The organism is Vibrio sp. HENC-03, from assembly GCF_000305755.2.
GTDB classification, from domain to species: Bacteria; Pseudomonadota; Gammaproteobacteria; order Enterobacterales; family Vibrionaceae; genus Vibrio; species Vibrio owensii.
Genome location: NZ_JH976131.1, coordinates 57672 through 173014 on the forward strand (window position 1 = coordinate 57672; position 115343 = coordinate 173014).

96 protein-coding genes, 1 other RNA gene and 1 other annotated feature (2 of these 98 cut by a window edge) are annotated in these 115343 nt (G+C 46.2%); of the genes, 34 read left to right on the forward strand and 63 right to left on the reverse strand.

Features of this window, described 5'->3' with window-relative positions:
- Positions 1-202, reverse strand: the beginning of a protein-coding gene (gene brnQ, locus VCHENC03_RS02630; RefSeq protein WP_009707702.1) for a branched-chain amino acid transport system II carrier protein. It extends 1112 nt beyond the left edge of the window; 202 of the gene's 1314 nt are visible here — the first part of the coding sequence; it begins with the start codon at positions 200-202; the stop codon falls past the left edge of the window.
- Between the two features lie 328 nt (positions 203-530).
- Between brnQ and VCHENC03_RS02625 the strand changes: the two genes are divergently transcribed.
- Together VCHENC03_RS02625 and srmB are read left to right on the forward strand one after the other, a co-directional pair.
- On the forward strand, positions 531-1250 hold the full coding sequence (locus VCHENC03_RS02625; RefSeq protein ID WP_032803080.1) for a tRNA1(Val) (adenine(37)-N6)-methyltransferase: 720 nt from the start codon (positions 531-533) through the stop codon (positions 1248-1250).
- Positions 1251-1357: 107 nt separating this feature from the next.
- Complete coding sequence (srmB, locus tag VCHENC03_RS02620) at positions 1358-2581, forward strand: ATP-dependent RNA helicase SrmB (RefSeq protein WP_005434916.1); 1224 nt, start codon at positions 1358-1360, stop codon at positions 2579-2581.
- Positions 2582-2641: 60 nt separating this feature from the next.
- Here srmB and VCHENC03_RS02615 read toward each other — a convergent pair whose 3' ends face one another.
- The 3 genes from VCHENC03_RS02615 to VCHENC03_RS02605 form a co-directional block, all read right to left on the reverse strand.
- Positions 2642-3277, reverse strand: a complete 636-nt coding sequence (locus tag VCHENC03_RS02615; RefSeq protein ID WP_005434918.1) for an alternative oxidase — start codon at positions 3275-3277, stop codon at positions 2642-2644.
- 203 nt (positions 3278-3480) lie between these two features.
- Positions 3481-4257: a peroxide stress protein YaaA gene (yaaA, locus tag VCHENC03_RS02610; RefSeq protein ID WP_009707704.1), complete on the reverse strand. Its 777-nt coding sequence runs from the start codon at positions 4255-4257 to the stop codon at positions 3481-3483.
- A 110-nt stretch (positions 4258-4367) separates the two neighbouring features.
- Positions 4368-5804 (reverse strand): alanine/glycine:cation symporter family protein, encoded by a 1437-nt coding sequence (locus tag VCHENC03_RS02605; protein ID WP_009707705.1) that lies wholly within the window; start codon positions 5802-5804, stop codon positions 4368-4370.
- Between the two features lie 722 nt (positions 5805-6526).
- Between VCHENC03_RS02605 and VCHENC03_RS02600 the strand changes: the two genes are divergently transcribed.
- The gene (locus VCHENC03_RS02600; RefSeq protein ID WP_009707706.1) at positions 6527-6712 is read left to right on the forward strand and encodes a DUF3545 family protein; all 186 of its coding nucleotides are present in this window, start codon (positions 6527-6529) and stop codon (positions 6710-6712) included.
- A 229-nt stretch (positions 6713-6941) separates the two neighbouring features.
- On the opposite strand, the gene VCHENC03_RS02595 is transcribed toward VCHENC03_RS02600, so the two are convergent.
- From VCHENC03_RS02595 to nfo, 3 genes are all read right to left on the reverse strand, one after another.
- Positions 6942-7493, reverse strand: a complete 552-nt coding sequence (locus VCHENC03_RS02595) for a hemerythrin domain-containing protein (protein WP_009707707.1) — start codon at positions 7491-7493, stop codon at positions 6942-6944.
- A 143-nt stretch (positions 7494-7636) separates the two neighbouring features.
- Positions 7637-8317 (reverse strand): uracil-DNA glycosylase, encoded by a 681-nt coding sequence (ung, locus tag VCHENC03_RS02590; RefSeq protein WP_009707708.1) that lies wholly within the window; start codon positions 8315-8317, stop codon positions 7637-7639.
- Between the two features lie 404 nt (positions 8318-8721).
- On the reverse strand, positions 8722-9609 hold the full coding sequence (gene nfo / locus VCHENC03_RS02585; RefSeq protein ID WP_009707709.1) for a deoxyribonuclease IV: 888 nt from the start codon (positions 9607-9609) through the stop codon (positions 8722-8724).
- A 326-nt stretch (positions 9610-9935) separates the two neighbouring features.
- Between nfo and grcA the strand changes: the two genes are divergently transcribed.
- A complete protein-coding gene (grcA, locus tag VCHENC03_RS02580; protein WP_005434930.1) occupies positions 9936-10313 on the forward strand; it encodes an autonomous glycyl radical cofactor GrcA in 378 nt (125 codons plus the stop codon).
- Positions 10314-10423: 110 nt separating this feature from the next.
- On the opposite strand, the gene VCHENC03_RS02575 is transcribed toward grcA, so the two are convergent.
- The 4 genes from VCHENC03_RS02575 to thrA form a co-directional block, all read right to left on the reverse strand.
- Entirely contained in the window at positions 10424-11083 is a 660-nt protein-coding gene (locus VCHENC03_RS02575) for an NADPH-dependent FMN reductase (protein WP_009707710.1), read from the reverse strand.
- Between the two features lie 139 nt (positions 11084-11222).
- Entirely contained in the window at positions 11223-12503 is a 1281-nt protein-coding gene (thrC, locus tag VCHENC03_RS02570; protein ID WP_009707711.1) for a threonine synthase, read from the reverse strand.
- Positions 12500-13456, reverse strand: coding sequence for a homoserine kinase (thrB, locus tag VCHENC03_RS02565; protein ID WP_009707712.1), 957 nt, complete (start codon positions 13454-13456; stop codon positions 12500-12502). The genes thrC and thrB overlap by 4 nt, the downstream gene beginning before the upstream one ends.
- A gap of 20 nt (positions 13457-13476) precedes the next feature.
- Positions 13477-15936: a bifunctional aspartate kinase/homoserine dehydrogenase I gene (thrA, locus tag VCHENC03_RS02560; protein WP_005434938.1), complete on the reverse strand. Its 2460-nt coding sequence runs from the start codon at positions 15934-15936 to the stop codon at positions 13477-13479.
- A 53-nt stretch (positions 15937-15989) separates the two neighbouring features.
- Positions 15990-16106 (reverse strand) — a sequence feature (Thr leader region).
- Between the two features lie 442 nt (positions 16107-16548).
- On the opposite strand from thrA, the gene VCHENC03_RS02555 reads away from it, so the two are divergent.
- The gene (locus tag VCHENC03_RS02555; RefSeq protein ID WP_009707713.1) at positions 16549-17019 is read left to right on the forward strand and encodes a hypothetical protein; all 471 of its coding nucleotides are present in this window, start codon (positions 16549-16551) and stop codon (positions 17017-17019) included.
- Here VCHENC03_RS02555 and VCHENC03_RS02550 read toward each other — a convergent pair.
- Both VCHENC03_RS02550 and VCHENC03_RS0126250 read right to left on the reverse strand, forming a co-directional pair.
- Complete coding sequence (locus tag VCHENC03_RS02550; protein WP_009707714.1) at positions 17016-17498, reverse strand: putative 4-hydroxy-4-methyl-2-oxoglutarate aldolase; 483 nt, start codon at positions 17496-17498, stop codon at positions 17016-17018. The genes VCHENC03_RS02555 and VCHENC03_RS02550 overlap by 4 nt on opposite strands.
- A 54-nt stretch (positions 17499-17552) precedes the next feature.
- Positions 17553-17960, reverse strand: a complete 408-nt coding sequence (locus VCHENC03_RS0126250; RefSeq protein WP_032803082.1) for a DUF3293 domain-containing protein — start codon at positions 17958-17960, stop codon at positions 17553-17555.
- 361 nt (positions 17961-18321) lie between these two features.
- Between VCHENC03_RS0126250 and arcA the strand changes: the two genes are divergently transcribed.
- Positions 18322-19038 (forward strand): two-component system response regulator ArcA, encoded by a 717-nt coding sequence (gene arcA / locus VCHENC03_RS02545; protein WP_005436194.1) that lies wholly within the window; start codon positions 18322-18324, stop codon positions 19036-19038.
- 70 nt (positions 19039-19108) lie between these two features.
- On the opposite strand, the gene VCHENC03_RS02540 is transcribed toward arcA, so the two are convergent.
- The 4 genes from VCHENC03_RS02540 to VCHENC03_RS02525 form a co-directional block, all read right to left on the reverse strand.
- A complete protein-coding gene (locus VCHENC03_RS02540) occupies positions 19109-19558 on the reverse strand; it encodes a hypothetical protein (protein WP_009707716.1) in 450 nt (149 codons plus the stop codon).
- 1 nt (position 19559) lies between these two features.
- A complete protein-coding gene (gene arcB, locus VCHENC03_RS02535) occupies positions 19560-21920 on the reverse strand; it encodes an aerobic respiration two-component sensor histidine kinase ArcB (RefSeq protein ID WP_005436192.1) in 2361 nt (786 codons plus the stop codon).
- Between the two features lie 223 nt (positions 21921-22143).
- Complete coding sequence (locus VCHENC03_RS02530; protein ID WP_032803085.1) at positions 22144-23889, reverse strand: sensor domain-containing diguanylate cyclase; 1746 nt, start codon at positions 23887-23889, stop codon at positions 22144-22146.
- 50 nt (positions 23890-23939) lie between these two features.
- Positions 23940-24884, reverse strand: coding sequence for a TIGR01212 family radical SAM protein (locus VCHENC03_RS02525; RefSeq protein ID WP_005436190.1), 945 nt, complete (start codon positions 24882-24884; stop codon positions 23940-23942).
- A 554-nt stretch (positions 24885-25438) separates the two neighbouring features.
- Here VCHENC03_RS02525 and gltB (VCHENC03_RS02520) point away from each other — a divergent pair.
- From gltB (VCHENC03_RS02520) to VCHENC03_RS0126255, 10 genes are all read left to right on the forward strand, one after another.
- A complete protein-coding gene (gltB, locus tag VCHENC03_RS02520; protein ID WP_005425388.1) occupies positions 25439-29989 on the forward strand; it encodes a glutamate synthase large subunit in 4551 nt (1516 codons plus the stop codon).
- Positions 29989-31458, forward strand: coding sequence for a glutamate synthase subunit beta (locus VCHENC03_RS02515; protein WP_009707718.1), 1470 nt, complete (start codon positions 29989-29991; stop codon positions 31456-31458). The genes gltB (VCHENC03_RS02520) and VCHENC03_RS02515 overlap by 1 nt, the downstream gene beginning before the upstream one ends.
- A gap of 452 nt (positions 31459-31910) precedes the next feature.
- Positions 31911-36374 (forward strand): glutamate synthase large subunit, encoded by a 4464-nt coding sequence (gene gltB, locus VCHENC03_RS02510; protein WP_009707719.1) that lies wholly within the window; start codon positions 31911-31913, stop codon positions 36372-36374.
- A 20-nt stretch (positions 36375-36394) separates the two neighbouring features.
- Entirely contained in the window at positions 36395-37807 is a 1413-nt protein-coding gene (locus tag VCHENC03_RS02505; protein WP_009707720.1) for an FAD-dependent oxidoreductase, read from the forward strand.
- Positions 37808-37898: 91 nt separating this feature from the next.
- Positions 37899-38327 (forward strand): DUF1499 domain-containing protein, encoded by a 429-nt coding sequence (locus VCHENC03_RS02500; protein WP_009707721.1) that lies wholly within the window; start codon positions 37899-37901, stop codon positions 38325-38327.
- 65 nt (positions 38328-38392) lie between these two features.
- Entirely contained in the window at positions 38393-39088 is a 696-nt protein-coding gene (gene mtnN, locus VCHENC03_RS02495; RefSeq protein ID WP_005436177.1) for a 5'-methylthioadenosine/S-adenosylhomocysteine nucleosidase, read from the forward strand.
- A 14-nt stretch (positions 39089-39102) separates the two neighbouring features.
- A complete protein-coding gene (locus VCHENC03_RS02490; protein WP_009707722.1) occupies positions 39103-40056 on the forward strand; it encodes a cobalamin biosynthesis family protein in 954 nt (317 codons plus the stop codon).
- Positions 40056-40880: a vitamin B12 ABC transporter substrate-binding protein BtuF gene (btuF, locus tag VCHENC03_RS02485; protein WP_009707723.1), complete on the forward strand. Its 825-nt coding sequence runs from the start codon at positions 40056-40058 to the stop codon at positions 40878-40880. The genes VCHENC03_RS02490 and btuF overlap by 1 nt, the downstream gene beginning before the upstream one ends.
- A 77-nt stretch (positions 40881-40957) precedes the next feature.
- Positions 40958-41578 carry a TRIC cation channel family protein gene (locus VCHENC03_RS02480; RefSeq protein WP_005425397.1) on the forward strand — a complete coding sequence of 207 codons (621 nt, stop codon included), beginning with the start codon at positions 40958-40960 and terminating at the stop codon, positions 41576-41578.
- 130 nt (positions 41579-41708) lie between these two features.
- A complete protein-coding gene (locus VCHENC03_RS0126255) occupies positions 41709-42569 on the forward strand; it encodes a LysR family transcriptional regulator (RefSeq protein ID WP_032803087.1) in 861 nt (286 codons plus the stop codon).
- On the opposite strand, the gene VCHENC03_RS02475 is transcribed toward VCHENC03_RS0126255, so the two are convergent.
- Entirely contained in the window at positions 42505-43284 is a 780-nt protein-coding gene (locus VCHENC03_RS02475) for a TSUP family transporter (protein WP_009707726.1), read from the reverse strand. The genes VCHENC03_RS0126255 and VCHENC03_RS02475 overlap by 65 nt on opposite strands.
- A 250-nt stretch (positions 43285-43534) precedes the next feature.
- On the opposite strand from VCHENC03_RS02475, the gene VCHENC03_RS02470 reads away from it, so the two are divergent.
- The 3 genes from VCHENC03_RS02470 (at position 43535) to VCHENC03_RS27590 (ending at position 45794) form a co-directional block, all read left to right on the forward strand.
- Positions 43535-44335, forward strand: coding sequence for a hypothetical protein (locus VCHENC03_RS02470; RefSeq protein WP_009707727.1), 801 nt, complete (start codon positions 43535-43537; stop codon positions 44333-44335).
- A complete protein-coding gene (locus VCHENC03_RS0126260; RefSeq protein WP_032803090.1) occupies positions 44328-44756 on the forward strand; it encodes a DUF1240 domain-containing protein in 429 nt (142 codons plus the stop codon). The genes VCHENC03_RS02470 and VCHENC03_RS0126260 overlap by 8 nt, the downstream gene beginning before the upstream one ends.
- A 645-nt stretch (positions 44757-45401) precedes the next feature.
- Positions 45402-45794: a hypothetical protein gene (locus VCHENC03_RS27590; RefSeq protein WP_157621239.1), complete on the forward strand. Its 393-nt coding sequence runs from the start codon at positions 45402-45404 to the stop codon at positions 45792-45794.
- 81 nt (positions 45795-45875) lie between these two features.
- On the opposite strand, the gene carB is transcribed toward VCHENC03_RS27590, so the two are convergent.
- The 5 genes from carB to secA all read right to left on the reverse strand — a co-directional run bounded on the left by carB (position 45876) and on the right by secA (position 54871).
- Positions 45876-49109 (reverse strand): carbamoyl-phosphate synthase large subunit, encoded by a 3234-nt coding sequence (carB, locus tag VCHENC03_RS02460; RefSeq protein WP_009707729.1) that lies wholly within the window; start codon positions 49107-49109, stop codon positions 45876-45878.
- 16 nt (positions 49110-49125) lie between these two features.
- Positions 49126-50265 carry a glutamine-hydrolyzing carbamoyl-phosphate synthase small subunit gene (gene carA / locus VCHENC03_RS02455; RefSeq protein WP_009707730.1) on the reverse strand — a complete coding sequence of 380 codons (1140 nt, stop codon included), beginning with the start codon at positions 50263-50265 and terminating at the stop codon, positions 49126-49128.
- Positions 50266-50746: 481 nt separating this feature from the next.
- Positions 50747-51556: a 4-hydroxy-tetrahydrodipicolinate reductase gene (gene dapB / locus VCHENC03_RS02450; protein ID WP_005425407.1), complete on the reverse strand. Its 810-nt coding sequence runs from the start codon at positions 51554-51556 to the stop codon at positions 50747-50749.
- Between the two features lie 113 nt (positions 51557-51669).
- Entirely contained in the window at positions 51670-52068 is a 399-nt protein-coding gene (gene mutT / locus VCHENC03_RS02445; RefSeq protein WP_009707731.1) for an 8-oxo-dGTP diphosphatase MutT, read from the reverse strand.
- A 73-nt stretch (positions 52069-52141) separates the two neighbouring features.
- Complete coding sequence (gene secA, locus VCHENC03_RS02440; protein WP_009707732.1) at positions 52142-54871, reverse strand: preprotein translocase subunit SecA; 2730 nt, start codon at positions 54869-54871, stop codon at positions 52142-52144.
- A gap of 420 nt (positions 54872-55291) precedes the next feature.
- Between secA and VCHENC03_RS02435 the strand changes: the two genes are divergently transcribed.
- Positions 55292-55750, forward strand: coding sequence for a DUF721 domain-containing protein (locus VCHENC03_RS02435; protein ID WP_005436153.1), 459 nt, complete (start codon positions 55292-55294; stop codon positions 55748-55750).
- Positions 55751-55820: 70 nt separating this feature from the next.
- On the opposite strand, the gene lpxC is transcribed toward VCHENC03_RS02435, so the two are convergent.
- The 16 genes from lpxC to rsmI form a co-directional block, all read right to left on the reverse strand.
- The gene (gene lpxC / locus VCHENC03_RS02430; protein ID WP_005436150.1) at positions 55821-56738 is read right to left on the reverse strand and encodes a UDP-3-O-acyl-N-acetylglucosamine deacetylase; all 918 of its coding nucleotides are present in this window, start codon (positions 56736-56738) and stop codon (positions 55821-55823) included.
- Between the two features lie 101 nt (positions 56739-56839).
- On the reverse strand, positions 56840-58084 hold the full coding sequence (ftsZ, locus tag VCHENC03_RS02425; protein WP_005436149.1) for a cell division protein FtsZ: 1245 nt from the start codon (positions 58082-58084) through the stop codon (positions 56840-56842).
- A 30-nt stretch (positions 58085-58114) separates the two neighbouring features.
- Positions 58115-59377 (reverse strand): cell division protein FtsA, encoded by a 1263-nt coding sequence (gene ftsA / locus VCHENC03_RS02420; protein WP_005436133.1) that lies wholly within the window; start codon positions 59375-59377, stop codon positions 58115-58117.
- Positions 59370-60155, reverse strand: a complete 786-nt coding sequence (locus VCHENC03_RS02415; protein ID WP_005436132.1) for a cell division protein FtsQ/DivIB — start codon at positions 60153-60155, stop codon at positions 59370-59372. Before VCHENC03_RS02415 ends, ftsA begins: the two co-directional genes overlap by 8 nt.
- A gap of 191 nt (positions 60156-60346) precedes the next feature.
- Positions 60347-61804, reverse strand: a complete 1458-nt coding sequence (murC, locus tag VCHENC03_RS02410; protein WP_009707733.1) for a UDP-N-acetylmuramate--L-alanine ligase — start codon at positions 61802-61804, stop codon at positions 60347-60349.
- A gap of 22 nt (positions 61805-61826) precedes the next feature.
- A complete protein-coding gene (gene murG / locus VCHENC03_RS02405; RefSeq protein ID WP_032803092.1) occupies positions 61827-62894 on the reverse strand; it encodes an undecaprenyldiphospho-muramoylpentapeptide beta-N-acetylglucosaminyltransferase in 1068 nt (355 codons plus the stop codon).
- Positions 62881-64077, reverse strand: a complete 1197-nt coding sequence (gene ftsW / locus VCHENC03_RS02400; protein ID WP_009707735.1) for a cell division protein FtsW — start codon at positions 64075-64077, stop codon at positions 62881-62883. The genes murG and ftsW overlap by 14 nt, the downstream gene beginning before the upstream one ends.
- An 18-nt stretch (positions 64078-64095) precedes the next feature.
- Entirely contained in the window at positions 64096-65409 is a 1314-nt protein-coding gene (murD, locus tag VCHENC03_RS02395) for a UDP-N-acetylmuramoyl-L-alanine--D-glutamate ligase (RefSeq protein ID WP_009707736.1), read from the reverse strand.
- Between the two features lie 39 nt (positions 65410-65448).
- A complete protein-coding gene (gene mraY / locus VCHENC03_RS02390) occupies positions 65449-66531 on the reverse strand; it encodes a phospho-N-acetylmuramoyl-pentapeptide-transferase (RefSeq protein WP_005428568.1) in 1083 nt (360 codons plus the stop codon).
- Positions 66531-67895 (reverse strand): UDP-N-acetylmuramoyl-tripeptide--D-alanyl-D-alanine ligase, encoded by a 1365-nt coding sequence (locus tag VCHENC03_RS02385; protein ID WP_009707737.1) that lies wholly within the window; start codon positions 67893-67895, stop codon positions 66531-66533. The genes mraY and VCHENC03_RS02385 overlap by 1 nt, the downstream gene beginning before the upstream one ends.
- On the reverse strand, positions 67892-69373 hold the full coding sequence (gene murE, locus VCHENC03_RS02380) for a UDP-N-acetylmuramoyl-L-alanyl-D-glutamate--2,6-diaminopimelate ligase (RefSeq protein WP_009707738.1): 1482 nt from the start codon (positions 69371-69373) through the stop codon (positions 67892-67894). The genes VCHENC03_RS02385 and murE overlap by 4 nt, the downstream gene beginning before the upstream one ends.
- A gap of 60 nt (positions 69374-69433) precedes the next feature.
- Entirely contained in the window at positions 69434-71239 is a 1806-nt protein-coding gene (locus VCHENC03_RS02375; RefSeq protein WP_005436123.1) for a peptidoglycan glycosyltransferase FtsI, read from the reverse strand.
- The gene (ftsL, locus tag VCHENC03_RS02370) at positions 71236-71553 is read right to left on the reverse strand and encodes a cell division protein FtsL (protein ID WP_005436121.1); all 318 of its coding nucleotides are present in this window, start codon (positions 71551-71553) and stop codon (positions 71236-71238) included. Before ftsL ends, VCHENC03_RS02375 begins: the two co-directional genes overlap by 4 nt.
- A gap of 5 nt (positions 71554-71558) precedes the next feature.
- Positions 71559-72509 (reverse strand): 16S rRNA (cytosine(1402)-N(4))-methyltransferase RsmH, encoded by a 951-nt coding sequence (gene rsmH, locus VCHENC03_RS02365; RefSeq protein ID WP_009707739.1) that lies wholly within the window; start codon positions 72507-72509, stop codon positions 71559-71561.
- Positions 72510-72685: 176 nt separating this feature from the next.
- An RNA gene (gene rnpB / locus VCHENC03_RS26430) (RNase P RNA component class A) lies at positions 72686-73114 on the reverse strand.
- Positions 73115-73379: 265 nt separating this feature from the next.
- Positions 73380-74243: a 16S rRNA (cytidine(1402)-2'-O)-methyltransferase gene (gene rsmI / locus VCHENC03_RS02360; RefSeq protein WP_005428578.1), complete on the reverse strand. Its 864-nt coding sequence runs from the start codon at positions 74241-74243 to the stop codon at positions 73380-73382.
- A 68-nt stretch (positions 74244-74311) separates the two neighbouring features.
- On the opposite strand from rsmI, the gene VCHENC03_RS02355 reads away from it, so the two are divergent.
- Genes VCHENC03_RS02355 through VCHENC03_RS02345 form a run of 4 tightly spaced genes read left to right on the forward strand, consistent with a single transcriptional unit; the run spans position 74312 to position 77744 of the window.
- Positions 74312-76123 carry a penicillin-binding protein activator gene (locus tag VCHENC03_RS02355; protein ID WP_009707740.1) on the forward strand — a complete coding sequence of 604 codons (1812 nt, stop codon included), beginning with the start codon at positions 74312-74314 and terminating at the stop codon, positions 76121-76123.
- Positions 76110-76478 carry a YraN family protein gene (locus tag VCHENC03_RS0126275; RefSeq protein ID WP_005436115.1) on the forward strand — a complete coding sequence of 123 codons (369 nt, stop codon included), beginning with the start codon at positions 76110-76112 and terminating at the stop codon, positions 76476-76478. The genes VCHENC03_RS02355 and VCHENC03_RS0126275 overlap by 14 nt, the downstream gene beginning before the upstream one ends.
- A 3-nt stretch (positions 76479-76481) precedes the next feature.
- The gene (locus VCHENC03_RS02350; protein WP_005436112.1) at positions 76482-77072 is read left to right on the forward strand and encodes a phosphoheptose isomerase; all 591 of its coding nucleotides are present in this window, start codon (positions 76482-76484) and stop codon (positions 77070-77072) included.
- Between the two features lie 21 nt (positions 77073-77093).
- A complete protein-coding gene (locus tag VCHENC03_RS02345) occupies positions 77094-77744 on the forward strand; it encodes a BON domain-containing protein (RefSeq protein ID WP_032803097.1) in 651 nt (216 codons plus the stop codon).
- A 68-nt stretch (positions 77745-77812) separates the two neighbouring features.
- On the opposite strand, the gene sspB is transcribed toward VCHENC03_RS02345, so the two are convergent.
- The 8 genes from sspB to zapE form a co-directional block, all read right to left on the reverse strand.
- Positions 77813-78292: a ClpXP protease specificity-enhancing factor gene (gene sspB / locus VCHENC03_RS02340; RefSeq protein WP_032803100.1), complete on the reverse strand. Its 480-nt coding sequence runs from the start codon at positions 78290-78292 to the stop codon at positions 77813-77815.
- Positions 78293-78311: 19 nt separating this feature from the next.
- Entirely contained in the window at positions 78312-78947 is a 636-nt protein-coding gene (gene sspA / locus VCHENC03_RS02335; RefSeq protein WP_005436105.1) for a stringent starvation protein SspA, read from the reverse strand.
- Positions 78948-79043: 96 nt separating this feature from the next.
- Entirely contained in the window at positions 79044-79781 is a 738-nt protein-coding gene (locus VCHENC03_RS02330; protein WP_005436103.1) for a cytochrome c1, read from the reverse strand.
- On the reverse strand, positions 79778-81043 hold the full coding sequence (locus VCHENC03_RS02325) for a cytochrome b (RefSeq protein ID WP_005436097.1): 1266 nt from the start codon (positions 81041-81043) through the stop codon (positions 79778-79780). The genes VCHENC03_RS02330 and VCHENC03_RS02325 overlap by 4 nt, the downstream gene beginning before the upstream one ends.
- Entirely contained in the window at positions 81043-81633 is a 591-nt protein-coding gene (gene petA / locus VCHENC03_RS02320; RefSeq protein WP_009707744.1) for a ubiquinol-cytochrome c reductase iron-sulfur subunit, read from the reverse strand. Before petA ends, VCHENC03_RS02325 begins: the two co-directional genes overlap by 1 nt.
- A 549-nt stretch (positions 81634-82182) precedes the next feature.
- On the reverse strand, positions 82183-82575 hold the full coding sequence (rpsI, locus tag VCHENC03_RS02315; RefSeq protein ID WP_005436094.1) for a 30S ribosomal protein S9: 393 nt from the start codon (positions 82573-82575) through the stop codon (positions 82183-82185).
- Positions 82576-82590: 15 nt separating this feature from the next.
- A complete protein-coding gene (rplM, locus tag VCHENC03_RS02310) occupies positions 82591-83019 on the reverse strand; it encodes a 50S ribosomal protein L13 (protein ID WP_005436093.1) in 429 nt (142 codons plus the stop codon).
- A gap of 254 nt (positions 83020-83273) precedes the next feature.
- Positions 83274-84377: a cell division protein ZapE gene (zapE, locus tag VCHENC03_RS02305; RefSeq protein ID WP_009707745.1), complete on the reverse strand. Its 1104-nt coding sequence runs from the start codon at positions 84375-84377 to the stop codon at positions 83274-83276.
- Between the two features lie 196 nt (positions 84378-84573).
- Between zapE and zapG the strand changes: the two genes are divergently transcribed.
- The 3 genes from zapG (at position 84574) to degS (ending at position 87874) form a co-directional block, all read left to right on the forward strand.
- Positions 84574-85017: a Z-ring associated protein ZapG gene (gene zapG / locus VCHENC03_RS02300; protein WP_005436091.1), complete on the forward strand. Its 444-nt coding sequence runs from the start codon at positions 84574-84576 to the stop codon at positions 85015-85017.
- 218 nt (positions 85018-85235) lie between these two features.
- Positions 85236-86603 carry a Do family serine endopeptidase gene (locus VCHENC03_RS02295; protein ID WP_009707746.1) on the forward strand — a complete coding sequence of 456 codons (1368 nt, stop codon included), beginning with the start codon at positions 85236-85238 and terminating at the stop codon, positions 86601-86603.
- A 203-nt stretch (positions 86604-86806) separates the two neighbouring features.
- A complete protein-coding gene (degS, locus tag VCHENC03_RS02290) occupies positions 86807-87874 on the forward strand; it encodes an outer membrane-stress sensor serine endopeptidase DegS (protein ID WP_005436089.1) in 1068 nt (355 codons plus the stop codon).
- A gap of 38 nt (positions 87875-87912) precedes the next feature.
- Here the strand turns inward: degS and parC are convergent, their stop codons facing one another.
- The 6 genes from parC to nudF all read right to left on the reverse strand — a co-directional run bounded on the left by parC (position 87913) and on the right by nudF (position 94937).
- Positions 87913-90201, reverse strand: a complete 2289-nt coding sequence (gene parC, locus VCHENC03_RS02285; RefSeq protein ID WP_009707747.1) for a DNA topoisomerase IV subunit A — start codon at positions 90199-90201, stop codon at positions 87913-87915.
- A gap of 3 nt (positions 90202-90204) precedes the next feature.
- On the reverse strand, positions 90205-92085 hold the full coding sequence (gene parE, locus VCHENC03_RS02280) for a DNA topoisomerase IV subunit B (protein ID WP_005436086.1): 1881 nt from the start codon (positions 92083-92085) through the stop codon (positions 90205-90207).
- Between the two features lie 250 nt (positions 92086-92335).
- A complete protein-coding gene (gene yqiA / locus VCHENC03_RS02275; RefSeq protein ID WP_009707748.1) occupies positions 92336-92920 on the reverse strand; it encodes an esterase YqiA in 585 nt (194 codons plus the stop codon).
- Positions 92921-92975: 55 nt separating this feature from the next.
- Positions 92976-93782, reverse strand: coding sequence for a 3',5'-cyclic-AMP phosphodiesterase (cpdA, locus tag VCHENC03_RS02270; RefSeq protein ID WP_032803102.1), 807 nt, complete (start codon positions 93780-93782; stop codon positions 92976-92978).
- A 61-nt stretch (positions 93783-93843) separates the two neighbouring features.
- The gene (locus tag VCHENC03_RS02265) at positions 93844-94287 is read right to left on the reverse strand and encodes a DUF1249 family protein (protein ID WP_009707750.1); all 444 of its coding nucleotides are present in this window, start codon (positions 94285-94287) and stop codon (positions 93844-93846) included.
- 2 nt (positions 94288-94289) lie between these two features.
- Positions 94290-94937: an ADP-ribose diphosphatase gene (gene nudF, locus VCHENC03_RS02260; protein WP_009707751.1), complete on the reverse strand. Its 648-nt coding sequence runs from the start codon at positions 94935-94937 to the stop codon at positions 94290-94292.
- A 229-nt stretch (positions 94938-95166) separates the two neighbouring features.
- On the opposite strand from nudF, the gene tolC reads away from it, so the two are divergent.
- On the forward strand, positions 95167-96501 hold the full coding sequence (gene tolC, locus VCHENC03_RS02255) for an outer membrane channel protein TolC (protein ID WP_009707752.1): 1335 nt from the start codon (positions 95167-95169) through the stop codon (positions 96499-96501).
- Between the two features lie 216 nt (positions 96502-96717).
- Here tolC and hldE read toward each other — a convergent pair whose 3' ends face one another.
- The 3 genes from hldE to VCHENC03_RS02240 all read right to left on the reverse strand — a co-directional run bounded on the left by hldE (position 96718) and on the right by VCHENC03_RS02240 (position 102446).
- The gene (hldE, locus tag VCHENC03_RS02250) at positions 96718-98148 is read right to left on the reverse strand and encodes a bifunctional D-glycero-beta-D-manno-heptose-7-phosphate kinase/D-glycero-beta-D-manno-heptose 1-phosphate adenylyltransferase HldE (protein WP_009707753.1); all 1431 of its coding nucleotides are present in this window, start codon (positions 98146-98148) and stop codon (positions 96718-96720) included.
- A 77-nt stretch (positions 98149-98225) separates the two neighbouring features.
- Positions 98226-101069 (reverse strand): bifunctional [glutamate--ammonia ligase]-adenylyl-L-tyrosine phosphorylase/[glutamate--ammonia-ligase] adenylyltransferase, encoded by a 2844-nt coding sequence (gene glnE, locus VCHENC03_RS02245; RefSeq protein ID WP_009707754.1) that lies wholly within the window; start codon positions 101067-101069, stop codon positions 98226-98228.
- Positions 101070-101189: 120 nt separating this feature from the next.
- Positions 101190-102446 carry a methyl-accepting chemotaxis protein gene (locus VCHENC03_RS02240; RefSeq protein ID WP_009707755.1) on the reverse strand — a complete coding sequence of 419 codons (1257 nt, stop codon included), beginning with the start codon at positions 102444-102446 and terminating at the stop codon, positions 101190-101192.
- A 48-nt stretch (positions 102447-102494) separates the two neighbouring features.
- Between VCHENC03_RS02240 and VCHENC03_RS0126280 the strand changes: the two genes are divergently transcribed.
- Positions 102495-103313 (forward strand): potassium channel family protein, encoded by an 819-nt coding sequence (locus tag VCHENC03_RS0126280; protein ID WP_032803103.1) that lies wholly within the window; start codon positions 102495-102497, stop codon positions 103311-103313.
- Between the two features lie 32 nt (positions 103314-103345).
- Here VCHENC03_RS0126280 and VCHENC03_RS02235 read toward each other — a convergent pair whose 3' ends face one another.
- Positions 103346-104878: a CYTH and CHAD domain-containing protein gene (locus tag VCHENC03_RS02235; protein ID WP_009707757.1), complete on the reverse strand. Its 1533-nt coding sequence runs from the start codon at positions 104876-104878 to the stop codon at positions 103346-103348.
- Positions 104879-105083: 205 nt separating this feature from the next.
- On the opposite strand from VCHENC03_RS02235, the gene VCHENC03_RS02230 reads away from it, so the two are divergent.
- The 3 genes from VCHENC03_RS02230 (at position 105084) to VCHENC03_RS02220 (ending at position 107947) form a co-directional block, all read left to right on the forward strand.
- Positions 105084-105764 carry a TIGR00153 family protein gene (locus VCHENC03_RS02230; protein ID WP_005431974.1) on the forward strand — a complete coding sequence of 227 codons (681 nt, stop codon included), beginning with the start codon at positions 105084-105086 and terminating at the stop codon, positions 105762-105764.
- A 130-nt stretch (positions 105765-105894) separates the two neighbouring features.
- Positions 105895-107154 (forward strand): inorganic phosphate transporter, encoded by a 1260-nt coding sequence (locus VCHENC03_RS02225; protein ID WP_005431976.1) that lies wholly within the window; start codon positions 105895-105897, stop codon positions 107152-107154.
- 181 nt (positions 107155-107335) lie between these two features.
- Positions 107336-107947: a TIGR04211 family SH3 domain-containing protein gene (locus tag VCHENC03_RS02220; RefSeq protein WP_005528771.1), complete on the forward strand. Its 612-nt coding sequence runs from the start codon at positions 107336-107338 to the stop codon at positions 107945-107947.
- A gap of 79 nt (positions 107948-108026) precedes the next feature.
- On the opposite strand, the gene ggt is transcribed toward VCHENC03_RS02220, so the two are convergent.
- Positions 108027-109757 carry a gamma-glutamyltransferase gene (gene ggt / locus VCHENC03_RS02215; protein ID WP_009707758.1) on the reverse strand — a complete coding sequence of 577 codons (1731 nt, stop codon included), beginning with the start codon at positions 109755-109757 and terminating at the stop codon, positions 108027-108029.
- 48 nt (positions 109758-109805) lie between these two features.
- Here ggt and VCHENC03_RS27865 point away from each other — a divergent pair, with 48 nt between their 5' ends.
- Complete coding sequence (locus VCHENC03_RS27865) at positions 109806-110054, forward strand: hypothetical protein (RefSeq protein WP_232310383.1); 249 nt, start codon at positions 109806-109808, stop codon at positions 110052-110054.
- Here VCHENC03_RS27865 and VCHENC03_RS02205 read toward each other — a convergent pair.
- Together VCHENC03_RS02205 and VCHENC03_RS02200 are read right to left on the reverse strand one after the other, a co-directional pair.
- Complete coding sequence (locus tag VCHENC03_RS02205; protein WP_009707760.1) at positions 110051-110773, reverse strand: general secretion pathway protein GspB; 723 nt, start codon at positions 110771-110773, stop codon at positions 110051-110053. The two genes, VCHENC03_RS27865 and VCHENC03_RS02205, sit on opposite strands and share 4 nt — an antisense overlap.
- On the reverse strand, positions 110773-112398 hold the full coding sequence (locus VCHENC03_RS02200; RefSeq protein ID WP_009707761.1) for an ExeA family protein: 1626 nt from the start codon (positions 112396-112398) through the stop codon (positions 110773-110775). Before VCHENC03_RS02200 ends, VCHENC03_RS02205 begins: the two co-directional genes overlap by 1 nt.
- Before the next feature lie 148 nt (positions 112399-112546).
- Between VCHENC03_RS02200 and VCHENC03_RS02195 the strand changes: the two genes are divergently transcribed.
- Positions 112547-113767 carry a multifunctional CCA addition/repair protein gene (locus VCHENC03_RS02195; protein ID WP_009707762.1) on the forward strand — a complete coding sequence of 407 codons (1221 nt, stop codon included), beginning with the start codon at positions 112547-112549 and terminating at the stop codon, positions 113765-113767.
- 72 nt (positions 113768-113839) lie between these two features.
- Here VCHENC03_RS02195 and VCHENC03_RS02190 read toward each other — a convergent pair whose 3' ends face one another.
- The 3 genes in view from VCHENC03_RS02190 to folB are tightly spaced (at most 15 nt apart) and all read right to left on the reverse strand, a layout consistent with a single transcriptional unit that may run on beyond the window.
- Entirely contained in the window at positions 113840-114643 is an 804-nt protein-coding gene (locus VCHENC03_RS02190) for an undecaprenyl-diphosphate phosphatase (protein ID WP_009707763.1), read from the reverse strand.
- A gap of 15 nt (positions 114644-114658) precedes the next feature.
- On the reverse strand, positions 114659-115141 hold the full coding sequence (gene folK, locus VCHENC03_RS02185; protein WP_009707764.1) for a 2-amino-4-hydroxy-6-hydroxymethyldihydropteridine diphosphokinase: 483 nt from the start codon (positions 115139-115141) through the stop codon (positions 114659-114661).
- Positions 115138-115343, reverse strand: partial view of a bifunctional dihydroneopterin aldolase/7,8-dihydroneopterin epimerase gene (folB, locus tag VCHENC03_RS02180; RefSeq protein WP_005436044.1) — the 3' portion only. The gene runs 154 nt beyond the window's last position; only the last 206 of its 360 coding nucleotides appear in the window; its start codon lies beyond the right edge, outside the window — the gene reads right to left on this strand; the stop codon is at positions 115138-115140. The genes folK and folB overlap by 4 nt, the downstream gene beginning before the upstream one ends.

Here is a 115343-nt window from a genome sequence, read left to right on the forward strand (position 1 = left end):
CGCCCGCTACAGCAATAGCAACGATAGTAATAAGAGGTAGACCTACCGCTGTTAGCAAGAAACCGAACATTGCTGGCATCAGATGATCACCCGCTAGCTGACCCGCTAGTGGTGGGAAAATGATGTTGCCGGCACCCAAAAAGAACGCAAATAGCATAAAGCCTACTGCGATAATATCTGTTAGTTTTAACGTCTGCTTCACAGATAACCCTTTTTCTGAATTGATGAATGTTGTGTATGCATCGACCACTTTTTGTATACCCAAAGTTAATGAGTACCTGTGGTTCAATCTATAAATTTCCGCCGCATAATGACGAAGTAACCATCATTTGGCAACCTTTAAGAAAAAAACACCATATTAATTTAGTTCACCAACTTAAAAGCAGTGGAAATCACTAGCTTGAGTTTTATGACTAGTTCTTTGTCTCGATCAATTGAGAATACAATTTAATAACCAACAAGATAACAATCTATACAATTAAGAAACAATAGAGCATTTATCTCCATTATTGAGTAAATATAAAACAATCATGAAGAGCGAAAGATTCCAGACTAAGGGCTTCAAGTTCAAGCAATTTTCCATTCACGGTGGCGAGAGCGGCATGCCCGTCAGTACCGATGGCGTGATGCTCGGCGCTTGGGCAAATTGCTCACCACAAAGTAAAATTTTGGACATTGGTACTGGCACAGGGTTGTTGGCATTAATGTGCGCTCAGCGGTTTCCTAACGCACAGATCACTGCCCTTGATATTGAAATCTCGGCGATCGAAGCGGCACAGAAAAACTTCACCCAATCTCCGTGGTCAGACAGACTCTGCGTTCGCCACACCGATGTATTGCAGTTTGAACCAGAGCAACGCTTTGAACACATCATCTGCAACCCGCCCTACTTCAACAGTGGTGAGCAAGCGAAACAAAGCCAACGAGCAACGGCAAGACACACAGACACCTTGCAACACGTCGCATTACTCAAACGTTGTTATGAGCTACTTGAAAAAGATGGTAGCGCCAGTTTTGTTCTGCCAATTACCGAGGGTGAACAATTTATTGCCATGGCGCAGCAACAAGGGTGGCACTTATCGCGTATCTGTCGCGTGCAACCATCACAGAAAAAGCCCGTGCACCGTTTACTGTTTGAATTAGCCAAACAAGCTTGTGATACTCAGGAAACGCATTTGATCATCCATTCAAACGAGGGTTATAGCGACAACTTTACTCAGCTAACTCGCGAGTTTTATCTTAAGATGTGAAATAACATGTGATCCTTGTCACCAATCACTTTATAATGTGCGACCTTTTTATATTCTATGCTGCTGTGGCGAACCATTAACCAAGCTTTGCTTGTGGAGAACTCATTGTGATCAGAACCTTTGCTGAACTTGATCTAGACCAAAACCTACTAGAAGCCATCGAAGAGATGGGCTACGAACGCCCAACTAAAATTCAGGCAGAAGCGATTCCACAAGCGTTAGATGGTCGTGACATTCTAGCGTCAGCACCAACTGGTACTGGTAAAACGGCAGCGTTCGTCCTGCCAGCACTGCAATACCTGCAAGATTTCCCACGCCGTAAACCTGGGCCTGCACGTATTCTGATCCTAACGCCAACTCGTGAACTTGCGATGCAGGTAGCGGATCAAGCTCGCGCTCTGGCGAAAAACACCAAGCTAAACATCTTCACCATCACTGGTGGCGTTCAATACCAAGAGCACGCAGACATCCTAGCAACCACACAAGATATCGTGGTAGCAACACCAGGTCGTCTACGTGAATACATTGACGCTGAGCGTTTTGACTGTCGTGCGATTGAATGGCTAATCCTTGATGAAGCTGACCGCATGCTAGACATGGGCTTTGCGCCAACGGTTGACCGTCTGTCTAACGAATGTCGCTGGCGTAAACAAACCCTTCTGTTCTCAGCAACACTAGAAGGCAAAGGCGTAGAAGGTTTCACAGCAGACCTACTGAACGAACCAGCAGAGATCGACGCGAAATCACCACTGCGTGAGCGTAAGAAGATTGCACAGTGGTATCACCGTGCTGATGATGCTGAACATAAACTTGCCCTGCTAAAACACATCATCACAGAGCAAGCAGAACGCACTATCGTGTTCTTGAAGACTCGTGAGCGTTTAGCAGAGCTACGTGCTCAACTAGAAAGCGCACAGATTCCATGTTCTTGGATTCAAGGTGAAATGCCTCAAGATCGTCGTAACAACGCCATTGCTCGTTTCCGTGAAGGCACTGTAAACGTGCTACTAGCGACTGACGTAGCTGCACGTGGTATCGACCTTCCAGACGTATCACACGTAATCAACTACGACATGCCACGTACGGCAGACGTGTACCTTCACCGTATCGGCCGTACGGCTCGTGCAGGTAAGAAAGGTAATGCTATCTCAATCGTAGAAGCGCACGACCAACCAATGATGGACCGCGTTGCTCGTTACGTGAAAGAAGACATTAAAGAGCGTTTCGTGAAAGAGATGCGCCCGAAACACAAAAAACCTGTGTTCAAGAAGAAAAAGAAAAAAGACGACAAGAAGAAAGTAGCGAAAAAGAAAACCGCTAAGAAGAAGTAATCACGTCTGATTGATTCCAAATCTAAAAGAGCCGCAATCGCGGCTCTTTTTGTTTTTCATCTATAACTGATGAGCTGGAAGAGTTTTGTCTTCATAGGCATCCGCGAAGCCATGGTTACGGTCACGGTGCCCTGCTTCATCCTCTCGAATCCGCAAAATCACATCTCTTAGCATCGCATCGGCAGGCAGCTTGTAGTAATCAATCGCCAGAGTCGGAGCTGGTACGTTCTCCACTTCCCCGCTATCAATTTTCTCTAGGTACTCAGTGTAGCTATTACATGCTTCTTCTTCGAAGTAACCCACCACACGGTGCGCGATTTTAGAAGACAGCAGATAGATGAAGCTGTACACAACAATGAAAACCCCTTGTCCCAACAACACCAACAAACGCTCAACCAAACTTGGCTTGGCAATGTCGAGGAAAATCATTAGGTGCATGCGCTCGTTTTCTGCCTCATCGAGGAGTTCTCGGATCCAACCTTCATCGTCTTTCATTCGACGCAGCGCTTTAAGGTGATTGAACATCCCGGCCACCATCCCTGGCACGGCGGCGATCGTTTCGAGAATCACAGCGCGCTTCGCGTATTTCTTGCCATAAAAGATGTTCAGAGTGAATTTCAGCAACTTGGTAATACGCAGTGCAATGTACTCCGATAACTTAGAGGCTTTTTTGTGTGTGAGCTTGAAGTCTGACATAGGAGAACTCCTTTATTTTTAAAGTTGCATTTAAAATACAACTTTAAACTTTATTACTCAACTATTTTTTAAGATATAAACTTTTTATGTAAAAACTTCGCTTGAGATCAGATCGAACAGGTATAAAAAAAGCCGGATAACTATCCGGCTTTTTGGCGTACTTTACTTCGCTGAGTCATCCACTCGCGATTGACTTACTTCAATCAGTTTTGCTCTTCTCGTTTGAACACCAAGTCAGTTGGTGTCGACTCTTCTTCAACGAAGTAGTAACCCGCAACATCAAACTTAGTGAGGTCAGCAACGCTTTCGATACGGTTTTCGATGATGTAGCGAGCCATCATGCCGCGCGCTTTCTTCGCGTAGAAGCTGATCACCTTGTATTGACCATTCTTACAATCTTTAAAGATTGGCGTGATCACTTGTGCATCCAAGTTCTTTGGCTTCACCGCTTTGAAGTATTCGTTCGATGCTAGGTTGATCAGTACGTTGTCGCCTTGCGCAGCAATCGCTTCATTCAACTTATCGGTAATGACATTGCCCCAGAACTGGTAAAGGTTAGTGCCCTTGTCGTTTGCTAGCTTAGTGCCCATCTCAAGACGGTATGGCTGCATCAAATCAAGCGGCTTAAGCAGACCGTAAAGGCCAGATAGCATTCGTAGATGATCTTGCGCGTAATCGAAATCGGCATCAGAAAGAGTTTCCGCTTCAAGACCAGTGTACACATCACCTTTAAACGCAAGAATCGCTTGGCGCGCATTATCGGTAGTGAAGGTTTCACTCCACTCTTGGAAACGACCAACGTTCAAATCAGCGATTTTGTCGCTCACTTTCATCAGTGATGAAACATCGGCAGGTGTTAATTTACGGCATACCTCGATCAGCTCTTTTGAATAGCTAACCAAGTCTGGTTGAGTAAACTTCTCGGTTGCAAGTGGAGACTCGTAATCAAGCGTTTTAGCTGGAGAAACGACGATAAGCATGACTTTAACTTCCCTAATTTTGTTTTCCATTAGGGTACAAAAAAAGCCATGCATTGTCTGCATGGCTTTTTGAATCGTGTTGATAGCTTTCAACGATGATTGGACATCAATTAGCTATCTTTCTTGTTGTTATCCCAGATACCTTCCTCTAGCTGAGATTTCAGCTCAGGGAAGTCATTCGGATCAAACGTTGGCACTTTGCCTTCACTTAACTGACGGTTGTAGTCTTTCGCCAGTTTAATCACGATGCCAGATAGCAAGATGATTGCTACCAAGTTCACAATCGCCATCAGACCCATAGAGACGTCAGCAAGTGACCAAACCACAGGTAGAGAAGCTAGCGCACCAAACATAACCATACCTAGTACAACGATACGGAAGATACCTAGGCCTGCTTTGTGGTTGTGCTCTAGGAAGATTAGGTTTGTTTCAGCGTACGAGTAGTTAGCAATGATTGAGGTGAATGCGAAGAAGAAGATCGCAACCGCAACAAAGATGCCGCCCCAATCACCCACTTGCGAGCTCAATGCACGCTGAGTTAGCTCAATACCCGTCACTTCTGTTGCTTGACCTACGTACTCACCTGACATCAGGATGATAGCAACTGTCGCCGAACAAATAACAATCGTATCCATGAACACGCCTAGCATCTGTACATAACCTTGAGATGCTGGGTGTGGTGGGTAAGGCGTTGCTGATGCTGCCGCGTTTGGCGCAGAACCCATACCCGCTTCGTTCGAGAATAGACCACGTTTGATGCCGTTGATCATCGCTTGTGCGATGGCATAGCCAAGACCACCAGCAGCCGCTTCTTGCAGGCCGAATGCGCTCTTGAAGATAAGCATTAGAACGTCTGGTAGCTTCTCTAAGTTAGAAAGCATCACGAACATCGCAAGAACGAGGTAAGCCAGAGCCATTACAGGAACAACCAACTCAGCAACTTTCGCGATACGCTTAATACCACCAAAGATAACGACAGCGGACAAAGCAACAACTGCGATACCTACGTAAAGGTCATCCCAACCAAATGCGTTGCTCATTGCATTCGCGATAGAGTTTGCTTGAACGGCGTTAAATACCAAACCAAAAGCGATGATTAGGAAAATTGAGAACAACACGCCCATCCAGCGCATGCCCAAGCCTTTTTCCATGTAGTAAGCAGGACCACCGCGGTAGTTGCCATCATCATCTTTGGTTTTGTATAGCTGCGCCAGTGTGCTTTCTGCAAACGACGTCGCCATACCAAGCATCGCAATCAACCACATCCAGAAGATTGCACCAGGGCCACCCGCAGTCAGTGCAACTGCAACACCCGCCATGTTACCCGTACCAACACGTGCAGCAAGACTAGTACAAAGCGCTTGGAAAGAAGAGATACCAGCTTTGTCTGCTTTACGACTGTTCTTTAGAACAGAGAACATGTGGCCGAAATGGCGGAATTGAATGAATCCCAATCGAACGGTGAAGTAGATTCCTACACCAACAAGAAGATAAACAAGAATCGAGCCCCAAAGGAGGTCGTTCATCAAATTGATTAAGTCTGTCATGTGTACCTCAAAGTGAGTTGCGCCGGTCTTTGCTTCCGAGCCATCCACCAGATTGCATGCTAAGTGTCAAAGTCTGCTTAGCTTTTTGAATAATGTTTATTGCGCAATCTAGAATCGTAAACGTCGCTTCATGCATCCATTTTACGTACCAGCGTATTTTTTGACGGGCGGATAATGCAGCCTCGACAAGCAAAAATCAATATGCAATCAGTAAAATAACCTTGTTATTTTTCACTATAAAGTCACCAAAAGTTAACATAAAAGGAAAACTTAACGCTCACAAACAGCAACATCTTGTTTATCAAAACTCAACATAAAAAGCACTAACACTGTTAACGAAATGGCATACCATTTATTTTTGATGAGGCTAGTAATCACAAGGTATCTGATAAAAATTTCCTGTGTTGGTTTGTTACCATTGGATACATTTTCATCAAAGCGATGCTATGCAACCTTAGTATTCAAAAATTGAGTAAAATAAGCCGTTCGAATTAACATACCAAATCTCTTCATTTAATCGTTTTCGTGAGATCGTTCGCTTATTTTTTGTGCATTTTCAACGCATGCAAAATGTGATTCTGTAAGTATTTTTGCACGAAAATGTCATGTTACCGACACAAATGCGAAATATATCATGGTTATCCTCACGCCTATTGTGGTACTAAAAAAGCTCCACAAGGACTGGTTACAACAGTTTAGATAGAAAAAGGTAAAGGTGGCTTATGGAAGGCTTTCAACTCGACGACCTGTTTGGTCTGGATACTACCTCAACAAGCAAATCTCGCGCTAAACCAGTGAAGCGTAAGTGGCGAGAAATTGAAGAAATGAACGATAGACGCAACTTGCTCAAGGAGCTGCGTGAACTGGACGTCTGTCACGACATCACTCTGGATGACATCAAACTATAATTTGCGCAAAAGGCACCTCAATGGTGCCTTTTGTCTTTTATAGATACGGCAAAATTGGGTGACTTTTATGCGAGTTTCATAAGCATGTCACCCATTCTTACCTATTGAGAATTTCCCTCTGTTTTCACTCATATTTGTAACGAAGTAATTTCCAAACAATTCTCACCAAATAAGAAAGCGGCAAAATAAACCACACAAACGCAATCGTTTACTTTGCCATTTTTCTGGTTTAGACGAACTCAACATCGTTTTGATGCACTCGAGCGGCAAGTTGTTTATATCGATCCGCGATGGTGTTACCAAAGACTGGGTCATCTTCATTCTCATGCCACAAGCTTTCAACGTATTGCCAATCTTGGGAAGTAAATAACTCTTCAATCAAAGGTAAAATCTGGCGCTCTTCTAACTCAAGGTGGCGTTTTTGCGTCACAATAAAGTCTTCTAGCTGGTTTATGAACATTTCTTGAGGGACAACCGCATCCTGCAAGATCATCTCTATCAACAGTGAGAACTCTTTGGTTTTGCTCGCCAGCACTTGATGTTCTAACTCCAAGTCTTCCATGGTCTTCTGCTGACCATAATGTTCGAGGAAATAGTGATAGAGGATATCTTCTTTAGGGTGGTGAATTTTTTCAGAATGGTTAGAGAGGTAATCCACGATCTCACTCACCAACGCATAGTTGATGGCGCGTTCTTGTTTAATCTCATTTAATTTGTGGCGCAATATCGCCAGCAGACGGACCATATAGCCGTGTTCGCGTCGAATTCTTTCGATCATCATAGCGTCTCTCCTTAACACCTACTTTTTATAAGTGTATATGAGAAACCCAATACCTGACTCGACGGTGTTCAAAAAAACAGCGATCGTCTTCCCACGATCGCTGTACTGATTTATTTCTCTATATATAAGAAGGAAATTGAGATTTACACCGTCATAGGTAAATGCCAATTGATGGCTTCTTTACCTTGCTGAAGCAGAATCTGGTTCGCTTGCGAGAATGGCTTACTACCAAAGAATCCACGATGCGCCGATAACGGCGATGGATGCGGCGCTGCCAAGACATGGTGTTTATTGCGATCGATAAAACGACCTTTCTTCTGCGCATGTGAGCCCCACAGCAGGAACACCACACCTTCTTGATGCTGGTTAATGGCTTCAATAACGCGGTCAGTAAAGGTTTCCCAGCCGGTTTTCGAATGTGAGTGTGCTTTGCCCTGCTCAACTGTTAATACGGTATTGAGTAGCAACACCCCTTGTTCAGCCCAGCTTTGTAGAAAGCCATGTTGAGGAATTTGGAAACCCTCAATATCTTGCGCCAGTTCTTTGTACATATTCACCAAAGATGGTGGCGTTTTAATACCAGGCAGCACAGAGAAACACAAACCATGCGCTTGATTAGGACCATGGTAAGGGTCTTGCCCCAGAATCACTACTTTAACGTCTTTGAACTCGGTAAAACGAAACGCATTAAATACATCTTTCGCTGGCGGATAAATGGCTTTGCCTGCCGCTCGTTCTGCTTCAACAAAATTCAAAGTATCGACAAAGTAGCTCTGCTCTTTCTCTTCGCCGATCACATCGTGCCAAGTGGGTAACTGATTCATGGAAAGTTCCTGTCCTAATGTTTCCCTCTATTCTAACGAGCGAAACTCAAACAAACAAAAACTTACCACCAGCTTGAGACGGCTTATCAAAAACTGATGCACAGACAACGCGCGTTGATCTTGCTGGTTTGGCTAAAACCAAAATAACCAATACTAATAATGATGACGCTAATTACGCTGCGGCGTTCGAAAGTGCCCTTGTCCTGAGATATGGCGGTTTGGGGTAGGTAAACGTAGTACTCGTCGAGAGTGTGTCGCTGGGATAAAAGAAACTGGTCGAGACATATTGTCATCCTCCTAACTAGCTTCGCCTAACTACAACGTTGAGTTCAGGCGTTTAAAACAAGCGCATAACCGCTCAATGGTTTTAGCTAAGAAAGAAGGATGCCAACTTTGCCATCCCGTTAGGAATTAACCATCTCTTCAATATGGAATTGGCGTAAGGTGTTGATTTCTTGCTGCCAAATATCTGGGTCAATTGTTTCTAAAATCAGAGGGATACCATCAAAACGTGGATCTTTAGCGATGTACTCAAAACAGCTCCAGCCGATCTCACCTTTGCCTAATGAGTGGTGACGGTCAACCTTGCTAGCGAATTCGACTTTTGAATCATTTAGATGCATTGCTCTTAAATAGTGCATGCCTACGATACGGTCGAACTCAGCAAAGGTATACTCGCAATCCTCTTTAGTACGCAGATCGTAACCTGCGGTAAACGTGTGGCAAGTATCGAGACACACACCAACACGTTCTTTGTCTTCCACTTGATCGATGATTTCAGCCAAATGCTCAAACTTCCAGCCTAAGTTAGTGCCTTGTCCTGCCGTGTTCTCAATCACTGCGATCACATTCGGCACTGCTTTGTGCGCGAGGTTGATCGACTCGGCGATCGTCGCTAAGCACTCTTGTTCCGAAACTTTCTTTAGATGACTACCAGGATGGAAGTTCAGCAGCGTTAACCCAAGTTGATTACAACGCTCCATCTCATCAATAAATGCCGCGCGGGATTTATTCAGCTTTTCTTCTTCTGGAGCGCCCAAGTTAATCAAATAAGAGTCATGGGGAAGAATGTGTTCGGCGCCGAAACCAAGCATTTTGCAGTTTGCTTTGAACGCACTAATGGCTTTTTCTTCGAGTGGTTTTGCAACCCATTGACGTTGGTTCTTAGTAAACAGAGCAAACGCATTCGCACCAATTTCACGAGCACGAAGAGGCGCTTGATCAACCCCTCCAGCCGCAGATACGTGAGCACCAATAAATTTGTTTCCAAACTTGTTTTTCATGTTTGTCATTTAATCACTTTAGACTTTCAGTATGGCTACCTAAATACAGGCAGTTGCGTAAACAAGGTTAAGTTTTGAACTCATTTTGTAGTAAATTTACAACAAAATTAACTTTTAAATATTTTTTATATTATCAAATAAATTGTAAATAGTATGTTTTCAAACGTTTTATTGATTTAACTCAAGAAAATCACCTTCAAAAAATTAAGGTTTTTGGTTGTTTTTTGACTTAAATCAATATTAAAATAATGGATATTGGCTATATAATACTTAGCTCGACAAAAATTCGAAAATTAACACCAATAATCACCACGTAAGTGGTCTAGGAGATAGTGATGATCCAAGGTATCCAAATTACTAAAGCAGCTAACGACGAACTACTAAACTCAATCTGGCTACTAGATAGCGAGAAGAACGAAGCGCGTTGTGTTGCAGCAGCATCAACTTACGAAGCTGACCAAGTTATCGCAATCAGCGACCTAGGTGAATACGAAAGCCGTGAAGTAGCAATCGAAACTGCTCCTCGCATCGAAGGTGGTCAACACCTAAACGTGAACGTTCTTAAGCGTGAAACTCTAGAAGACGCAGTTGCACACCCAGAGAACTACCCACAGCTAACTATCCGTGTTTCTGGTTACGCAGTACGTTTCAACTCGCTAACTCCAGAACAGCAACGTGACGTAATCGCTCGTACTTTTACTGAGTCTCTATAATTTCTCAGTAAACTAGCTTGCTAGAATTTAAAAAGCTTGGTCAGCAATGACCAAGCTTTTTTTGTTTCTGGATCCTTCGAAACCCTTCCGATAGTAGAAGCGACTTATCGCTAAGGTGCATTCCTTTGCGAAGGATCTTTCTGAAATGCTTGTGCCAACGAGGTTGGATCAAGCCTATCTCTTTGCAGTGAGGCCCCTTCTGCCCACCAAATCAATTGATGCATAGTGCGATTCATATAGCTGTCCCACTGCACCTGCTCCGACTCATGCGCAGCAACGCCCTGTTCATCAAACACCTCTTGTGCTTTCGGAATATGGATCATTGCAGACACAGGTAAACAGCCCAACTCAGATAAGAAAGTACGCATCGACACTGCAGCACGAGCACCACCCCATTGCCCAGCAGAGTAGGTCACGATAGCACTTGGCTTATAGGAAAACAGTGAACTGCCAAAATGGTTAAGCATGTTTGCCAAGGCAGGACTCATCGAATGGTTGTATTCCGGGCTAACCATCACATACCCATCGGCCTGTTTGATTTTATCCGCCAGCTCACTTAGGTGCTCAGGCACTTTAGAGCGGTGATAAGCAAACTCGGGCTTAAACACATCGCCAAAGTCATAGTCCAATGGGTCAATGATTTCGACAGTATGTTGCGAATGCTGACTCACGATGAGTTTTTCACACGCTCTACTGACTCGCATTCCTAAACGGGCTGGTCGTGGTGGCGTGCTGTCTCTCACTGAACCAAGAAAAATCAAAAAATGCATGCTTCTCTTTCCATCTCATTTAGTTAAGTTCGTTTCTCAATCATAAAGAGAGTTAAAACTTACCGGCAATAAAAAAGGTGAATGATTGCTCATTCACCTCTCGTTATTTGTGTTTTTGATACTGACTATACTTTGAAGCTTACTGCACGCGGCGCAGTACTTGCTTCAGTGCGTCAAAGTCTGCGTCGAGATCTTCCGATAGCAGTTCCATCGCAGCGTGCTTCGCTAGTGGTGCAGGAAGCTCGATGTCGGATTCTAGAATATCATCCACCACTTCTTTGAACTTCGCAGGGTGAGCAGTACATAGGAACAGACCGGTTTCACCGTCTTGCAATTGTTCTTCAAGAACGCGGTAAGCAATCGCACCGTGCGGTTCACACAGGTAACCCATGGCGTATAAATCTTTTACTGCCTGTGCGCTTTGCTCATCAGATACTGCACCTTTACCTAGCGTCTCCAAGCCCCACTTTTTCACGCGACACAGCTCTTCAATACGAGGCCAGTTGTTTGGTTGGCTCACGTCCATCGCGTTCGATGTTGTTGCAACTGTTGGTTTTGGCTCCCACTTACCTGTTTGTAGGTAACGCGGAACCGTGTCATTGGCATTCGTTGCAGCGATAAAGCGTTTGATAGGCAGACCCAGCGCTTTTGCCAGTAGACCAGCAGTTAGGTTACCAAAGTTACCACTTGGTACTGATACCACTAGGTTTTCACGCTCTTGCTTGCTCATTTGCGCAGCTGCTTCAAAGTAGTAACAGATTTGCGCCATCAAACGGCTGATATTGATTGAGTTTGCTGAGTTCAGACCGATCTCTTCACGCAGTGCAGAATCATCAAAAGCTTGCTTAACCAGAGCCTGACACGCATCGAAGTCACCATCGATCGCAACAGTGTGAATGTTTTTACCAAGCGTACAGAATAGCTTCTCTTGCAGCGGGCTGATTTTGCCTTTCGGGTAAAGAATCACAACGTTGATGTCTTCCATACCGTAGAAAGCATGCGCAACGGCTGCGCCAGTATCGCCAGACGTTGCCGTCAGAATGGTGATCTTGCCGCCGTCCGAAACCGCAGCAAGAGATTGCGCCATAAAGCGACCACCAAAGTCTTTAAACGCAAGCGTTGGACCATGGAACAGTTCCAGTGCGTAAACACCGTCTTTTACTTGGTTGATAGGCGCAGGGAATTGGAATGCAGCATCAACAAGAGCATTCACTTGCTCTTCTGCAAGTTCATCGCCAATTAACGCTGATAGAATCTTAGTGCTACGAGAGACAAAGTCTTCTGCAAGCAGCGCATCGATATCTTCAAATTTTGGTAATTCCGATGGGAAAAATAGGCCTTGATTGCGACCTAACCCTTGGCGAACGGCTTGGCCAAAGGAAACTTGTTCATCATTTTCTTTTATATTGTAAAGCTTCATAGCTCACTTCCTGTTACTTTCGAACCCTGCTTATCTAGACGACAAACGTGGACGAATCCTTCTTCGTTTTGTACGTAGTTCTGTTCTAACCAGCGAGCAACTCGCTCAGCGACATCTTTCTCTTTGCAAATACTGAACAGTGTCGGCCCACTGCCAGAAATACCGGTAGCCAATGCACCCGCAGACGCTGCGTATTGACGTGCATTCGCAAAACCCGGAAGCAGTTTCTCACGATACGGTTCTGCGATCACGTCTTTGATCATTTTTGCAGCAAGTTCTGGCTGACCAGAATGACACGCATGGATAAAGCCTGCAAGGTGGCGACCATGAGCAATGATATCTTGTCGGCGGTATTGAGATGGTAGGATCTCACGCGCTTCTGCTGTGGATACTTTGATACCCGGATACGCCATCACCCAGTACCAATCATCAAAGCAAGGCACTTCCTGACTAATGATACCCAACTCTTCAAGCATCAATTGCACACCGCCAAGGTAACATGGTGCGACGTTGTCGTAGTGAATACCACCAGAGATCTTGCCTTCCATTTCTCCCATCAGTGCCAGTAACTCTGTCTCGTTAAGTGGCTGTCCATGGAATCGGTTCAATGCATCTAATGCCGCAACGATAGAACATGCACTTGAGCCTAAACCTGAGCCAATTGGCATGTTCTTTTCTAGCGTCATCTCAAGTGGTTTTAGCTCGACACCTTTTTTGTCTAGCTCACGAGCAAACACCACCCAACAATCGTAAACGATGTTCTCTTTCGGCTCGGTTGGCAGCTTCTCAACAAAATCACCCGCCGTCTTTAGACTGAACGGATCAGCTCCGGACTTAACCAATACTCGGTCGCCCAATAGTGTGCCATCAACTGGAGACACCGCCGCCCCCAGAACGTCGAAACCAACGCTTACATTACCAATTGACGCAGGAGCATAAACCACTACATCCATATCACTTGAACTCATTGTTGTTATACCCCTAGCTTCCAACCTAAAGTACGCATCACATCCGAGAATACGCCAGCAGCCGTAACCTCTGTACCCGCACCGTAACCACGCAATACCAGTGGAATTGGTTGGTAGTAGCGGCTGTAGAATGCCAGTGCGTTTTCACCGTCTTTAATCTTAAACATCGGGTCGTTTTCATCGACTGCAGCAATGCTTACTGTGCATTTACCGTCAACGATTTCACCCACGTAGCGCAGTACTTTGCCTTCTTCCGCTGCTTTAGCTGACAGCTCTTTAAAGTATGCATCCGCTTCTGGCAGGCGTTCCATAAACTCATCAACGCTGCCTGAATCATCAAAGCCTGGTGGCAGAGCTTGATCAACCACAACGTCTTCAAGTTCTAGAGACATGCCTGCTTCACGAGCAAGGATCAGAAGCTTACGCGCCACATCCATACCCGATAGATCGTCACGCGGATCCGGTTCCGTAAAGCCATTTTGTTTCGCGATGTTTGTCGCTTCACTTAGGCTCATGCCTTCATCTAATTTGCCAAAGATGTATGACAGAGAGCCAGAAAGGATGCCGCTGAAGCGCTCTAGTTCATCACCCGCTGAAATTAGGTTTTGTAGGTTTTCGATAACTGGTAGGCCTGCGCCTACGGTTGTTTCGTACATCAATTTACGACGAGAGCTGCGCGCTACATCGCGAAGTTGATGGTAGTAAGCCATGCTTGCTGTGTTTGCTTTTTTGTTTGGTGTTACGACGTGGAAGCCAGCAGCTAGGAAGTCAGCGTATTGATTTGCAATGCTCTCACTTGAAGTACAGTCAACTAACACTGGGTTAATGATGTGATTACGTTGCACCAGTGAAATCAGGCGCGCTAGGCTGAATTCTTCAGTTGAAGCCGACATACGGTCACGCCAATGCTCTAGAGGCAGACCTTCACTATCAAGCAGAAGACCTTTGCTGTTTGCCAATCCACACACGCGGATCACGATGCCTTTCTCTGCAAGCTTCGCCTGTTGACGCTCGATCTGATCCACCAGCTCACCACCAACGCCGCCAATACCAACCACGAAGACATCTAGGAAGTGCTTAGAGTTGAATAGGTTCTCGTGACACGCTTTGATTGCTTCAGAGATTTTGTCTTCAGGAATCACAGCTGAGATAGCACGCTCAGATGAGCCCTGTGCAATTGCCACAATGTTTACGTTCACTTCTGCAAGAGATGAGAAGAAGCGAGATGCAACACCACGAGAGGTACGCATACCATCACCCACTAGCGTCACGATAGAAACGTCATCAATAAAATCGACAGGTTCAAGAAGGCCATCTTTCAATTCCAACTCAAATGCATCCGCTAACACTTGCTGCGCTTTTGCCTTGTCTTGAGCTTCGATACAGAAACTGATGCTGTATTCAGAAGAAGATTGAGTGATAAGCACAATAGACACGCCCGCCGATGACATTGCACCGAATACTCGGCTTGCCATGCCAACCATGCCCTTCATACCCGGGCCAGACACGTTAACCATTGTCAGATCGTTTAGTGTCGTGATGCCTTTGATGGCTAGGTTATCTTCGCCTGTGTCTTGACCAATCAGCGTACCCGCGCCTTGTGGGTTAAAGCTGTTTTTGATCAGGCATGGGATATGGAATTGTGCGATTGGGGCGATGGTTTTCGGGTGCAGAACGGAAGCACCGAAGTAAGAAAGCTCCATCGCTTCTTGATAGCTAAGCGATTTAAGCAGGCGTGCGTCTTCTACTAAGCGAGGGTCACAGTTGTACACACCATCAACGTCTGTCCAGATCTCACAGCAATCTGCGCGCAGACACGCCGCAAGAACCGCCGCAGAGTAGTCTGAGCCATTACGACCTAGTGTAACTAGTTCACCTTTCTCGTTACCGGCAGTAAAACCAGGCATGATGTTCACATGACCTTGAGGAAGAGGATTCTGGCGGAAGTTCTGAGTAGAAACTTCAACATCGACCATGGCTTCTAGGTGATCGCCTTTAGCGTAGAGGTATTCGACTGGGTCGATAAGATGCGCAGGTTGGCCTTTCGCTTCAAGCACTGCCTTCATCAATTGAATCGAAACGCGTTCGCCTTTGCTGATGATGCGTGCATTGACGTTATTTGGGCACATGCCAAGAAGGTTGATGCCATGAACGAACTGGCGTAGCTGAGAAAGCGACGTTTTAACTTGGTTGTCAAACGCTGCGCCATCAATGTTTGGCAACACTGCTTGAATATCACCAAACAGAGCTTTAAAAGAAGCTTCTAGCTCATTGATTTGCAGCTCAGCTTCACCATTACGGAGTGCGCCTTCAATCACCGCAACCAGCTTATTGGTCGTTTTACCTGGTGCAGAAAGTACGACTGCGACTTCTTCTTGTTGCGCATTATTGGCGATGATATCCGCCGCTCTCAAAAAGCGATCTGCATCTGCTAATGATGAACCGCCAAACTTTAATACTCGCATCCCTTCCTCCGATGTATCTTCTTAGATCTGTCTAAATTCTGTATAAAAAAGCATAAAAAAAGGCCTGTATCTTGTTGGATACAGGCCTTTTTTGTGAATTTCTTTCGCTCAGCAGCCTGCCCCAACATTGGTCGTGTCGGTAATAATAATGGTTGTGGTCATTACTACTTGGCTGTGAGATGTCATAAATAAATATTCAACGATAATTATGTGTTTGCTTAACTCTACGTTTACCGAGTTTCGTAAACAGAGTCAACAAAAAATTGTTTATTTTCCGGCCTTGTAGAGATTTATGCTACGCAATGTCATTGATATTTCAATGTAATTACAATGATTTACCAAGATGACACTTAAGATGACTTTTTTCTACAACCAACTCATCTAACTTAAAACCGAGTCTTCTAACCATCTTACATCTGATCTTGAGCGCTGCGCGTAAGATCAAAGTGTCGATCTTTACTGATGCTAATTAACAAACACTTAACTGTGATCAATGTTCCTAGGATCGAATTAAAAGGAAAATAAGTGAGCTAGCTTTCATATTCTATGCTTTAATAGTGAGAAGCTTTTAGCACATACTAATAACAAAGTTAGACACAAGGAGTGGTCAACATGAAAAAATGGATTTTTCTGTTACTGTTCGCCGTGCCTAGCGTTTGTCTAGCGACTGATCTTCCACCTCTTCCGGGCAAAACATCTTCGTCCCCACACAAACTTTTCATCTCTAGTGAAAACTACCAAGCCGACAGTTTTGATGTTTGGAATATCGATGGCGGCTACGCATACGAGCTGTTTGATTCCGTTGATCTTTATGTTGGTGCTCGCGTTAATAACTCACCCACTCAAAACCAAAGTGGTCTTCTTAGTGGTATCAGCTACCACTTTAATGATCGCGTGACGGTGAAGAGTACGGTTCGTTCTTATAAAGGCGAAACAACAGAAGGCATCCGAGAAGAAGAAAGCAGCCTTGCTGCAGAAGTCTCTAGCCGCGTAAAAATCACTGAAAATCTAGATCTTCACGCCACACTCGACTATCAAGATTGGCAACAAGGCTTCGAAGTTGGATTAGGTTTCCGCTTCTAGAAATCCAACGCCTCTTTCGAGATCAACACCCCATTCCAATCCGCATAGACGTAATGCTTAGGCTGGACGATCTGGTTCTGCATTGTCAGGGTCACATTGACTTCACCCACATCGCGTCTCTCCGTTTTAAACGGACAAGTCCCTAACGCTTGAACACCAATATCCATTTGTGACATCTGCGCCACATCACGAATTGCGCCATAAACAATGATGCCTTCCCAGCCATTTTCAATCCCCAGAATTGCCAGTTGGTCACCAAGCAGCGCTTTTTGGCAAGAGCCGTGGCCATCCACTATCAACACTTTTCCGGTGCCGTTTTCGCTGAGAACTTCGCGTACTTTTGAATTATCGTGGTAGCAGCGCACAGTAACAATTTCGCCATGGAAAGCGGTACGTTGACCGAAGTTCTGCAACGGTAAATTTAGCAAGGTGACTTGGTCTTCAAACTGGTCACAAATGTCTGGTGTTATGTCTCTCATAGTTCCTCCGTGAATTGTCCCACTCAAGCTGGTGCTCAAGTGAGTAATATCCTTTTATACGAGCCGCAGTGTTATCGCGCCTAGCTTGTGCATGACCTCTGGGTTAGCACAAGCAATCAGGTAAAGTTCGTCATCAATGACGTAATAGATGGCATTTTGCTGGTACTGATTCGCCAATGTTATCGCTGCTTTTGGAGTGAGCTCCGCTGCGTAACTCTCCTCAAACCATTCAAAAGCTTGATCGCCTACCGTGACAGGCACGTATTTAACGTGGTTTAATTGTTTTTCGAGCTTATGATTACTTATGCAATTCTCTTCTTTTGACCGTAAATTACTGTAAGGGTTCCAAGCAGTTATCACTGCGTAGCTGGTAACCTTCCATTCGGCATGAAAACGGAAGAAAGATTCTGAATAAGCATTCCATAACGATGCGTCTATGTTCGTATTACTTTTTTCTATCATAACTCTTAAACGATTAATAACAGTTACATTTCATCAATTGATGTAAATCAACAAAGTGAATGGAATTAACATTTGAGCATTGTTAGCATGCTGTTAACAATATAAAATCCGCTCCATATCTTAGGGTGTTTACGTTTCAGGCCCCGTAAATAAAGGGAATCGAAAGGTAAACAAGCCCTATAGAATAAACGTCGCCATCGGATACTGGTGAGTTGGCAAAATTCCAAGGAAGGCGGATAACCGAAAGAAGTGTTTTTTTGATCAACTTGATTTATTATCAAAATCACATTACCTGTATGTTATATTTTTGCCTAGAATTTATTCTATTAGCACAATTTTGTCACAAATTTAGGTACCGCCAATGCAAACCCCGCAGATTCTTATCGTAGAAGATGAGCAAGTAACTCGTAACACTCTTAAGAGTATTTTTGAAGCAGAGGGATACGCTGTTTTTGAAGCCAGTGACGGTGAAGAGATGCACCAAGTGTTGTCTGAAAATTCAATCAACTTGGTAATTATGGACATTAATCTTCCAGGCAAGAATGGTCTTCTTCTAGCACGTGAACTTCGCGAACAGGCGAACATCGCTCTGATGTTCCTAACTGGTCGTGACAATGAAGTAGACAAGATCCTAGGTCTTGAAATCGGTGCTGATGACTACATCACTAAACCATTCAACCCACGTGAATTGACTATCCGTGCTCGCAACCTGCTAAGCCGCTCTATGAGCACTAACGCAGTACAAGAAGAGAAACGCTCGGTAGAAAAATACGAATTCAACGGTTGGGTTCTAGACATCAACAGCCGCTCTCTAGTGAGCCCAGCTGGTGATAGCTACAAACTACCTCGCTCTGAGTTCCGTGCACTACTGCACTTCTGTGAGAACCCAGGCAAGATTCAAACTCGTGCTGATCTTCTTAAGAAGATGACTGGCCGTGAGCTTAAGCCACACGACCGTACTGTAGATGTAACGATTCGTCGTATTCGTAAGCACTTTGAATCTGTATCAGGTACACCTGAAATCATCGCGACAATTCACGGTGAAGGTTACCGCTTCTGTGGCGATCTAGAAGACTAATCCGCCTCAGCATAAACAATAAGGGCTTGCTCTATGAGCAAGCCCTTTTTCTATCTGCCGTTTAGCGGTGTTAGTAAACTTTGTCGATCTTAATGCCTTTCTCAACCAACCAACCTTTCTTGCCTGCATCATCGAGCAGCAGTGCTAAATCAACGCGCTTTTCCATATCCGCTTCAATTTGCCATACGAATGCCACTTCCCACTGATTCTCACTGTGCGTGCGCAGCTCTAGCAAGTCTCCATCGATTTCCCATTCAGAGTCACCCTGCTTAACGATAAGCGAATCAACGGTCAAGTTTGCTGGAAGTTCTTTATCGGCCTTCAAGTACAATGCGCCATGCACATTCTGCTCTTGAACTTCACCAATGGTTGGCATCAGATTTACCCATAAGTTGCTTTTCAACTCAACATTCATCTTGTTCATGGTGATTTGACTGTCTTCTTGCCAATCCACTTGAGGAGCAGAACTACAGCCTGCCAGTAGTGCAATTGCCAATGCTGCCGATGCAAATTTCTTCATGTTATTTCCTCTGTTCCAACCAACTTTTTAATACTTGTATATCGTTTTGATACTCGTTTTTAATTTCTTCTACCCAATCTGATATGTTCTCCCACCATGCAGGCATATCTGGAGACTGCGCTTTCTGTGCAACGCTCTGAATGTGTTTAAGACCAATTGAGCCTGCAGCACCTTTGATTTTGTGCGCTTCAGAGACAATGCCATCTTGGTCTTTGGCCGTCATATTTGAATCAAGCACTTCGATGTAATCTGGCATCATGTCTTCAAACATCTTGATGCTATCGTAAACAGGCTTCACTCCAACGATATCCACGTAAGATTCGAGCATATCTAAATCGAGCAAATGCGTATTAAGCACTGGTGATGGCGTTGGTGCGACTTCTTCAATCACCTCAGGTTCTGCAACCACTTCCTGCTCACTCTCAATACGTTCAACAAAGAACTTATCTATCACGGCTTGCATTGCTTGAACCGCAAGTGGCTTGCTGATGGCATCGTCCATGCCGTTATCTAGGTACTCGCGACGATCTTTCATCACATTCGCAGTGAGAGCCACCAGCGGCGGTAAGTTGTCGTAGTGTTCGCGGTAGTACTTAGCCACATCGAAGCCCGTCATGTCTGGCAATTGGATGTCTAGCAGTGCTAAGTCATATTCATCAGGCACAAAGTTCACTAGCGCCTCTTCACCGGTCATCGCTACGGTAACGGTATGACCTAAGCTCTCAAGTAAGGACTTAGCAACAGTCACGTTAAGTTCGATGTCTTCGACCATAAAGATGTTGAGGTGCACTTTATCGCGCTTAGCATCGATAATTGGCTCTTCTAACTCAACGATAGGTACATGAATCGATACGGTAAAGGTACTACCAAAGCCTTCTTCACTTGCTACCGTAATGTCGCCATCCATCATATTGATCAGTTGCTTAGATACCGCCAAACCAATGCCTGTGCCTACCGCATGCAGGTTGTCTTTGCCTGATTTCACTTGGTAGTACATCGCAAAGATCTTATCGAGCTCTTCGTCTGGAATGCCAATACCGGTGTCTTCCACTTCCATAATGATGGTTGCGTAATCTTCTTCAACATCGGCGCTCACCGTCATCACCACACCACCTTCTTTGGTGAACTTCATGGCGTTGCTGACAAGGTTCCAAATAACCTGACGCAGACGTGTGGCATCCACTTCAATCGCTTTAGGCAATGAACTTAAACGCTCTAGGTCAAAGCGCAGGCCTTTTTGCTCTGCCATTAGTGCTGAGATGCTTTCGATTTCAGCGACGAAGTCTTCAAAGTTCAACGGCGCAGGCAGCAGCTCTAATTTACGACGGTCGAATTTGTCCATGTCGATGATGTCGTTGAAGATGTTGCCCAAAGTAATGGCACTGACGTTGATGGTTTGCATGTGCTTGCGCTGCTCGTCTGTCAGTTGGCTATCAAGCAACATACGGCTCAGGCCAACGATGCCGTTTAATGGCGTACGAAGCTCATGACTGATCGTAGAAATAAACGTGGTTTTATCTCGGCTGGCTTTTTCTAGAGACTCTTCATGGCGTTTACGCTCAGTGATATCACGACCGAAGCCCACTAGACCAAGGTGGCGGCCATCTTTGCTGTAGAACGGTACCTTGCGCAGTTCAAAGTAATGCTTACGTCCATCTGGGTATTCGAGCCATTGCTCGTAAGTAATCGCTTGATTGTCGGCAAAGACTTTTTGGTCAGTATCGACGATGTGTTCAGCCACTTCTTTGCTGTAGACATCCCACGGGCTCAAGCCGACTAACTGGTGCTCTTTCTTGCCAGTTAGCTCTTCCATTGCGCGGTTACAACCAGAGAAAACACCATCAGCGTTACGGTAGTAAATCAAGTCTGGAGAGGCGTCGATAAAAGAACGTAATAGTGCGGTACGCTCGGCAAGCTCTAGCTGAGTGCGTTCGCGTTGAAAGACTTCATTCTCGAGGTCTTGCATCGCTTCTTCGCGTGCTTCTTCTGCTTTAATACGCTCTTCAATCTCTTGGTTGAGCTTTTCAATGTTCTGCTGCAGTTGAAAGTTCAACTCTTGGTCACGCGAGCGCATGTCTTTCAGTTTGGAGACTAGCTTCGTCAACCTTTGACGTGACTCTTCTAGTTGATCGACAACCACTGATAAGAAATAAACGGCCCAGGGCGTGATGAGAAGACCAAAGAACACCGAACGAACGATATCGATGTCATCGACATTGCCTTTGAGCGCGAGGGTAATACCCACTTGCACCACGACAGCTAAGGCGACCAGCGCAAGCGCCAGTAATATCGAGAAACGGACAATCCCCAGCTTAACCAAAAGGTCAACGTAATACTGGGCGAGATTTTTCATGGGCTTCATTCACTACTCCATGGAACAAGCTAGATACCGAGCCCTGATGATTGGAAAAGTAAAACCGCAAAGAAACGGTGTCTCTACGGTTTAAATGTTTGAAATACACACAGATGAAATAGCGATGCTTCAGGGCTCTTCAACGCCTCATACTATGTAGTTGCAGTTTAGCGTGTTTAATACGGTGATTTAAACCGCCTGCTCTCAACTTAGAGCAAGCGGTCACAAAGCGTTAGTAAGAACTTGGGTGAAGATGGGTTCGATCTCGACCATCTGCCTTCGCTTGGTAAAGCGCGCTGTCAGCCATGGCGACGCCCATTTCAGGTTCATCACCGTGATGAGGGACATAAGAAACGAAGCCAATACTGACCGTCAGTCGATTTGAAACACTCGAACAACCATGCTCAATTGCCAGCTCGTGAATTTGCTCGTGAATACGCTGGGCGACTTTATGCGCCCCCTCAGTAGTTGTATTTGGCAAGATAAAAGCAAACTCTTCTCCGCCGTATCGAGCTACGCAATCGGAGGAGCGACTCACCACTTGTTGGAATACCGCTGCCACTTTGACGAGGGCTTCATCACCTTGTTGGTGACCATAACAGTCGTTGTAATCTTTGAAGAAATCGATATCACATAACATGATTGTCAGTGGTAACTTCTCACGAATGTGGTGATACCAAAGGGTATGAAGCTGCTCATCAAAACGACGACGGTTAGCCACTTTAGTAAGGCTGTCAGAAAAACTCAGTTTCTCTAGCTCAAGGTTCGCCTCTTCGAGCTTCTGCTCAGCAAGATAACGCTCCGAGATATCACGAGCCATAATCAACACGCCATTAGTGCCGGACGCTTTATCTTTGAACGGCGATTTCACCACATCAAACCATGTGTAGTAGCCATCGCTGCTGCTCACTTTATCGATGTAGCGTATAGGCTGAGTTTGCTTCAAAGCTTGCAAATCACTTGCTTCTAAGCGGATGTAGATATCTTCAGGAATAACGTCTTGTAGGCGCTTACCAATAAGGTCGCTCACATCAGGAATCCCGAGTGCATTAACGAATGGTTTATTACAAGCTTGATAAACCATGTTCTCATTGAAGATACCAATAGAATCAGGACTGGCGTCCAAAATCGTTTGTAGGATCGTATCACGCTGAGCCAATGCAACCTCGGTGTCTTTACGACGCTCCATTTCATCACGAAGGTTTTGTTGCATCTTGTGCCATTCCGTCACGTCATGACTGATGGATAGCGTGCCGATCATCTCACCGGCTTGCGAAACCAGCGAGCTTTGGTTCACTTCAAGCAAACAACTTCGACCTTGAGGATCGGTTGTCCAACGGCGTTCACTTTTACGAGTCGCGATTGGGCGAGCTTTTGACGTACACGCTTCTTCTCTACGTCCTTCCCAAAACAGATCAAATGCGCGGTTGGTCGTTAATACTTTACCTTGTTGATCTTGCAAACAGATCAGCTCAGACAGAGAGTCGATAGCAGAGCGAGCTATGCCCAGTTGTTCAAGCTCTTGCTGGTGTTCTGTATGAGTCACTTGATGTGGGTGAGCATACACAATCCAAACTCGGTGACCGCGAAGCAAACTCTTTCGACCCGACAACTCAACTTTGATGCTCTCTGTCTCGGACAATCGCCAGCCGAACAATTGCTGACGGAAGTGTCGACTAGAAAAGCTATCAAGTAGTGTTACCAGTTCTTCAGTATGAAAGGAAGCAGGATAAAGAAAGCCAGAACCTAATGAACGAATACCAAGTAATTGCATGGCTGAGTCATTAGAAAGCAATAACTGTCCGTGACTAGCATCGATCACTAGTACGGGATAAGGAGAGTCAGTAACCAGCTGTTTCAAGCCGGACTGGAAGCGTATATAGGTCAGTGTGACGGCGATTACGCATACCACAGAGAGCAGGACCACAAATCCGTAGTCGCCCTGCCCATCCCAGAGCCAATTGAGTAACTGATCCATTTTTCCGACCTTTAAAGCAAATCGGGAGAAATATAACAGTTCTTAATCGATCATTCCGCTTTTAATTCTGGTTTGCTATAGATGAAAGCATCGCCGGTTAAGCTACCTTGTGCGCCATCTTTATCTAATGCACGACCAATTTCAGTCATCGCCAACCAACGGTTCTCACACCATAATGGCGATAATAAGGTTGGACGACGCGCAGCAGAAGAAACACGGTGGTAGATCACCTCTTTTGGTGTCATGCGGATCAATTCACTGGCAGTTGCGACGTAAGTTTCTAACTCAGGAGCTTCCAACCTTCCGGCACGCCATGCTTTTGCCATGGTGCTACCTTCAACAATGTGCAATCCGTGAAGCTTAATGCCATCAGTGCCAACTTCGAGCACTTTACGCATCGTTTCAATGTTGTCGTCGCGAGTTTCTTTCGGCAAACCAACGATCAGATGGGTACAAACTTTAATACCCAGAGCACGAGCGCGTTTTGTGATTTCTGCATAGCACTCAAAATCATGACCACGGTTGATACGCTTGAGGGTGTCATTGTTGGCTGTTTGAAGACCAAGCTCTAGCCAAATCTCATAGCCTTGATTCACATAGTCAGACAGTAAATCCAGTACTGCATCAGGAACGCAATCTGGACGAGTGCCCACACAAAGGCCGACGATATCAGCAGCCTTGAGGGCTTCTTCGTACATGTTTTTGAGGACTTGTACTTCTGCATAGGTACTAGTGTACGCCTGAAAATATGCCAGATACTTCTTCGCTCGATGGATCTCTCCCGCGCGATCTTTCAGTTGATCGTGGATGCTTTTGATCTGTACTTCTTCGTCAGCAAACGAAGCCACATTACAGAATGTACAACCACCTCGGCCAATCGTGCCGTCGCGGTTTGGGCAACTAAAGCCACCATGTAAAGTCAGCTTATGGACTTTTTCGCCGTAACGACGCTGAAGGTCTTGGCCTAATGTGTTGACCAACTCATGTAACTGCATAGATTCTCACCAATAGTAAACCGTAATAAATCTCACTACGATTTATGTAACTAAATTACATCCCTGCAAGAAAAAACAAATAATTCTAGTCAATTCAAACAAACAGGTAGCGGTGTGAAATCAATAAAACTGCATAAAACCAACTTAAAACCTGCAATGTTGCGCAAATGTTAAACAAAAAGTGAATATTTAAACGAAAAAATTGGGTCACAAAAGCGACTTTTCGTTGCATTCTCAAGTCACAAAATTGTAGGATACTTACACAACCCCGTCGTTTTTGTGACTTTTATTACAACATCAACTGCGGGAATTGTCGGCGATACCCCGCTCCCACCTATATAAGTCACTAAATTGTGGCAATAAATAAAGGGATATCACCAAGGATTGTTTTTCTCGCAAAATTTTTCCTGCGAGATACGGAAAGGAATCAAGACTGGTCAACCTCGGCCAGTGGCGAATCATAAATATAAAGGACAAGACGCAAAGAGCGCACCTAAGGCAGTCGAGATCTGTCCGGGATTCTTGCGTCGACATTGAACTGGAAGGATGTATCTATGGTAGATAGAGAGCAAAATTCACAGGGTCTGTACACTCCGGAGCTGGAGCATGACGCTTGTGGTATCGGTTTTGTTGCTCACCTTAAAAACCGTAAATCTCATGAAGTAGTGACTCAAGCATTGGATATGCTGGCTCGCATGGAACACCGTGGTGGTCAAGGTTGTGACCCATGCAGCGGTGATGGTGCGGGTATCTTGCTACAAAAACCTCATGAATTCCTATTAGAAGAAGCCGTTAAGTTAGGCATTAAACTGCCTTCGTTTGAAAAGTATGGTGTTGGTGTTGTTCTTTTCCCGAAAGACGAATACAAACGCGAACAGTGCCGTGACATTCTAGAACGTAACGCACAGCGTCTAGATCTTGAAGTTATCGGCTACCGTGTATTGCCAACCGATAACTCGATGATCGGTGCAGACCCACTAAGCACAGAACCTCAGTTTGAGCATGTGTTTATCTCTGGTGGCCCTGGCATCACACCTGAAGAGCTAGAGCGCAAACTGTACGTACTTCGTAACTACACTGTACGTGTTTGCCTAGAAAGCGTTTCGAACATTGGTGACGACTTCTACATTAACTCCATGTCTTACAAGACATTGGTGTACAAAGGTCAGTTAACGACCGAGCAAGTACCTCAGTACTTCCTTGATCTGCAAAACCCGACCATGGTGACTGCACTAGCACTTGTACACTCTCGTTTCTCTACCAATACCTTCCCGAAATGGCGTCTTGCACAGCCTTTCCGTTACATTGCCCACAACGGTGAAATCAATACAGTTCGCGGTAACTTGAACTGGATGAAAGCCCGTGAAGCAATTCTAGAATCAGACCTGTTTACTCAGGCTGAAATCGACATGCTTCTTCCAATCTGTCAGGAAGGCAGCTCGGATTCATCTAACTTTGACATGGCACTTGAGCTCCTAGTTCTTTCTGGTCGCAGCCTGCCACATGCATTGATGATGATGATCCCGGAAGCATGGCAAGAAAACAAAAACATGGATCCTAAGCGTCGCGCGTTCTATCAGTACCACGCGAACATCATGGAACCATGGGATGGTCCTGCTTCAGTATGTTTTACTGATGGTGTTCAAGTTGGTGCGACACTAGACCGTAACGGTCTGCGCCCTTCTCGCTACACAGTGACCAAGGATAACTTCCTAGTGATGGCATCAGAGTCTGGTGTTGTGGATATTGAACCAGAGAACGTTGAGTTCCGTGGTCGTCTACAGCCAGGTCGTATCTTCGTTGCAGACCTAGAGCAAGGTCGCATCATCTCTGATGAAGAAGTGAAAGACACTATTGCAACGGCGCAGCCTTACGAGAAGTGGGTAGAAGAAAACCTACTGAGCTTGAAGAAGCTGCCAGATGCGAGCAACCAGTTCAGCCAGCCTTCTCCAGAACGTTTGCTTCACCGTCAACAAGCTTTCGGTGTGAGCACTGAAGAAGTGAACGAAATCATCGTTCCAATGGCGAATGATGCGAAAGAACCATTGTCAGCAATGGGTGCCGACTGGCCTCTTGCGGTTCTATCTCATCAGTCTCAGCATCTTTCAAACTACTTCAAGCAGCTGTTTGCACAGGTAACTAACCCACCGATCGACCCGATCCGTGAGCGTATGGTTATGTCGCTGAACACTTACTTGGGTAAAGACCAAAACCTTCTGACTGAAACACCACTTCACTGTCAGAAAGTTGAATTGGAATCGCCTGTTCTAGCGAACTCTGAGCTTGAGAAATTGCGTGCGATCGATAACGAGCACCTACAAGCGAAGACGCTGGATATCGTATTCCAAGCTAATGAAGATCAAGGCAAGCTTGAGCGCGCACTAAAACGTATTTGCCAATACGCAGAAGACGCGGTTATCGATGGTTACTCAATCATCCTACTAACTGACCGTGCAGTGAACTCAAACCACGCGGCGATTCCAGCAATGCTGGCAGTTGGCGCAGTACACCACCACTTGATCCGTAAAGGTCTACGTGCAAAGTGTGACATCGTGGTTGAAACCGGTGATGCGCGTGAAACGCACCACTTTGCAACACTACTTGGTTACGGTGCAAACGCGGTTAACCCATACCTAGTTATTGAAACCATCATTGAGCTTCAACGTACCAAGAAGTTGGATCCAGAAGCGAACCCTCGCGATCTGTTCAACAACTACCGTAAAGCGATCAATGGCGGTCTTCTGAAGATCTTCTCGAAGATGGGTATCTCTACGCTACAGTCGTACCACGGTGCGCAAATCTTCGAAGCGTTGGGTATCCACAAATCAGTGGTAGACAAATACTTCACAGGTACAGTTTCTCGTATCCAAGGTCTCACCCTTGATGATATCGCCAAAGAAGTGCTGATCCGTCACCGCATCGGTTACCCACAACGCGAAATCCCAATTCAAATGCTGGATGTTGGTGGTGTTTACCAATGGAAACAGCGTGGTGAGAAGCACCTATTCAACCCAGAAACCATTTCTCTACTGCAAGAGTCTACGCGCAACAAGAACTACGATCAGTTCAAGCAATACGCGACTGCTGTAGATAAGCAAGGTGACAACGCGGTAACTCTGCGTAGCCAACTTGAGTTCATTAAGAACCCTGCCGGCTCTATCTCTATCGATGAAGTCGAGCCAATTGAAAGCATCGTGAAACGCTTCGCGACCGGTGCAATGTCATTCGGTTCTATTTCTTACGAAGCACACTCCACACTGGCTGTTGCGATGAACCGCCTTGGCGCGAAATCGAACTCTGGTGAAGGTGGTGAAGACCCAATGCGTTTCGAACGCAAAGAGAACGGCGATTGGGAACGCTCTGCAATCAAGCAGGTGGCTTCAGGTCGTTTCGGCGTAACCTCTTACTACCTAACTAACGCTGAAGAGCTACAAATCAAAATGGCTCAAGGTGCGAAGCCAGGTGAAGGTGGTCAGCTACCAGGCGATAAAGTAGATGATTGGATCGGTGCAACACGTCACTCTACTCCGGGCGTTGGCCTTATCTCGCCACCGCCACACCACGATATCTACTCAATCGAAGATTTGGCTCAGCTGATCTACGACTTGAAGAATGCGAACCGCGCGGGCCGTGTAAACGTGAAGCTGGTATCAGAAGCAGGCGTAGGTACGATCGCTTCTGGTGTAGCGAAAGCGAAAGCGGACGTTGTACTAATCGCAGGTTTTGATGGTGGTACTGGTGCATCCCCAATGTCTTCAATCCGTCATACCGGTCTTCCTTGGGAACTTGGCTTGGCAGAAACGCACCAAACGCTACTGAAGAACGGTCTACGTAACCGTATCGTGGTTCAAGCGGATGGTCAGATGAAGACACCTCGCGACCTTGCAGTGGCAACACTACTTGGTGCAGAAGAATGGGGCGTGGCAACCGCAGCATTGGTGGTTGAAGGTTGTATCATGATGCGTAAGTGTCATAAGAACACCTGTCCTGTTGGTATCGCAACTCAAAACAAGACGCTTCGTGAGCGCTTTGATGGTCGCGTAGAAGACGTCGTAACCTTCTTCCAATACATGGCACAAGGTCTACGTGAAATCATGGCTGAACTTGGTTTCCGTACTATCGATGAGATGGTCGGTCAAGGTCAGAAACTGAAGATTCGCCAAGACGTTTCTCACTGGAAATACAAGAACCTAGATCTGTCTCCTGTTCTTCACGTTGAGCAACCACGCGAAGCTGATGGTGTATTCAACCAAGCTCAGCAGAACCACAACCTAGAAGAAGTGCTAGACCGCAAGCTGATTCAAGCAGCGATTCCTGCACTCGAGAAAGGCGAAGCGGTGAATGCCGAATTCCCTATCGTCAACACAGACCGCTCTGCAGGTACCATGTTGTCGAACGAAATCTCGAAAGTGTACAAAGATGCAGGTCTACCTCAGCCAATGAACGTGAAGTTCAAAGGCTCTGCGGGTCAGTCATTCGGTGCATTCCTCGCTAAGGGCGTGAAGTTCGAAGTGGAAGGCGACGCGAACGACTACTGGGGTAAAGGCTTATCTGGCGGTACGTTAGTACTTTACCCAGATGCGAAATCAAGCATTGTCGCAGAAGACAACATCGTGGTTGGTAACGTGTGTTTCTACGGTGCAACTTCGGGTGAGTCTTTCATTCGCGGTATGGCAGGCGAACGTTTCTGTGTTCGTAACTCAGGCGCGAAAGTAGTAGTAGAAGGCGTCGGTGACCATGGTTGTGAATACATGACTGGCGGTGCAGCAATTATCCTTGGTTCAACAGGTCGTAACTTTGCCGCAGGTATGAGTGGCGGCGTGGCTTACGTCTGGGATAAATCAGGTGACTTTGAGTCAAAACTGAACCCAGAGCTAGTAGACCTAGACCCAATCGAGCAAGAAGACAGAGATCTATTACTCGACATGCTAACTAAGCATGTTCAATTCACAGGAAGTGAAGTCGCTCAGTCTTTCCTAGACAACTTTGAAGCAAGCCTAGCCTCTATGGTTAAGGTAATGCCGCGTGACTACAAAGCGGTTCTTCAAAAGCGTAAAGCTGAAGCACAGTCTCAAGGAAACGAAACTCAAGTGGAGGCCGTATAATGGGTAAGCCTACTGGATTTTTAGAGCATGGTCGTGAACTACCACAGAAGATCGACCCAGCTGAACGCATCAAGAACAACAAAGAGTTCGTTCTGAACGAGGAGTTTGGTGACAAGATCAATACTCAGGCTTCTCGTTGTATGGATTGTGGTGTGCCGTTTTGTCATAACGGCTGCCCTATCGGTAACATCATCCCAGAGTTTAACGATGCGGTTTATCGTGATAGCTGGGAAGAAGCATGGAACATTCTAAGCTCAACCAATAACTTCCCAGAGTTTACTGGTCGTGTTTGCCCTGCTCCATGTGAAAGTGCTTGTGTACTTGGCATCAACCAAGACCCAATCACTATCTGTAATATCGAGAAAACCATCGTAGAAACAGCGTATCGTGAAGGGTACGCCAAACCAAAAACCCCACGTTCTCGCACTGGCAAAACCGTTGCGATCATCGGTTCAGGTCCTGCTGGCCTTGCGGCTGCTGAGCAGCTAAACAGCGCCGGTCATACTGTGACGGTATTCGAGCGAGACGAGAAAGTAGGCGGTCTGCTACGTTTTGGTATCCCAGATTTCAAACTGGGTATGGATGTGATTGATCGTAAGATCAACCTAATGGCAGAAGCGGGTATTGAATTCAAAGTTAACCAACATGTTGGTGTTGATGTGAATGCTCAGCAGCTGCGTCAAGAATTCGATGTGGTTCTACTAACGGGTGGTTCAACCGTTCCTCGTGATTTGCCAGTTCCGGGTCGTGAACTAAAAGGCGTTCACTTCGCAATGGAATTCCTAGGTCAAAACAACCGCCGTGCCAACAATATGGATCTTAAGGGTGAAGAACTTCACGCCGCGGATAAACATGTTGTCGTTATCGGTGGTGGTGATACGGGTTCTGACTGTGTAGGTACATCAAACCGCCACGGTGCAGCAAGCATCACTCAGGTTGAAATCATGCCGATTCCACCAGAGAAGCGCCCTTCTAATATGCCATGGCCACAGTACCCAATGATCCTACGAACGTCGACGTCTCATGAAGAAGGTGTTGATCGTCACTGGAACATCCTAACCAAAGAGTTCATCGGCAATGACAAAGGTGAAGTTACAGGCCTTCGTTTAGCTGATATCGTTTGGCAAGATGCGAAACCAGGCGAGCGTCCAAGCTTCAAAGAAGTAGAAGGTAGCGAACGTGTGATCCCATGTGATATGGCATTCCTAGCGATGGGCTTCCTGCACCCAGAACCAACAGGTGTGCTTGCTCAATTGGATATCGCGCTAGATGATCGCGGTAACGTAGCAACTCAAGGTTTTGCTACTAACCAAGAAGGCGTATTTGCTGCTGGTGATATGCGAACAGGCCAATCTTTGGTGGTTCGTTGTATCAATGAAGGCCGCGAATGTGCCCGTGCTATCGATGATTACCTAATGGGTGGCACGAACCTAGAAGCAAAAGCAGATTCACTGATGCTTTCTGCTTAAAGGGAGTACGCTCACTTCCTCTTTTCGAGGCATAAACCCAGCCATCAGTACTATCGATGGCTGGTCGTCAGGAAAGAAAACAGTTCCTTCCAATCTTTTTATTTTGACCAGCATTTTGTGCTGGTCTTTTTTATTCCCGTCAGAACCAAATGTTACTTTTTTGTAACAATCACTTTTCTATCTCACTGTTTTTCTTGAACTATTTCAGCCAATTAAATGGTAAATCGCATATTCACGCGATGATTCACTAATAACTTGACCTTTTTTACAATAAGCTATAGCTTGTGAAGTTGGTGAAAATAAAACACACAATTTTTGTTAAGATATTTGACGAATTTTATTGAATAGATATACATAAAACTTAGAAAGTGACGCATAGTTAGTCATCATTATCAACTTGAGCAGTGTTGATATATCTGTCGGGATGACAGATAAGCAAAGGGAGAATTGCAATGGCTCTTTATGATCCAAGTCTTGAGAAAGACAACTGTGGATTTGGCTTAATCGCGCACATGGAAGGCGAGCAAAGTCACAAGCTGGTACGTACAGCAATTTCTGCACTTGATCGAATGACCCACCGTGGTGGTATCGCCGCCGATGGTAAAACCGGTGATGGTTGTGGTCTTCTTCTACAAAAGCCCGATTCCTATTTACGCCTTATCGCTGAAGAAAATGGCTTCAACCTTGGCAAGCAATACGCCGTAGGGATGATTTTCTTCAACCAAGACCCGGTGAAAGCTCAACTCGCCAAAGACATCATCAACAAAGAGCTCGCACAAGAGACTTTGACGGTAGCAGGGTGGCGTGAAGTACCAACCAATTCAGAAGTACTCGGCTCAATCGCCGCCGATTCACTTCCAGACATTCAACAAGTCTTTATCTCTGCTCCGGCAGGTTGGCGCGAGCGTGACATTGAGCGTCGTCTCTACATCGCACGCCGTCGCATCGAGAAACAAATTACTGAAGATCCTGATTTCTACATCTGTAGCTTGTCGACACAAGTTTTGGTGTACAAAGGCTTGTGCATGCCTGCGGACTTACCGCGCTTCTATCTTGATCTTGCTGATCTACGCATGGAATCAGCTATCTGCCTTTTCCACCAGCGTTTTTCTACCAACACTCAACCGCGTTGGCCATTAGCTCAACCGTTCCGTTACCTTGCTCATAATGGTGAGATCAACACCATTGAAGGTAACCGCCAATGGGCACGAGCGCGAGCTTACAAGTTCTCGTCACCACTGCTGCCAGACCTACAAACCGCAGCACCGTTTGTGAACGAGACAGGTTCAGATTCTTCCAGCTTAGATAATATGTTGGATCTATTCCTTTCTGGCGGTATGGATATCTTCCGTGCCATGCGCATGCTTGTGCCACCAGCATGGCAAAACCACCCAGACATGGACCCGGATCTGCGAGCGTTTTACGACTTCAATTCTAAGCACATGGAACCATGGGATGGTCCGGCAGGTATCGTATTGTCTGACGGCCGTTACGCTGCCTGTAACCTAGATCGAAATGGTCTGCGTCCTGCACGTTATGTGATTACCAAGGACAAATTTATCACCCTAGCATCAGAGGTAGGGATTTGGGACTACGCTCCCGATGAAGTTGCCGAGAAAGGCCGTGTTGGTCCGGGTGAGCTGCTGGTTGTCGATACTCGTAAAGGGAAGCTTTGGCAGTCTAGCGAGATCGATAACGATCTGAAATCCCGCCACCCTTACCGCGAATGGATGGAAAACAACGTTCGCAAACTCACTCCTTTTGCTCAGCTACCTGAAGATCAAGTGGGTGAGCGCAGCTTTGATGAAGACTTACTCAAGACTTATCAAAAGCAATTCGCCATGAGCAATGAAGAAGTCGATCAAGTACTGCGTGTCCTTGGTGATATGGGACAAGAAGCGGTCGGCTCCATGGGTGATGACACCCCGATGGCCGTTCTGTCCTCGAAAGAGCGCTTGGTAACTGATTACTTCCGGCAAAAGTTTGCTCAGGTAACTAACCCGCCAATTGATCCATTGCGTGAAAAACACGTTATGTCACTGGCGACCAGTATTGGTCAGGAGATGAACGTCTTCTGTGAAACCGATGGCCACGCCTACCGAGTGACCTTCGATTCACCAGTACTACTTTACTCAGACATGCAGCAATTGCTTGAGCTTGGTGACGATCACTACCGTAATACCATTCTCGATATCAATTACGATCCACAACAAAAAAATCTCAAACAAGCCATTGATGATCTGTGTGAACAAGCAGAACAGGTCGTACGTGAAGGCACGGTTCTAGTCGTGCTTTCAGATCGCGCTTTAGTCAAAGGCAAACTGCCAATTCCTGCAGCAATGGCAGTCGGTGCGGTTCAAACTCGCTTGATCGATGCCAACTTACGTTGTGATGCCAACATTGTTGTTGAGACCGCAACAGCTCGTGACCCACACCAATTTGCCGTCTTGCTTGGCTTTGGTGCTACTGCGGTTTATCCATACCTTGCTTATGAAGCACTAGGTAAGCTGATTGATGATAAAGCGCTAGAAAAAGACTATCGCGATGTGATGCAAAACTACCAATACGGCATCAACAAGGGTCTGTACAAGATCATGTCGAAAATGGGGATTTCTACTATCGCTTCTTACCGCTGCTCGCAACTGTTTGAAGCGGTTGGCTTGAGCCAAGAAGTCGTCGACTTATGCTTTAAAGGCGTGACGACTCGTATTGAAGGCGCGAACTTCGACGACTTCCAACAAGATTTGTACAACCTTTCTCGTAAAGCTTGGGCGAAACGTAAAGCTATCGAGCATGGCGGCTTATTGAAATACGTCCACGGTGGTGAATATCACGCCTACAACCCAGACGTGGTTGGCACACTGCAAACTGCGGTGAAATCAGGCGAAAGCAACGATTATCAGAGCTTTGCTAAACAGGTGAACCAACGCCCTGTTGCCATGCTGCGTGACTTAATGGCGCTGAAAAAATCAGACACCCCACTACCACTTGAGCAAATCGAGCCAAGCACAGAGCTATTCAAGCGTTTTGACTCGGCGGCGATGTCCATTGGTGCACTTAGCCCAGAAGCGCACGAAGCACTTGCAACAGCGATGAACCGTCTTGGAGGTTACTCTAACTCAGGTGAAGGTGGTGAAGATCCACGTCGCTTCGGTACAGAGCGTAACTCGCGCATCAAGCAGATTGCTTCCGGGCGATTTGGTGTCACGCCTCACTACCTTACCAATGCAGACGTACTGCAAATCAAGGTGGCACAGGGTGCGAAGCCAGGTGAAGGTGGCCAGTTACCGGGGCACAAAGTCACCGCAGAAATCGCAAAACTGCGTTATTCGGTACAGGGTGTGACTCTGATTTCCCCTCCTCCGCACCACGATATTTATTCGATTGAAGATTTAGCCCAGCTGATCTTCGACCTAAAACAAGTCAATCCAAATGCGCTGGTTTCGGTGAAGTTAGTTTCTGAACCAGGCGTAGGCACCATCGCAACAGGTGTCGCGAAAGCCTACGCTGATCTTATTACCATCTCGGGTTACGACGGCGGTACCGCAGCAAGCCCATTAACCTCAGTGAAATACGCAGGTAGCCCTTGGGAATTGGGACTGGCAGAAACCCAACAAGCACTGGTTGCTAATGGTCTACGTCATAAGATTCGCCTGCAAGTAGATGGCGGTCTAAAGACTGGCCTAGACGTGGTGAAAGCGGCGATTCTCGGTGCAGAAAGCTTCGGTTTTGGTACTGCGCCGATGGTGGCAATGGGTTGTAAGTTCCTACGTATTTGTCACCTCAACAACTGTGCGACTGGCGTTGCAACTCAAGATGAGACACTACGTAAAGAGTACTTCAAAGGTCTACCAGAAATGGTGATGAACTATTTCATTGGTCTGGCGGACGAAGTACGTGGATTACTTGCTGAACTTGGTGTTGAAAAACTAACTGACTTGATTGGTCGTACCGATTTGTTGGAAGCCGTTGAAGGTATGACAGCAAAACAAACCAAGCTGGATTTGTCGAATATCCTTGAAGCACCAACCTCTCCAGAAGGACACCCTCTTTACTGGACACAGCCAAACACACCATTTGATAAAGCAGAGCTAAACAACAAGATCATCGAAGACGCACTACAAGCGGTTGAAAAACGTCAATCTGCTAGCTTCTTCTACAACGTGATCAACACCGACCGATCTGTGGGTGCTCGCCTATCAGGTGAAATCGCTCAGCGCTACGGCAACCAAGGCATGGCGGCAACGCCAATCAAACTGCACTTGGATGGCACTGCAGGCCAGTCATTTGGCGTTTGGAACGCGGGTGGCGTAGAGCTTTACCTGACCGGGGATGCCAACGACTACGTAGGTAAAGGCATGGCTGGCGGTAAGGTGGTTATCAAACCTCACCTTGGCACTGCATTTAAGTGTAATGAAGCGACCATCATTGGTAACACCTGTCTGTACGGTGCGACCGGCGGTAAGCTGTTTGCGGCGGGTAAAGCAGGTGAGCGTTTCGGCGTACGTAACTCAGGTACGATTGCTGTCATTGAAGGCGCTGGCGATAACGCTTGTGAGTACATGACTGGCGGTATTGTTGCCATTCTTGGCGCGACAGGCGTGAACTTTGGCGCAGGCATGACTGGCGGTTTTGCTTACGTATTGGATGAGAACCAAGACTTCCAAGGTCGCGTGAACAATGAGTCTGTTGAAGCGATTTCTCTGTCGGATCTCTACATCCACCAAGAGCACTTACGTGGATTGATTGCCGAACATCTTGAAGAAACCGGCTCTAGCCACGCAGAAGATATCTTGGCGAACTTTGATGAATGGATTCCAAAGTTCTACTTGGTGAAACCACAAGCGGCGGACTTGCGCACGCTACTTGGCCACCAGAGTCGCAGTGCCGCAGAACTGCGCGTTCAAGCCCAGTAATCATGGAGGATGTTTGAATCATGAGTCAGAACGTTTATCAATTTATCGATGTTCAACGCGTAGATCCTGCGAAGAAGCCTATCAAAGTTCGTAAGATCGAGTTCGTTGAAATCTATGAACCGTTTACCAAACAACAAGCGACTGCGCAGGCGGATCGCTGCTTGGATTGTGGTAACCCATATTGTGAATGGAAGTGCCCAGTCCACAACTACATTCCTCAATGGCTAAAGTTAGCCAATGAAGGTCGTATCCTTGAGGCCGTTGAGCTATCGCACCAAACTAACAGCTTGCCTGAAGTTTGTGGCCGAGTATGTCCACAAGATCGTCTGTGTGAAGGCTCTTGTACTCTCAATGAGGACTTTGGCGCTGTCACCATAGGTAATGTTGAAAAATACATTACCGACAAAGCCTTTGAAATGGGCTGGAAACCTGACATGTCTAAGGTGGAGTGGACCGATAAAAAGGTTGCCATCATTGGTGCAGGCCCAGCAGGCTTGGCTGCCGCTGATATCCTAGTGCGCAATGGAGTGAAACCTGTCGTATTTGACCGCTATCCTGAAATTGGAGGCCTACTGACCTTCGGTATCCCTTCGTTCAAGCTTGAAAAAGGCGTGATGGAAAACCGCCGCCGCGTCTTCACCGAGATGGGCGTAGAGTTCCAGATGAATGTCGAAGTAGGTAAAGATGTGCAGATGCAAGAGCTACTTGATGAGTACGATGCCGTCTTTTTAGGTGTTGGTACTTACAAGTACATGCGTGCGGGACTAGAAAATGAAGGTGCGCCGGGTGTCTACGATGCTCTGCCATTCTTGATTTCAAATACTTACAAGGTCATGGGCTTGGAGCACGACAAACCTTTTATCGACATGGCAAAACAACGCGTCGTTGTACTCGGTGGTGGTGATACCGCAATGGACTGTGTTCGTACCTCAATCCGCCAAGGCGCATCAAACGTGGTATGTGCTTACCGTCGTGATGAAGCCAATATGCCTGGCTCTCGACGCGAGGTGAAAAACGCTAAGGAAGAAGGCGTGAAGTTCATGTTCAACCTTCAGCCTTTAGGAATTGAAGTGGATGCGTCAGGCAAAGTCTCAGGGGTCAAAGTGGTGAAAACTGCCCTTGGTGAGCCTGATGAAGCGGGTCGTCGCCGTCCAGAACCAGTAGAAGGCAGCGAGCACGTTTTACCAGCAGACGTCGTTATCATGGCGTTTGGTTTCCAGCCACACAAAATGGACTGGCTAGCTCCGTTTGATGTCGACTTGGACCAATGGGGCCGTATCAAAGCTCCTGCGAAACAAGAGTTCCAATTCCAGACCAGCAACAAAAAGATCTTCGCTGGTGGCGATGCGGTACGAGGCTCAGATCTGGTTGTGACCGCGATTGATGAAGGTCGAAAAGCCGCAGAGGGTATTCTCGATTACCTTGAAGTTTAATCACTGTTAACGTCTCAAAAAGGATCCTACTATTGGATCCTTTTTTCTTTTATTACATATAATTAAATTCCTAAGATAAGGGATAAAACCAATGAAAAAAGCCGCTCTCCTTTCCATTACTTTGCTCGGCTTAACCGCTTGTAGCCAAGGAGTCACAACCATGACTGATCGTTCTCAATCACCTTGTGGTGACAAACCAAACTGTGTCTCCACCCAAGACACGCGTGAAGAATACAACCTCACGCCATTCACCCTAACCGAACCCACGAACATCGATGCAATTGAGCAAGTGGCGCTTGAACTGCCAGGCGCGAAGACAGCCGTTAAAGAAGACAATTACCTACGTATCGAATGCACATCTAAAATAATGCGCTTTGTGGACGATTTAGAGCTTAAAATCGAAGGCGACCAGCTCATTGTTCGTTCTGAGTCTCGCGTTGGCTATTCAGACTTTGGCGTGAACCGTAAGCGTGCCGAACAATTACGTTCACTGTTGGCGAATGCTGAGTTAATCAAATAACGACCACATATTGGTGCAGAGTGGTATACTCTCGCCAACTTAAATTTTTATCGAAAGAGAGTGTTATGAAAGTTGGTATCATCGGTGCGATGGAACAAGAAGTCACCATCCTGAAAGAAGCAATGACAAACTGCCAAACAGTAAGCAAAGCAGGTTGTACGTTTTTCTCTGGTCAGATTAACGACGTTGATGTGGTACTGCTTCAATCTGGCATCGGTAAAGTAGCGGCTGCAGTAGGCACAACTATTCTGCTAGACGAGTACCAACCAGATGTGGTTATCAACACTGGCTCTGCGGGTGGCTTCGATTCAAGCCTAAACCTAGGCGACGTTGTAATCTCAACAGAAGTTCGTCACCACGATGCAGACGTAACTGCGTTTGGCTACGAAATGGGTCAAATGGCAGGCCAACCAGCGGCATTCAAAGCGGATGAGAAGTTAATGGACCTTGCTGAAAAAGCACTGGCTCAGATGGAAAACACTCACGCCGTTCGCGGCCTTATCTGTACTGGTGATGCTTTTGTTTGCACAGCAGAACGCCAAGAGTTTATCCGTAAACACTTCCCTTCAGTTATCGCTGTAGAAATGGAAGCATCTGCTATCGCTCAAACTTGCCACCAATTCAACACTCCGTTTGTTGTTGTTCGTGCTATCTCTGACGTAGCAGACAAAGAATCACCAATGAGCTTCGAAGAGTTCCTACCGCTAGCAGCGAAAAGCTCTTCAGAAATGGTATGCAAAATGTTGGAACTGACTAAGTAAGTCCCCAGAATTTCATGGAAGAAATATTTCAACAGCTCTATGCCAATGGTGCGCTCCTCGTCATGTGGGGCGCATTACTATTCCATTTATTAATCCCCATTCCTCACGCCGCTCATCCTGTGACTTTGTGGCATAAATTCGCAGAACAACTGGCGAACAAAGTTAATAACAACCACAACTACTCACAAAGCATTCTCTCTGGCGGGCTCGCACTGCTTCTTATGCTTGTACCCTGCTTGATATTACTGCTCGCGATGAAGCCTTTAGTTTGGCAAGCGCCCTTATTTGAGCTGGCATTACTGCTTATTGCTCTTGACTGGCGAAACAACGAATCACTTGCGAAACAACTCGTCACTGCGATGTCGAATGAGAACAAAGTGCAGTGCCGAGAATTACTCAAGCCTTACCTTAACCGCGATACAGAGAGCTTATCCCTACTAGGCATTGGTAAAGCAGGTGCAGAGACCATCATCATGGGCTACGGACGTAACGTTGTGTGCGTGTTATTCTGGTATGGATTGACTGGTGGAATTGGCGCATTAATGTATCGCCTAACGGCAGAACTTGCTCGTGCTTGGTCCCCAAGTCGCCGTCAGTATTCACCTTTTGGTAAGCCTGCTATTCAGCTAACGGCTGCATTGGAGATTGTTCCTTTACGCTTGTTTGCCGTGTTCATTAGCATGGGTAAAAACCTATCGAGTGTTTCGACTGCCATGCTTCAACAAGCGAAGTCTTGGCCACTTCCAGGGCCAGCTTGGTTGTTGTGCTCGATTGGTAACAAGCTTCAATTGTCACTTGGCGGCCCAGCGCTGTACCAAGGTCAAAGAGCTGAACGAGCGAAAATTGGTGGTCGTATAGCACCATCGGCTATTCATTTAGCACAAATCCAAACCCTCATTGTATGGCGTATTTTTGCTTGGATCGTTATCCAAAGCCTGATTCTCGGACTCATTTATCAAGGACTATGATGAACAAACTTTGCTTTGCTCTTCCTCTTATCTTCTCTGCCGCTTCTTTTGCCAATGAACCAGCTCAACGCGTCATCAGCCTGGCACCACACTCAACAGAAATCGCCTATGCTGCAGGTCTTGGTGACAAACTGATTGCGGTCAGCGAGATGAGTGACTACCCAGAGCAAGCTAAAGATTTAGAGAAAGTATCAAACTATCAAGGCATCAAGTTAGAGCGCATCATTGCCCTTCAACCCGATTTGGTTATCGCTTGGCCGGCAGGTAATCCAGCCAAAGAACTTGAAAAGCTCAAGCAGTTTGGCATTCCTATCTACTACTCAACGACTGGAACGTTAGAAGACATCGCTACGAACATTGAGCAACTTAGCCAGTACAGTGAGAAGCCAGAAGTTGGGCAAAAAGCCGCCGCAGAATTCCGCGCACAGTTAGGAGCATTAAAAGAAAAATACAATACCGAGGATAAAGTCAGTTACTTCTATCAATTAAGCGAGAAGCCGATCATCACCGTTGCGGGTAAGAACTGGCCAAGTGAAGTCTTCACCTTCTGTGGTGGTGAGAATATCTTTGCTAAAGGCAGTGCCCCTTACCCACAAGTCAGCATCGAGCAAGTGATTACTCGCCAACCCGAAGTCCTGTTTACCTCTCGCCATGCCATGAGTAATGATGGCATGTGGGCTGAATGGAAAAACGACCTCCCTGCGTTAAAGAACAACCACGTTTGGTCACTCAATTCCGATTGGATCAACCGCCCAACCCCAAGAACCTTAAACGCGATCACAGAGGTGTGTGAACACTTTGAAACCGTTCGGCAAAAACGCTAACGTTTTCGTTGGAAATCCCGTACAATTTCCGTCCCATTTCTGTTCCCCCACAATTTGTTTAAAAGGTACCAAGTAACATGGACTCCATGCTGCTTTATATGATCGATTTATTCGGTACTGCTGTCTTTGCGGTTTCTGGCGTTTTACTCGCAGGCCGATTAAAGATGGATCCTTTCGGTGTGATCGTACTCGGTAGTGTGACAGCTATTGGCGGCGGCACTATTCGTGATATGGCGCTTGGCGCAACCCCGGTATTCTGGATCACTGACACCACTTATCTTTGGGTAATTTTCATCACTTGTTTGCTCACGATGATTCTCATTCGTCGCCCTAAGCGCTTGCCTTGGTGGGTTCTACCTGTCTGTGACGCCATTGGTTTGGCGGTATTCGTCGGTATCGGTGTCGAGAAAGCTCTCGCCTACAATGCTTCTGGCATGGTAGCGGTGATCATGGGCGTGATCACTGGCTGCGGTGGCGGCATTATCCGTGATGTACTGGCTCGTGAGGTACCCATGGTGCTGCGAAGCGAAGTCTACGCGACCGCATGTATCATAGGCGGAATTTTCCATACAACGGCATTGAGTATGGGACACGACCATTCAGTCGCCCTACTCGCAGGTGTCATCTCAACCTTGATTATTCGCCTTGGTGCGATTCGCTGGCACTTGTCACTGCCAACCTTTGCTATCAATCGCTGATCGATACCAATCAATTTATGCACAAGAGCCGACTGAAACGTCGGCTCTTTTTGTTTGTAAAATCACCTGTCGCTTCTCATCTCAAGCTTGGCTATATTAGGCCTATTATTCCCAACATTCATGGATAGACATGTTACTGGAAGGTATCGAAACACTATTAGTTTTAAGCAAAGCGAAAACAATGAGTCGCACTGGGAGTTTGCTGTATATCAGCCAATCTGCGGTGAGTAAACGTATCGCGAACCTAGAGAAAAAACTGGGAAAAAAACTTGTCGAACCGTCGGGGAGAACCATTAAACTCACACCTGATGGCATGGCTTTGATCGAGAATATTGGCCCTTCTTTTAACGAGTTACGTGGCCTTATCTATGAACAGCAAGAGCTAGAGGACACATCATTAATCACCCTCGATAGTTCAAAGTCTCTTATTGCGGGTTATCTTGGAAAAACCATTGGTGATTACCTCAAGCAAGATCAGTACTTAACCATAACCACCAACCACAGCCCTAGAATCGTTGAGCGAGTTCAATCCGGTAAAGCGACCATTGGGCTTTGTGCTGGTTTGCTTCCACCACATCACGGCTTGATGGCTTTCCACTTATGTGATGAACCTTTCTTCCTCGTTAGTGATCAGCCACTGAATGAACTACCGAAAAAAGTCATCACAAATGATTTAACTAACCCGTCCAATAGCTACCAACTGCCGGCATTAGAGAAAATCGGCATCAAACCATTGATGGAAATGGATGCCTACACTGCGGCTGCACAACTTGCACTTGGAGGGGCAGCGCCTGCATTAATACCGTTATCGATAGTGAGAGCGTTAAAGATCCCTGACCATAACTGCTTTATGTTCGAACAACTGACATCTTTAATTCGACCGATTCATATCTGCGTTAGGCAAAACGTGTACCAGTCACCAAGAGTTAAAACAGTGATAGAAACCATTGGTGATGTTGTTGCCAGAGAAGTTTCGCGGCCATCAGCATAGACATAGTAATCACCAAAGGTCGAATCCACTTTTGGCCTTTGGTCACCACTACTTTGGCACCAAGCTGAGCACCAATAAAGCCCCCCACAGCCATGGTCAAACCGATTTCCCACACAGGCAAACCAGCAAGAATAAAGAACAGCAGAGCCGCGATATTTGAGGTGAAGTTGAGAATCTTAGTACGAGCGGTCGCATCAACCAAAGAGAAGTGACCCAGTGCGACAAAGCAAAGCGCAAAGATAGAGCCAGTACCAGGACCAAAAAAGCCATCGTAAAAGCCCACGCCGCCACCGACGCACAAAGCGAACATCGCTTCAGAGAGCTTTGGCTCCCCTTCCGCGGCTTTCGAAGTTGAAGAGAGCAAAAAATAGAGTGAAATCGCGATCAGCAAGACAGGGATAAGACTAGTGAGCACACCAGCATCGATAAACTGTACGGCCTCAGCACCAATGGCAGAACCAATAAAGGTACATAGAATCGCTAGGCGCATCTCTTTAAGGCTAACAATGCCATTACGCACAAAGTACCAACTGGCAGAAAAGCTTCCGAAAGAGCTTTGGAGTTTGTTGGTCGCTAATGCTTGAGTCGGGCTTAGCCCCGCAGCCAACAAAGCAGGTAGAGTCAAGAGACCACCGCCACCAGCCATCGCATCAATAAATCCCGCAGCGGATGCGACAAAAAACAATGCAATTAAAATTTCGAACGTAACTTCCACTTGTGCGCCCTTGTAAATATTTGTAACTAAGATGGAACAACGATAGCACTGCCACGCAAACGCACAAAAGGAAACTCAAGACACCAACCTATTCCAGATTTTCATCATTTAACTTAAAAAACAATAAATAACAAAATAGATTATTACACAAAGACTTTTAACTCCGCCCAATAAATAACAACGATGGCTTACCCCATCAATGAATTGATGCAAAATAATTATCAATCCAGATAACTAAAATTTAAAATCCATGTATCCAGTAACTTCTCAAGATAACTCACCAAATAAAGAAATCTATATTTTTTCAATCGAAAATTTTGACACTATACTAAAAGCATACTTAAAAAACAAAGTAGAGCTTACTCGTTGGGAGAATCTCAAAAAGGCATTCGAAAACTCTTCAAACTACTACGCATCTGCTGATGATTTAGTATTGTTGGCTAAGCTAACAAACTACATACATGGCACAAACACCATAATTAGTATTGATTATTTAAATGGACAGCCTCATCTAATTATGCAAGGTAGTCCGGTATTAAAGTCCAGGCTATCTGGTTTTACTAAACTGAGCTCTCCACCTATAGTAACCCACATTGCAATTGGAACTAAGGACACTATAAGTTCAGTTCTTAAAGGCGGGTTAATTACCGTTGTACTCGTTAGTTCATTCAGGGTATTAGATTTATTTTTCTCCGCAAAAAACAAACATACTTTATCTAAGTTTCTTGGTGCTGTTTCAACAGATATCTTGAAAGTAGGCATTTCAGCTGCTCTATCGATCCTTGCAGTAAAAGCTTCAACTGGTTTAGCTTACGCAAGCACAGCAATGACGGCCGGCCCTCTAATTTTAGCTATATCTGTCGGAATATTATCAGGCTACGCATTGAATAAGATAGATGAACACTACAAGATCACTACCAATCTTCAAAAAGCGATTCACAATATGATAAAAAGTAAGTCAATCCTCAATGAAGATATTAATAGTATAAAGTCAACTATTGTTAAAAACCTGAGAAATTCTGGATACCGAGGCGTATTTAAAGATGAATAATAACGAAATAAAATTAGAAAATAAAAAATACATTCTTATATCCTCGATAATCTTCTCCATAATTGGAGTCTTGATGATTAACATATCAACAGTTGAAATAATTAATTTTATCAATAACATAGAGGGCAAAGAAAGTAGTGTGAATTTTTCACGTTCATCCATAGCCTTAACTTCTGGGTCAATGTTATTTTTATTTTTCTCCTGCTACTCTTTAGTTGCATTAATTAGAAATAAAAAATTCTCCAAAAAGACAAATGATGTAATGTTAAAAATATTTTTTACAATATCTTTCATATCTATAATATCACCATACCCTGTTAGCTACTATTTAGAGGAAATTGCACTAGAAAATGGATATGAATACTCAGAAAAATTAAGCCAGTCCTGGTTATATGATAAGAACTACGTTTATATAAAGTGATAAAACTTAGAAACCTAATCTAATATTATCTGGATTAATTACTCTCTACATTCGATAGAAATAGAATGTTAATAAATGAGTAAAGGGCTATAATGATGACGCATGGTAACTACGATAGAACACAAGCATTATTCTACTTGATATTCTTACTCATATCATCAACCTCTCTATTTATATACTCACTAAAAGGCATAACTGGCTTCTATGGCAATATAACCACTAAAAGTGAAATAACAACTTTTGATCAAGTCTATGTATATATGCTTGGAGCGAGTTTTATTCTTTTTGAATGCTTGAGAATACTTGTCATCTCAATTATATCAAATAACTTTGTAACTAAGAGCCAATTCAAAAAATCAAGTAAGATTTTTTTAGCACTCTCCATAACTACTTTTTTATCATTATACCCTGCAACTATCTTAGCTGATGTATTTGCTAAGTCTAATAACTATACATGTAGCAAAGACGAATCGACTTACAATATTTTACTGGAAAAGAGAGTGTACAAAATAAATAAGTAAGTAGAGTTTATTTTATAACTACCACACTTATAGAGCTCAGAATGTGGAGTACTGTTCTAATTATGAATTACATTGTAATGTCGGGAACATACCAAATTTCAGTTTAAAAATTAAAGAGCGTCGCATGACTAAAATAGTTCTCCCTATAGCTTTATATCTATGCTTGACCATTGGTCTAGCAATAAGCCTAAGCATCTGGAATGAGTGGTTTTCTATCACTCAACAAATAGAACTCGATACTTATTTCATTCTCTCCGGTACCATAACTGCAACAGTAATATGTGTGCCAAACATTCTGACTATAAGCAAGGGCTTGAGTATCGCAGCGAAAGTAAACTTGCTCACCATTGCATTTATTCTTGTTACTTGCAGCGCTAATTTTGTTATTACAAATGGCAGTACTATTGCTTCATCTTTAGGGACGTTGCTTTCAGTTATCAGTTTGATGCTATACAAAAGTCCGCTCTACCAAGCTTTCTTAGCGCACTTCAATTCTCTCCATTTTAAGAAACCTTAAAGACAAAAAAGCCCGCTCAAATGAGCGGGCAATGAGGTTGTCATATAAGCCCTATTTTTCAGGCTTACTGATTTTTATCTATTACGCTTCTAGGCTAGCTTTCACTTTTGCGTGTAGCTCTTGAACCGAAGTTACTGTGCTCTTCGCGTCTGCAGTGTGTGCCATACAAGTTGCGAATGCAGCGTTTAGCGTTGTCGTGTAGTTCACTTTCTCAGCCAGTGCACCGCGACGAAGAACTTTAGAATCTTCAATCGCTTGACGGCCAGCGGCAGTATTCACGATGTAGGTGTACTCGTTGTTCTTGATACGGTCAAGAATGTGAGGACGACCTTCGTGTACTTTGTTTACTAGACGTGGGTTAATACCCGCTTCGCCAAGAATCACTGCTGTACCGTGCGTTGCATCTAGCTGGTAACCAAGTTTTGTCAACTTAGACGCTAGGTCCACAACGCGCTCTTTGTCACCTGCACGAACAGACAGTAGTGCGCGACCACCTTCTGGGTAAATGTTGCCACAACCCAATTCTGCTTTCGCGTAAGCTTCTGCAAACGTAGCACCAACACCCATAACCTCACCAGTAGAGCGCATTTCTGGGCCTAACAGTGGGTCAACACCAGGGAACTTGTTGAATGGAAGTACAACTTCTTTCACTGAGTAATAAGGTGGGATGATTTCTTTCGTAAAACCTTGAGCTTCAAGCGATTGACCCGCCATTACACGCGCAGCAATCTTAGCGATTGGTGCACCCGTTGCTTTAGATACGAACGGTACTGTACGCGCTGCACGAGGGTTCACCTCGATTAGGTATACTTGGTTGTTCTTAACCGCGAACTGCGTGTTCATCAGACCACGAACACCCAACTCGAACGCCAGCTTTTCAACTTGCTCACGCATTACGTCTTGGATTTCTTGGCTTAGCGTGTATGCAGGAAGAGAACATGCTGAGTCACCTGAGTGAACTCCCGCTTGTTCGATGTGCTCCATGATACCGCCGATAACCACACGCTCACCGTCACAGATAGCATCGATATCGACTTCAACTGCGTCATCTAGGAAGCTATCTAGCAGTACTGGAGATTCGTTTGATACGCTAACTGCTTCGTTGAAGTAGCGACGTAGATCTTGCTCGTCGTATACGATTTCCATCGCACGACCACCAAGTACGTAAGAAGGACGTACAACCAGTGGGTAACCGATTTCACGAGATTTCTCTACCGCTTGTTCCATCGTCGTTACTGTCGCGTTTTCTGGCTGTAGAAGACCTAGACGGTCAACAGCAACTTGGAAACGCTCACGGTCTTCTGCACGGTCGATTGCATCTGGGCTAGTACCGATGATTGGCACGCCAGCCGCTTCAAGTGCACGAGCCAGTTTAAGTGGTGTTTGACCACCGTACTGAACGATAACGCCTTTTGGCTTCTCAACACGAGCGATTGCTAGTACGTCTTCCAGTGTTACTGGTTCGAAGTAAAGACGGTCAGACGTGTCGTAGTCTGTTGAAACAGTCTCAGGGTTACAGTTAACCATGATAGTTTCGTAGCCATCTTCACGTAGTGCTAGCGATGCGTGTACACAACAGTAGTCAAATTCGATACCTTGGCCGATACGGTTTGGACCGCCGCCTAGAATCATGATCTTGTCTTTGTCTGTTGGGTTTGCTTCACACTCGTCATCGTAAGATGAGTACATGTAAGCTGTATCAGATGAGAATTCAGCTGCACACGTATCAACGCGCTTGTACACTGGGTGAATGTCGTACTGGTCACGTAGACGACGGATTTCGCTTTCCGCAACACCTAGAATCTTAGATAGGCGCGCATCAGCAAAACCTTTACGCTTCAGCTTGTTAAGTTCTTCTTTGTTTAGACCAGCGAAGCCTTTTGCTTTTAGCTCTTGCTCAAGCTTCACGATGTCTTCGATTTGAACTAGGAACCAGCGGTCGATTTGCGTTAGGTTGAATACGCCATCTACTGACATACCCGCACGGAATGCATCCGCGATGTACCAAATACGCTCTGCGCCTGCTTCTTTCAGCTCATGACGGATTTTCGTCAGTGCGTCTGGTGCATCTAGGTCAACCATCTCGTCAAAGCCTGTCGCGCCAACTTCTAGACCGCGAAGTGCTTTTTGTAGTGACTCTTGTTGGTTACGACCAATTGCCATAACCTCACCAACTGACTTCATTTGCGTCGTTAGACGGTCGTTAGCACCTGCAAATTTCTCGAAGTTAAAGCGAGGAATCTTAGTTACTACGTAGTCGATGGTTGGTTCGAATGATGCTGGTGTAGCGCCACCAGTAATGTCGTTCATCAGTTCGTCTAGCGTGAAGCCAACTGCCAGTTTCGCTGCAATCTTAGCGATTGGGAAACCTGTTGCTTTTGACGCTAGAGCAGAAGAGCGAGATACACGTGGGTTCATCTCGATGATAACCATACGGCCATCTTTCGGGTTGATACCAAACTGTACGTTAGAACCACCAGTTTCAACGCCAATCTCACGCAGTACTGCTAGAGATGCGTTACGCATTAGCTGGTATTCTTTGTCTGTTAGTGTTTGCGCTGGAGCAACCGTGATTGAGTCACCCGTGTGGATGCCCATTGGGTCGAAGTTTTCAATCGCACATACGATGATACAGTTGTCCGCTTTGTCACGAACCACTTCCATCTCGTACTCTTTCCAACCGATAAGAGATTCATCGATAAGAAGTTCGTTGGTTGGAGATAGATCCAAACCACGACGACAGATTTCTTCGAACTCTTCTTTGTTGTATGCGATACCGCCACCAGTACCACCCATAGTAAATGATGGACGGATGATACAAGGGAAGCCAACCATATCGAGTACAGCGTAAGCTTCTTCCATCGATTTTGCAGTATCGGCACGTGGACACTCAAGGCCGATAGACTTCATCGCTTTATCGAAACGCGAACGGTCTTCAGCTTTGTCGATTGCGTCAGCAGTCGCACCAATCATCTCAACGCCGAACTCTTCAAGAACACCGTGCTTCTCTAGGTCTAGTGCACAGTTCAATGCAGTTTGGCCACCCATTGTAGGTAGTACTGCATCCGGCTTTTCTTTCGCGATGATGTTGCGAACCACTTCCCATTGGATTGGCTCGATGTAAGTTGCATCCGCCATGTCTGGGTCAGTCATGATGGTTGCAGGGTTAGAGTTTACTAGGATAACTCGGTAACCCTCTTCACGCAGTGCTTTACACGCTTGTGCGCCAGAGTAGTCAAACTCACATGCCTGACCGATAACAATCGGACCAGCACCAAGAATAAGAATACTTTGAATGTCAGTACGTTTTGGCATTATCTACTACTCCGAATTAAGCGCTGTGTTTTTTGATTAGTTCGATAAAGTGGTCAAATAGCGGTGCCGCGTCGTGTGGACCTGGGCTCGCTTCAGGGTGACCTTGGAAGCTAAATGCTGGCTTGTCTGTGCGGTGAATACCTTGTAGAGAGCCATCAAATAGCGATACGTGAGTAGCACGTAGATTTTCAGGTAGTGTTGCTTCGTCTGCTGCAAAACCGTGGTTCTGCGACGTAATCATCACAACATTACGCTCCAAATCTTTTACTGGGTGGTTTGCGCCGTGGTGACCAAACTTCATTTTCACTGTTTGTGCACCCGATGCTAGCGCAAGGATTTGGTGGCCTAGACAGATACCAAAGATTGGTAGGCCTTTTTCTAGGAATACTTTTGTCGCTTCAATCGCGTAAGTACATGGTTCTGGGTCACCAGGGCCGTTTGATAGGAAAACGCCATCTGGGTTTAGAGCCAGAACGTCTTCTGCTGAAGTTTCAGCAGGAACAACCGTTAGGCGGCAGCCTCGGTCAACCAACATGCGCAGGATGTTACGTTTTGCGCCGAAGTCGTAGGCAACAACGTGATATGGCAATTCGCTGTCGTCTTTCGCTTCTGGAAGTCCACCCTCAAGCGTCCACGAACCTTGTTTCCATTGATACGCTTCTTTTGTTGTAACCTCTTTCGCAAGATCCATTCCTTTCAAACCAGGGAATTCTTTTGCTTTCGCTAGTGCCAAAGCTTCGTCTAGATTGTTACCAGCTACGATACAACCGTTTTGAGCACCTTTTTCACGCAGGATACGAGTTAGCTTACGTGTGTCGATGTCTGCAATGCCGACGATGTTTTGCGACTTGAGGTAATCAGAAAGGGATTGTTCATTACGGAAGTTAGAAGCGATAAGAGGGAGATCGCGAATCACAAGGCCTTGTGCGTGGATTGAAGAAGATTCTTCGTCTTCGGAATTGGTTCCGGTATTGCCAATGTGAGGATAAGTAAGAGTAACGATTTGTTGAGAATAGGAAGGATCAGTGAGAATTTCTTGGTACCCCGTCATCGAGGTATTAAAAACAACTTCACCAACGGAAATACCATCTGCTCCAATGGAAACACCGCGGAACACTGTCCCATCTTCTAGGACTAACAGTGCTAATTTACCCAAGACAACCTCCAGAATAAAAATGCATAAAAAATAAATTAAGCTGCAAATTTGCCTTCCTTTACCTTGATTATTTACATAAACAGGTATTTTTGACAAATTGGCGGTATTCTAAAGACGGACTTGGAAACTGTCAACACACATTGAAAAATAAATTATTACTTTCTAGCGAGTAAGGGCATTTCAACAGAAAAAGCCCTAAAAAAGTAAGTTTTACCTATCTACATACCAATTACCATGACTTTTTTGTGAATTTTACAAATTTGAACTTATTGCAGATCACAAAATTTTGCGAGATTTTTGCGCAAACGTTCATCCAGCAAATTCAACCTTAACTTTTGAGCGTTACAACAAAATAAGCACATCAAACACCCAAAATAACAATCAAAGTGTCGATATTAACTCCCTATGACATGCTCATTTTATTTACATAATTTCCTTCAAATACAAAAAAGCCGGCTTACGCCGGCGAATAATTATGTATTTAAAGCTCATTTAGCCCGAGGACATCGGTCATGGTGTAGAAGCCAGCTGGTTTAGAATGTAACCAAACTGCGGCCTTTACAGCACCATTAGCAAAGGTCATACGATCCGTTGCTTTGTGGGTAATTTCGACACGCTCACCGATATCAGCAAACATTGCAGTATGCTCACCGACGATATCACCAGCGCGAATAGTCGCAAAGCCGATCTCATCTTTCGTACGTTCGCCCGTGATACCTTCACGTGCATATACCGCAACGTCACTCAGTTTGTTACCCATCGCGCCAGCAATGGCTTCACCCATACCAATCGCGGTACCAGACGGAGCATCAACTTTATGACGGTGATGCGCTTCTACGATTTCTATATCACAGTAATCGCCCATCACTTTGGCTGCTTTTTCAAGAAGCTTAAAGACTAGGTTCACACCTACAGAGTAGTTCGGAGCCATAACAACAGGAATTTGCTTTGCGGCTTCATCAATCAGGTCACGTTCTTCTTCACTAAAGCCCGTAGTACCGATGACAATGCTCTTACCATGTTGTTTACACAGCTCTAGATTCGCTAACGTGCTCACTGGAGCAGTAAAATCGATTACAACGTCAAAGTTGTCGACTTCCTTGGCTAAATCATCCGTCAGAAAGACATCAAACTTACCTTCACCACACAGTTCACCTACATCAACACCAACTAGAGACGATTCTGGACGTTCAGAACCAGCAGTAACGGATGCTTCTGGATTGATATGTGATGCTTTAACTAGGTTGCGACCCATACGGCCGGCAGCTCCTGCGATTGCAATACGAACCATTGCGCTTTCTCTCCTTCTCTGGATAAACGAGGCTTACCTCGCCTTCTCTCGTTTCGCTGTATCTTTTTAAACTAACAATATCCCGTGTTAACCACAAGACAGTTAGATGCAGGTTAAGAAAACTCTTTAACCACACGCTCCAGAATCGGCACGTTCGCCTCAGGAAAGGAGTATTCAGGCAGAGCACTGATATCAACCCAATGTCCTTCTTGGCCTTCGCGACCATACGGTTGGTTCTTGAATTGTGAAACGGTCATAAAATCAAACTTCAAAGACTTGTCTGGATAGTCATACTCCAAGTGCTCAAACAAAGCCTGTTCAGTGACGGTAATACCAATCTCTTCCTCAAGCTCACGAATCATCGCTTGCTCAACACTTTCACCTTGCTCAACTTTGCCGCCAGGGAACTCCCAAAAGCCACCTTTGTGTTTGTCGCTTGGGCGTTTGGTGATGAAGATTTGCGACTTGTCTTGGTTAAAGATGATCGCCGCAACAATGTGAATTCTTTTCATTAGATTCGTTCCTAGATCTATCGATACAAAAAGAGCCGCCTAAGCGACTCTTTATTTATGTTTTCAGACTGTATTAGTCAATTTTACCGTGGCATTGTTTGTACTTTTTGCCGCTACCACATGGGCAAGGCTCATTACGACCCACTTTACGCTCTTCACGAACCATTGGTTGGTTAGAGCCTTCTTCCGATTCTTCACCTTCCGAAAGTGGGTTCTGTGCTGCCGCATGTTGAGCTTGTGCACGACGAGCTGCTTCTTCAGCCTGTGCACGACGTTGCTCTTCCATACGCTCAACTTCTTCTTGTTGTTGAACTCGAACACGAGATAGAACAGTGATGACGTCTGTTTTCAGCGCTTCTAGTAAACCTTCAAACAGTTCAAACGATTCACGCTTGTACTCTTGTTTCGGGTTCTTCTGCGCGTAACCACGTAGGTGGATACCTTGACGTAGGTGATCCATTGCCGCTAGGTGCTCTTTCCAAAGCGTGTCCAGCGTTTGAAGCATAACTGACTTCTCAAAGTTACGAAGCACTTGTGCACCCACAACTTCTTCTTTCGCTTTGTAGACTTCAACTGCTAGGTTGATGATCTTCTCACGTAATGCTTCTTCGTACAGCTTGTCGTCTTCCTCAAGCCATTGCTTAATAGGCGCATCTAGATCGAAGTCCGCTTTCAAGCGCTCTTGAAGACCTTCCACATCCCACATATCTTCTAGAGATTGTGGTGGAATGTATTCATCGATGATCGCAGTAACAACATCTTCACGGTTTTGCTCGATCATGTCGCTAATGTCGTCAACACTCATTAGCTCATCACGCAATTCGTAAACCACTTTACGTTGATCGTTCGCCACGTCATCGTATTCAAGAAGCTGTTTACGGATATCGAAGTTACGACCTTCCACTTTACGCTGTGCTTTTTCGATTGAACGAGACAGCATCTTAGATTCGATCGCTTCACCTTCTTCCATACCGCTTTGGATAAGGCTAGCCATACGGTCCGAAGTAAAGATACGCAGTAGTGAATCTTCCATTGATAGGTAGAAACGAGATGAACCTGCGTCACCTTGACGACCAGAACGGCCACGTAGCTGGTTATCGATACGGCGAGATTCGTGACGCTCAGTACCGATGATGTGTAGACCACCAGCTTCTAGTACTTGATCGTGAACTTGTTTCCACTCAGCTTTGATAGCATCGATCTGTTCTTTGGTTGGATCTTGAAGCGCTTCTACTTTCGCTTGCCAGCTACCACCCAACACGATATCGGTACCACGACCAGCCATGTTCGTTGCGATGGTTACCGCACCTGGCGTACCAGCTTCTGCAACGATCTCAGCTTCGCGTTCGTGGAACTTAGCGTTTAGTACGTTGTGTTTAATCTTCGCTTTCTTAAGTGCATTAGAAAGAAGCTCTGATTTCTCGATAGAAACCGTACCCACTAGAGATGGTTGACCTTTCTCTACGCGCTCTTTGATGTCTTCGATGATTGCAGCAAATTTCTCAGCTTCAGTACGGTAAACCACGTCTGGCATATCGTTACGGATCATAGGTTTGTTGGTTGGGATAACCACTGTCTCTAGACCGTAAATCGATTGGAATTCGAATGCTTCAGTATCTGCTGTACCTGTCATACCTGACAGTTTTTCGTATAGACGGAAGTAGTTCTGGAAGGTAATCGATGCCAACGTTTGGTTTTCGTTTTGGATCTTAACGCCTTCTTTCGCTTCAACCGCTTGGTGAAGACCTTCAGACCAACGACGACCCGGCATTGTACGACCAGTGTGTTCATCAACGATAACCACTTCGCCGTCTTCGTTAACGATATAATCTACGTTACGTTCGAACAATACGTGTGCACGAAGTGCTGCGTTCACGTGGTGTAGCAGGCTGATGTTAGTTGGAGAGTAAAGTGTATCACCCTCTTCCATCAGACCATTTTTCACCATTAGTTCTTCAACGAATTCTTGACCCGTTTCTGTTAGGTGAACTTGCTTAGATTTCTCGTCAACTGTGTAGTGACCGTCACCGCGGTACTCTTCAGAGTCTTCTTTATCTTGCTTTTGCAGATGAGGAATAAGTAGGTTGATACGAGTATATAGTTCTGAGCTATCTTCAGCAGGACCAGAGATAATCAGTGGAGTACGAGCTTCATCGATAAGGATTGAGTCCACCTCATCGACTACAGCGAAGAAGCGCTCACGTTGAACACGGTCTTCATTGCGGAAAGCCATGTTGTCACGTAGGTAGTCAAAGCCAAACTCGTTGTTTGTTCCGTATAGGATATCAGCTTGGTAAGCTTCTTTTTTCGCTTGAGGAGGCATGTTTGGCACGTTCACACCAACGGTCATACCTAAGAATTCAAATAGTGGACGGTTTGTCTCAGCGTCACGTGTTGCTAGGTAATCGTTCACCGTTACTACGTGTACACCTTTACCTGGAAGTGCGTTTAGGTAAGCTGGAAGGGTTGCAGTTAGAGTTTTACCTTCACCAGTACGCATTTCCGCGATTTGGCCACCGTTCAGTACCATACCACCGATAAGCTGAACGTCGAAGTGACGCATACCGTAAACACGCTTAGATGCTTCACGAACAGTAGCAAAAGCTTCTGGAAGTAGCTTATCAAGAGTTTCGCCTTGCTCTAGGCGTTCACGGAACTCAACAGTTTTAGCTTTTAGCTCTTCATCTGAAAGTGCTTCGAACGTTGGTTCGTAGTTATTGATCTCTTTTACAATTTTTCTAAGGCGGCGCAGTGTTCGGTCGTTGCGACTGCCAATTACTTTTGTCAGTAGCTTAGCTATCATTTTTCGTGAATCTCTCTTTAATCAGACCGTTCCCGATCTACTCGTAATGCCTTCAGTCTCTGCCAGTTTGGAACTAAGAATACTGAGATAAATCATTTATCAAAGATATTGAGTTCAAACATCCATATTTCAAGGCTAAATTTTGAATCAATGTGGCTTAGTGTAAGGATTTTTCATCGATACAACCATAAATAGACGTATTTGTTTGAAGCACTCGTAAGTTTTTAGACAAACTGATGGCGGATTAGCCAGTATTGCATAAGGCTCAAGACGTAAAGTCAGCATTTTCAAAACAATCCGCTTTAACTTGCTAAACCCAAATTGTCAGGCTGAACTGAAAATAAAGGCCATAATGTAAACTATACCTAAGCAGAAAGCTGCTCTAGAATACCAATATCTCAACAAAATTAGATTTTACCTATGCGTGATCATCGCCCAACCTCAACAGACGATCTTATTGCTGAATCTCAATTTAAACAGATTCAAGAGCATGCTGGAGAGATCCTACAGCTGAACCAAGCCGTTCAAGAGATCTTACCAAAAGGAACGGCAGATCATTGCCGAGTAGCGAATGTGCGTAATGGTCATTTATTGATTGATGTATCGAGTGCTGCGATCAAAATGAAGATCGACTACGATCGACTAATGATCCTAAATAAATTGCGAACGCAAGGTTTTGCCAAATTGATGAGTGTGGAAGTTCGGATTAATCCGTCTTTATATCGTAATCGGTTTGAGCAAGAGAACAAACCTAAGCGTCCACCATTAACTGAATCGGCGGCAAACTCGTTGTTAATCATTGCGGATATGGCGCCACCAAAGATCCAAGAACGTTTGAAACGCCTTGCCGATATGGCAGAAAAGAATAGCGAAAAATAGATAACAAAGTTTCAGATACTAAAAAGCCAGGCATTGCCTGGCTTTTTTAATTTGTTTGCGTTGGCGTATTTTACGCTAGAACCATGTTTGGTTGTGCAAAAGCAACTGGTGAACCTTCTTCTTCTTCGAATGTTGTCCATTCCCATGCCTCTTGATCAGCAAGAACAGCACGTAGAAGTTGGTTGTTCAGACCATGGCCTGATTTGAACGCACGGAATTCACCGATAATTGCGTGACCACACATGTAAAGATCACCAATCGCGTCCAATACTTTATGAGTAACAAACTCATTATCAAAGCGTAGACCTTCTTCATTAAGAATACGGTAATCATCCAGTACGATTGCGTTATCAAAGCTACCACCAAGAACTAGGTTCTGAGATTGTAGATATTCGATATCACGCATGAAACCAAACGTACGTGCACGAGAGATCTCGCGAACGAAACCTTGAGATGAGAAATCAAACAGAAGACGTTGCTCGTCTGATTCGATCGCAGGGTGGTTGAATTCAATTTCGAAGTCCATACGGAAGCCGTTAAATGGAACAAACTCTGCCCACTTATCGCCATCTTCAAAACGAACTGGTTTCTTAATACGGATAAAACGCTTAGGTGCATTTTGCGTTTCGATACCTGCTTGTTGTAGCAAGTATACGAATGGGCTAGCGCTACCATCCATGATTGGAATTTCAGGCGCGTCAACTTCAACAATAATGTTGTCGATGCCCATACCAGCAAGTGCCGCGTTCAAGTGTTCAACAGTTGAAATACGCACGCCTTCGTCGTTTACTAGTGCTGTACATAGCATAGTGTCACGAACAGACGCAGGATCAGCTGGGAAATCTACAGGTGGGTTTACATCTGTACGACGGTAAATGATACCTGTATTAGCAGCAGCTGGGCGCAGAGTAAGTGTGACTTTACGACCAGAGTGGAGACCCACACCAGTTGTTTTCACTATTTCTTTCAGAGTACGTTGTCTGATCATCTGCTTGCCTCTCTAAAATATGCTACAAAACACGGCCGTCTGTAACGTCGACCGTGAATGCTACCATAATTTTGAGCTATGTCAAATTTATGGGTTAAAGATTAATCAGCCTGACGACGCAAAAATGCCGGAATATCTAAATAACCGCTTTCTTTCTCTTGCTTTGGTGCTGCAGAGCTTTGGCTCGCAGAAGAAGCAGGAGATGAAACTGTGTTTGTCGGCTGAGGAGTTACCTGTGGCTTCTCTTGCACTGGAGTAGTTTGCAAGGTCTGTGCTGGTTTCTCTTCAGCTTGTGGCGCTGCAGCTTGCTGTTGTGGTTGAGTTTGCGGAGCAGCTGTTGGAGCTACTTTCGCTTTGCCACCCGCAACTAGCGTGATGTCTGGTTTTTTCTCGTTGCCGATACCCGTCGCAACAACTGTTACACGGATTTCGTCAGTCATATCAGGGTCTAGAGAAGTACCGATAACCACTGTCGCATTGTCAGAAGCAAATGCTTTCACTGTGTTACCCACTGTCTCAAACTCGTCCAGACGCATGTCCAAACCAGCAGTGATGTTAACAAGAACACCACGAGCGCCTGCTAGATCGATATCTTCTAGAAGCGGGCTAGAAATTGCCATTTCTGCTGCTTCTTCCGCACGATCTTCGCCTTTCGCGATGCCGCTACCCATCATTGCATGACCCATCTCAGACATCACAGTACGTACGTCTGCGAAGTCGACGTTGATCATGCCAGGACGAGTGATTAGCTCTGCAATACCTTGAACCGCGTTCTTAAGAACGTCGTTCGCACTTGCAAATGCTTCTAGCAGTGTTACACCACGACCAAGTACTTTAAGCAGCTTCTCGTTTGGAATCGTGATCAAAGAGTCAACGTGCTTAGACAGCTCATCGATACCTTGCTCAGCAAATGCCAAACGTTTTTTGCCTTCAAAGCTGAACGGTTTTGTTACTACCGCAACAGTAAGAATGCCAAGCTCTTTAGCTACTTCAGCAATAACAGGTGCTGCACCAGTACCTGTACCGCCACCCATACCAGCTGCGATAAACACCATATCGGCACCAGTTAGGGAATCTTTAATTCGATCTCTGTCTTCGAGAGCTGCCTCACGGCCGACCTGTGGATTCGCACCTGCACCCAGACCTTTAGTGATATCACCACCAATCTGAATGACATTGCCAACGCTTGTCTTACGAAGTGCTTGCGCATCAGTGTTGACGCTGATGAATTCCACACCTTCGATGGATTCACGCACCATGTGTTCAACAGCGTTACCACCGCCGCCACCAACTCCAACGACCTTGATTACTGCATCGTCAGACATTTCCATCATCGGTTCAAACATGTGTTGTCTCCGTTTATCCTGCAACTCAGGTTAAAACTCTTTTTGTATCCAATTACGCAATTTACCGAAAAAGCCAGTAACAGATGAGCGCTTAGGTTCATTATAATCGCTATCGTCGCTAGACTGCATGTCTCTTGCGTAATGAAGTAATCCAACTGCCGTAGAATGGTACGGCTCTTTTACATAGTCAGTTAAGCCGCTGACTTCGAGCGGTTTGCCGACCCTTACTTGGTTGCGGAATACGCGTTCCGCACATTCTACCACTCCTTCGATTTGCGCAGCACCGCCGGTGAGAACTACACCCGCGGCGAGATGGTGCTTGATGCCCTCTTCGCGCAATTTCGCTTGTACAGAGTCGATAGTTTGGTTAACCAGTCCCATAAGCTCTGAGTATCGCGGCTCAATCACTTCTGACAAAGTCTGACGTTGCAGACTACGTGAAGGTCGGCCACCCACGCTTGGAACGTTAACCGTGTCATCCTTACTGACTAGTTCACTCAAGGCACAGCCATATTTGACTTTTATTTCTTCAGCATCGCTCACTGGCGTACCAAAAGCAAAGGCAATATCGCTAGTTACCGCATTTCCTGCGTAAGAAAATACTTCAGTGTGACGTAACGCACCACCGGTCCAGATAGAAACATCCATCGTACCAGCGCCGATATCGACCACACAAACCCCAAGCTCTCTTTCGTCCTCGGTAATTACCGCATTACTTGCAGCAAGCCCAGAAAACACAAGTTGCTCTACTTTAAGGCCGCAGCGTTCTACTGCCTTAATAATATTGCGTGCCATATCATTATGGCATGAGATCAAATGGACACTCACTTCCATTCTCACTCCTGATAAACCAAGCGGGTTTTTAATGCCCTCTTGGTAGTCGATGGTGAACTCTTGCGGAATCACGTGAAGGATTCGCTGTTCATCACCGATTTTAATCGATTTTGCAGTATGGATAGCGCGATCCATATCTTCTTGAGAAACTTCCTCGTCCGATATAGTGCCCATGCCTTTTTCAATTCGGCTTGCGATATGCTTACCAGACAACGAAATGAATACACGGCTGATTTGGCATTCCGCCATTAACTCAGCTTGATCAACTGCGCGTTGTACTGATTTTACAACCGACTCCAAATCATTCACGCCGCCTTTATCCATGCCACGTGAAGGGCTGCTACCCGCACCAATAATATTTATTTGGCCATCCGGTAGAATCTCACCCACTAGAGCTGATACGGTTGCAGTGCCTATATCAAGACCAACAATAATGTTGTCATCAGCGGCCTTAGTCATTCGTACTCTCTTGTTCTAACTCATGTTCAGGAAACCACCCAACGGCGGCTCCAGTATCGTACCTAAGATCGATATAACTGATTCTTTGAGTGTCACTGCCAAGCTTGTTATAAAGCGAGAAAAAACGCTCTATACGCTCATCCAGAGACTCTTTACCGAGCTCTAGTCGAATACCGTTATCAAGGATGATTTGCCAAGCTCGTCGCTCGTTTAATACCAGAGACGATATAGCTAGACCCAGTGTTTGGAACTTAGGTCGGAGTTCGCGATAGGTTTGCAAGACTTCCGGCCCGGTTTCATTGGGTCCATATAACTTAACTTTCTCTTCCTTTAGCAGGCCGACATCGCCTTCGAATACCAAACCATTATTGTCTAACAGTTCGTTGCCATTCCAGATGGCTACAGGGCGATGTTCTGTCAAAAATACTTTTACCGTGTCCGGCCACTGCTTGCGAATTGCGGCATGCGCAACCCAAGGAATGGCTTCTACACTATGCTGCAGCACATCAATGTCTTGCGACATAAAGGTGCCGATATGATCAATCTGGCTAAACGCCGCTTGAACATCGTCTGCAGTGACGTACTCCAATTTACCTTGAAGCACAATTTTGGAGAGAGGTAACCTTTGGTCATCCCACATCCAACTGATCGCTGAGTACAAAACAGAACTAATTAAGGTCACCACGACAACGAAAAATAGCGCACCTAAAATTTTATCTTGGCGACCACGATTGTTATCTGTGTTAAGTCGCTCTTCATTCAGTGCAATATTCAACAACGTCTTCGTTTCCTGACTTTTGTCCTGTACTTTTCACCGATTTAGCTAACATCGGCAAAGGTATTGACTTTAACCTTGGGATTATACTGAGCTCTTGTAAACTATCAAACACTGATAGCGATAAATCACAACGTTCTTGACGCAAAATCGAGATCTAGGTCTTTCTCTGTGCTTTGCGTCAATCGTCGCTATTAGCCGAGCATCTTGTTAATGTTTAATTCAAGTGCTGCAAGTTGCTTCGCTACTTTACCGACATCACCCGCGCCTTGCGTCAAAATCAGGTCGCCGTCTTGTATAACGTTAGCTAAAACTGAAGGTAATTGCTCGATTTCAGGAACAAAAATTGGATCTACCTTCCCACGACTGCGGATAGTTCGACATAAAGCACGACCATCAGCACCTGCAATTGGCTTTTCACCAGCCGCGTAAACGTCCAACATGATGAGAACGTCAACTTGCTCAAGTACATTCGCAAAGTCATCGTATAAATCACGAGTTCGGCTATAACGGTGCGGTTGGAAAATCATCACCAAACGCTTGTCTTGCCAACCACTGCGCGCTGCATTAATTGTTACACCCACTTCTGTTGGGTGGTGACCGTAATCATCAACAAGCATTGCATGGCCGTTGCCAGTATCAAACTCGCCTAAATGGTCAAAGCGACGACCTGTACCTTGAGTACCTGCCATTGCTTTTAAGATTGCTTCATCACTGATGTCGTCTTCTGTCGCAACGGCAATGGCTGCTGATGCATTGAGTGCATTGTGACGACCCGGGATGTTTAGTGTGATATCCAGATTCGCACGACCTTCGCGTACCACGGTGAATTTGCCTTGCTGGCCTTCTTGATGGTAATTCTCGATACGTACGTCGGCATCCTCAGAGAAACCGTAAGTAATCACTTGGCGGCTAATACGCGGAATCAACTCACGAATCACAGGGTCGTCGATACACACAATCGCTTGACCATAAAACGGTAGGTTGTGAAGGAAATCGATGAAGGTTTGCTTCAAGGTTTCAAAGTCACCACCGTACGTATCCATATGGTCAGCTTCGATGTTTGTCACGATGCTCACCATAGGTTGAAGGTGCAAGAATGACGCATCACTTTCGTCTGCTTCTGCAATCAAAATTCGGCTAGAGCCTAGACGTGCGTTTGTCCCCGCGCTCTTTACCAGACCACCGTTTACAAACGTTGGATCAAGGCCTGCTTCAGAATAGATTTGAGTAACAAGAGCGGTCGTCGTCGTTTTGCCGTGTGTACCTGCGACAGCAATACCGTGACGGAATCGCATCAATTCAGCCAACATCTCTGCGCGGCGTACGATAGGGATACGTAATTCACGTGCCGCCATCACTTCTGGGTTTTCTTCGTTGATCGCCGTTGACACAACAACCACACTGGCTTTTTCTACATTGCTCGCTTGGTGGCCGATAAATACGGTTGCACCTTTTGATACCAAACGCTCTGTCACTGGGTTCTCTGATAGGTCAGAACCTGTGATTTGGTAGCCTTCGTTCAACAGCACTTCTGCAATGCCGCTCATGCCCGCACCACCAATACCGATGAAGTGGATGGATTTCACGCGGCGCATCTCTGGCACCATTGCGCGAATCTGAGCTAAGTCTTGTGTATGTTGGATTGTCATCAATTCTATTCTCAATAATTCGTTAACGCTTTTCGGTCAAAGCGACAATGGCTTGTGCGACAACTCGGTCAGCATTCAATTTTGCAGCGCCACGCGCTTGCTCAGCCATTGTAAGTAAAGCTTGTCGATCCAATTGTTGGATCTGCTGAGTCAGTGACTCAACGGTTAAATCTGGTTGTTCAATCATTTTCGCCGCGCCGCAATCCACCAAGTGGTCAGCATTCAGTGCCTGCTGGCGGTCTTTATGCATAAACGGAACAAAAATAGCGCCTACACCTGCCGCTGATACTTCAGAAACGGTTAACGCTCCAGAGCGACAAACTAAAAGGTCAGCCCATGCGTAAGCTTCTGCCACGTCATCAATGAACTCCGTTACTTCTGCATTTACCACACCATTAGCTTGGTATGCTGCGTTCACCTCTTCAGCGGAGCCTTTGCCCGCTTGATGACGAATACAGTAATCATCGCCCAATTTTGCCATCACTTCTGGCAGAGTTTGGTTAAGAATGCGTGCGCCTTGGCTGCCGCCCATCACCAAAATACGAATTGGACCTTGGCGTTCTTGCATACGCTCGATTGGCGCAGCTAATTGAGTCACGTCTTCACGAACTGGGTTACCAACCACTTCAGCATTTGGAAAAGCGCCCGGGAAAGCCTGAAAAACCTTCTTAGCGATTTTTGATAGCCATTGGTTCGTTAAACCTGCTACTGCATTTTGCTCATGCAGAACAACAGGAATGCCACTCATCCAAGCGGCAATACCACCGGGACCACTCACATAACCGCCCATGCCAAGCACTGCATCTGGCTGCCAGCGTTTCATGTGCGCACGAGCCTGCATGATGGCATTGATAATTTGAAATGGTGCCGCAAGAAGACGCTTAACACCTTGACCTCGTAGACCTTTTACTTTGATAAAGTCGATTTCAATGCCGTGTTTTGGCACTAAATCCGCTTCCATTCTATCCGCGGTGCCTAACCAGCGAATCTCCCAACCTTGCTCTTGTAGCTGTTTCGCTACCGCAAGACCTGGGAACACGTGACCGCCAGTACCACCAGCCATCACCATCAAACGTTTATTTTTCTTCATCGATTTGTTGTTCTGATTCTTTCTGACCGCGCTTTAAGCGGCACTCGTGATCGATTCGCAGCAAGATAGATACTGCCACGGACATGATAATAAGACTCGAACCACCGTAACTGATCAGCGGTAGAGTAAGACCTTTAGTCGGAACGATACCAGCAGCTGCGCCAACGTTAACCAACGTCTGAAAAGCAAACCAAATACCGATGCCAAATGCGAGGTAACCACCAAACATTTCGCCTTCATCAAAAGCGCGCTTGCCGATGTAAACAGCTTTGAGTACCAAGCTGAAGATCAGCATCAACACCAATACTACGCCTACAAAGCCAAGCTCTTCTGCTAACACCGCAAATACGAAGTCAGTGTGTGCTTCTGGTAGATATTCGAGTTTTTGAATTGAGTTACCGAGACCTTGGCCAAACCACTCACCACGACCAAACGCCATGAGTGACTGAGTGAGCTGATAACCGCTGCCGAATGGGTCTTCCCAAGGGTCTAAGAATGACGTCACACGGCGAATACGATATGGCTCTACCAAGATGAGGCCAACTACGGCACCGATACCGGCAATCATCAGAGCTAAGAATTGCGTCAGTTTAGCGCCGGCAATGAATAGCATACCGAACAAGGTCACCAACATTACGACTACGGTACCTAAATCGGGCTGCCCTAGAAGCAACACAGCGAAGAAGGCAAACACCATAATCGGCTTCATGAAACCGCCGAAGAAGGTTTGGCGCACTTCATCTTGCTTACGCACCAGATAACCGGACATAAAGACAAACAAGGAGAGCTTCGCCACCTCGGCAGGCTGCAAGTTGAAAAGGCCAAGCGGTATCCAGCGGGATGCGCCGTTAACCGATTTACCTGCCACCAATACGATGATGAGCAACCCAAAGGCTATCCATAGAAGGTAGTGACTTCTCTTAAACCACTCCTCCAAAGGCACCTGAAGAATAACGGATGAAACACCAATCGCGAGAACTAGGAACGTGGCATGACGGAACATGAAGTGAAATGGCTGATCCGTCAAACGTGAGCTGATAGGAAATGATGCTGATGTCACCATCACCAAGCCAGTTAACATCAAACCCAGCGCAATCCAGACAAGTTGACGATCAAAGAGCGCCTCTGGTGCAGGATGCTTAAGCCAAGTGCCAATGCTGCGTTTAACGTTACCTAAACCCACGAAGTGTGTGACCTTTAATTATGCGTATTTCTCAGCAAGAGCTGCGAATGCGTCACCTCTTGCCATAAAGTTGTCGAATTGATCAAAGCTAGCACATGCCGGAGACAGCATCACCATATCGCCCGTTTTTAACTGCGAAGATATCTGTTGAATCACATCTTCCATGGTGTCGAAACGAGTTGCTGATTCATGCAGTGGCATAAATTCATCGCCATCCGCGCCAAAGCAGCAAAGTTGTAGGTTCAGTGTTGCGAAGATCGGTTTTAGTGGAGTGAAGTCAGCGCCTTTACCAACACCACCAACAAGCAAGTACAGCTTGCCTGTCGACTCTAAGCCAGAAAGTGCAGCCATAGTGCTCGCAATATTGGTTGCTTTTGAGTCATTCACCCATTTTACGCCACGATTATCCGCAACCACTTGGCATCGATGTGTCAAACCCGTGTAAGTTTTCAGTGCATTCAATGATTTGAGATAGTCCACATCCGCCGCTTTAAGCAGAGCAAGTACCACAAGGGCGTTAGCTAGGTTGTGCTTACCAACCAGCTTCAATTCATCACTGGCGATCACACGCTGACCATGATCAAGTAGCCAAGTACGGTTACCGTCAACTTCAAGCCCGTATGCTTGTTCATCACTACCAAACGTCACTAACGGTGTTTCAGTCTCAGGGAAGGTTTCTCGATCATCACGGTTAACCACCGCTAGCTCTGCGTTATCAAAAATGCGCAGCTTAGCTTGTCGGTAGTCCGCCATGCCGTCATAACGATCCATGTGGTCTTCCGAAAGGTTTAGAAACGCCGCCGCTTTAAGCTTCAAGCTTGCTGTGGTTTCTAGTTGGAAGCTAGACAGTTCAAGGACATACAAATCTGCGTCTTGCTCTAGCAAATCGAGAGCAGGAACCCCGATGTTACCACCAACACCGACCGTTAACCCGGCAGCTTTTGCTAGCACGCCTGTTAGGTCTGTTACCGTGCTTTTACCATTAGAACCGGTAATCGCAATAACTGGCTTATCGACGGCCCACGCGAAGAGTTCGATATCACCAACGACGGGTGTACCTTTCACAATGACGGTTTGAATATCAGGCGTTGCCAGTGCAATTCCAGGGTTAGTCACCACTAGATCAGCATCTGCTAACCACTGTGTATTCCAACTGCCACTGTGTAGCTCTACCTGCTTAGGTAAACGCTCCGCTCCCGGTGGATTCGCACGCGTATCGATGACTTTAACCGTCAGTTGCGGCTGATTTTTTGCAAGGTGTTTAACGACAGAGAGCCCGGTAATACCGAGCCCTACAACGACGACCTTATGTATGTTTTGCCAACGTTCCATATTTGATCACGCAATTTGTCTTGTTCTTGGAAAGTTCGATTAACGCACTTTCAGTGTCGCTAGACCAATCAGAACAAGAACCATAGAAATAATCCAGAAGCGCACGATTACGCGAGGCTCTGGCCAACCTTTTAATTCGTAGTGGTGGTGAATCGGTGCCATGCGGAAAATACGCTGGCCGCGCAGTTTGTAAGAACCTACCTGTAGAATTACCGATAGTGTCTCCATTACAAATACACCCCCCATGATCACGAGTACTAGCTCTTGACGAACCAATACTGCAATTGTGCCAAGCGCACCGCCAAGTGCTAGTGAACCCACATCGCCCATGAACACTTGTGCTGGGTAAGTGTTAAACCACAAGAAACCAAGACCTGCACCAACAATTGCCGTACATACCACAACCAATTCAGAAGCGTGCGGTAGGTAAGGAATGTGAAGGTATTCAGAAAAGTTAACGTTCCCCGTCGCCCATGCAATCACCGCAAAACCAGCGGCAACTAGAACCGTTGGCATGATTGCCAAACCATCTAGACCATCGGTTAGGTTTACCGCGTTACTGGTACCCACGATTACAAAGTAAGTCAGGATAATGTACATCAAACCAAGTTGCGGCATGATGTCTTTAAAGAACGGCACGACAAGTTGAGTTGCGGCAGTGTCTTTGCCGTAAGCGTACAACGCAAACGCCACTACAAACGCAATTAATGATTGCCAAAAGTACTTCCAACGAGCAATCAGACCGTCAGTGTTCTTACGCACGACCTTACGATAATCATCGACAAAGCCGATTGCACCATAGCCAAGCAGAACCGTCAGTACCGCCCATACGTATGGGTTCGATAAGTCAGTCCATAAAAGAATAGTGATAGAGATAGCAGCCAAAATCATGATACCACCCATCGTTGGGGTACCACGTTTGCTAAAGTGGGATTCTGGACCTTCGTTACGAACAACCTGACCAATTTGGAGCATCTGTAGACGCTTGATCATGATAGGCCCCATCCATAGAGAGAGACCTAGAGCGGTAAGTACGCTGAGGATTGCTCGAAAAGACAGGTATTCAAACAATCGGAAAAAAGATAGGTATGGCTGTAGCAGCTCGGCAAGCCAAATAATCATTAATAATACTCCTTCAAAGCAGCAGCGACTTCAAACATACGTGCACCGTTCGCGCCTTTCACCAGCATTGTGTGGTGTTCAGGCCCCGCTTGGTCTAGATGCTGCTTGATGTAGTCAATCATCTCTTGATGTGTCTCGAAATGGATGCCATCGCAAAGCTCGCTAATGACCTTCGCATCTGCACCATACGTGAGAACATGTTCAAATTTTTGTGGGGCAGCATGTTCCCCGACTTGACGATGAAGTGCAAGACTTTCCTCACCCAACTCCGCCATATTGCCTAAAATCAACCAACGCTGTCCCTGAAAAGCCGACAGAAGATCGACTGCCGCTTTCATTGCTGGAACGCTCGCGTTGTAGCTATCATCAATCAATTTGACGTTATCGCTAAGCTCTTCCACTTCAACACGGCCCTTGACCTTGTTTAAGTGCTTAAGACCCGTTCGAACCTCTTCCAAGGTTGCGCCAAATTGCAACGCGATGATAGAAGCAGCAATCGCATTCGCCACGTTGTGTTGACCAATAATACCCAGAGACAGTTCAATTTCTTGTGAAGTTGCTGCGATATGTAAGTCAAAGCTTGCTTCGCCTGCGGCGTTCAACACGATGTTAGAAGCGTAGAAATCTGCGTCAGTATTATTTTGTGAAAAAGTGATGACTTTCTTATCAGCTAACACTTGCTCCCACTTGGCTTCACCATTGCTGTCTAGGTTAACAATCGCAATACCACCAGCCGCCAGCCCTTGGTAGATTTCACCTTTAGCTTGTTTCACGCCATCGATAGAACCGAACCCTTCTAGGTGCGCTGCCGCCACGTTGTTGACCATCGCGATATTAGGCTTAACCAGTTGAGTCGTGTATTCAATTTCACCAATATGGTTCGCACCCAGCTCAATCACTGCGTAGTCATCGTTTTGTTGAGAGCGCAGCAACGTCAGTGGCACGCCAATGTCATTGTTGAAGTTACCTGCAGTAAATAGCACTTTGCCTTTTAGCTGCAAAATACTGGCAACCATCTCTTTCACGGTGGTTTTACCGCAGCTACCTGTGATCGCGACCGTCGGCGTTTGGCATGCTTGGTGAATCCAAGCTGCCACTTGACCTAATGCTACCTTACTATCGGCAACAACGACTTGAGGCACATTCACATTAAGCGTTTTTTGTACCAATAAAGCACCCGCGCCCGATTCAACCGCTTGTTGGCAGAAATCGTGAGCATCAAAACGCTCTCCAACCAAAGCAACAAACAAAGCGCCTTGTTCGATAGCTCGAGTGTCGGTCGAAACAGATTCAATAGAGAGGTCATTGCCAACCAGTTCACCGCCAGTGATATCGGCAATTTGAGAAAGCGTTACTGTGATCATGATGAAAGCCCCAATAGTGTCATGGCTGACTCGCGGTCAGAGTAATGGATGGTTCCAGAATTTAAAATTTGGTAGTCCTCATGGCCTTTACCCGCCAGAAGGATAATGTCTTGTGAAGAGGCATGCTCAAGTGCGTAAGACAGCGCTTTAAAACGGTCATGTTGCACAATCGCCTCAGCGGGTTTCGTTAGACCTGCCAACATGTCTTTCATGATCAGCGCTGGATCTTCGCTACGAGGGTTGTCATCGGTAAGTACCACTTTGTCACCCAAACGCTCGGCAATTTCCGCCATCATTGGGCGCTTACCAGCATCACGATCACCACCACAGCCGAAGATAGCCCAAAGCTCACCTTGGCAATGCACACGCAATGCTTGCAGGGCTTTTTCTAGCGCGTCAGGCGTGTGAGCGTAATCCACCACTACTTTGGCATTGTCGTCAGCTTGGAACAGTTCCATACGACCAAGAACGGGTTGCAATTGACCTGCTGTTGCCAGCAAATCTTGCTTGCTAAAACCGAGACTAAGTAACGTTGTGAATGCCAACATCAGGTTCGCCGCATTGAACTCACCGATAAGTGGTGCATGCAAAGTACCCTCACCAAACTTACCATCAAACTCAATCGTGATACCAGATTCAGCATAAGCGATGTGGTTTGCATATACGCTTTGAGAAAATTCATTGTTTGGTTTGAGAGATACAGCAAGCGCGTTAGTCAGTTGTTTTGCCCACGACGCTCCGACCATGTCATCGACATTGATGATCGCATGCTCGCATTGATGGGCGGTAAACAACGTCAGCTTGGCATTGGCATACTCTTCCATCGTGCCATGGTAATCAAGATGATCACGGCTCAGGTTAGTGAACACGCCAGCGGCAAAAGACAGCGCTTTAACGCGACCTTGAATTAAGCCGTGGGAAGAAACTTCAAGCGCCGTGTATTGTGCTTTTTGTTCCGCTAAAGACGACAATGTCTTTTGGATTTCAACCGCATTACCCGTGGTATTCGCGGCTTCTTGTAGATTATCTAGAAAGCCATTCCCTGTCGTACCCATGACCGCTGCTTTTGAACCGACCAAATCAATCCATTGAGCAATAAGCTGAGTGATGGTGGTTTTGCCGTTGGTACCAGTGACACCAATCAAATCCATCGTTGGGTAGGTATACAAATGACTTGCAATTTCAGAGAGGCACTTATCCAGCGCATCAAGGTAAATCACTGGAACATCATCAACAATTTCAATCGCGCCATGTGCTTTTTGCTCACAAGCTTGAGCAATCACCGCATTCGCACCTTGCTCAATCGCGGTTGGGATAAATTTACGCCCATCCACAACATGGCCAATGATAGCTACAAAGGTTGTTCCAGATTGAACTCGTCGACTGTCGAGCTCTAATTCAGAAACAAGAATGGACGACAAACTCGGGCAATCGACCCAAGTGGAAAGCAGCGTGTCCATACTGATGGCTTTAGTCATATTTATTCTCCGAGCATTAGCTCAGCTTTCTTCATTTTGTTTCTCAGTACGCTTATAAGCCTACTGTTGGAATTTATTTTCGTCAGGGGCAACGTTCAGAATTTGCAGTGCGCCTTTCATGATTTCAGAGAAAACTGGCGAGGCTACCGAACCACCGTAGTAGTCGTCACCTTGTGGTTCATTAACCACAACCACAAGCGCTAAACGTGGATCACTTACTGGCGCAACACCTGCTGTATAGTTGATGTACTCATCACTATAGCCACCTGCACTTGCCTTACGCGCAGTACCTGTTTTGGCACCGACTCGGTAACCAGGAACCGCAGCACGACGAGCAGAGCCGCCTTTTTGCGTTACCGTTTCAAGCATGTCTAAGACGAGACGAGCATTCTCTTTGCTCACGACTTGGCGTGCCATATCATTGTCGTTACTTTCGATGATATGAATCGGCTCATATTTACCCAAGTTACCCAACGTCGCATAGGCATGCGCTAACTGGATTGGCGTAACTGACAAACCATAACCAAACGAGATGGTTGCGCGCTCAATTGGAGACCAACGCGAGCGGCTCGGGAAAATACCAACTACTTCACCAACCAAGTTCAAACCTGACAACTCGCCAAGACCAACAGAACTGTACAATCCAAGTAAAGCTTCAACCGGCATTTGCATCGCCAGCTTAGTCACACCGATGTTACTCGATTTCTTTAGAATGGTAGTTAGGCTCGCTTTGCCGACTTTTGGCGCATCACGAACGCGGCTACCACCGAGTTGAAGAATACCGTTACCCGTATCAACGATCGTATCTTTGTCTGCCACCCCATTTTCTAATGCGGCCAAAACAACGAATGGCTTAATGGTTGAGCCAGGTTCCAATGAGTCAGTAATCACACGGTTACGCATTTTGTAACTTTGCCAATCACTGCGGTTATTCGGGTTGTAAGAAGGTGCATTCACCATCGCAAGAACCGCACCGGTTTTTACATCAAGAATCACAACTGATCCAGACGTTGCACGATGATCGGCCACAGCCTGCTTGATAGCACGATACGCCACCGCTTGAATGCGCTGGTCAATCGTCAGTTGCAGTGGTTTACCTTCTTGTTTCTCTTCAAGAGCAATGTTTTCTACCACGCGCCCATAACGGTCTTTACGGATGGTTTTCTTGCCCGCTGCGCCCGTTAACCATTCGTCGTAGCTTCGTTCCACGCCTTCTAGGCCGTGGCCATCAATGCCCGTTACACCAACTAAGTGAGCACTAACCTCACCGGCCGGGTAATAACGACGAGATTCCGACTTCAAGCCAACACCAGGTAGTTTGAGTTCACGAATGTAGTTCGCCATCGCTGGGCTAACTTGGCGTTGTAGATAGATAAAGCGGCGCTTTTCGTTTTTCTTGATTTTGTTGATCAGGCCTTGGCGATCTAGGCCAAGTACGTCTGCAAGTGCGTACCAACTCTTCGTTTGCTGCAGAGCGCCTTCTTTGAAGATAGTTTTGGGGTCAGCCCAAACAGCCTCAACAGGAACACTCACCGCAAGAGGTTCTCCATTGCGATCGGAGATGATGCCTCGCGCCGAAGGAATGGCTTTAACACGGACAGAGCGAAGGTCACCCTGTTTGATCAAGTTGTCAGGCTCTATAACTTGAATATAGGCCACTCGCCCCACGAGAAGAGCGAAGGCACAGAAGACAAAAAACAGCAGTAACTGAAAACGCCAGCGAATCAAAAACGATTCGGGCTCTTCAACGACTTCTGCTTCTTTAGGTTCTTTGGTGGGTTGCGGTTTTGCCGCCGCTACTTTTTTTTCTTTCGCAGCAGGCTTGCGCGTATTTCCTTGTTTAGATTTGGCTTTTTTTCCAATCATTTTAACGTGATAACCACTTCTTTATCGCCATCTGGTCGTTTCATTTCAAGGTCCTTCTTTGCCAAGTCTTGAACGCGACTGTGTTCCGCGAGGGCTGTTTCTTCCAACATCAGGTTGCGCCATTCGCTGTCCAATCGCTCTCGCTCAACCAATGTATGATCTTTTTCAGTGATCGCTTGACGCGCATGATGAGTGGCAAATACCACTCCCATTGCAGTTGCGAAGATCAATATCATCAACAACAACGACCAGCGACCGACGGTAATCAAGTCCGTCGCAATCAACTTAGCAAGATTAGGAGTGGATTTCGTCATAATAATTAAAGCTTTTCTGCAATTCTTAGCACTGAGCTTCGAGAGCGCGGGTTCATTTCGATTTCTTGTTTCGTTGGTTTGTTCGCTTTACCAATTGGCTTCATATTTGCCCTGCCAAGCGCTCGGATTTGTTCTTCCGTCATCGGAATGCCATGTGGCACTTCTGGGCCTTTGCTCTCTTTACGAATGAAGCGTTTCACCATGCGATCTTCCAACGAGTGGAAACTGATCACAGACAAACGTCCTTCAGGAGCCAAAATGCTTGCCGCGCCTTTTAGTGCTGTATCAATTTCTTCCAATTCACTGTTGATGTAAATGCGAAAAGCCTGAAAAGCACGGGTTGCTGGGTGTTTTTTCTCTTTAAAGCTCTTTGGTGCCGCATCTGAGATCAGTTTTGCTAGCTGACCAGTACGAACCATTGGCTCATTTTCTTCATCTTCGCGATAAGCAACAATGGCTTTAGCGATACGGCGAGCATGCTTATCTTCACCAAACTCACGAATCACCCAAGTGATATCATCAAGGTCTGCTTCCATTAACCATTGAGACACAGGGATACCAGATGTTGGGTCCATACGCATGTCTAGTGGGCCGTCTTTCATAAAGCTAAAACCACGTTCAGCATCATCAAGTTGTGGAGACGACACACCAAGGTCTAGCAATACACCATCTACTTTGCCAACAAGGCCATAATCTTCTGCATACTGCGCCATGCCTGAGAATGGGCCATGGATGATGGTAAAACGAGGATCGTCGATTTTAGCCGCTTCTGCGATAGCTTGCGGGTCACGGTCGATGCTGTACAGTCGGCCGTTTTCACCGAGTTTCGACAAGATAGTTCGGCTGTGACCGCCACGGCCAAATGTTCCATCGATATAGATACCATCGGGTTTGATAGCCAAGCCATCAATGGATTCATTTAATAACACGGAGATATGTTGAAATGTTTCGGTCATAGCTGTCTCGTTGAATGATCTTGAAGCGATTCTTTAGTGTACTGATTTCCCACATCATCGCCACCTCAAGTCTAAAGTTAGACGTGATTCAGCGCCAAGTTTATTGGTAATGACATAGTTTGCGTCAATTAAATGCAAAAAACCCATCACTACCGAAGTAGAGATGGGTCTCGAATAGGTGGAGCCGACACATAAGCCGGGTTCTGTTCCGCTTGCGCGGCGGTAGCCATTCGTCTAGGCCAGCAATCACTCACTGGCTCGAGCAACCTACCCGCCTCCTTACGCGAGCAACGCAATGTGGAGGCCTATTTGGTCTTGCTTCAGGTGGAGTTTACCCTGCTACGAACTATTACTAGTCGTCCGGTGCGCTCTTACCGCACCCTTTCACCCTTACCTGTGCCCTAGGGCCATCGGCGGTCTTCTCTCTGCTGCACTTGTCGTAGGCTTGCGCCCCCCAGGCGTTACCTGGCACCTTGCTCTATGAAGCCCGGACTTTCCTCCCCTTTGTCAGTCTCCCGAAGGACGTCAACGTCAGTCTCCCAAAGGGACTTCGACGTCAGTCTCCCGAAGGACATCAACAAAGCAGCGACTACCCAGTCAGCTCCGAGGGCGGATTGTATAGAGTTATCCCCCCAGAGTCTAGTGAGATCACAGAAATGCTGAAAACGGTTGGTTAAGTGGTCAAAAAGGCAGCACCCCGAAGCCCCAGCGCTCATAAACAAAAAGGGAGTCGCGTTAACGACTCCCTTCTCAATCTTATCTAATTAGCTCTGAAAACTAACGGCTCTTGCACTAGACGGCCAAAGCGCACTTCTCGAATCCCGTCTCTCGAAGCGTAGCGTTCCCGAAGCGTTAGCGCTCTACAAACTTCTAGCCCAGATTCTCCAAGCCCCACTTATACAGTGCGTTTTTCTTTAGGCTGTAGATTTCTGCAGCAAGCGCTGCGGCTTTCTTCAATGGAAGCTCTTTAGTCAAAATACCCAATGTGCGAGTTGCTTCGTCTGGCAGGGTGTCTTCTGTAGAGTCACGGTGGCCGTGGATAAGCAGAACCATCTCACCGCGCTGTTGGTTATCGTCGCTTTTTACCCACTCAATTAGTTCACCTAGTGGCATTCCCTGAATGGTTTCAAAGGTTTTAGTTAGCTCTCGTGCCAAGACAACTTCTCGTTCTGGACCAAGAACGTCTAACATATCTTGTAGAGAGTCTAAAATGCGATGCGGCGATTCATAGAAGATACAAGTGCGTTCCACTGACGCAATTTCCAAGAACTTGTCTTTACGGCCTTTGCTTTTCGGTGGTAGAAAGCCTTCGAAACTAAAGCGATCTGAAGGCAAGCCCGACGCACTTAACGCAGTGATGACCGCACACGCACCAGGAAGAGGCACAACTCTAACGCCCGCTTGACGACATTTTGTCACCAAATGGTATCCTGGATCGCTTATTAGCGGCGTACCAGCGTCAGACACCAATGCGATAGACTGACCTGATAGTAGCTTTTCAACTAAAACTTGCGCCTTTTGCTGCTCATTATGATCGTGCAGTGCGAAAGTTTTGGTTTGGATATTGAAGTGAGACAGTAATTTGCCCGTATGTCGAGTATCCTCAGCGGCAATGATGTCCACATTCGACAGAACTTCGATAGCACGTTGTGTGATATCCGCTAAATTTCCGATTGGAGTCGGTACGATGTAGAGAGTTGGCCCCTCATTCGGCAACTTATTTTTATCTGTCATTTGTTTACCATCACTTCAACGATTAATATAGAGACAATTTTGTACAAAATTATAGAGAACTCACGGCAATGATGAACCATAAGAGACTCAGTGTACCACGCTTACTCACTCCTGTTGCACTGGCAATTACGCTCGCAGCCTGTTCTTCAGGCCCGCGACAACCAGACAGCGTAGACATTACACTTGAGCCGACACAGTCTGTTCAGAACTACATGATTCAAGCGGATAGCACCGAAGGCAGCTTGCAAAACGACTGGTTGATCATGGCAACCAAAGCAGCCATCCAAGCAAACGAATTGGATCAAGCGGAACTGCTGATCAAACGTCTTTCTCGTCAACAATTGACCGAAGTTCAACAAGCCGAGTGGCAATTAGCCCGTGCGACCATACAGCAAAAGCAAGGCAATTACTCTCAATTGCTACAAACACTGAACTTTAAACCTTGGTGGAAACTACCGAGCGAACAGTGGAAAGACTATTACGAGCTGCGTGCGGATGCTTACCAAAGCTTGAACCAACCATTCGAAGCAAACCGCCAGCTAGTCGCACAAGGTCAATATGCTTCGTCTGCCGAGCAACGTGAAATCTCTAGCCGTATTTGGATGAACTTTGGCAGCTACTCAGAGAGCGAACTGACATCACTGCAAACCGAACCAAACGAAGATGTGCTTGATGGTTGGTTACAGCTAGCTATTTATGCAAAGACGCTTTCAAGTAATATTCCTCAGCTGAAAAACACCCTTGAGCGCTGGCTAAGTGAAAACCCATCTCATCCAGCAGCGGTTTACACACCAGTTGAAATTCAAAACATTCTTTCTCTAGAAATCGTTAAGCCAAACAACACGGCTCTACTGCTGCCTCTTACAGGCAAGTTTGCTCCGCAAGCACAGCTGATTCGTGATGGCTTCATCTTTGCGATGATGAACGATGATGTGCGCGATCCAAGCGCGACGCTTACCGTGATCGATACTCATGCTTATTCAGCGGATCAAATCAAACAGCGTCTAATCAACGAGAACATCGACTTTGTTGTTGGCCCTTTGCAAAAAGAAAACGTTGAGAAGCTACAAGCAACCTTGGATGGCTCAGAAACTGGCGTGAAGATCCCAGCTCTTGCATTGAATATTCCTGAAGACGTACAACCAGGTACAGATATGTGTTACCTAGCATTGTCTCCAGAGCAAGAAGTGGCGCAAGCGGCGAAATACTTGTTCAATCAAGGTTATCAATTCCCAATGATCTTGGCACCGAACGGCGCTTACGGTCAGCGTGTGGTTGAAGCGTTTAATGAAGAATGGCGCAAGTACAGTTCAAACAAAGTGGCTTCAAGCTATTTTGGTGACAAACGCCAGCTACAGAAGAACATCAACAACGTATTTGGCCTACAAGAGAGCCAACAACGTATCGCACAGATGCAGTCTCTACTTCGCATCTCATTAGAGAGTCCACCACGTAGCCGTCGTGATGTGGATGCGGTTTATATTGTTGCTCGCAGCTCTGAGCTCACACTAATCAAACCATTTATTGAAGTGGCGATTAACCCTGACGCGAAGCCACCGAAGTTGTTCTCAAACTCACGCAGTAACAGCGGTGGTGCGACATACGAAGATCTATCAGGCGTGGCTTACAGTGACATTCCAATGCTGATCAATCCAGATCCAACCATCGAAGCAGAGATGAATGAGCTATGGCCTGATCAATCTAACATGGAAAAACGCTTGGAAGCGCTGGGTATGGACGCGTACAAACTGATTGGCGAATTGCCACAAATGAAGCTTCTGCCGGGTTACTCGGTAAGCGGTCAGACGGGCGTGCTTAGCATCGACAACAACTGTGTTGTAGAACGTGAGCTAGACTGGGCTGAGCGTGGGGCTCTTTAGTAAGAGACAAATCGGCAACCAATATGAAACCCTGGCGAAGCAGTATTTGCAGCGCCGGGGTTTGCGCTTTTTAGATCAAAATTTTCTGACTAAAGTCGGTGAAATTGATTTAATCTTCCAACAAGGTGAAACTATCGTCTTTGTTGAGGTCAAATATCGTAAGAATGATAGCTTTGGCTCAGCAGCAGAAATGGTCACCCGCGCAAAAATGCGTAAACTAGTCAAAACAGCCCAAATTTGGCTAAGCCAGCAAAAACGCTCGGCGTACAATATCGATTATCGGTTTGATGTGGTCGCCATTCACGACAATGGTCGAGACATTAACTGGATACAAAATGCAATCTCTGAAGGATAAACGATGCTAGACAGCATTAAAGACAGTTTTACAGAAAGTATTCAAATTCAAATTGCGGCAGCAGAAGCGTTGCCAGATGCTATTACTCACGCCGCTCAAGCTATGGTGTCGAGCCTGCTTAATGGCAACAAAATCCTATGCTGTGGCAACGGTGGCAGTGCATCGAACTCGCAACAGTTTGTCTCTTGCCTTTTGAACCGATTCGAAACTGAGCGCCCTAGCCTTCCAGCAATGGCTTTAACAGCAGATAACACAACATTGACTGCTGTAGCGAACGATTACCACTACCAAGAGATCTTCTCTAAGCAAGTACGCGCCTTTGGTCAGCCTGGCGACATTTTGTTAGCCATTTCGACCAGTGGTAACAGCAAAAACGTTCTTAAAGCGATGGAAGCAGCTGTAACACGCGATATGACCATCATCGCCCTAACGGGCAAAGACGGTGGTGAAATGGCAGGCCTGCTTGGTGAGAATGATGTTGAAATCCGCATCCCATCACATCGTACAGCGCGCATTCATGAAGTGCACATGGTGACACTTCATTGTCTGTGTGATCTAATCGACCAAGTACTTTTCCCAGCTCACGAAGAATAACCGAATTGAGAGTTTAGAATTATGATACGTAGTCTTGTCATTTTGTGTGCAGCGCTGAGCATGAGCGGCTGTGCAGGTTTGTTTATTGCAGGGGCAGCGACCACTGCCAATCTCGTTACAGATACGCGCACGACCAAAGAAATTTGGCAAGACAACAACATCGAATTCGAAGTCGCTGCAATTGGCAATAAAGCCCCTTTCAAAGGCAAAGCACGCGTCGTTGCAAGCTCATACAACGGTACTGTCGTATTAATGGGCCAAGCCCCAACTCAAGACCTCATCAACGAGTTTGAAAGCAAAGCTCGTGAAGTAAATGGTGTGAAGAACATCCATAACCAAATTAAGCAAAAAGAGCCTCTGAGCGTGACACAAATCAGTAACGACAGCTGGATCACGACTAAAGTGAAATCAGCACTGCTTACCGACAGTGAGCTTAATGGCGTGAAAGTGAAAGTCATCACTGAAGACAGTGATGTATTCTTATTTGGCTATGTAACGCCAGAACAGAGTGAGAGAGCAACAGAGATCACACGCAATATCTCTGGCGTAAAACAAGTAATCAAAGGCTTCCAATATGGTGATGAAAAACCACTAGAAGTTGAAGAGCCAGAAGCGGCAAATACAGTGCCGGCAGAGACAGAAAAAGAGACGCAGGTAAACGAGCTTGGATAAGTGACGAAGCCTGTTATCAAAAAGGCTGAATTAGATAAGAAAAAAGCAGCGTATCGACGCTGCTTTTTTTATTTGATAACTCGTAAGCTTGGTCTGCCTTTCGGGCGAGGTGTTTCTTCCTCTTCAGACTCAGAGTCCACGATTTCAGGTTCATCATTCACAGTGGTGAAGGTTGGAGACTGCTCTTCTTCGACAATCTCTTCCTCTTCAATATGGGTGTATGCTTCTTCTGGTTCAAACATGGTGCCAGCACCATTCTCACGTGCGTAAATCGCTTGTACAGCGTAAACAGGCACGATAACCGAATGCGGACGACCACTAAAACGAGCGTGGAAGGTAATCGCATCATTACCCAACTCAAGTTGACCAACAGCACGTGGAGCAATGTTCAAGATGATTTGACCATCTTGAACAAACTCAACTGGTACACGCACACCTGGCATGGTTGCATCAACCACCAAGTGTGGAGTTAAGTCATTGTCTACTAGCCACTCGTAGAATGCGCGAAGCATGTACGGACGGCGAGCAGTCATTTTTGCAATATCCATAACGTGTTATCTAAATCGCTTAGCGAACTAGACGCATTTCACGTTCAGCTTCAGTTAGAGAAGCAAGGAATGAATCACGTTCAAATACGCGGTTCATGTAAACTTTGATCTCTTTAGAACCAGGGCCTACAAGGTCGATACCTAGTTGAGGTAGACGCCACAATAGTGGAGCCAGGTAACAATCGATTAGGCTGAACTCTTCACTCATGAAGTATTCGTATTCTGCAAAGATTGGTGCAAGAGTCAGAAGATCGTTACGTAGTTTAGTACGTGCTTTTTCTGATTCTTCCGCGTTACCTTTAACAACCTTTTCAGCTAGTGAGTACCAGTTGCGTTCAATACGGTACATCATCAGACGGCTGTTACCACGAGCAACTGGGTAAACAGGCATTAGAGGTGGATGAGGGAAACGCTCGTCCAAGTACTCCATGATGATTTTTGAATCGTAAAGAGCTAGCTCACGGTCCACAAGAGTTGGTACTGACTTGTATGGGTTCAGTTCCACAAGCTCAGCAGGAAGGTTAGCTTCATCAACAAGCTCAACTTCAACACTTACGCCTTTTTCAGCTAATACGATGCGAACCTGATGGCTATACAAATCTGATGCACTTGAGAAAAGAGTCATCACAGAACGTTTATTGGCAGCTACAGCCATGGAGCCCTCCAGCACACTTACAAATAAAAATAATGGAGGCTAAGCCTCCATTATTCGTCAATTAAAATTGGGAATTAGCACGGTATGATAGCACAATTAATGCACATCACGCCAATACTCTTTCTTGAGCATCACGACAACAATTGTTAGTAGAACTAGGAAGCCCATGACCCACCAACCAAGCGCATGACGCTCTAGCTGAACAGGGTCACCAGAGTAAACTAGGAAGTTCACTAGGTCGCCAACTGCTTTATCATACTCGCCAGAGCTTAGCTCACCCGTTCCGTTAGTTTCAGTACCAACAACCACTTGTACTTCTTCACCGTCCACCACTTTTGTGCCGTAAACTGGCGTCGGGATACCTTGAAGCTCTTCAAGAACGTGCGGCATACCAACGCTTGGGAAAACAATGTTGTTCACGCCGAATGGACGAGATGGGTCAACATAGAAAGAGCGTAGGTAAGTGTATAGCCAGTCTGCACCACGAACTCGAGCAACAAGTGTTAGATCCGGTGGCGGCGCACCAAACCAGTCACCCGCTTGCTTCGCAGGCATCGCATTAACCATTAGGTCACCGATTTTCGCTTCAGGATCAAAAATCAGGTTTTCCTTCATTAGGTCAGCAGGAATATCCAAGTCTGTCGCTACTCGTTCGTAACGCTGGTATTGCGTTGAGTGACAAGCAAAACAGTAGTTCATGAATAGCTTCGCGCCGTTTTGCAGCGAAGCTTTATCCGATAGGTCCACGTTCGCCTTGTCTAGCGGTACGTTGGCACCCGCTGCCATCGCAAGAGATGGCAACATAGCAAATAGAATTACAATCCACTTCTTCATTTGAATGTCACCCTCTCTGGTAATGGTTTGGTTGCTTCATTTTTGCTGTAGAAGAACAGCAGTACAAAGAACATGAAGTAACACAAGCTAAAGATCTGAGACAGAATTGTGTACAGCGGCGTTGCCGGCAGTGCACCCAAAATACCCAGAGCGATAAAGGCGATAGTGAACTGAACAATATTCAACAGGTGCAGTTTGCTACGGTAACGGTATGAACGCACTTTACAACGGTCCAACCAAGGTAGAACAAACAGTACTGCAATTGACGCCCCCATTAGGATTACACCCAATAGTTTGTCTGGAACCGCACGCAAGATTGCGTAGAACGGAGTGAAGTACCATACAGGAGCGATGTGCTCAGGTGTCTTCAGTGGGTTTGCAGCTTCAAAGTTAGGCGGCTCAAGGAAATATCCACCCATCTCAGGGTTGAAGAACAGCACGTAACAGAAGAAGAACAAGAAACCAGCGACACCAACCAAGTCCTTAACCGTACCGTACGGGTGGAAAGGAATCGAATCGATGATGTCGTATTTCTTCGTGTAGTAATCGTGGAACTTGAATTGCGTTTCGTAATCGTCTCCCATTGAACCTTTTGGCAACTTAGTCTCGATACCATCCGGGTTGTTAGAGCCAACTTCGTGCAGTGCCAATACGTGCAACACCACAAGAAGAAGTAGAACGATAGGTAGTGCAATAACGTGTAGTGCGAAGAAACGGTTCAGCGTTGCACCAGAGATGATGTAGTCACCACGGATCCAAAGTGTTAAGTCGTCACCGATAACAGGAATCGCACCAAACAGAGAAATGATTACCTGAGCACCCCAGTATGACATCTGACCCCATGGTAATAGGTAACCCATGAAAGCTTCTGCCATTAGAACCAAGAAGATCAACATACCGAAGATCCAAAGTAGCTCACGAGGTTTTTGGTATGAACCGTAAATCAGACCACGGAACATGTGCAGGTAAACAACAACGAAAAACGCTGATGCGCCAGTTGAGTGCATGTAGCGCAGCAACCAGCCGTAATCAACGTCACGCATGATGTATTCGATAGAAGCAAACGCACCATCACCAGATGGAACGTAGTTCATTGTTAACCAGATACCCGTTAGGATTTGGTTAACCAGTACCAACATTGCCAGAGAACCGAAAAGGTACCAAAAGTTGAAGTTCTTAGGCATTGGGTATTCAGACAAATGCTTTTTATAAGCATTCATCGCGGGAATTCGTTTTTCAACCCAGTCTAGTAGTGCTTGCATTATGCGTCTCCCTCATCAACACCGATCATGAGCTTCGTATCACTCAAATACATGTGCTTAGGAACCACAAGGTTCAGAGGTGCAGGAACACCTTGGAACACTCGACCAGCCATATCGAATTTAGAACCATGACATGGACAGAAGAAGCCAGACTTAACGCCTTGGACTTGCTCTGAGAACGTGTCAGGTAGATAGGTCGGTGAACAACCTAAGTGAGTACAGAAGCCAACTGCCACGAAATACTCAGGCTTGATCGAACGATGCGCATTCTGAGCATAAACTGGCTGTTGTTCCATTTCTGATTGTGGGTCACGAAGCTGTCCGTCGATGTTCTTTAGGTTATCCACCACTTCTTGAGTACGACGTACAACCCATACAGGCTTACCTTGCCACTCAACACGAACCATCTGACCGGATTCGATTTTACTGATATCCACTTCCACCGGCGCACCCGCAGCTTTTGCTTTGGCGCTCGGATTCCATGATTTGATAAAAGGCACGGCGACGGCAGCTGCCCCTAATCCACCAACAACTGCCGTTGTAGCGGTTAGAAAACGCCTGCGACCGTTATTTAAAGGCGCGTTGCTCATCCAAACATTCTCCCATTTGCTCCCTTTGGATCGTTATTATTCCGCTTATAAGAGCATGGCTAACAAATAATGAATTTAGTTCTATTTATTGGGGGGAAATGATAAAGAAAACCCTACTTTTTGACAAGATAAAGCTACCTTTTTGTAACAATTGTGAGGCAAATCGCTCACGCCGTCACAAAAGCGGCAAAATTATAAAAAATAGATGTGATTTGTAACAAGAAAGCGAAACGAAGAATGGCTAGGAACGAGATAAAAAGCCTTGTATTTCGGCTGTTTTCAGCCAATTAGATAGAAAGATCTTTCAAGAATGTGAAGGAGTCCTCCACTTTTGTTATCTCAGTTTTGTAGCACGAAGAAAACCAGAAAACTTGCAGAGAAAACGATCAAATGTTGCGAGGATATTAAGCAAGAATGTGAAAACAAATGCGAAAGGAAAAACGGACTTTTTCAGACTTCAGAAAAACAAAAAGCTCGGCATATAGCCGAGCTTTGATGCACAGTTTCCAAAGTAACTCTGGAACAGCATAAATTTCCGATAAGAGGAAATTAACGCTTAGAGAACTGTGGACGACGACGTGCTTTACGTAGACCAACTTTCTTACGTTCAACGCAACGAGCGTCACGAGTAACGTAACCAGCTGCACGTAGAGTAGGACGTAGAGACTCATCGTACTCCATAAGAGCACGAGTGATACCGTGACGGATAGCACCAGCTTGACCAGAAATACCGCCACCTTTAACAGTAACGTATAGGTCTAGCTTCTCAGTTAGTTCAACTAGCTCAAGAGGTTGTTTAACAACCATGCGAGAAGTTGGACGACCGAAGTACTCATCAAGGCTACGCTTGTTGATTACGATGTTGCCGCTGCCTGGTTTGATGAAAACACGCGCAGCTGAGCTTTTGCGACGGCCAGTGCCGTAGTATTGATTCTCTGCCATTTTCGAAATCCCCAATTAGATGTCTAGTACTTGTGGTTGTTGAGCAACATGGTTGTGCTCAGCGCCCGCGTAAACTTTAAGCTTACGGTACATAGCACGGCCTAGAGGACCACGTGGAAGCATGCCTTTAACTGCTAGCTCAAGAACCATCTCAGGTTTACGATCGATCAACTTTTCAAAAGTGATAGATTTTAGACCACCTGGGAATTCAGAGTGACGGTAGTACACTTTGCCTTTAGCTTTGTTGCCAGTTACAGCAACTTTCTCAGCGTTGATAACGATGATGTAATCACCAGTGTCAACGTGAGGAGTGTATTCAGCTTTATGTTTGCCACGTAGGCGAGATGCAATTTCACTTGCTAGACGGCCAAGAGTTTTACCCTCTGCGTCTACAACATACCAGTCGCGTTTTACAGTTTCTGGTTTAGCAACGAAAGTTTTCATGCTAATAATAACCCGTTAATTAAATTTTAAACTTTAAAGGAACACAGTATTGTGTTCCCACACTGTCTAAGAGCCCAGTCATCACCCCTTCGAGTCGTTGGTACTCTCGACCTTCTATGCCGAAATAACTTCGATATTCAGGTCTGCAGTAACGGTGGGTCGCAGGATTATAGAGAAGAGCGAAGAAAAAATCACCTTTTTTTGCGCCAAATCACTAATTTTTTCTTCACTTTTTTAAGATGAGTTGCTGTTTTTTACGCCAGATGCTCTCTAGCAAGGTATTCGTGACTCTGCATTTCTGTCAGTCGAGACAAGCAACGTTTAAATTCGAACTCTAACTGTCCTTGTGTATAAAGGAACTCCATTGCAACTTCAGCAGAAATAATCAACTTAACGTTACGTTCATAGAATTCATCGACCAATGCAATAAAGCGTCTCGCTGCATCATCTATCTTGCTATCCATTTGCTTCACGTCTGCTAGCAAGACTGTATGGTAGATGCGCGATAATTCAATGTAATCGTTTTGACTGCGTGGGGTTTGACACAGTTGTTCAAAAGAAGCATGTAGCACGCCATCGCTGGCCTCTATTACCGCCACTTCTCGATGGTTGATTTCAATGCTGTGTGCTGCAACTTTTCTTTCACCAATCAACTGTTGGTAATACGTATTAAGATTGATAGACGCCTGCTCGTCCAACGGATAATGATAGATTTCGGCTTGTTGCAGCGTTCTTAGGCGGTAATCCACGCCACTGTCGACATTAAGCACATCACAGCGCTGAATGATCATGTCTATCGCTGGTAAAAAGCGCGCACGTTGTAAGCCATTACGATACAAGTTTTCAGGCTCAATGTTCGACGTCGCGACTAAAATCATTTGTCGCTTAAACATCTCTTGCAACAAGGTCGCTAAGATCATCGCATCTGTGATATCGGAAACGAAGAATTCATCAAAACAGACCACATCCGCTTCTTTCTTGAATAGATCGGCCACTTTTGACAGCGGGTTTTCCACTTCACCTAAACGCTTGAGCTCATCATGCACACGATACATAAAACGGTGAAAATGCACGCGCATCTTTCTTTCTGTCGGCAAGGCGTCAAAAAACGCATCCATGAGGTAGGTTTTACCCCGCCCTACTCCTCCCCAAAAGTACAAGCCTTTTGGTGGTTCTGGCATTTCAGGCTTTTTACCCAGTAATTTCTGCCAAGTGCTAAGCTGAGGAATAGGCGCAGACTGGAATTCTGCAATCGCATGGTAAAGGTTGTCTAAAGCAACGACAGCATTATGTTGTGCTTCGTCACGCTGGAATCCATGCTCTGCTATGTCTTGTTGGTATCGTTGTAATGGTGTCATGGCATTGAGTCGTATCAGAGGTACAGAAAAAATTGTCACCTCGGGGTCAGCTTTGAGAATAGAGAGATGTGGATATCAGTCCCCGAAGACTTACCGCTATTTTTCTTTATCGGCTGTTCAAGCCATAGTAACATGGACTAGCACCGCGTGTAACTAAGTAGTAAAAGACTTGTTAAAACAACTATAAGGAGCAGTTATGCCTTGGATTTATGCCATTGTGGGTTTGCTGGTCGGTACAATCGTAGGCGTAGTCATTAGTAGACTAACCACCCCCGAATACAAAAAACAAAAGTCTGTGCAAAAAGAGCTGGAAGCAGCCAAGTTCGAGCTAGAGCAACAACGTCAAGAGCTCGTCGATCACTTTGCACAAACTGCAGAAATGTTGGATACCTTAGGTAAAGACTACACCAAGCTGTACCAACACATGGCGAAGACGTCTTCAGAACTTCTGCCTAACTTGCCTGAGCAAGACAATCCGTTTGATAAGAAGACAGCCATGTCGACTGAACAGATTGAAGAAGACCAATCTAACGTCAACGAACAACCAAAAGACTACGCCAACGGCGCAACAGGTCTTTTAAAGGATCAGGAAAAAGAAATCATCGACGCACCAGAAGCTGTCACTGCTAAAGCGTCTTAATCCCCCCTTTCCTACCTAACTGGGTCAATACATACACATTTCTTATCAATTTGTATTGACCCTTTTTGAACTTTTCTTAAGCAACTCATCTCTAACAACCTGTGTGCTGTCGCCACCTTTTGATTATCCGAATTAATCCCTATATAACTAAATAACCGTATAGAACTAACGGTTCGGATATTTCTTTTTGACAGACCTGTTTCAAGAGGAGTTATTGGATGAAAAAACCATTGCTTGCGCTAACCGTTCTATCTTTAAGCTTGGGTTCAATCATCACCCCAATTACTGCGACTGCGGCACTGCCGTTAAGTGTGGATGGGGAGCAGTTACCTAGCCTTGCCCCGATGCTCGAAAAAGTGACCCCTGCGGTTGTGAGTATTGCGGTTGAAGGTAAACAAGTTCAAACCAGCCGTATCCCAGAGCAGTTTCAGTTCTTCTTTGGGCCTGAGTTTCCAACAGAGCAGACTCGTGAGCGTCCATTCCGAGGCTTGGGCTCTGGCGTTATTATTAACGCGGACAAAGGGCAAATCGTCACAAACTACCATGTAATTAAAGGCGCCGATGACATCCGTGTCCGTTTGTACGATGGTCGAGAGTACGATGCAGAATTAGTGGGTGGAGATGAAATGTCAGACATTGCTCTACTCAAACTGGAGAAAGCAAAAGATCTGACCCAGATTAAAGTCGCCGACTCAGACAAGCTACGCGTTGGTGATTTCACGGTTGCGATTGGTAACCCGTTTGGCCTTGGTCAAACCGTCACTTCGGGTATCGTCTCGGCACTAGGTCGAAGCGGCTTGAATGTGGAGAACTTCGAGAACTTCATCCAAACAGATGCGGCTATCAACAGCGGTAACTCAGGCGGTGCTTTAGTTAACCTCAATGGTGAACTGATCGGTATCAATACAGCGATTCTTGGTCCGAATGGCGGTAATGTTGGTATCGGTTTTGCGATTCCATCTAACATGATGAAAAACTTAACAGACCAAATTCTAGAGTTTGGCGAAGTGAAACGTGGCATGCTAGGCGTACAAGGTGGTGAAGTCACTTCAGAGCTGGCAGAAGCATTAGGTTATGAATCGAGTAAAGGTGCGTTTGTTAGCCAAGTAGTGCCTGATAGCGCTGCAGATAAAGCAGGCCTGAAAGCTGGTGATGTGATTACTTCCGTAAACGGTAAATCGATCGATACTTTCTCCGAGCTACGCGCAAAAGTCGCAACGCTCGGTGCGGGCAAAGAGATAACATTGGGTGTGATTCGTGATGGTAAGAAGAAATCCTTCGATGTGACGTTAGGTGAATCGACCAATGTGAAAGCGAAAGCGGAAACGCTTCACGAAGGCCTTAAAGGTGCAGAACTCAGCAACACCACACCAAGCGATAAAATCCAAGGTGTTAAGGTGACCAGTGTGGCTGAAAACTCTCCAGCGGCACAATACCAACTTGAGCAAGACGATATCATTATTGGTGTTAACCGTAAGCGTGTGAAGAATTTAGCAGAACTGCGCGCGATTGTTGAAAAACACAAAGGTGTGCTCGCGATAAACGTTCAACGTGGTGATCGGACGGTTTACTTAGTTATCCGTTAATAGACATCATTCAACAATCACATAGCTGAAAGCAAACGAGCGCTAGCAACATATTTATCAGTGATAGCGCTCGAATACTTTCCTTCTTATGTCATGGTTTTTTAAAAGGGCAAGACTATCGCGTCTTGCCCTTTTGTTATTTTTCAATGTAATGCTATCCTTCAGTTTTCTATGCCAATTGGGCGCTCAATCATGGAGAGGTTATGCTTAGCTTTTTGTTACGTTCTGTCTTTTTAGGCTTAGCAACTGCCGTTATCGTATTACTCGCCGTTCCATCTTTGCGCAGCAATGTTATCCCAACCGCCCTTGTTGACCCGCAACCGAGCAATATCGCATCGCTAGAAGTTTCTTTTAACCAAGCGGTAAGAAAGGCAGCACCTGCGGTGGTGAATATCTACAGCCGCAAATATGTGGAAAATGATCGCAGCAAGCTATCGACTCAAGGACTAGGTTCTGGGGTTATCGTGAGCGAAAAAGGTTACATCATTACCAACTATCACGTTGTCGCTCAAGCTGACCAAATCGTCGTAGCCTTGCAAGATGGTCGTGTTGCTGCTGCTCAATTGGTAGGGACAGACAAGCGTACAGACATTGCGATCTTACGTGTTGAAGGCTCTAACCTGCCAGTTATCCCATTAAATGCTGACTACAAACCTCAAGTGGGTGATGTGGTGCTTGCCATTGGTAACCCATACAACTTAGGCCAGACGACTACCTTCGGCATTATCTCTGCGACAGGTCGCTCGTCGATCAGTGATGGTCGACAAGCCTTTATCCAAACCGATGCCGCTATCAATGAAGGCAACTCCGGTGGCGCATTAGTGAATACTCAAGGTGAACTGGTCGGTATCAATACCGCTTCATTCCAACAGGCGACTGACCTTGAGACCTACGGTATCTCATTTGCAATTCCAGCACCGCTAGCAAACAAAATCATGCAGAAGATCATCGCTGATGGCCGCGTGATCCGCGGTTATATCGGTATTGATGGGCAAGATATTAATGCGGTAACTGCTCGCTTGTTAGGTAACGAGCACATTGGCGGTATTGTGGTTCTTGGTATTGACCCAAATGGTCCCGCAAGTGCGGCTGGTTTTGAGAAACAAGACATCATCATCAGTATTAACGGCACTAAAGTTCAAGGGCGCCAAAGCGTCATGGACATCGTTACTGACTTACGCCCAGGTACCTCTGTGGATGTAGGGATTATCCGCAAGGGTAAAGAAATGAATTTAAAAGTCACCATAGCCGAAGACAAACAAGAAGCATAAAAAAATCCCAGCCATTGGCTGGGATTTTTATTTGTGCGTTATTCGCTGTCGCTTGGTTCTTCTGAAACTTCTGAGCTTCCGCCCATCTCGATTTCAATTCGCGTCACGCGCTGTAGGCCGCGTGGTAGTAAGCTACCTCGACGTCCACGTTCACCACGGAAGTTTTCTAAGTCTGCCGGTTTCAAACCTAGCTTACGCTTACCCGCATAAAGCGTTAGAGAAGCACCTTGTGGCAATGCCATCAAGTGAGACAGAACCTCTTCACGCTCTTTCGCTTTCGCTGCAGGAATGTTGATGATCTTGTTACCCTTACCTTTCGCCAATTGCGGCAGGTCTTTAATTGGGAACAACAGCATGCGGCCTTGGTTGGTAATCGCGAGAATTTCATCCGAGTCCAAATCAGCAATCGTCTTCGGTGTCATCACCTCAGAGTTGGCCGGTAGCGTCACCAAGGCTTTACCGCTTCGATTCTTAGACAGTAGCTCAGAGCCTTTACATACAAAACCGTAGCCCGCGTCAGAGCCAACTAGCCATAGTTGCTCATCTTCACCCATGATCACTTGGCGAATGCTGCTACCCGCTGTGATATTCAAGCGGCCTGTAATCGGTTCGCCTTGGCTTCGAGCGGATGGCAATGAATGCGACTCTAATGAGTAGCTTCGGCCATCGCTACCGAAGAATACCGCTTGCTGGTTACTCTTACCACGCGCATGCGCTAAGTAGTTATCACCAGATTTATAGCTTAAGCCTTCTGCGTCTACATCGTGACCTTTCGCATGGCGAATCCAGCCTTTCTCTGAAAGTACCACTGTGATTGGCTCACTTGGTACCAGGTCGCGTTCTGTTAGCGCTTTTGCTTCTGCACGCTCAACCAATGGAGAACGACGGTCATCACCGTATTTCTCTGCGTCTGCTTTGATTTCTTTCTTTAGTAGTGTGTTTAGACGACGCTCAGAACCCAATAGCTGCTCTAGCTTCTCACGTTCTTTTTCTAGCTCGTCTTGTTCACCACGAATCTTCATCTCTTCTAGTTTTGCTAGGTGACGAAGTTTAGTATCCAGAATTGCATCCGCTTGGATATCGGTAATACCAAAACGCTCCATCAGCACAGCTTTTGGATCGTCTTCAGTACGAATGATCTCAATCACTTCATCTAGGTTTAGGTAAGCAACTAACAAACCTTCCAAGATGTGTAGACGAGCCATTACTTTGTCTAGGCGGTGTTGCAGACGACGACGAACAGTCGTACGACGGAATTCAATCCACTCAGACAGAATTTGTACCAGACCTTTAACTTGAGGACGGTTATCCAAACCAATCATGTTCAAGTTAACGCGGTAGCTGCGCTCAAGATCGGTTGAAGCGAACAAGTGGTTCATCAACAGATCGCAATCAACGCGGTTTGACTTAGGTACCACTACGATACGTGTTGGGTTCTCGTGATCCGATTCGTCACGAAGGTCGTCTACCATTGGTAGTTTCTTCGCGCGCATTTGGTTCGCGATTTGTTCTAGTAACTTCGCACCCGATACTTGGTGTGGCAGAGAAGTAATGACGATGTCAGAACCTTCTTTGTGCCATACCGCACGCATCTTGATGCTACCTCGACCGTTACGGTAAATCTTTTCGATATCCGCTTGTGGTGAAGTAATTTCCGCTTCTGTTGGGTAATCTGGACCTTTCACAAACTGCATCACATCCGGCAGTTCTGCTTTCGGGTTGTCGATTAAGTGGATGGTTGCATCCGCCACTTCACGAACGTTGTGAGGCGGAATATCCGTCGCCATACCAACCGCGATACCAGTTACACCGTTTAGCAGGATATGAGGCAGACGTGCTGGCAACATTTGTGGCTCTTTCATCGTGCCATCAAAGTTAGGTTGCCATTCAACCGTGCCTTGACCCAGCTCGCCTAACAATACCTCAGCAAACTTAGACAGTTTCGCTTCGGTATAACGCATTGCTGCGAACGATTTCGGATCATCTGGCGCACCCCAGTTACCCTGACCATCTACCAATGGGTAGCGGTAAGAGAATGGTTGAGCCATGAGTACCATCGCTTCGTAACACGCTGAGTCACCATGCGGGTGGTATTTACCCAGAACGTCACCAACGGTACGTGCTGATTTTTTGTATTTCGCTGATGCCGAAAGACCAAGCTCCGACATTGCGTAAATGATGCGTCGTTGAACCGGCTTCAAACCATCGCCAATGTATGGCAATGCGCGGTCCATGATTACGTACATCGAGTAGTTCAGATAAGCGTCTTCAGTGAACTTGCGCATTGGCAACTGTTCAACGCCATCATAAGTAATTTCTGTAGACATCCGTTAAACCTCTGCCATATCGCCGTTGCTTTGTAGCCAAGAACGACGGTCATCTGCTCGTTTCTTACCAAGCAGCATGTCCATCATTTCCATGGTCGCCGCTGAGTCATCAATGGTTAATTGAACCAGACGACGCGTATTTGGATCCATGGTTGTTTCGCGCAACTGAAGTGGGTTCATCTCACCCAGACCTTTGAATCGTTGCACGTTGATTTTGGCTTTCTTCTTCGACAAGCGCTCTAATACGCCATCTTTTTCGTCATCGTCTAAGGCATAGAATACTTCTTTGCCACAGTCGATACGGTATAGAGGCGGCATCGCGACGTAGATATGACCGGCTTCAACCAGCGCACGGAAATGACGAGTGAACAGCGCACATAACAGCGTTGCGATGTGCAAACCGTCCGAGTCCGCATCGGCAAGGATACAGATTTTACCGTAGCGAAGGCTGTCTAGGTTGTCGCTGTCTGGGTCAATACCCAGAGCAACTGAGATATCGTGCACTTCTTGAGATGCAAGCACTTGGTCTGCAGAGACTTCCCACGTGTTTAGGATCTTACCGCGCAGTGGCATGACCGCTTGGAACTCACGATCACGTGCTTGTTTAGCTGAACCGCCCGCCGAGTCACCCTCCACGAAGAAGATTTCGGTGCGGTTAAGGTCTTGCACAGAACAGTCTGTCAGCTTACCCGGCAGTGCTGGGCCTGAGGCCACTTTCTTACGCACAACCTTTTTGCTCGCACGCATACGGCGATGAGCGTTCGCGATACAAACTTCGGCAAGTTGCTCTGCAAGTTGTGGTTTTTCGTTCAACCAAAGGCTGAATGAGTCTTTCACAACACCTGATACAAACGCAGCGGTTTGACGAGAAGAGAGACGCTCTTTGGTCTGACCCGCAAACTGAGGATCTTGAATCTTAACCGATAGCACGTATGAACAACGGTCAAAAACGTCATCACCGGTTAGCTTCACGCCACGAGGCAGCAAGTTGCGGAATTCACAGAACTCACGCATTGCATCAAGCAAACCTTGGCGCAGGCCATTAACGTGCGTACCACCCTGTGCGGTTGGGATAAGGTTCACGTAACTTTCCGTGATCATCTCACCGCCTTCTGGCTGCCAGATCACCGCCCAGTTTGCCGCTTCGGTTTCCGCTGAGAATTCACCTGTAAATGGTTCTTCTGGTAGAACGGTATAACCTTTCACACCTTCCGCTAGATAGTCTTTCAAACCATCTTCGTAGAACCACTTGTAGTCTTTGTTGTTTACTTTATCTGTGAAAGTAATTTCTAGACCAGGACAAAGTACTGCTTTCGCTCGTAGGTTATTCACCAGACGAGTTACTGAGAAGTTTGCAGAATCAAAGTACTTAGCGTCTGGCCAGAAGTGCACACTGGTACCACGGTTACGACGACCACATGTGCCGACAACCGTTAGGTCAGAAACTTTATCACCGTGTTCAAAAGCAATCTCATACACTTGACCATCACGACGGACGGTCACTTCAACACGCTTAGACAGCGCGTTTACAACAGAGATACCTACACCGTGCAAACCACCAGAGAATTGGTAGTTCTTGTTAGAGAATTTACCACCTGCGTGAAGCTTACATAGGATCAGTTCAACACCTGATACCTTTTCTTCTGGGTGGATATCAACAGGCATGCCTCGACCATCATCGATCACTTCTAGTGATTGGTCAGCATGTAGGATGACTTGTACTTTTGAGGCATGTCCGGCTAGCGCTTCATCGACACTGTTATCGATAACTTCTTGGCCCAAGTGGTTTGGGCGCGCTGTATCCGTATACATCCCTGGTCGGCGACGTACTGGCTCTAAGCCATTCAGTACTTCAATGGCACCAGCATTATATTGTTCAGTCATAATACGGAATTGTTCTCAAAGTTTACTTGTAACCCGAGCCTCGCAATTGTGCGAGCCATACTCGAGAAACGAAAAAGCTACCTCGTCTGCATGCTTATCAAAGATAAGGTCACGCATAACAAAGTAGTCAGGGCTTCATACCCTTAAGATCTTTTTGGCAAAACATAGTCGGAAAGCCTGCCAACTATGTCAAGAAACGGATGGATATAGCAATGAAAACTATGAGCCTATTCCAATCGTCTCGTTAGTATTACAGTTTTAGGAATTCAATGATTTGAGCAGGATAACGCTCAAAGCCTACAAAACTGTGATCACCGCCTTCTTCTACCGTTTGTTTCGCGTTTACGAACTTTTCTACGGCTTGGCGGTAGTCTAAAACCTCGTCTTCCGTTTGCTGTAAAAGCCAGAAGCTCTCAGGCGACGCGATGCTTTGTACATCAAGTGCTTTTAGCTCGTCAATATGACAGGCCTCAAGTGTATAGGTTTCGTGCGTATATGGGTTAGTTTGTTCACCGAGGTAATCCACCAGCAATTCATAAGGCTTCACTGCTGGGTTAACAACTACAGCAGGAAAGCCAAACTTTGCATTAAGCCAAGTCGACATGTAGCCCCCCAAAGAACTCCCCACTAAACCAATGTTGTAGTCGTCTTTGTATTGCTCAACGATCTCCAATAGGCATTGAGCAGCCAGTTGAGGGAAACACGGCAATTGAGGCACGATAACCTTGATGTCCGGTCGTTGCTGCTCACAGAACGCTTTCATTAAATTCGCCTTCATCGAAAGCGGCGAACTGTTAAAGCCATGGATATAAAGCAACAAAGAAGGTTTACTCATGATCACCTCAAGTTAAAAAAGTAAGCCCGAACATAAGGTTCGGGCGTGATAATGATTAGTATCCGTTTGAGGTAAAGTCTGGCTGGAATTGGCCATCAGGTAAACGGTTGACCTCAGTCGTAATGTCGCCATTACTGTGCAACTCAAGTTCTCGCCAACCTGGAGATTCAGTATCCAAGGCGAAGTCATCGGAATTCGGTTTGAACTGCACACAAGTTGACGGCGTTGCCATCACACGGATGCCATTATAAAGAACATTCATGTCTTGATGCACGTGACCACATAAAATGCCTTTTACGTTCTCAAAACGGTCCACAACTTGCCAGAATGCTTCCGCATCTTTGAGCGTGTGTTGGTCAAGCCACGCACTACCAACTAAAAGCGGGTGGTGGTGTAAAAGCACCAAGGTGTGTCTTTGCGGATTTTCCGCTAGCTTTTCTTCCAACAGAGACAATTGCTGATCACTTAAGCGTCCGTGGGGTACACCTACCACTTGTGAATCCAATAGAATTAGATGCCAATGCTCACCAAGCATTAGATGCTCAACGGCTTGAATTTGAGGAGATGGCAGTACACTGCCCATGTTTGGCTTGTAGTCGTGATTACCCGGAAGCCAGAAACAATCTTTTTTCAGCGGCGCGATGCCTTCAGCAAAACGCTGATAAGACTCTGCACTGTGGTCCTGTGAAATATCGCCAGTTGCCAAAACGTATTCAAACTGCACCTGACGATGAAGAACCTCTTGTATCACAGCAGCAAAGCTGTCGGCGGTTCTTACGCTCAGCAAGCTGCCCTCATCTGCTTCAAACAGATGAGTATCCGTGATTTGTAATAGCTTTATGCTGTCACTAGATGATTGCAAAATGAAAACCTGATTCGTCCACTATATTGTTTTTTGTTATTTTCCCTTAGCGACGTGACAATCAATTGAAGGCAAGTGGCGTTCTACTAATGCCACTTCGTAAACAGAACGTCAGCCATTCACCAAGGAACGTATTAAGCTGATGCTTTTCATCTTTCTGCATCAACTGGTCGTTGGGATAATCATATTTAGCTTTGATGCGAGAAAACTCTCCGCTTGAGCATACTTCGGCGACTCTCGCATCGTGATAAAGCCTGACAGACATCGTAGGTAAAGGAAACACTGGTGTTTCATCACTCTGACATATCTCAACAACTGTGGTGTATTTTGTGATTTCATTCACGGTCAGTTGGTAAACCATGTTCGCCGCTTGGTAGCAACGAACATCACCAACTTCGGCAGAGACAGGCAGCAAAGCGTTCAGCTTGGCGTAGTTGGTCTCATAAGTTCTCATCAGACCCGCTAAGTCAACATGGTATCGCTGTTTTTCAGCTACTTGCGCCATTATTATTTCTCCACCTTTGAGGTTTGTCCCCATTGTGATGTCAATTCTTGGTGATTCAATTGTAACCATTGAAGTGCAATGATTGAGGCACCATTTTCGAATTTTCCATCCTTCACCCATTGATACGCAGTTTCACGGCTGATCACATGAACTCGAATATCTTCATTTTCATAGTCTAAACCATGAATGCCATGCGCTTTAGTGGCATCGACTTCACCGATGAACACATCAAGCTTTTCAGAACAGCCACCAGAAGAAGGATAATAAGAGGTAACCGAAGCCACACGTCCGACTTGTATACCCGCTTCTTCTTCCGCTTCTCGACGAATCACTTCTTCTGATGATTCGTTACGATCAATCATGCCAGCGACAATTTCTAGCTGCCAAGGATGCGAATGTTCTAATGCGCCAACGCGGATCTGTTCAATGATCACTACCTGATCAGTCACAGGATCATACGGGAGCATGGCAGCAGCATGACCACGTTCGAACATTTCTCGTTCGACAATCCCACTCCATCCGCCTGCGAATAATCTATGCTTAAAACGGTATTTCACCATTTTAAAGAAGCCTTTAAACACGGTTTCTTTTGAGATTATTTCCACATCTTGGGGAGTAAAATCATTTTGTTGCTTGTCACACTGTTGCATTCAACACCTCTCTGAGTGAATCTTGTAGTTTACTCATTGTTATTCGCTTGCTCAAAGGACTTGGCTCAACTTTTTGTACAATAGTTATAAATTATTTTAAGCGTTTCCCAATTATTTATTGCACAAGTGGATAATTACGTGTAAAAAAGTGCAAAGTTTCGAGTAAATATCGTCCAAATTGAGTTAAACTACTGAGAATTAACCAATCTATATACCGCGGGAATGGAAAATGAAAAAACTGCTTCCACTATTTATCAGTGCAGCGCTAGGCAGTATGAGCACATCTGCATGGGCAGACTCTCTTGCTGAAATCTATGACTTAGCAAAACAAAACGACCCTCAATTGCTCAGTGTAGCAGCGCAGCGTGATCAAGCTTTTGAAGCAATCAACTCTAGCCGCAGTGCCCTACTACCACAAATCAACCTAACAGCGGGTTACGACATCGCTCGTGGTGAGACTGACTACAACGAGAACACCGCAACGTTGCGAGATCGTGATAACGACCAAAACGTGTTGTCTGCAGGTGTTGGCTTCTCGCAAGAGTTGTACAACCGTGCATCATGGATCACGCTAGACACGGCTGAGAAAACGGCTCGTCGTGCAGACGCAACGTACGCAGCGACACAACAAGGTTTGATCCTTCGTGTTTCTCAAGCTTACTTTGAAGTACTGCGTGCACAAGACAACCTTGTGTTCGTTCGTGCAGAAAAAGCAGCCGTTGGCCGTCAGCTAGAACAAACTAAGCAACGTTTTGAAGTAGGTCTATCGGCAATCACTGACGTACATGATGCACAAGCACAGTACGATGCAGTACTAGCCGATGAAGTATTGGCAGAGAACGATCTGATCAACAGCTACGAATCACTACGTGAAATCACAGGCCAAGAGCACAAGAACCTGAACGTTCTAGACACTGCTCGTTTCTCTGCAAGCCGCTCTTCTGAGCCAGCTGAAGCTCTGATTGAAGAAGCGAAAACAACTAACCTGAGCCTACTGTCTGCGCGTATCGCACAAGACATCGCTCGCGACAACATCTCGCTAGCAAGCTCTGGTCACCTACCAACGCTATCTCTTGACGGTGGTTACAACTACTCTGACACAGCAGAGAGCACAGCGGATAACACGACGGATGGCTTCAATGTTGGTGTGAACCTAGCAGTGCCTCTATACACTGGTGGTCGTACAACGTCTGAAGTGAAACAAGCGGAATTCGGTTACGTATCTGCGAGTGAAGATCTAGAAGCAGAATACCGTAGTGTTGTGAAAGAAGTGCGTGCACAGAACAACAACATCAACGCTTCTATCGGTGCACTAAAAGCGTACGAGCAATCTGTAGTGTCAGCACAGTCTGCACTTGAAGCAACAGAAGCTGGTTTCGATGTAGGTACTCGTACTATCGTTGACGTACTAGACGCAACTCGTCGTCTATACGATGCGAACAAGAACTTATCAGACGCTCGTTACAACTACATTCTTGCTGGCCTTCAGCTACGTCAAGCTGTAGGTACACTGAGTGAGCAAGATATCCTAGATGTTGATGCAGGCCTTAAGCCAGTAAAATAAACATCGATAGATAAGTAACACGCAAGACGCCAGCTGATTTTTCAGCTGGCGTTTTTTATTGCCGCTAGACAAGCCATTCTCCCTCTAACTCCCCCTTGAAAAGGGGAAGGACTGGAATGACTTTGTGGTTAGATTCACTCATCCAAAAACAACAAAGGCCGCTCGAAAGCGGCCTTTAATAATTAGTTTGTCGTAATCAGCTTGGTGAGAAAGGAATTAACCTTTGCCACCTTTAATTGCGTTGATAATTTCGCTGGTTGAACAACCATCTTCAAAGTTCAGTACACGAACTTCACCGCCTGCAGCAATCACTTCTTTACCACCAGCGATCTCTTCTGGTTTGTAGTCACCACCTTTTACTAGCAAGCTTGGCAACACTTCAGAGATCAAACGCTGTGGAGTGTCTTCGCTAAATGGAACTACCCAATCAACCGCACCAAGACCTGCCAATACCGCCATACGACGATCGGTTGGGTTTACTGGACGACCTGGGCCTTTTAGGCGCTTAACGGAATCATCGGTATTTACTGCAACGATTAGGCGATCGCCTAGCTCAGCAGCGTGGTTTAAGTAAGACACATGGCCTGCGTGTAGAATGTCAAAACAGCCATTAGTCATCACAACCTTCTCACCTTTCGCACGTGCTTTCTTCACTGCTTCAATCAGTGCTTGTTCTGAAATCACACCGTAGTCTGTATCTTGGCTACCGTGAATCGCTTCTGCCAACTCAATCTCAGAAAGCGTTGATGTACCCAGTTTACCAACCACAACACCTGCGGCTGCGTTTGCCAGTGCACACGCTTCTTCAAATGATTTACCCGCAGCAACAGATGCCGCAAGAACAGAGATAACCGTGTCGCCAGCGCCTGTCACGTCGTACACTTCTTTCGCTTGGGTCGGCAAATGGAACGGCTCTTGGCCACGGCGAATCAAGGTCATACCGTTTTCGCTGCGTGTTACCAACAACGCTTCAAATTCGAACTCTTCAACCAAAGCCAGCGCTTTCTCGACTAGCTCTTGGTCAGATTTCACTTTGCCCACTACGTCTTCAAACTCTTTCATGTTTGGAGTAAGCAGTGTTGCGCCGCGGTAGCGCTCAAAATCCGCACCTTTCGGGTCAATGAAGACAGGGATGTTTGCTGCGCGCGCTTTTTGGATGTAAGCCTGAACGTGCTCTAGAGAACCTTTCGCGTAGTCAGACATGATCACCGCTTTCACACTTGGTAGTGCGATTTCCATGCGAGACAACACTGGTTCTGCATCTGTGTTCTCGAACTTGTCTTCGAAGTCCAGACGGATAAGTTGCTGACCACGGCTCATCACGCGTAGTTTAGTGATGGTCGGATATTCTGGCAGCGCGACGAAATCGCATTTCACTTTTAGCGAGTTCAGCGTTTCCGTCAGTACTTTCGCTGGCTCATCCATACCCGTTAGACCAACAATGTGAGCGTGACCGCCAAGTGAAGCAATGTTCATTGCCACGTTCGCAGCACCACCCGGACGCTCTTCATTGTTTTCTACTTTCACAACAGGTACTGGCGCTTCAGGAGAGATACGTCCAGTCGGGCCATACCAGTAACGATCTAGCATGACATCACCGATGATTAGCACACCAGCGCTGTTGTAATCAGGTAGAATTGGTTTCATTATTGGTCTCCAAAAATTAAATCGTGGTGAGTTTAACACAGCCTTTTTCTAGGCTGAACCTTGTGCACTACTTCTGCTTAGGCAAACCATTGATTCCATGCTTGCTTCACCCACTCTCGCTCTGCAACAAATTTCTCTTCCGCCACATCGGCATCCAAGTTGAGCAAGTTTCGACGATGGATCTCATCGCGCATTGAGGTGTATGCGCGCGTCAATTGCATCGCTTGATCCTCTTCCATGACACCTTGTGCAATCAGGGTTTCAAAAATACGCACGTTATCGCACCAGCGAATCAGCTTCGGCTTACTGTGACTGTAGTTGAGCACAAGGTATTGAGCGAGAAATTCAATATCGGTAATACCGCCGTTGTCTTGCTTAAGCATAAAGCGGCCGGATTTTTTCCCGCCCAAGTGGTCACGCATTTTTTCACGCATATCGACCACGTCTTTCTTCAGCGCGTCTTGGTCACGCTGTTTACACAACACATCATGACGGGTGTTGTGGAAGGCGATAGCCAAAGGCTCATCACCATAAATCATACGCGCACGAACAAGGGCTTGATGCTCCCATGTCCATGCATCTTTGTGTTGATAGTCATCAAAAGCATCGGTTGGGCTAACCAATAACCCCGAAGCGCCAGATGGACGTAAGCGAGTGTCCACTTCGTACAGAATGCCTGATGCCGTGCGGGTCGAGAAAATATGGATGATGCGCTGTGCTAAACGAAGGTAGAACTGGCGACCATCGATTTCTTTCTTACCATCGGTGTAGACGTTCACTGGGCAATCGTGCATGAACACGATATCGAGGTCTGAGTTATAACCCAACTCCCAACCGCCAACTTTTCCATAACCAATCACGGCGAAACCTTTACCTTCACGATCTTTCACATGCGTTGGTTCGCCATATTTTTCCGACACTTGTAACCAAGCTTGGTTCACTACCGCTTCCACAATTGCTTCTGCCAAGTAGGTTAAGTGGTCACTCACTTTCATCACGGGAAGTACACCAGCAATGTCTGCAGCGGCAATACGCAAGATGCAGATCTGCTTGAACTGGCGCAGCGCTTCCATCTGCTGCTCCATATCATCCTCTGGGATGCGGGCAAGGAAATCACGTAGCTCTGTTCGGTAGCTATCAAGTGGAATTGGGTTGTACAGATGCTGAGGGTCGATCAACTCATCAAGCAGAATCGGATAACGCGATAGCTGCTCAGAAATCATTGGGCTAGCGGTACACAGGCGAACCAGTTGCACTAACGCCGCTGGATGCTCATCCAACAGCTCAAGGTACGTTGTTCGCGTACAGATGTTGTGCAGCAAGTGCAAAACTCGCGGCAAGCCAAACTGAGCATCCGGATGAGCAAACACCGCATCAAACACTTTAGGCATTAGCTTGGTCAGCACTTCTCGCCCACGTGGTCCAAGCGTCTTCTTCGCCAAGTCCGCTTTGAACTGCATAATGGTTTTCGCCAGCTGTTCTGGGTTCTCGGCTTTGATGTCCTCTTGTAGAACGTGCTCGAGCACGTCTTGCTTGGTCGCCATGTCCCACAACTCGTGGAAATGACGAGCGACGGCTTCCGCTTCGTCCTCTTCATCATCACCAATCAAGCTTTCAAACACCTTGTGTACGTTTGCCATGTGCTGCTGGGTTTGAGCAATCAGTGCATCCCAACTATCAAAGCGCATCGCAGTAGCAAGTTTTAGCTGCTCGTCTTCACAATCGGGCAAGGTTTGCGTTTGCTTGTCCGCCATTGCTTGCAGCAGGTTTTCTAACTGGCGCAGGTACTTATAAGCCGCTTCAAGGTTATCGACCTCTGGCTGCGTTAGCTGGCCTAGCTCACCAATGGCATTCAAGGTTTCTAGCAGGCCACGACCACGTAAAGATGGCTCGCGACCACCACGAATTAACTGGAACACTTGAGCGATAAACTCAATCTCACGAATGCCGCCCGCGCCCAATTTGATGTTATTGCTCAAACCACGACGGCGCACTTCACTGCTGATCATGGATTTCATGCGGCGCAAGGATTGAATCGCACTGAAGTCGATATAACGGCGGAAAACAAAAGGACGCAGCATCTGGCGCAACTCTTGATATTGCGGATACATTTCACTGCCCATCACGCGCGCTTTAATCATCGCGTAACGTTCCCAATCCCTTCCTTGTTCTTGGTAGTAATCTTCGAGCGCGGCATAGCTCATCACCAACGGACCACTTTCACCAAACGGGCGCAAACGCATGTCCACGCGGTAACAGAAGCCATCAAAGGTTTGTTGGTCGAGTGCTTTAATGATGCGTTGACCCAAACGGGTAAAGAACTGCGCGTTGGCAATGCTGCGGCGCGCACCTTGCGTCTCACCGTTTTCTGGGTACGTAAAAATCAAGTCGATGTCAGAAGAGAAGTTAAGCTCACCACCGCCAAGCTTGCCCATTCCGATGATCAGCATAGGTTGCGCTTCACCCTCGGCATTGGTCGGCGTGCCCCACTCATTACAGCAAATCTTGTATTGCCATTGATAAGTTTCGAAGATCATCGCTTCGGCCAATTGAGACAAATGACTGAGCGACTCTTCTAGTGTCCAAGTGTGGGTAAAGTCTTTCCACGCAATGTAGACCATTTCACGGTTACGGAACTGACGCAGCACACGGTGGCCTGCCATTTCATCTTGGCATTCAGCTAAGAGATCAGCGAGGCGTGTACGATAAGCTTGTTGTCGACTGCTTTCTGCCAGCATGCTTGGCAAGTTTTGTGCGAGTGTCTCATCACGATGAATCGCTTCGGTAATGAACTTGCTTAACCCAGACACAAAACGAAATTGCTCAGCAATCTCGGTTGGCCATTGTTGAAAGTATCCCGCTTGCTCGGCGTTTTGAACCGCAGAATCCGCGACAGAAATCAGTGACGAAGGCAGCTGCATTTTTCTTCCTTGTGTGAAAAGCACTGTGGTTTGAGAGGTATACATTCTTTTATACCAGAGTTGGCACAAATAAAAACGCCCACAAAAGGTTTGTGGGCGTTTTATCAAAGCTTGCTGAAACTAGACTTCGAAAGATTTAATCTTCTTGTCGAGCTCTTCTGCGTTGTTTTGCATCATCTCTGAGGTCTCTAGCAACTCGCTGACCACCACGACCGATGCTTCCACAAGCTCACGAACATTGGTTAAGTTCTGGCTCATTTCTTCTGCGACGCTGCTTTGCTGACCTGATGCCGTTGCAATCTGGAAGTTCATGTCGTTAATTTGCGTGACTTGGCCAACAATGCCGTCAAGCTCAGTGCCAGCATTTGAAACCAGCTCAACGCCTTCCGCCGCCTCAACCACACTCTTCTCCATCAACTCTACCGCTGAGGTTGCGCTCGCTTGAAGCTGAGTGATCATCTCTTGGATTTCTACCGTTGCTTGCTGCGTGCGTTGAGCAAGGTTGCGAACTTCATCAGCTACAACTGCAAAGCCACGGCCCGCCTCACCCGCACGTGCAGCTTCAATTGCAGCGTTCAGTGCAAGCAAGTTGGTTTGTTCTGAAATACCTTGAATGGTGCCAACTACGCTGCCGATGGCATCAACACGCTCTTCCACTTGGTTAACCGCGCTTGCTGAAGAAGCGATATCAGAAGACAGTTCACTCATCTTAGACACGGTTTTCTGTAAGAACTGCTGACCAGTCACAGCTTGAGTCGACGCTTGCTCGGTAAGAGATGATGCTGTTTGAGCGTGCTCTGCTACCGTTTGAACCGTCGATGACATCTCGCTCATTGCGGTTGCTAGCTGATCGATCTCGTTGAACTCTTCTTGTGCTGACTCTTTGGTTTCTGACATGCTGAGCGTCATCACTTCCGTCAGAGTAGAAAGCTCGTCAGAAGCATTGATCTGCATTTGAATCACATCATGCAGCTGACGACGCGTTTTCTCTAGCTCACGTGCCACATCACCGTACTCATCTTTACAGTCCATACCAAATGGCACCGACAGATTCTTGCTTGCCATCAACTTGATTGCATCATTCAAGTACTGTGTTTGACGCAGCATGACACGCGCAGCGGCGAGTAAAAGCACCACAAACACAGCAATGAGTATCGCGGTTTGCCAAGCCACTTGCGTTAGGTAGGCTTCGTAATGTTGTTGGGCAACTTGCTCGTTCTGTGTTGCCGCCAATAATGAGTTATAGAACGTGCTCGCGTCCCATAATTGTTTTGCCACAATCAGAATGGTACTGAATACCATCAACATGACCATTTTCGGAACGAGCTTGATGTCGGATATCACCCTTTCCCACGGCTTAAATGCCAGCTTTTCCATTGTCAGTTCTCCACCGAGTCTTATATAGTCTTTATCTTACTTATAGTTATGCTCGCGCTTGATTCTGGTTGCGCGATTTATTTCGAGCTTCGTATGAAAAACTATGATATCAAAGACAGCACTAAACCGATGGGGTTGCTATCACTAATCTTGTCCTTCATGGCGCTATTTGTGATCTCTGGCCTGTTGTTTTTCCCGCTTGATCACGAAACCCGTCAAGTCTTTATCGGTCTGGATTTTATAATCTGTAGTATTTTTATACTGCAGCTCACTATAGATTTGATCCGAGCCACAGATCGCAAGTTGTTTCTCAAGCACCACTGGATCGATTTTGTGGCGAGTATCCCAATGATTGAGCCTTTGCGCTTCGCTCGCTTATTCCATATCTTGCGCGTCATTTTGGTACTGCGCTCTTCTAAATTCATTCTTTTCCAGCTCAAGCAAAACCGTCGTGAAACCACATTAGCGTCCATTCTGTTGTTAATGGTGGTGCTGATTACTTTAGGTTCTAGTGCGATGCTGTTTATTGAAGGGCAGAATCCTGATGCCAACATTCAGACAGGAACAGACGCATTGTGGTGGGCCTTTGTTACTATTTCGACCGTTGGCTACGGTGACCATTATCCAGTGACGACGGGAGGTAAACTGCTCGCGGTACTTATCATCATTTGCGGTGTTGGTATCTTCGGTATGATTTCAGGTTTAATCACCTCGTTCCTGACCGCTCCCACTCGTCAGCAAGATAACCGTTCGAAAAATAAAGAGAAGCTGTTGGAACAAGTATTGGATAGGCAGGAACAGATACTAGATAGACTCCAATCCATCGAAGACGAACTCAATGAACAGAAACAACAGACAAAAAAATAGGACCTTCAAGATCCTATTTTTTTGTAGTCATCTTATTCTTGCCAGTATGGCTCGACTTCCACGCTGATAGCGCGAGTCTGATCCATCGCGTGCAAGATGGAGCGCTCTTGACGGTGCAGCCAACGCTCTAACTGTTCTTGCTCTTCCCCTTCTAGCATGCCAACTAATGGCAGCAAATGGTTGAGCATGAGCAGGTCGTCAATGCCGTGTACCAAGTCCGCCCAAGGTAGACGGAAGCTGGTGCGCTCTTCTGCATCGTACAAGCTCGCGAAGCCAATGCCAGTGTAGAGATTACGCAGCAGACGGTAACGTTGATCGACATATTCTTGTGCTGACAAATCACGCTCAGCCGGGAAAGCTTCCATCAACTCAGCCCAAGTGCGATCCAGTTGCTTCACCGAGAACGGTTGGATGTTACTCGACATCTTTTCACGCGCTTTGTCATCAAGGAATGGCTGCCAGCCACGCGTTAAGATCCAACGGCTCAAATCCAATAGCAAACCAGTGTAGCGGGCAGAACTTAGCAGCTCTAACACTTCTTCACGGCTTGGTAGCTCGCCCAGTTGTTGAGTTAACTCAGAAACAAGGAATTTACGTGCGTCCAGTTTGCGCAGCACGTTGCCTTTATCGTCCAGTAGCTCTTCTAAATGCGCGTGCTCATCGAGCCATTCAAGCTCTTCTTCCAACCATTTCATTTCTTGGCGCAGAATCGCACTTGCTCGGCGCGGTACCATGCTGCCAAAGATAGTGAACGTTTGACGGATAAAGCGAATGGCGTTGACGATTTCTCTTAGTGATTCGACACAATCACGCTCTGCGTAGATTTGCTCATGGTAATGCCAGTGTGCTAATGCATGCTCTAATGAGTTAATTAGGCAGTATTCCACGGTGTCGTTTTTGCTGCTGTCGACCAATGCCAGCGGCTTCACTTCATCACCCGTGTAACCACTTGCCAAACGGTAGCCTTTTGCAGCTTTGCTTAAGTTGCCTAGACGCATACCGCCCGCTTCACATAAGCTGCGAGCAAGGGTAAACAGTGCATCTGTTTGACCAGATTTGAGTTCAAGTTCCACTTCACAGATAGGATCTTGCTTTTCTTCTCCGTCTTCACCTTGGGCAATCACGGCACCTTGGTCGAACGCGACTTCGATTTGGCTGCCATCAGGCATACCAATCAGCCACTGTTCACGTGTGAAGTTGGTAGAGAATAGAGGCGTCAGCTCCGCTTGCAGTGTTGCGATATCTTTACCTGTTGGCCAGATATCAGAAGGATGAAGCGTGAGGTCCGGCTCATTACTGGTGTGCTCGGCATTGTATTCTGGTCTTTGATGAAGGCCCGCAACAACGCGTCCTGCTGTTTTTACGGTTTGGACAAAAACATCATCAAAACGGCGAATTCTTAAACCAATGTCGTGCTTTCTTAACCATTTATCAGCGGTATCAAAGTAGGTGTTACCTAAGTCACGACTACTGTGCTGAAGTACTTTTGTTTCGGAAATTTTAGCTCTTAAAGTTTCTGAAAATTCAGGAGAAACAAAAAACTTCAGTTCTATCTCGGTTTCCATAGCTATACCTTTCAAAGCAGATAGAAACAGGATATTGCCTAATTTCTCACACGGCAAGAAAGAAATATCACCCGAATGATGATCTAAAACAGTTTTAATGAGCGATTTAATGCGTTAACATGCGCGCCTTTATAGCCATCGTTCAACATTTCGCCAAGAAATGGTGTATGTTTTTTTAAGGTTATAGTTATTAGGTTGAATGACCATGCCAGTAAATACAATTATGGGGTTATTTGCAAAGTCCCCAATTAAGCCTTTGCAGCGCCACGTTGTGTGTGTCAACGAATGTTGTTCACACCTGGTTAAGTTCTTTGAAGTTTCTTCAAAGGGTGACTGGGAAAAAGCAGCTGAAATCCGTGCTCAAATTTCTCACCTAGAGAAAGAAGCGGACGTGCTGAAACGTGAAATCCGTCTAAAACTGCCTCGCGGTTTGTTTATGCCAGTCGATCGTACTGACATGCTTGAGCTTCTGACTCAACAAGACAAACTTGCTAACCTGGCAAAAGACATTGCTGGCCGTGTATATGGTCGACAACTTGTCATTCCTGAGGCTCTCCAACCAAACTTCCTCGCATACGTTCAACGTTGTCTTGATGCGGCTGATCAGGCGCAAAAAGTGATCAACGAACTTGATGAACTTCTAGAGACCGGCTTCAAAGGCCGTGAAGTAACGCTCGTTGCTGAAATGATTCATCAGTTGGACGTAATTGAAGATGACACCGATGCAATGCAGATTGAACTTCGCCAACAACTGATGGCGATTGAAGCTGACATGAATCCTATCGATGTCATGTTCTTGTACAAGATTCTTGAATGGGTAGGTGGTATTGCCGACCAAGCGCAGCGCGTAGGTGCTCGTTTGGAAGTCATGCTATCTCGATCTTAAAACATAAGTTAACGACATAACGAAGAGCATTACTAACGCGTGTCAGATGGACGATGACTATTTTCACCGTCTTATGGGCTGATGCGCGCAAAATTTTGCTCCGCTTGTTATAAAACAACTAGGTATTACGATGGATATCCTTGCGAACTACGGCACTGTCCTGATTATTGTTGCAGCGATTTTTGGTTTCATGATGGCGATTGGTATTGGCGCGAACGACGTTGCTAATGCTATGGGTACATCTGTTGGCTCAAAAGCGCTTACCGTTAAACAAGCGATCATTATTGCAATGATCTTTGAATTTGCGGGTGCATATCTTGCAGGCGGTGAAGTAACCGACACTATCCGTAAAGGTGTTATCGAAACATCTCTATTTGCTAGCCAACCTGACATTCTTGTCTACGGCATGATGTCAGCGCTTCTTGCGGCTGGTACTTGGCTTCTACTTGCTTCTTACATGGGCTGGCCTGTATCAACGACTCACTCAATCATCGGTGCAATCATCGGTTTTGCGTGTGTGTCTGTAGGTACAGAAGCAGTTGACTGGAGCAGTGTTCAAGGGATTGTCGGTAGCTGGATTATTACTCCGGTTATCTCAGGCTTCTTTGCTTACGTTATCTTTGTCAGCGCACAGCGTCTGATCTTTGATACTGAGAACCCACTATTCAACGCGAAACGTTTCGTTCCAGTGTACATGTTCATCACGACTATGGTGATTGCGCTTGTAACGATTAAGAAAGGTCTGAAACACGTTGGCCTTCACCTAAGTAATGGTGAAGCGTGGATGTGGGCAGCAATCGTCTCTGCTGCAGTAATGGCAGGTGGTTACTTCTACATTCAGAAGAAATTCGCGAACCGCGAAGAAGACCGCAGCTTTGCTGGCGTAGAAGGCATCTTCAGCGTACTAATGGTTATCACAGCGTGTGCAATGGCATTCGCACACGGTTCAAACGACGTAGCTAACGCGATCGGTCCACTGTCTGCCGTTGTTTCAACGGTTGAACACATGGGTGAAGTTACAGCGAAAAGCACAATCGCATGGTGGATTCTTCCTCTAGGTGGTTTTGGTATCGTAGTTGGTCTAGCAACGCTAGGTCATAAAGTTATGGCTACCGTTGGTACTGGTATTACTGAACTAACACCAAGCCGTGGCTTTGCAGCTCAGCTAGCAACAGCATGTACAGTAGTTCTAGCATCAGGTACTGGTCTACCTATCTCTACTACTCAAACTCTAGTAGGTGCGGTTCTAGGTGTAGGTTTCGCTCGCGGTATCGCAGCACTTAACCTAGGCGTGGTTCGTAACATCGTTGCATCTTGGATCGTTACGCTACCAGCAGGCGCACTATTGGCAGTAGTATTCTTCTACGGCATCCAAGCGATGTTCTCGTAAGAGTAAACACCGTCAATACAATGTAAGCGCTTTGTCATTATTGACTCAAACGCACAGAAAGGGAGGCTTTGCCTCCCTTCTTTGTTGCACCGAAGTTTGAAACTGCATAATATTCGTCTATTTCCGGCTCCAATAATTCGGTGCCAAAGCTGTATCCAAGAAAATCGTTAAGGGATTTACTGTGAAAAAACTAATCATCACGGTTTTGTTTACTTTGCTAGCAGCGCCAGCGGCACTAGCGGCAGACCGTTATATTTCTGATGACCTATTCACTTTTATGCACTCTGGTCCAAACAACACTTACCGCATTATGGGCAGTGTTAACGCAGGCTCTAAAGTACAACTTCTTCAAACAAACAAAGACACGGGTTACACACAAATCCGTGACGCTCGTGGCCGTACAGGCTGGGTGCAAAGCAAGTTTGTTACGAACCAAGAAAGCATGGCAATTCGCCTTCCTCGCGTAGAGAAAGAGCTGAAAGAAGTGAAAGAGCAACTAGCAAACGCACGCCAGAACTCAGACACCGAAAAAGCGGGTCTAGTGACATCACTAGAAACACGCAACCAACAGATTTCTGATCTAGAGAAGAAATACTCTGAAATCAGCGACCAGCTTACTTCTGTTGAAACAGAAAACCGCGAACTTCGCGCGAAGCTAGACACGCAAAAAGACGACATGCTACTGAAGTACTTCACTTACGGTGGTGGTGTTGCAGGTCTTGGTCTGCTATTTGGTTTGGTGCTGCCACACCTGATTCCTCGCAGAAAGAAATCGCCAGCAGGTTGGGCATAATTGCCTTCAGCTGAATAGATAAAGAAAAGCCAGTCGTACTCGACTGGCTTTTTTGTTGGCTTGTTAAGTAGGATTCTTGTTACTCACCCATTGAACTGGATGCTCGGCGTCTGTCCGTTGCCCCGTAAATCTTGCCATCTTTTAGCTCAATGGCGTTCAAACCACTCACAACTGGAATCACGTGTACTGGGTAGCCAAGCTCCATAAACTCCGGAACCAGCATTTCTGCGAACGTTTTCTTCTCCACCAGCAAGCCCGTCGGGTCATAAGGCTTAGTGCGGTCTATTTTGGTGCCGTACTGGATGTTCGGCAAATCGATGGCCTCTTGCGCTGATAAGTTCCAATCCAGCACCCCAACCACGGTTTTCAACACATAACCCGGGATTTGCGAACTGCCCGGAGAACCAACCACCAAACGCAGGTTGTCGTCACTGTCCATCACCATTAATGGCGTAATGGCGGAACGTGGACGTTTGCCCGCTTCAATCGAGTTCTGAGTTGGTTTACCGTTGACCGTTGGCTGAGGTGAGAAGTTGGCCATCTGCGCATTCAAAATAACGCCATCAACCATCACGCCAGAACCCATACCGGTGCCTACTGTGCTCGTCATGGCAATAGCATTCCCTTCCCTATCGACGATAGAGATGTGTCCGGTATCTTTACTCTCAAAACCTTGGTACTGCGCGTATTGTGTTGCGGTGACTTGCCCTGCTTTTGGATTCTCTTTTGCTACCCCTTCATTTGGAATAAGTCCACGACGCTCATCTAAGTACTCTCTAGATAGCAATTCACCCGTTGGCGCTTCGACAAAATCTGGGTCGCCGGCATACGCGATACGGTCAGCTTTAGCGATACGCATCGCCTCAGTCATTAAGCGCCAAGGCTCAACGTCCGTCTTCGCCATTTGTGAGAGTTCGTAAGGCTCAAGTAATTCAAGGCTCTGCGCCACCATCACGCCGCCAGAAGCTGGGTAACCAAACGAAACGATTTTATTCCCTCGGTAATCGCTCTCAATAACCTCACGCAGCTTTACTTGATAGTTTTTGAAATCGTCTAGTGACAACTTCTCATGTTGATCATCAATGCGGCTATTGACCGTGTCTACGATGTGCTTACCAAACTCACCGCCATACAAATAGCTATCACCTTGTTGAGCAATGTTTCTCAACGTCTCAGCCATCTTTGGGTTCTTCATCAAAGTTCCCGTCGGTTTAATTTCGTCTCCTTGCCAATACAAGGCTTTGACTTCTGGGTCTTGCTCAAGTCGGCTTTGCTCTCGTACGACAATGTCATAGGTGTAGCTGTTCATCGCGTACCCTTCGCTCGCCAGTTCAATAGCAGGCTTGATGAGCTCTGACCATGGCAGCTTTCCGTATTGCTCGTGAGTGGTGTAAAGCAAGCGCAGCGTTCCCGGCACTGCAATAGAGCGAGGGCCAAGTATCTCATTACGGCTAAGCACTTCTCCGTTTTCCACAAACATCTCTGGGTTTGCGCTAGACGGTGCTTCATCTCGTCCATCCAAGGCGAGAAACTTTTGTTTATCGTGCTGGTAGAACAGAGCGAACGTACCACCACCGATACCTGTCATGTCAGGCTCTACCACGGACATCACCATTTGCATTGCAACCATGGCATCTACAGCGTTGCCGCCTTGCTTCAATACGGAATAGCCAGTACTACTGACATAAGGGTTGGTTGCACTCACCATAAAATGTTCACCAGTATTATCTGGCGTAATTGGGAAAGGTTCAGGCTTTGCGGCATGGCTCACCGCGGCAATCAAGCTCAAAGAAAAAGTAAGAATACGCATACGTTCCGGATAGACTCCTGTATTTATAAGATGTCTAACGTTGACTCAATGCTTATTGCGAAGTTCGTCAATATGGCGTTTTTTTACACAACACTGACTGGGGAACACCTATCAATAAGTACGCCGTATTGGAGCCATTTAAACGACAGGCATAAGGTATATTTTGTTTCTTTGAACCCTGAGTTGGCATCACTAAAATGGATAAACGAACCGCTCTACAGAGGTAAAAAAGCCAGCGGCAAAAGCTCACTGGCTAAATGTGATTTGGAAGAAAAAACTGCTTTAGTTGAAGCTTAGCCTTTCCATTCATAGAGAGCTGGGATACGAATTTTCTCACCTTGGAACTCGACGATCACCGCTTGTGGTTGGATCTCTTTCAACGTGATCTGCCCATCAACCACATCGCCTTGATGGTACTCAACGTTGTTGATCTTCACCCAACGACGATTCACGTCACTCGAGTACATATGCGTTTGCAAGTTCATAGCCGGTAATCGTCCATGCCATTGCCGAGCGTCACGCTCAAGATCATAAGCCGATGATGCATTATCCGCAGATGGTTGATCGTTGTTTGCTAACGCGTTCTCTACTTTCAATGCTAAGTCTGGAGATAAAGAAGACAAATCAAGATCGTCGAGTGACAAGCCGAGATCATCATGGCTTTGCATTTTCGGACTAGTCGGCGCGGTTTTCTGAGGCACTTCTAACAAGTCTTGCTCACCCGGAACCGAATCATTATTGACATACCCTTGATCAACAAACGTCCCAAATTCTTGTGAGAGTTCGGCAGTCGGCCAATCTCGTTGCAGCTGCGCCAGCTGTGGCTCCTCGGGGTAACTCAAGCTTTCGAATTTCGGCTTAACCACTGGTTTTACAGGCTCAACGATCGGCTGCGCTTTTTCAACCACAACAGGCTCTGGGGCTTCTTGGGCAAAGAGCTCCAAATACCACGCCGCGCCAACTGCCGTAATGCTCACGGGCAATAGAAAGAGTCCCACATGCTTCATGACTGACATTATGCGTCCTCCTCATCAATTTGCTTTAGCTGTGGAGCATCCATTTGTACGCTCTGCTGCAATCGCTCCAATGTACGTTGCCCTGCAATACCATCAACACCAATGCCTTGCCAACGTTGGAACAACTCAACACGCTCTTTTAAGGCACCATCATAGATGTCAGAGCCTAGCGGTTGCTCATTCACTGCCAGTGCCAACAGTTGGTCAAGAACATCAATCGCTGGCCCTTCCATATCTAAGCGCAACGTATCCTTGAGCGGCGCTTGCCACAACTCAATGATGTTGCCTTGCCACAATGGTTTAAGCCAAGAAACCGGTAAACGAAGGCGTTGGCTACCATTAAGTACTTCGACTTTATTGTCACCAATCGCGTAAAGGATCACATAACCCACTTGGCCTTGGTAGTTAAGCTCTAAGATTACCGGACGATTTTGCTGCACCAACAACGGCCATGTCGCCATTTTACGTTCACAACGCATGGTCGATTGAGGCTCCGATAAACACAAGTTGTCACGTACCGAAGCTCGATACCCCCAAAGCTTGTAAAGCTCGTTCACCGCTAGGTTAGACTGGGTCTGCTCTAGCAACATATTACGCTGTTCATTGGTCAATTGATCATTAACCACAGGCGTAACGGCTTGTGGTGCCGTTACTTGAGCGACCGGAAGTGGCTGAGTGCTTGCGGTCGGCTTCAAAGGCATTTGCTGCATCACAGCCCAACCAATACCGACAGCAGCACAAACTCCGATGGCAGCCGAGCCCCATGTCGGCCACTCATAACTGGGGCGAATGGGTTTGTCTTGTTGATAAATCTCTGCTTGGAACTGCATTACCTCTTCACACGCTTGATGAACAGTTTGCTTATCCACGACCACATTGCCTTTGTAGTAGCTCATGTTCAGGGATTTATCACAAATCAGGTTAATCAGACGCGGAATGCCGTGACTGTATTTGGCAATCAATTTGGTAGAACTGCGGTCAAACAGCTGCTTATCACCACCAGCGGTATGCAGGCGGAACGTGATGTAATCTGCGGTTTCTTTCTCATCAAGCGGCAGCAAGTGATAACGGCCAGTAATGCGCTGAGCAAGTTGACGCAGTTGCGTAGTTTGCAACAAGCGCTGTAATTCTGGTTGCCCCACCAAAAGCACTTTAAGCAGTTTACGCGTATCTGTTTCTAAGTTGGTTAACAGGCGTAATTGCTCAAGCACATCGGCAGCCAAGTGCTGAGCCTCATCGATAACCAATAAGGTTGTCCAACCTGACTTGTGATTACTCAGTAGGTATTCATGAATCACTTGGTTAAGCTGCTTTAGTGTCGCATCTTGCGGATAGGTGACTTTGAATTCATCACAAACGGCTTCGAGTAAGTCTCGACTTGAGAACGTTGGATTGAGGATCAACCCCGCTTTGGTGTTCTCGTCTAAGTTTGCCAACATGGCTTTTGCGACCGTGGTTTTACCTGTCCCTACCTCGCCTGTCAGCATGGCAAAACCACCACCATCGCCTAACCCCGCCTGAAGGTGCGTAATTGCCTCTTTGTGACGTTGGCTCAGATACAGATAACGCGAGTTTGGAACAATCGAAAATGGCAGTTCAACAAACCCGAAAAAGTCCTTATACATTAGGATCTCCAGCTAAAACCCACCCGCAATCAAATCGGGATATTCCTTATTAGACTTAAACAAAGCGCTAAGTTCTTTTAGATGTGAAGAAAAGTACCATTGCTTGCTACAATGTCCAACGTCATATCCATAAATTAAGAGGTAATGCGTGCAAGTTTATTTAGTTGGTGGTGCAGTTCGAGATCATTTGCTCGGAATCGACAGTTATGACAAAGATTGGGTGGTCGTCGGCTCGACACCAGAAATGATGCAAAGCCAAGGCTACACGGCTGTCGGGAAAGACTTTCCTGTGTTTCTTCATCCCAAGACTAAAGAAGAGCACGCCCTTGCACGAACCGAAAGAAAATCTGGCGCGGGTTACACTGGCTTTGAATGTTTCTTTGATCAAAGCGTCACACTAGAAGAAGACCTCATCCGTCGCGACCTCACTATCAACGCCATGGCGATGGATGAAGATGGCAACTTGTATGACCCATACGGCGGCCAAAGAGATATCGATGCAAAAGTACTTCGTCATGTCTCGCAAGCTTTTGTTGAAGACCCTTTGCGTGTTTTACGTGTTGCTCGCTTCGCGGCTAAGTTAGCGCACTTGGGTTTTAGTGTCGCAGAGGAAACCATGCTGCTGATGCGCGATATGGCCGAATCCGGCGAGCTAAGTACGCTAACGCCAGAACGTGTTTGGCAGGAATGGCACAAGTCGCTTTCTACCTCCCGCCCTGACGTGTTTTTATCCGTTTTAAGAGATTGCGGTGCATTAGCCGTTGTCTTGCCAGAAATTGATGCGCTGTTTGGCGTACCTCAGCCAGAGAAATGGCATCCAGAGATAGATACGGGCATCCACACCTTAATGGTCGCGCAGCAAGCTGCGAAGCTCAGCGATTCAATGCCAGTACGCTTTGCAGCGCAAGTGCATGATTTGGGTAAAGGTGTAACGCCAGAAAACGAATGGCCAAGTCATAAAATGCATTGCCACACAGGTTTAAAGCTTATCAAGAAGCTGTGCGATCGCGTACGAGTGCCAAATGAGTTCCGCGACTTGGCATTAATGGTGTGCGAGCAACACTCTAACATCCATCGAGCAGCCGAGCTTAAACCACAAACCATCATCAAGATCCTCAACAAGTTTGATGTGTGGCGCAAGGCTGAGCGTCTGCAAGATATCTTAATTTGCTGCCAAGCCGATCATGCAGGCCGAAAGGGCCTAGAAGACCAACCATACCCGCAAGCAGAACTGTTTATGCGCGCTTATCAAGCCGCGGCATCGGTTGATGTGCAAGCCATTATCAAAGACGGTTTCAAAGGCCCTGCAATTCGTGATGAGCAAGAGAAACGTCGTGCAGAAGCGGTTAAAGTCGCATTAGGTAAGTAAGCGACTCAAAAGAAAAGAGAGACAAACAAAAACGCCCGCTTAACCAAGCGGGCGTTTTCATTCGGATTGGGTTTAAGCCATTAGCAAGAACGCAAACAGGCCAAAACCTAGAATCAGACGGTAAATTACGAATGGTGTCATACCCATACGTGAAATCATCTTCAAGAAGAAGTGAATACAGATGTAGGCACTGATAAATGACGTCACAATACCCGTTAGCAGGAAGCCAATGTGTACTGGTTCACCACTTGTCACCAACTTCATACCTAGGTAGCCACCCGCTAAAGTAATGATTGGGATAGACATTAGGAATGAGAAACGCGCGGCCGCTTCACGAGTGAAGCCTAGGTAAAGTGCAGCAGTAATGGTTGCACCTGAGCGTGACGTACCAGGAATCATCGCCAACGCTTGAGCAATACCAATGAACAAGGCTTTCTTCCAGCCAGTTTGGTACTCATCCGCCACTAGCTCTGCATTCTTATCTACCCACCAAAGCAGCAGACCAAAGATGATCGTGGTGGTTGCGATCACGTAAGCACTGCGCAGGTAAACTTCGATGATGTCTTTCATCAGTAGGCCAAATACACACGCCGGGATCGTTGCAATCACGATCATCCACGCCAGTTTAGCTTCTTTGCTGCGATCACCTTTAAAGATCGAGGCGAACAGTGCTTGGAAAAGCGTGATCACTTCTTGACGGAAATAGATCACCACTGCCATTAGCGTACCAACGTGAACGGCAACATCAAATGCCAAGCCTTGGTCTTCCCAACCAAGAATGGCTGAAGGCAGGATCAAGTGAGCAGAGCTGGAAATTGGCAAAAACTCTGTCAGACCCTGAATCAGAGCCAGAATAAAGGCTTCAAAGTAACTCATGTAAACAACTCAAGATTAAAGTGAAAAGGAAACTGGTTTGAGTGAATCGACGGGCTGCATCGCCTGCCAAATATCTGCGATTGTTCTGCCATCGCCGGGGATCACCAATTGAGGTTCGAGATCATACAGGGGCTTTGTTACAAAAGGATATTTGTAGATATCACTGCGAGGTAGCTCAGGTTTTTGCTGCGAAATGCACTCACCGAACAAGACTATATCGAGATCTAAGGTTCGATCCTGATACTTCTGCGCGTTTTCTTCACGCCCCCACTGAAATTCAATCTCGCGTAAGCGGTGACTCAACTCTTCGAGTGATAACTCCGTGGAAAAACTAATCACGAAGTTGTAGAAGTTTTGACTGCTAAAGCCGATTGGCTCGCATTCGTATATCGGCGAAACACTCAGATCACATCCAAGCTTTTGCAGCTCTTGATAAGCCACAAGTGCGTGATGTTCTCGGTCAATATTGGTCCCTACACCGATATACGTTTTGATCATGCCTGACCTCGCTCAATCACAACGCCAACAGCGCGTGCTTGAGGAACAGCACCAGGTTTCGCTAAACGGATCTTCACCCAAGGAACAGAGAAACGTTGCATGATAAGCTCTGCGACTTCTTCTGCCACGCGCTCAACCAACAAGAAGCGACCATTTTCGATGTGATTTAATACCGCTTCGCTCACTTGTGAGTAATCCAACG

Excerpts from the sequence above, each read along its gene's own strand:
- VCHENC03_RS02240 (WP_009707755.1), bottom strand. The coding sequence starts at position 102,446 with ATGGAAAAGCTGGCATTTAAGCCGTGGGAAAGGGTGATATCCGACATC.
- VCHENC03_RS02595 (WP_009707707.1), bottom strand. The coding sequence starts at position 7,493 with ATGATGATCGAAAGAATTCGACGCGAACACGGCTATATGGTCCGTCTG.
- petA (WP_009707744.1), bottom strand. The coding sequence starts at position 81,633 with ATGAGCAACGCGCCTTTAAATAACGGTCGCAGGCGTTTTCTAACCGCT.
- thrC (WP_009707711.1), bottom strand. The coding sequence starts at position 12,503 with ATGAAGCTTTACAATATAAAAGAAAATGATGAACAAGTTTCCTTTGGC.
- VCHENC03_RS0126255 (WP_032803087.1), top strand. The coding sequence starts at position 41,709 with ATGTTACTGGAAGGTATCGAAACACTATTAGTTTTAAGCAAAGCGAAA.
- parC (WP_009707747.1), bottom strand. The coding sequence starts at position 90,201 with ATGTCTACAGAAATTACTTATGATGGCGTTGAACAGTTGCCAATGCGC.
- murC (WP_009707733.1), bottom strand. The coding sequence starts at position 61,804 with ATGACAATCCAACATACACAAGACTTAGCTCAGATTCGCGCAATGGTG.
- rsmH (WP_009707739.1), bottom strand. The coding sequence starts at position 72,509 with ATGACCGAAACATTTCAACATATCTCCGTGTTATTAAATGAATCCATT.
- yaaA (WP_009707704.1), bottom strand. The coding sequence starts at position 4,257 with ATGCTTATCGTCGTTTCTCCAGCTAAAACGCTTGATTACGAGTCTCCA.
- ggt (WP_009707758.1), bottom strand. The coding sequence starts at position 109,757 with ATGCGTATTCTTACTTTTTCTTTGAGCTTGATTGCCGCGGTGAGCCAT.
- VCHENC03_RS02505 (WP_009707720.1), top strand. The coding sequence starts at position 36,395 with ATGAGTCAGAACGTTTATCAATTTATCGATGTTCAACGCGTAGATCCT.
- zapE (WP_009707745.1), bottom strand. The coding sequence starts at position 84,377 with ATGACACCATTACAACGATACCAACAAGACATAGCAGAGCATGGATTC.
- VCHENC03_RS0126250 (WP_032803082.1), bottom strand. The coding sequence starts at position 17,960 with ATGATAGAAAAAAGTAATACGAACATAGACGCATCGTTATGGAATGCT.
- sspB (WP_032803100.1), bottom strand. The coding sequence starts at position 78,292 with ATGGATATTGCAAAAATGACTGCTCGCCGTCCGTACATGCTTCGCGCA.
- tolC (WP_009707752.1), top strand. The coding sequence starts at position 95,167 with ATGAAAAAACTGCTTCCACTATTTATCAGTGCAGCGCTAGGCAGTATG.
- VCHENC03_RS02355 (WP_009707740.1), top strand. The coding sequence starts at position 74,312 with ATGATGAACCATAAGAGACTCAGTGTACCACGCTTACTCACTCCTGTT.
- thrB (WP_009707712.1), bottom strand. The coding sequence starts at position 13,456 with ATGGATGTAGTGGTTTATGCTCCTGCGTCAATTGGTAATGTAAGCGTT.
- VCHENC03_RS02295 (WP_009707746.1), top strand. The coding sequence starts at position 85,236 with ATGAAAAAACCATTGCTTGCGCTAACCGTTCTATCTTTAAGCTTGGGT.
- VCHENC03_RS02555 (WP_009707713.1), top strand. The coding sequence starts at position 16,549 with ATGAAAAAATGGATTTTTCTGTTACTGTTCGCCGTGCCTAGCGTTTGT.
- rplM (WP_005436093.1), bottom strand. The coding sequence starts at position 83,019 with ATGAAAACTTTCGTTGCTAAACCAGAAACTGTAAAACGCGACTGGTAT.
- VCHENC03_RS02525 (WP_005436190.1), bottom strand. The coding sequence starts at position 24,884 with ATGCAGTTACATGAGTTGGTCAACACATTAGGCCAAGACCTTCAGCGT.
- VCHENC03_RS02575 (WP_009707710.1), bottom strand. The coding sequence starts at position 11,083 with ATGCATTTTTTGATTTTTCTTGGTTCAGTGAGAGACAGCACGCCACCA.
- arcA (WP_005436194.1), top strand. The coding sequence starts at position 18,322 with ATGCAAACCCCGCAGATTCTTATCGTAGAAGATGAGCAAGTAACTCGT.
- VCHENC03_RS02345 (WP_032803097.1), top strand. The coding sequence starts at position 77,094 with ATGATACGTAGTCTTGTCATTTTGTGTGCAGCGCTGAGCATGAGCGGC.
- parE (WP_005436086.1), bottom strand. The coding sequence starts at position 92,085 with ATGACTGAACAATATAATGCTGGTGCCATTGAAGTACTGAATGGCTTA.
- secA (WP_009707732.1), bottom strand. The coding sequence starts at position 54,871 with ATGATAGCTAAGCTACTGACAAAAGTAATTGGCAGTCGCAACGACCGA.
- mtnN (WP_005436177.1), top strand. The coding sequence starts at position 38,393 with ATGAAAGTTGGTATCATCGGTGCGATGGAACAAGAAGTCACCATCCTG.
- VCHENC03_RS02615 (WP_005434918.1), bottom strand. The coding sequence starts at position 3,277 with ATGTCAGACTTCAAGCTCACACACAAAAAAGCCTCTAAGTTATCGGAG.
- grcA (WP_005434930.1), top strand. The coding sequence starts at position 9,936 with ATGATCCAAGGTATCCAAATTACTAAAGCAGCTAACGACGAACTACTA.
- VCHENC03_RS02605 (WP_009707705.1), bottom strand. The coding sequence starts at position 5,804 with ATGACAGACTTAATCAATTTGATGAACGACCTCCTTTGGGGCTCGATT.
- hldE (WP_009707753.1), bottom strand. The coding sequence starts at position 98,148 with ATGAAACCAATTCTACCTGATTACAACAGCGCTGGTGTGCTAATCATC.
- VCHENC03_RS02330 (WP_005436103.1), bottom strand. The coding sequence starts at position 79,781 with ATGAAGAAGTGGATTGTAATTCTATTTGCTATGTTGCCATCTCTTGCG.
- VCHENC03_RS02530 (WP_032803085.1), bottom strand. The coding sequence starts at position 23,889 with ATGGATCAGTTACTCAATTGGCTCTGGGATGGGCAGGGCGACTACGGA.
- sspA (WP_005436105.1), bottom strand. The coding sequence starts at position 78,947 with ATGGCTGTAGCTGCCAATAAACGTTCTGTGATGACTCTTTTCTCAAGT.
- VCHENC03_RS02200 (WP_009707761.1), bottom strand. The coding sequence starts at position 112,398 with ATGTATAAGGACTTTTTCGGGTTTGTTGAACTGCCATTTTCGATTGTT.
- VCHENC03_RS0126260 (WP_032803090.1), top strand. The coding sequence starts at position 44,328 with ATGAATAATAACGAAATAAAATTAGAAAATAAAAAATACATTCTTATA.
- gltB (WP_009707719.1), top strand. The coding sequence starts at position 31,911 with ATGGCTCTTTATGATCCAAGTCTTGAGAAAGACAACTGTGGATTTGGC.
- VCHENC03_RS02540 (WP_009707716.1), bottom strand. The coding sequence starts at position 19,558 with ATGAAGAAATTTGCATCGGCAGCATTGGCAATTGCACTACTGGCAGGC.
- VCHENC03_RS02515 (WP_009707718.1), top strand. The coding sequence starts at position 29,989 with ATGGGTAAGCCTACTGGATTTTTAGAGCATGGTCGTGAACTACCACAG.
- VCHENC03_RS02500 (WP_009707721.1), top strand. The coding sequence starts at position 37,899 with ATGAAAAAAGCCGCTCTCCTTTCCATTACTTTGCTCGGCTTAACCGCT.
- VCHENC03_RS02375 (WP_005436123.1), bottom strand. The coding sequence starts at position 71,239 with ATGATTGGAAAAAAAGCCAAATCTAAACAAGGAAATACGCGCAAGCCT.
- VCHENC03_RS02435 (WP_005436153.1), top strand. The coding sequence starts at position 55,292 with ATGCGTGATCATCGCCCAACCTCAACAGACGATCTTATTGCTGAATCT.
- murE (WP_009707738.1), bottom strand. The coding sequence starts at position 69,373 with ATGACTAAAGCCATCAGTATGGACACGCTGCTTTCCACTTGGGTCGAT.
- carB (WP_009707729.1), bottom strand. The coding sequence starts at position 49,109 with ATGCCAAAACGTACTGACATTCAAAGTATTCTTATTCTTGGTGCTGGT.
- thrA (WP_005434938.1), bottom strand. The coding sequence starts at position 15,936 with ATGCGAGTATTAAAGTTTGGCGGTTCATCATTAGCAGATGCAGATCGC.
- glnE (WP_009707754.1), bottom strand. The coding sequence starts at position 101,069 with ATGCAGCTGCCTTCGTCACTGATTTCTGTCGCGGATTCTGCGGTTCAA.
- VCHENC03_RS02480 (WP_005425397.1), top strand. The coding sequence starts at position 40,958 with ATGGACTCCATGCTGCTTTATATGATCGATTTATTCGGTACTGCTGTC.
- degS (WP_005436089.1), top strand. The coding sequence starts at position 86,807 with ATGCTTAGCTTTTTGTTACGTTCTGTCTTTTTAGGCTTAGCAACTGCC.
- VCHENC03_RS02490 (WP_009707722.1), top strand. The coding sequence starts at position 39,103 with ATGGAAGAAATATTTCAACAGCTCTATGCCAATGGTGCGCTCCTCGTC.
- VCHENC03_RS02205 (WP_009707760.1), bottom strand. The coding sequence starts at position 110,773 with ATGTCAGTCATGAAGCATGTGGGACTCTTTCTATTGCCCGTGAGCATT.
- VCHENC03_RS02225 (WP_005431976.1), top strand. The coding sequence starts at position 105,895 with ATGGATATCCTTGCGAACTACGGCACTGTCCTGATTATTGTTGCAGCG.
- VCHENC03_RS27590 (WP_157621239.1), top strand. The coding sequence starts at position 45,402 with ATGACTAAAATAGTTCTCCCTATAGCTTTATATCTATGCTTGACCATT.
- rpsI (WP_005436094.1), bottom strand. The coding sequence starts at position 82,575 with ATGGCAGAGAATCAATACTACGGCACTGGCCGTCGCAAAAGCTCAGCT.
- VCHENC03_RS02600 (WP_009707706.1), top strand. The coding sequence starts at position 6,527 with ATGGAAGGCTTTCAACTCGACGACCTGTTTGGTCTGGATACTACCTCA.
- ftsA (WP_005436133.1), bottom strand. The coding sequence starts at position 59,377 with ATGACTAAGGCCGCTGATGACAACATTATTGTTGGTCTTGATATAGGC.
- folK (WP_009707764.1), bottom strand. The coding sequence starts at position 115,141 with ATGATCAAAACGTATATCGGTGTAGGGACCAATATTGACCGAGAACAT.
- arcB (WP_005436192.1), bottom strand. The coding sequence starts at position 21,920 with ATGAAGCCCATGAAAAATCTCGCCCAGTATTACGTTGACCTTTTGGTT.
- nfo (WP_009707709.1), bottom strand. The coding sequence starts at position 9,609 with ATGACAAACATGAAAAACAAGTTTGGAAACAAATTTATTGGTGCTCAC.
- mraY (WP_005428568.1), bottom strand. The coding sequence starts at position 66,531 with ATGATTATTTGGCTTGCCGAGCTGCTACAGCCATACCTATCTTTTTTC.
- mutT (WP_009707731.1), bottom strand. The coding sequence starts at position 52,068 with ATGAAAAGAATTCACATTGTTGCGGCGATCATCTTTAACCAAGACAAG.
- ftsZ (WP_005436149.1), bottom strand. The coding sequence starts at position 58,084 with ATGTTTGAACCGATGATGGAAATGTCTGACGATGCAGTAATCAAGGTC.
- nudF (WP_009707751.1), bottom strand. The coding sequence starts at position 94,937 with ATGCAACAGTGTGACAAGCAACAAAATGATTTTACTCCCCAAGATGTG.
- ftsL (WP_005436121.1), bottom strand. The coding sequence starts at position 71,553 with ATGACGAAATCCACTCCTAATCTTGCTAAGTTGATTGCGACGGACTTG.
- VCHENC03_RS02350 (WP_005436112.1), top strand. The coding sequence starts at position 76,482 with ATGCTAGACAGCATTAAAGACAGTTTTACAGAAAGTATTCAAATTCAA.
- VCHENC03_RS0126280 (WP_032803103.1), top strand. The coding sequence starts at position 102,495 with ATGCTCGCGCTTGATTCTGGTTGCGCGATTTATTTCGAGCTTCGTATG.
- yqiA (WP_009707748.1), bottom strand. The coding sequence starts at position 92,920 with ATGAGTAAACCTTCTTTGTTGCTTTATATCCATGGCTTTAACAGTTCG.
- VCHENC03_RS02190 (WP_009707763.1), bottom strand. The coding sequence starts at position 114,643 with ATGAGTTACTTTGAAGCCTTTATTCTGGCTCTGATTCAGGGTCTGACA.
- VCHENC03_RS02385 (WP_009707737.1), bottom strand. The coding sequence starts at position 67,895 with ATGATCACAGTAACGCTTTCTCAAATTGCCGATATCACTGGCGGTGAA.
- murG (WP_032803092.1), bottom strand. The coding sequence starts at position 62,894 with ATGAAGAAAAATAAACGTTTGATGGTGATGGCTGGTGGTACTGGCGGT.
- VCHENC03_RS02230 (WP_005431974.1), top strand. The coding sequence starts at position 105,084 with ATGCCAGTAAATACAATTATGGGGTTATTTGCAAAGTCCCCAATTAAG.
- rsmI (WP_005428578.1), bottom strand. The coding sequence starts at position 74,243 with ATGACAGATAAAAATAAGTTGCCGAATGAGGGGCCAACTCTCTACATC.
- VCHENC03_RS02325 (WP_005436097.1), bottom strand. The coding sequence starts at position 81,043 with ATGCAAGCACTACTAGACTGGGTTGAAAAACGAATTCCCGCGATGAAT.
- VCHENC03_RS02625 (WP_032803080.1), top strand. The coding sequence starts at position 531 with ATGAAGAGCGAAAGATTCCAGACTAAGGGCTTCAAGTTCAAGCAATTT.
- zapG (WP_005436091.1), top strand. The coding sequence starts at position 84,574 with ATGCCTTGGATTTATGCCATTGTGGGTTTGCTGGTCGGTACAATCGTA.
- VCHENC03_RS02265 (WP_009707750.1), bottom strand. The coding sequence starts at position 94,287 with ATGGCGCAAGTAGCTGAAAAACAGCGATACCATGTTGACTTAGCGGGT.
- ung (WP_009707708.1), bottom strand. The coding sequence starts at position 8,317 with ATGAATCAGTTACCCACTTGGCACGATGTGATCGGCGAAGAGAAAGAG.
- VCHENC03_RS02550 (WP_009707714.1), bottom strand. The coding sequence starts at position 17,498 with ATGAGAGACATAACACCAGACATTTGTGACCAGTTTGAAGACCAAGTC.
- lpxC (WP_005436150.1), bottom strand. The coding sequence starts at position 56,738 with ATGATCAGACAACGTACTCTGAAAGAAATAGTGAAAACAACTGGTGTG.
- VCHENC03_RS02470 (WP_009707727.1), top strand. The coding sequence starts at position 43,535 with ATGTATCCAGTAACTTCTCAAGATAACTCACCAAATAAAGAAATCTAT.
- VCHENC03_RS02235 (WP_009707757.1), bottom strand. The coding sequence starts at position 104,878 with ATGGAAACCGAGATAGAACTGAAGTTTTTTGTTTCTCCTGAATTTTCA.
- VCHENC03_RS27865 (WP_232310383.1), top strand. The coding sequence starts at position 109,806 with ATGCTTATTGCGAAGTTCGTCAATATGGCGTTTTTTTACACAACACTG.
- murD (WP_009707736.1), bottom strand. The coding sequence starts at position 65,409 with ATGGAACGTTGGCAAAACATACATAAGGTCGTCGTTGTAGGGCTCGGT.
- gltB (WP_005425388.1), top strand. The coding sequence starts at position 25,439 with ATGGTAGATAGAGAGCAAAATTCACAGGGTCTGTACACTCCGGAGCTG.
- dapB (WP_005425407.1), bottom strand. The coding sequence starts at position 51,556 with ATGGTTCGTATTGCAATCGCAGGAGCTGCCGGCCGTATGGGTCGCAAC.
- btuF (WP_009707723.1), top strand. The coding sequence starts at position 40,056 with ATGAACAAACTTTGCTTTGCTCTTCCTCTTATCTTCTCTGCCGCTTCT.